Source organism: Nitratireductor arenosus, assembly GCF_009742725.1.
Classification (GTDB): domain Bacteria; phylum Pseudomonadota; class Alphaproteobacteria; order Rhizobiales; family Rhizobiaceae; genus Mangrovimarina; species Mangrovimarina arenosa.
Map to the genome: position 1 here is coordinate 164,160 of NZ_WPHG01000004.1, position 113,094 is coordinate 277,253.

General features: G+C 64.8%; 114 protein-coding genes and 1 pseudogene (1 of these 115 cut by a window edge). 52 read left to right on the forward strand and 63 right to left on the reverse strand.

The features are described from left to right. The 7 genes from GN330_RS17265 to GN330_RS17295 form a co-directional block, all read right to left on the reverse strand. Window positions 1–380, reverse strand: partial view of an ABC transporter ATP-binding protein gene (locus tag GN330_RS17265; protein ID WP_156713966.1) — the 5' portion only. The gene continues 340 nt to the left of window position 1, outside the view; only the first 380 of its 720 coding nucleotides appear in the window; it begins with the start codon at window positions 378–380; the stop codon falls past the left edge of the window. A gap of 5 nt (window positions 381–385) precedes the next feature. Then, window positions 386–1,135 (reverse strand): ABC transporter ATP-binding protein, encoded by a 750-nt coding sequence (locus GN330_RS17270; RefSeq protein ID WP_156713967.1) that lies wholly within the window; start codon window positions 1,133–1,135, stop codon window positions 386–388. Next, window positions 1,132–2,082 (reverse strand): branched-chain amino acid ABC transporter permease, encoded by a 951-nt coding sequence (locus tag GN330_RS17275; protein ID WP_156713968.1) that lies wholly within the window; start codon window positions 2,080–2,082, stop codon window positions 1,132–1,134. Before GN330_RS17275 ends, GN330_RS17270 begins: the two co-directional genes overlap by 4 nt. A gap of 10 nt (window positions 2,083–2,092) precedes the next feature. Further along, window positions 2,093–2,947 (reverse strand): branched-chain amino acid ABC transporter permease, encoded by an 855-nt coding sequence (locus GN330_RS17280; RefSeq protein ID WP_156713969.1) that lies wholly within the window; start codon window positions 2,945–2,947, stop codon window positions 2,093–2,095. Window positions 2,948–2,998: 51 nt separating this feature from the next. Further along, window positions 2,999–4,228, reverse strand: coding sequence for an ABC transporter substrate-binding protein (locus tag GN330_RS17285; RefSeq protein ID WP_156713970.1), 1,230 nt, complete (start codon window positions 4,226–4,228; stop codon window positions 2,999–3,001). Window positions 4,229–4,388: 160 nt separating this feature from the next. Continuing rightward, a complete protein-coding gene (locus tag GN330_RS17290; protein WP_156713971.1) occupies window positions 4,389–5,936 on the reverse strand; it encodes an amidohydrolase family protein in 1,548 nt (515 codons plus the stop codon). Continuing rightward, entirely contained in the window at window positions 5,930–7,429 is a 1,500-nt protein-coding gene (locus GN330_RS17295) for a carboxylesterase family protein (RefSeq protein ID WP_156713972.1), read from the reverse strand. The genes GN330_RS17290 and GN330_RS17295 overlap by 7 nt, the downstream gene beginning before the upstream one ends. A gap of 202 nt (window positions 7,430–7,631) precedes the next feature. Here GN330_RS17295 and GN330_RS17300 point away from each other — a divergent pair, with 202 nt between their 5' ends. Continuing rightward, a complete protein-coding gene (locus tag GN330_RS17300; protein WP_156713973.1) occupies window positions 7,632–8,507 on the forward strand; it encodes a VOC family protein in 876 nt (291 codons plus the stop codon). 133 nt (window positions 8,508–8,640) lie between these two features. Here the strand turns inward: GN330_RS17300 and GN330_RS17305 are convergent, their stop codons facing one another. From GN330_RS17305 to GN330_RS17360, 12 genes are all read right to left on the reverse strand, one after another. Next, the gene (locus GN330_RS17305; RefSeq protein WP_156713974.1) at window positions 8,641–9,651 is read right to left on the reverse strand and encodes a helix-turn-helix domain-containing protein; all 1,011 of its coding nucleotides are present in this window, start codon (window positions 9,649–9,651) and stop codon (window positions 8,641–8,643) included. A 17-nt stretch (window positions 9,652–9,668) separates the two neighbouring features. Beyond that, complete coding sequence (locus tag GN330_RS17310) at window positions 9,669–10,490, reverse strand: FAD binding domain-containing protein (RefSeq protein ID WP_156713975.1); 822 nt, start codon at window positions 10,488–10,490, stop codon at window positions 9,669–9,671. Next, on the reverse strand, window positions 10,487–10,957 hold the full coding sequence (locus GN330_RS17315) for a (2Fe-2S)-binding protein (RefSeq protein ID WP_156713976.1): 471 nt from the start codon (window positions 10,955–10,957) through the stop codon (window positions 10,487–10,489). Before GN330_RS17315 ends, GN330_RS17310 begins: the two co-directional genes overlap by 4 nt. A gap of 100 nt (window positions 10,958–11,057) precedes the next feature. Next, window positions 11,058–11,888, reverse strand: a complete 831-nt coding sequence (locus tag GN330_RS17320; protein ID WP_156713977.1) for an aspartate dehydrogenase — start codon at window positions 11,886–11,888, stop codon at window positions 11,058–11,060. Further along, entirely contained in the window at window positions 11,875–12,576 is a 702-nt protein-coding gene (locus tag GN330_RS17325; RefSeq protein ID WP_156713978.1) for an ABC transporter ATP-binding protein, read from the reverse strand. The genes GN330_RS17320 and GN330_RS17325 overlap by 14 nt, the downstream gene beginning before the upstream one ends. Next, window positions 12,570–13,328 carry an ABC transporter ATP-binding protein gene (locus GN330_RS17330; protein ID WP_156713979.1) on the reverse strand — a complete coding sequence of 253 codons (759 nt, stop codon included), beginning with the start codon at window positions 13,326–13,328 and terminating at the stop codon, window positions 12,570–12,572. The genes GN330_RS17325 and GN330_RS17330 overlap by 7 nt, the downstream gene beginning before the upstream one ends. Next, window positions 13,325–14,311, reverse strand: a complete 987-nt coding sequence (locus tag GN330_RS17335) for a branched-chain amino acid ABC transporter permease (RefSeq protein ID WP_156713980.1) — start codon at window positions 14,309–14,311, stop codon at window positions 13,325–13,327. Before GN330_RS17335 ends, GN330_RS17330 begins: the two co-directional genes overlap by 4 nt. An 8-nt stretch (window positions 14,312–14,319) precedes the next feature. Further along, a complete protein-coding gene (locus tag GN330_RS17340) occupies window positions 14,320–15,234 on the reverse strand; it encodes a branched-chain amino acid ABC transporter permease (protein WP_156713981.1) in 915 nt (304 codons plus the stop codon). A gap of 79 nt (window positions 15,235–15,313) precedes the next feature. After that, window positions 15,314–16,477 carry an ABC transporter substrate-binding protein gene (locus GN330_RS17345; protein ID WP_425487181.1) on the reverse strand — a complete coding sequence of 388 codons (1,164 nt, stop codon included), beginning with the start codon at window positions 16,475–16,477 and terminating at the stop codon, window positions 15,314–15,316. Window positions 16,478–16,579: 102 nt separating this feature from the next. Next, entirely contained in the window at window positions 16,580–17,128 is a 549-nt protein-coding gene (locus GN330_RS17350; protein ID WP_156713983.1) for a 3-hydroxyanthranilate 3,4-dioxygenase, read from the reverse strand. A gap of 99 nt (window positions 17,129–17,227) precedes the next feature. After that, window positions 17,228–18,181: a dihydrodipicolinate synthase family protein gene (locus GN330_RS17355; protein ID WP_156713984.1), complete on the reverse strand. Its 954-nt coding sequence runs from the start codon at window positions 18,179–18,181 to the stop codon at window positions 17,228–17,230. Beyond that, complete coding sequence (locus GN330_RS17360) at window positions 18,178–20,460, reverse strand: xanthine dehydrogenase family protein molybdopterin-binding subunit (protein WP_343040819.1); 2,283 nt, start codon at window positions 20,458–20,460, stop codon at window positions 18,178–18,180. Before GN330_RS17360 ends, GN330_RS17355 begins: the two co-directional genes overlap by 4 nt. 121 nt (window positions 20,461–20,581) lie before the next feature. Between GN330_RS17360 and GN330_RS17365 the strand changes: the two genes are divergently transcribed. Next, window positions 20,582–21,493, forward strand: a complete 912-nt coding sequence (locus GN330_RS17365; protein ID WP_156713986.1) for a LysR family transcriptional regulator — start codon at window positions 20,582–20,584, stop codon at window positions 21,491–21,493. Between the two features lie 313 nt (window positions 21,494–21,806). Here GN330_RS17365 and GN330_RS17370 read toward each other — a convergent pair whose 3' ends face one another. From GN330_RS17370 to GN330_RS17380, 3 genes are read right to left on the reverse strand one after another with little or no spacing between them, the layout of a single operon-like run. Next, the gene (locus GN330_RS17370) at window positions 21,807–22,715 is read right to left on the reverse strand and encodes an alpha/beta hydrolase (RefSeq protein ID WP_156713987.1); all 909 of its coding nucleotides are present in this window, start codon (window positions 22,713–22,715) and stop codon (window positions 21,807–21,809) included. Then, the gene (locus tag GN330_RS17375) at window positions 22,712–23,590 is read right to left on the reverse strand and encodes an alpha/beta fold hydrolase (RefSeq protein ID WP_246188738.1); all 879 of its coding nucleotides are present in this window, start codon (window positions 23,588–23,590) and stop codon (window positions 22,712–22,714) included. Before GN330_RS17375 ends, GN330_RS17370 begins: the two co-directional genes overlap by 4 nt. Further along, window positions 23,559–24,716, reverse strand: coding sequence for an FAD-dependent oxidoreductase (locus GN330_RS17380; protein WP_156713988.1), 1,158 nt, complete (start codon window positions 24,714–24,716; stop codon window positions 23,559–23,561). Before GN330_RS17380 ends, GN330_RS17375 begins: the two co-directional genes overlap by 32 nt. Before the next feature lie 192 nt (window positions 24,717–24,908). Between GN330_RS17380 and GN330_RS17385 the strand changes: the two genes are divergently transcribed. Further along, window positions 24,909–25,853 carry a LysR family transcriptional regulator gene (locus tag GN330_RS17385; protein ID WP_156713989.1) on the forward strand — a complete coding sequence of 315 codons (945 nt, stop codon included), beginning with the start codon at window positions 24,909–24,911 and terminating at the stop codon, window positions 25,851–25,853. A gap of 173 nt (window positions 25,854–26,026) precedes the next feature. Beyond that, on the forward strand, window positions 26,027–27,208 hold the full coding sequence (locus tag GN330_RS17390) for an ABC transporter substrate-binding protein (RefSeq protein WP_156713990.1): 1,182 nt from the start codon (window positions 26,027–26,029) through the stop codon (window positions 27,206–27,208). A gap of 199 nt (window positions 27,209–27,407) precedes the next feature. Here GN330_RS17390 and GN330_RS17395 read toward each other — a convergent pair whose 3' ends face one another. The 7 genes from GN330_RS17395 to GN330_RS17425 all read right to left on the reverse strand — a co-directional run bounded on the left by GN330_RS17395 (window position 27,408) and on the right by GN330_RS17425 (window position 35,043). Further along, window positions 27,408–28,490: an NAD/NADP octopine/nopaline dehydrogenase family protein gene (locus tag GN330_RS17395; protein WP_156713991.1), complete on the reverse strand. Its 1,083-nt coding sequence runs from the start codon at window positions 28,488–28,490 to the stop codon at window positions 27,408–27,410. A gap of 23 nt (window positions 28,491–28,513) precedes the next feature. Beyond that, on the reverse strand, window positions 28,514–29,596 hold the full coding sequence (locus GN330_RS17400) for a hypothetical protein (protein WP_156713992.1): 1,083 nt from the start codon (window positions 29,594–29,596) through the stop codon (window positions 28,514–28,516). A gap of 16 nt (window positions 29,597–29,612) precedes the next feature. After that, entirely contained in the window at window positions 29,613–30,749 is a 1,137-nt protein-coding gene (locus tag GN330_RS17405) for a M24 family metallopeptidase (RefSeq protein ID WP_156713993.1), read from the reverse strand. A gap of 11 nt (window positions 30,750–30,760) precedes the next feature. Continuing rightward, window positions 30,761–31,921: a mandelate racemase/muconate lactonizing enzyme family protein gene (locus GN330_RS17410; protein ID WP_156713994.1), complete on the reverse strand. Its 1,161-nt coding sequence runs from the start codon at window positions 31,919–31,921 to the stop codon at window positions 30,761–30,763. A gap of 86 nt (window positions 31,922–32,007) precedes the next feature. Further along, window positions 32,008–33,501, reverse strand: a complete 1,494-nt coding sequence (locus GN330_RS17415) for a tripartite tricarboxylate transporter permease (protein ID WP_246188739.1) — start codon at window positions 33,499–33,501, stop codon at window positions 32,008–32,010. 7 nt (window positions 33,502–33,508) lie between these two features. Then, window positions 33,509–34,075: a tripartite tricarboxylate transporter TctB family protein gene (locus GN330_RS17420; RefSeq protein ID WP_156713995.1), complete on the reverse strand. Its 567-nt coding sequence runs from the start codon at window positions 34,073–34,075 to the stop codon at window positions 33,509–33,511. Beyond that, complete coding sequence (locus GN330_RS17425; protein ID WP_197435216.1) at window positions 34,072–35,043, reverse strand: Bug family tripartite tricarboxylate transporter substrate binding protein; 972 nt, start codon at window positions 35,041–35,043, stop codon at window positions 34,072–34,074. Before GN330_RS17425 ends, GN330_RS17420 begins: the two co-directional genes overlap by 4 nt. Before the next feature lie 272 nt (window positions 35,044–35,315). Here GN330_RS17425 and GN330_RS17430 point away from each other — a divergent pair, with 272 nt between their 5' ends. Further along, on the forward strand, window positions 35,316–35,987 hold the full coding sequence (locus GN330_RS17430; RefSeq protein ID WP_156713997.1) for an aspartate/glutamate racemase family protein: 672 nt from the start codon (window positions 35,316–35,318) through the stop codon (window positions 35,985–35,987). A 64-nt stretch (window positions 35,988–36,051) separates the two neighbouring features. On the opposite strand, the gene GN330_RS17435 is transcribed toward GN330_RS17430, so the two are convergent. After that, window positions 36,052–36,402, reverse strand: a complete 351-nt coding sequence (locus GN330_RS17435) for a RidA family protein (RefSeq protein WP_156713998.1) — start codon at window positions 36,400–36,402, stop codon at window positions 36,052–36,054. 13 nt (window positions 36,403–36,415) lie between these two features. Further along, entirely contained in the window at window positions 36,416–37,573 is a 1,158-nt protein-coding gene (locus GN330_RS17440; protein WP_156713999.1) for an alpha-hydroxy acid oxidase, read from the reverse strand. Between the two features lie 181 nt (window positions 37,574–37,754). Between GN330_RS17440 and GN330_RS17445 the strand changes: the two genes are divergently transcribed. The 9 genes from GN330_RS17445 to GN330_RS17485 all read left to right on the forward strand — a co-directional run bounded on the left by GN330_RS17445 (window position 37,755) and on the right by GN330_RS17485 (window position 46,583). After that, window positions 37,755–38,495, forward strand: coding sequence for a GntR family transcriptional regulator (locus tag GN330_RS17445; protein WP_156714000.1), 741 nt, complete (start codon window positions 37,755–37,757; stop codon window positions 38,493–38,495). A gap of 391 nt (window positions 38,496–38,886) precedes the next feature. After that, window positions 38,887–40,614, forward strand: a complete 1,728-nt coding sequence (locus GN330_RS17450) for a gamma-glutamyltransferase family protein (protein WP_156714001.1) — start codon at window positions 38,887–38,889, stop codon at window positions 40,612–40,614. 74 nt (window positions 40,615–40,688) lie between these two features. Further along, window positions 40,689–41,234 (forward strand): DUF6305 family protein, encoded by a 546-nt coding sequence (locus tag GN330_RS17455; protein ID WP_156714002.1) that lies wholly within the window; start codon window positions 40,689–40,691, stop codon window positions 41,232–41,234. Window positions 41,235–41,285: 51 nt separating this feature from the next. After that, entirely contained in the window at window positions 41,286–42,437 is a 1,152-nt protein-coding gene (gene pgsB / locus GN330_RS17460) for a poly-gamma-glutamate synthase PgsB (RefSeq protein WP_156714003.1), read from the forward strand. Next, complete coding sequence (locus GN330_RS17465; RefSeq protein ID WP_197435217.1) at window positions 42,431–42,871, forward strand: poly-gamma-glutamate biosynthesis protein PgsC/CapC; 441 nt, start codon at window positions 42,431–42,433, stop codon at window positions 42,869–42,871. Before pgsB ends, GN330_RS17465 begins: the two co-directional genes overlap by 7 nt. Window positions 42,872–42,873: 2 nt before the next feature. Further along, window positions 42,874–43,911: a poly-gamma-glutamate system protein gene (gene pgsW / locus GN330_RS17470; RefSeq protein ID WP_197435218.1), complete on the forward strand. Its 1,038-nt coding sequence runs from the start codon at window positions 42,874–42,876 to the stop codon at window positions 43,909–43,911. A 52-nt stretch (window positions 43,912–43,963) separates the two neighbouring features. Beyond that, window positions 43,964–45,253: a hypothetical protein gene (locus tag GN330_RS17475; RefSeq protein WP_156714005.1), complete on the forward strand. Its 1,290-nt coding sequence runs from the start codon at window positions 43,964–43,966 to the stop codon at window positions 45,251–45,253. 14 nt (window positions 45,254–45,267) lie between these two features. Continuing rightward, the gene (locus GN330_RS17480) at window positions 45,268–45,429 is read left to right on the forward strand and encodes a hypothetical protein (protein ID WP_156714006.1); all 162 of its coding nucleotides are present in this window, start codon (window positions 45,268–45,270) and stop codon (window positions 45,427–45,429) included. Window positions 45,430–45,431: 2 nt separating this feature from the next. Beyond that, window positions 45,432–46,583, forward strand: a complete 1,152-nt coding sequence (locus GN330_RS17485) for a M14 family metallopeptidase (RefSeq protein ID WP_197435219.1) — start codon at window positions 45,432–45,434, stop codon at window positions 46,581–46,583. 46 nt (window positions 46,584–46,629) lie between these two features. On the opposite strand, the gene prfB is transcribed toward GN330_RS17485, so the two are convergent. The 3 genes from prfB to GN330_RS17500 all read right to left on the reverse strand — a co-directional run bounded on the left by prfB (window position 46,630) and on the right by GN330_RS17500 (window position 51,684). After that, window positions 46,630–47,761 (reverse strand): peptide chain release factor 2 gene (gene prfB, locus GN330_RS17490; RefSeq protein WP_156714008.1). Its coding sequence is split into 2 segments (ribosomal slippage): window positions 46,630–47,694 and window positions 47,696–47,761, totalling 1,131 coding nucleotides; the frame shifts between segments, so codons are not numbered across the junction. Between the two features lie 109 nt (window positions 47,762–47,870). After that, window positions 47,871–50,330 carry a penicillin-binding protein 1A gene (locus tag GN330_RS17495; protein ID WP_156714009.1) on the reverse strand — a complete coding sequence of 820 codons (2,460 nt, stop codon included), beginning with the start codon at window positions 50,328–50,330 and terminating at the stop codon, window positions 47,871–47,873. A 157-nt stretch (window positions 50,331–50,487) separates the two neighbouring features. Then, entirely contained in the window at window positions 50,488–51,684 is a 1,197-nt protein-coding gene (locus GN330_RS17500) for an N-acetylmuramoyl-L-alanine amidase (RefSeq protein WP_156714010.1), read from the reverse strand. 684 nt (window positions 51,685–52,368) lie between these two features. Here GN330_RS17500 and GN330_RS17505 point away from each other — a divergent pair. Beyond that, a complete protein-coding gene (locus tag GN330_RS17505) occupies window positions 52,369–55,230 on the forward strand; it encodes an Rne/Rng family ribonuclease (RefSeq protein ID WP_156714011.1) in 2,862 nt (953 codons plus the stop codon). 115 nt (window positions 55,231–55,345) lie between these two features. Then, window positions 55,346–56,155, forward strand: a complete 810-nt coding sequence (locus GN330_RS17510) for a nucleotidyltransferase domain-containing protein (RefSeq protein ID WP_156714012.1) — start codon at window positions 55,346–55,348, stop codon at window positions 56,153–56,155. Between the two features lie 26 nt (window positions 56,156–56,181). On the opposite strand, the gene GN330_RS17515 is transcribed toward GN330_RS17510, so the two are convergent. Beyond that, window positions 56,182–57,333, reverse strand: a complete 1,152-nt coding sequence (locus GN330_RS17515) for a pyridoxal phosphate-dependent aminotransferase (protein WP_156714013.1) — start codon at window positions 57,331–57,333, stop codon at window positions 56,182–56,184. 126 nt (window positions 57,334–57,459) lie between these two features. On the opposite strand from GN330_RS17515, the gene GN330_RS17520 reads away from it, so the two are divergent. The 6 genes from GN330_RS17520 (at window position 57,460) to aat (ending at window position 62,782) form a co-directional block, all read left to right on the forward strand. Next, a complete protein-coding gene (locus tag GN330_RS17520; RefSeq protein WP_156714014.1) occupies window positions 57,460–58,854 on the forward strand; it encodes a M48 family metalloprotease in 1,395 nt (464 codons plus the stop codon). 28 nt (window positions 58,855–58,882) lie between these two features. Continuing rightward, the gene (locus GN330_RS17525; RefSeq protein WP_156714015.1) at window positions 58,883–59,698 is read left to right on the forward strand and encodes a DsbA family protein; all 816 of its coding nucleotides are present in this window, start codon (window positions 58,883–58,885) and stop codon (window positions 59,696–59,698) included. Window positions 59,699–59,871: 173 nt separating this feature from the next. Then, on the forward strand, window positions 59,872–60,306 hold the full coding sequence (gene aroQ, locus GN330_RS17530; protein ID WP_156714016.1) for a type II 3-dehydroquinate dehydratase: 435 nt from the start codon (window positions 59,872–59,874) through the stop codon (window positions 60,304–60,306). 31 nt (window positions 60,307–60,337) lie between these two features. Further along, window positions 60,338–60,799, forward strand: a complete 462-nt coding sequence (gene accB / locus GN330_RS17535) for an acetyl-CoA carboxylase biotin carboxyl carrier protein (RefSeq protein ID WP_156714017.1) — start codon at window positions 60,338–60,340, stop codon at window positions 60,797–60,799. A 7-nt stretch (window positions 60,800–60,806) separates the two neighbouring features. Continuing rightward, window positions 60,807–62,150, forward strand: coding sequence for an acetyl-CoA carboxylase biotin carboxylase subunit (gene accC / locus GN330_RS17540; protein ID WP_156714018.1), 1,344 nt, complete (start codon window positions 60,807–60,809; stop codon window positions 62,148–62,150). Window positions 62,151–62,164: 14 nt separating this feature from the next. Beyond that, window positions 62,165–62,782, forward strand: a complete 618-nt coding sequence (gene aat, locus GN330_RS17545; RefSeq protein WP_156714019.1) for a leucyl/phenylalanyl-tRNA--protein transferase — start codon at window positions 62,165–62,167, stop codon at window positions 62,780–62,782. A gap of 37 nt (window positions 62,783–62,819) precedes the next feature. Here the strand turns inward: aat and GN330_RS17550 are convergent, their stop codons facing one another. Together GN330_RS17550 and GN330_RS17555 are read right to left on the reverse strand one after the other, a co-directional pair. Next, entirely contained in the window at window positions 62,820–63,248 is a 429-nt protein-coding gene (locus tag GN330_RS17550) for a DUF2155 domain-containing protein (RefSeq protein WP_156714020.1), read from the reverse strand. A 125-nt stretch (window positions 63,249–63,373) separates the two neighbouring features. Beyond that, window positions 63,374–63,772, reverse strand: a complete 399-nt coding sequence (locus tag GN330_RS17555; RefSeq protein ID WP_156714021.1) for an NADH:ubiquinone oxidoreductase subunit NDUFA12 — start codon at window positions 63,770–63,772, stop codon at window positions 63,374–63,376. 234 nt (window positions 63,773–64,006) lie between these two features. Here GN330_RS17555 and GN330_RS17560 point away from each other — a divergent pair, with 234 nt between their 5' ends. Both GN330_RS17560 and GN330_RS17565 read left to right on the forward strand, forming a co-directional pair. Continuing rightward, window positions 64,007–64,450, forward strand: a complete 444-nt coding sequence (locus tag GN330_RS17560) for a hypothetical protein (RefSeq protein WP_197435220.1) — start codon at window positions 64,007–64,009, stop codon at window positions 64,448–64,450. Between the two features lie 34 nt (window positions 64,451–64,484). Continuing rightward, entirely contained in the window at window positions 64,485–65,480 is a 996-nt protein-coding gene (locus tag GN330_RS17565; RefSeq protein WP_156714022.1) for a DMT family transporter, read from the forward strand. Window positions 65,481–65,501: 21 nt separating this feature from the next. Here GN330_RS17565 and GN330_RS17570 read toward each other — a convergent pair whose 3' ends face one another. After that, window positions 65,502–65,993, reverse strand: coding sequence for a GNAT family N-acetyltransferase (locus GN330_RS17570; RefSeq protein ID WP_156714023.1), 492 nt, complete (start codon window positions 65,991–65,993; stop codon window positions 65,502–65,504). Window positions 65,994–65,995: 2 nt separating this feature from the next. After that, window positions 65,996–67,495, reverse strand: coding sequence for an Asp-tRNA(Asn)/Glu-tRNA(Gln) amidotransferase subunit GatB (gene gatB, locus GN330_RS17575; protein WP_156714024.1), 1,500 nt, complete (start codon window positions 67,493–67,495; stop codon window positions 65,996–65,998). Between the two features lie 235 nt (window positions 67,496–67,730). On the opposite strand from gatB, the gene GN330_RS17580 reads away from it, so the two are divergent. Further along, entirely contained in the window at window positions 67,731–67,991 is a 261-nt protein-coding gene (locus GN330_RS17580; RefSeq protein ID WP_156714025.1) for a DUF6455 family protein, read from the forward strand. A 54-nt stretch (window positions 67,992–68,045) separates the two neighbouring features. On the opposite strand, the gene GN330_RS17585 is transcribed toward GN330_RS17580, so the two are convergent. Continuing rightward, window positions 68,046–68,477, reverse strand: a complete 432-nt coding sequence (locus GN330_RS17585) for a CBS domain-containing protein (RefSeq protein ID WP_156714026.1) — start codon at window positions 68,475–68,477, stop codon at window positions 68,046–68,048. A 101-nt stretch (window positions 68,478–68,578) separates the two neighbouring features. Then, window positions 68,579–69,316, reverse strand: a complete 738-nt coding sequence (locus GN330_RS17590; RefSeq protein WP_156714027.1) for a rhomboid family intramembrane serine protease — start codon at window positions 69,314–69,316, stop codon at window positions 68,579–68,581. Between the two features lie 373 nt (window positions 69,317–69,689). On the opposite strand from GN330_RS17590, the gene GN330_RS17595 reads away from it, so the two are divergent. Next, the gene (locus tag GN330_RS17595) at window positions 69,690–70,322 is read left to right on the forward strand and encodes a PAS domain-containing protein (RefSeq protein ID WP_156714028.1); all 633 of its coding nucleotides are present in this window, start codon (window positions 69,690–69,692) and stop codon (window positions 70,320–70,322) included. Window positions 70,323–70,501: 179 nt separating this feature from the next. Next, window positions 70,502–71,122: a PilZ domain-containing protein gene (locus GN330_RS17600; protein ID WP_156714029.1), complete on the forward strand. Its 621-nt coding sequence runs from the start codon at window positions 70,502–70,504 to the stop codon at window positions 71,120–71,122. A 189-nt stretch (window positions 71,123–71,311) separates the two neighbouring features. Here GN330_RS17600 and GN330_RS17605 read toward each other — a convergent pair. After that, window positions 71,312–71,617, reverse strand: a pseudogene (locus GN330_RS17605) (leucine zipper domain-containing protein); the annotation flags it as partial. Window positions 71,618–71,919: 302 nt separating this feature from the next. Here GN330_RS17605 and GN330_RS17610 point away from each other — a divergent pair. Further along, a complete protein-coding gene (locus GN330_RS17610) occupies window positions 71,920–72,525 on the forward strand; it encodes a transglutaminase-like cysteine peptidase (RefSeq protein WP_156714030.1) in 606 nt (201 codons plus the stop codon). A 168-nt stretch (window positions 72,526–72,693) separates the two neighbouring features. On the opposite strand, the gene GN330_RS17615 is transcribed toward GN330_RS17610, so the two are convergent. Both GN330_RS17615 and GN330_RS17620 read right to left on the reverse strand, forming a co-directional pair. After that, on the reverse strand, window positions 72,694–73,221 hold the full coding sequence (locus GN330_RS17615) for a gamma carbonic anhydrase family protein (protein ID WP_156714031.1): 528 nt from the start codon (window positions 73,219–73,221) through the stop codon (window positions 72,694–72,696). Window positions 73,222–73,251: 30 nt separating this feature from the next. Continuing rightward, window positions 73,252–73,578: a DUF6949 family protein gene (locus tag GN330_RS17620; protein ID WP_156714032.1), complete on the reverse strand. Its 327-nt coding sequence runs from the start codon at window positions 73,576–73,578 to the stop codon at window positions 73,252–73,254. Window positions 73,579–73,686: 108 nt separating this feature from the next. Here GN330_RS17620 and GN330_RS17625 point away from each other — a divergent pair, with 108 nt between their 5' ends. Beyond that, entirely contained in the window at window positions 73,687–74,460 is a 774-nt protein-coding gene (locus GN330_RS17625) for a hypothetical protein (RefSeq protein WP_343040829.1), read from the forward strand. A 9-nt stretch (window positions 74,461–74,469) separates the two neighbouring features. On the opposite strand, the gene GN330_RS17630 is transcribed toward GN330_RS17625, so the two are convergent. Together GN330_RS17630 and cysE are read right to left on the reverse strand one after the other, a co-directional pair. Then, complete coding sequence (locus GN330_RS17630; protein ID WP_156714033.1) at window positions 74,470–74,676, reverse strand: DUF3126 family protein; 207 nt, start codon at window positions 74,674–74,676, stop codon at window positions 74,470–74,472. A gap of 133 nt (window positions 74,677–74,809) precedes the next feature. Next, on the reverse strand, window positions 74,810–75,631 hold the full coding sequence (gene cysE / locus GN330_RS17635; RefSeq protein ID WP_156714034.1) for a serine O-acetyltransferase: 822 nt from the start codon (window positions 75,629–75,631) through the stop codon (window positions 74,810–74,812). 175 nt (window positions 75,632–75,806) lie between these two features. Here cysE and GN330_RS17640 point away from each other — a divergent pair, with 175 nt between their 5' ends. Beyond that, the gene (locus GN330_RS17640; RefSeq protein ID WP_343040830.1) at window positions 75,807–76,550 is read left to right on the forward strand and encodes an enoyl-CoA hydratase/isomerase family protein; all 744 of its coding nucleotides are present in this window, start codon (window positions 75,807–75,809) and stop codon (window positions 76,548–76,550) included. Between the two features lie 123 nt (window positions 76,551–76,673). Then, window positions 76,674–77,912 carry an MFS transporter gene (locus GN330_RS17645; protein ID WP_156714036.1) on the forward strand — a complete coding sequence of 413 codons (1,239 nt, stop codon included), beginning with the start codon at window positions 76,674–76,676 and terminating at the stop codon, window positions 77,910–77,912. A 52-nt stretch (window positions 77,913–77,964) separates the two neighbouring features. Here the strand turns inward: GN330_RS17645 and GN330_RS17650 are convergent, their stop codons facing one another. Next, entirely contained in the window at window positions 77,965–78,201 is a 237-nt protein-coding gene (locus GN330_RS17650; protein ID WP_156714037.1) for an Lrp/AsnC ligand binding domain-containing protein, read from the reverse strand. An 81-nt stretch (window positions 78,202–78,282) separates the two neighbouring features. Continuing rightward, on the reverse strand, window positions 78,283–79,116 hold the full coding sequence (locus GN330_RS17655) for an alpha/beta hydrolase (protein ID WP_343040832.1): 834 nt from the start codon (window positions 79,114–79,116) through the stop codon (window positions 78,283–78,285). Between the two features lie 215 nt (window positions 79,117–79,331). Between GN330_RS17655 and GN330_RS17660 the strand changes: the two genes are divergently transcribed. From GN330_RS17660 to GN330_RS17750, 19 genes are all read left to right on the forward strand, one after another. Beyond that, the gene (locus GN330_RS17660; protein ID WP_156714039.1) at window positions 79,332–81,623 is read left to right on the forward strand and encodes a bifunctional salicylyl-CoA 5-hydroxylase/oxidoreductase; all 2,292 of its coding nucleotides are present in this window, start codon (window positions 79,332–79,334) and stop codon (window positions 81,621–81,623) included. Between the two features lie 2 nt (window positions 81,624–81,625). Further along, the gene (locus tag GN330_RS17665) at window positions 81,626–82,381 is read left to right on the forward strand and encodes an SDR family NAD(P)-dependent oxidoreductase (protein ID WP_156714040.1); all 756 of its coding nucleotides are present in this window, start codon (window positions 81,626–81,628) and stop codon (window positions 82,379–82,381) included. Beyond that, window positions 82,375–82,851, forward strand: coding sequence for a MarR family winged helix-turn-helix transcriptional regulator (locus GN330_RS17670; RefSeq protein ID WP_156714041.1), 477 nt, complete (start codon window positions 82,375–82,377; stop codon window positions 82,849–82,851). The genes GN330_RS17665 and GN330_RS17670 overlap by 7 nt, the downstream gene beginning before the upstream one ends. Beyond that, a complete protein-coding gene (locus GN330_RS17675; RefSeq protein ID WP_156714042.1) occupies window positions 82,848–83,660 on the forward strand; it encodes an enoyl-CoA hydratase family protein in 813 nt (270 codons plus the stop codon). Before GN330_RS17670 ends, GN330_RS17675 begins: the two co-directional genes overlap by 4 nt. Further along, window positions 83,660–84,802, forward strand: coding sequence for an acyl-CoA dehydrogenase family protein (locus GN330_RS17680; protein WP_156714043.1), 1,143 nt, complete (start codon window positions 83,660–83,662; stop codon window positions 84,800–84,802). Before GN330_RS17675 ends, GN330_RS17680 begins: the two co-directional genes overlap by 1 nt. An 18-nt stretch (window positions 84,803–84,820) precedes the next feature. Next, window positions 84,821–86,446, forward strand: coding sequence for an AMP-binding protein (locus GN330_RS17685; RefSeq protein WP_156714044.1), 1,626 nt, complete (start codon window positions 84,821–84,823; stop codon window positions 86,444–86,446). Continuing rightward, window positions 86,443–87,636 carry a kynureninase gene (gene kynU / locus GN330_RS17690; protein ID WP_156714045.1) on the forward strand — a complete coding sequence of 398 codons (1,194 nt, stop codon included), beginning with the start codon at window positions 86,443–86,445 and terminating at the stop codon, window positions 87,634–87,636. The genes GN330_RS17685 and kynU overlap by 4 nt, the downstream gene beginning before the upstream one ends. Beyond that, window positions 87,633–88,469 (forward strand): tryptophan 2,3-dioxygenase, encoded by an 837-nt coding sequence (kynA, locus tag GN330_RS17695; protein ID WP_156714046.1) that lies wholly within the window; start codon window positions 87,633–87,635, stop codon window positions 88,467–88,469. The genes kynU and kynA overlap by 4 nt, the downstream gene beginning before the upstream one ends. Window positions 88,470–88,578: 109 nt before the next feature. After that, window positions 88,579–89,718 carry an ABC transporter substrate-binding protein gene (locus tag GN330_RS17700; protein WP_156714047.1) on the forward strand — a complete coding sequence of 380 codons (1,140 nt, stop codon included), beginning with the start codon at window positions 88,579–88,581 and terminating at the stop codon, window positions 89,716–89,718. 191 nt (window positions 89,719–89,909) lie between these two features. Further along, a complete protein-coding gene (locus tag GN330_RS17705; protein WP_343040834.1) occupies window positions 89,910–90,830 on the forward strand; it encodes a branched-chain amino acid ABC transporter permease in 921 nt (306 codons plus the stop codon). Window positions 90,831–90,832: 2 nt separating this feature from the next. Then, on the forward strand, window positions 90,833–91,813 hold the full coding sequence (locus tag GN330_RS17710; RefSeq protein ID WP_156714048.1) for a branched-chain amino acid ABC transporter permease: 981 nt from the start codon (window positions 90,833–90,835) through the stop codon (window positions 91,811–91,813). Beyond that, window positions 91,806–92,555: an ABC transporter ATP-binding protein gene (locus GN330_RS17715; protein ID WP_156714049.1), complete on the forward strand. Its 750-nt coding sequence runs from the start codon at window positions 91,806–91,808 to the stop codon at window positions 92,553–92,555. Before GN330_RS17710 ends, GN330_RS17715 begins: the two co-directional genes overlap by 8 nt. Next, entirely contained in the window at window positions 92,552–93,238 is a 687-nt protein-coding gene (locus GN330_RS17720) for an ABC transporter ATP-binding protein (RefSeq protein ID WP_156714050.1), read from the forward strand. The genes GN330_RS17715 and GN330_RS17720 overlap by 4 nt, the downstream gene beginning before the upstream one ends. 17 nt (window positions 93,239–93,255) lie before the next feature. Then, the gene (locus tag GN330_RS17725) at window positions 93,256–93,663 is read left to right on the forward strand and encodes a RidA family protein (RefSeq protein WP_156714051.1); all 408 of its coding nucleotides are present in this window, start codon (window positions 93,256–93,258) and stop codon (window positions 93,661–93,663) included. Window positions 93,664–93,750: 87 nt separating this feature from the next. Beyond that, window positions 93,751–94,626 carry a DMT family transporter gene (locus GN330_RS17730; RefSeq protein WP_156714052.1) on the forward strand — a complete coding sequence of 292 codons (876 nt, stop codon included), beginning with the start codon at window positions 93,751–93,753 and terminating at the stop codon, window positions 94,624–94,626. Between the two features lie 231 nt (window positions 94,627–94,857). Further along, window positions 94,858–95,631: an ABC transporter ATP-binding protein gene (locus tag GN330_RS17735; protein WP_425487182.1), complete on the forward strand. Its 774-nt coding sequence runs from the start codon at window positions 94,858–94,860 to the stop codon at window positions 95,629–95,631. Beyond that, window positions 95,631–96,347 carry an ABC transporter ATP-binding protein gene (locus GN330_RS17740; RefSeq protein ID WP_156714054.1) on the forward strand — a complete coding sequence of 239 codons (717 nt, stop codon included), beginning with the start codon at window positions 95,631–95,633 and terminating at the stop codon, window positions 96,345–96,347. Before GN330_RS17735 ends, GN330_RS17740 begins: the two co-directional genes overlap by 1 nt. Continuing rightward, window positions 96,344–97,369, forward strand: coding sequence for a branched-chain amino acid ABC transporter permease (locus GN330_RS17745; protein WP_156714055.1), 1,026 nt, complete (start codon window positions 96,344–96,346; stop codon window positions 97,367–97,369). The genes GN330_RS17740 and GN330_RS17745 overlap by 4 nt, the downstream gene beginning before the upstream one ends. After that, a complete protein-coding gene (locus GN330_RS17750; protein WP_156714056.1) occupies window positions 97,366–98,634 on the forward strand; it encodes a branched-chain amino acid ABC transporter permease in 1,269 nt (422 codons plus the stop codon). The genes GN330_RS17745 and GN330_RS17750 overlap by 4 nt, the downstream gene beginning before the upstream one ends. Before the next feature lie 152 nt (window positions 98,635–98,786). Here the strand turns inward: GN330_RS17750 and GN330_RS17755 are convergent, their stop codons facing one another. From GN330_RS17755 to aptA, 10 genes are all read right to left on the reverse strand, one after another. Continuing rightward, window positions 98,787–99,776, reverse strand: a complete 990-nt coding sequence (locus GN330_RS17755; RefSeq protein ID WP_156714057.1) for an ABC transporter substrate-binding protein — start codon at window positions 99,774–99,776, stop codon at window positions 98,787–98,789. A gap of 31 nt (window positions 99,777–99,807) precedes the next feature. Beyond that, entirely contained in the window at window positions 99,808–100,665 is an 858-nt protein-coding gene (locus tag GN330_RS17760; RefSeq protein ID WP_156714058.1) for an ABC transporter permease, read from the reverse strand. After that, window positions 100,662–101,591: an ABC transporter permease gene (locus tag GN330_RS17765; protein ID WP_156714059.1), complete on the reverse strand. Its 930-nt coding sequence runs from the start codon at window positions 101,589–101,591 to the stop codon at window positions 100,662–100,664. The genes GN330_RS17760 and GN330_RS17765 overlap by 4 nt, the downstream gene beginning before the upstream one ends. 60 nt (window positions 101,592–101,651) lie before the next feature. Beyond that, window positions 101,652–102,509 (reverse strand): ABC transporter ATP-binding protein, encoded by an 858-nt coding sequence (locus GN330_RS17770; protein ID WP_156714060.1) that lies wholly within the window; start codon window positions 102,507–102,509, stop codon window positions 101,652–101,654. 180 nt (window positions 102,510–102,689) lie between these two features. Next, entirely contained in the window at window positions 102,690–103,100 is a 411-nt protein-coding gene (locus GN330_RS17775; protein WP_343040837.1) for an NUDIX hydrolase, read from the reverse strand. Between the two features lie 2 nt (window positions 103,101–103,102). Then, the gene (gene hydA / locus GN330_RS17780) at window positions 103,103–104,554 is read right to left on the reverse strand and encodes a dihydropyrimidinase (protein ID WP_156714062.1); all 1,452 of its coding nucleotides are present in this window, start codon (window positions 104,552–104,554) and stop codon (window positions 103,103–103,105) included. Window positions 104,555–104,713: 159 nt separating this feature from the next. Continuing rightward, window positions 104,714–105,079 carry a hypothetical protein gene (locus tag GN330_RS17785; protein ID WP_106571484.1) on the reverse strand — a complete coding sequence of 122 codons (366 nt, stop codon included), beginning with the start codon at window positions 105,077–105,079 and terminating at the stop codon, window positions 104,714–104,716. Window positions 105,080–105,204: 125 nt separating this feature from the next. After that, window positions 105,205–106,455, reverse strand: coding sequence for a Zn-dependent hydrolase (locus GN330_RS17790; protein WP_156714063.1), 1,251 nt, complete (start codon window positions 106,453–106,455; stop codon window positions 105,205–105,207). A gap of 13 nt (window positions 106,456–106,468) precedes the next feature. Continuing rightward, a complete protein-coding gene (locus tag GN330_RS17795) occupies window positions 106,469–106,762 on the reverse strand; it encodes a cupin domain-containing protein (protein ID WP_156714064.1) in 294 nt (97 codons plus the stop codon). Window position 106,763: 1 nt separating this feature from the next. Beyond that, on the reverse strand, window positions 106,764–108,092 hold the full coding sequence (gene aptA, locus GN330_RS17800) for an omega-aminotransferase AptA (protein WP_156714065.1): 1,329 nt from the start codon (window positions 108,090–108,092) through the stop codon (window positions 106,764–106,766). A gap of 249 nt (window positions 108,093–108,341) precedes the next feature. Between aptA and GN330_RS17805 the strand changes: the two genes are divergently transcribed. After that, complete coding sequence (locus GN330_RS17805; protein WP_343040839.1) at window positions 108,342–108,974, forward strand: TetR family transcriptional regulator C-terminal domain-containing protein; 633 nt, start codon at window positions 108,342–108,344, stop codon at window positions 108,972–108,974. A gap of 24 nt (window positions 108,975–108,998) precedes the next feature. On the opposite strand, the gene GN330_RS17810 is transcribed toward GN330_RS17805, so the two are convergent. From GN330_RS17810 to GN330_RS17830, 5 genes are all read right to left on the reverse strand, one after another. Then, a complete protein-coding gene (locus GN330_RS17810) occupies window positions 108,999–109,409 on the reverse strand; it encodes a PaaI family thioesterase (RefSeq protein WP_156714066.1) in 411 nt (136 codons plus the stop codon). A 45-nt stretch (window positions 109,410–109,454) separates the two neighbouring features. Next, window positions 109,455–110,402, reverse strand: coding sequence for a DMT family transporter (locus GN330_RS17815; RefSeq protein ID WP_246188741.1), 948 nt, complete (start codon window positions 110,400–110,402; stop codon window positions 109,455–109,457). 88 nt (window positions 110,403–110,490) lie between these two features. Then, entirely contained in the window at window positions 110,491–110,862 is a 372-nt protein-coding gene (locus GN330_RS17820; RefSeq protein WP_156714068.1) for a DoxX family protein, read from the reverse strand. Between the two features lie 31 nt (window positions 110,863–110,893). After that, window positions 110,894–111,358 carry a carboxymuconolactone decarboxylase family protein gene (locus GN330_RS17825; protein ID WP_156714069.1) on the reverse strand — a complete coding sequence of 155 codons (465 nt, stop codon included), beginning with the start codon at window positions 111,356–111,358 and terminating at the stop codon, window positions 110,894–110,896. An 11-nt stretch (window positions 111,359–111,369) separates the two neighbouring features. Then, window positions 111,370–111,885 carry an RrF2 family transcriptional regulator gene (locus tag GN330_RS17830; RefSeq protein ID WP_156714070.1) on the reverse strand — a complete coding sequence of 172 codons (516 nt, stop codon included), beginning with the start codon at window positions 111,883–111,885 and terminating at the stop codon, window positions 111,370–111,372. Between the two features lie 379 nt (window positions 111,886–112,264). Between GN330_RS17830 and GN330_RS17835 the strand changes: the two genes are divergently transcribed. Continuing rightward, window positions 112,265–112,993 carry a class I SAM-dependent methyltransferase gene (locus GN330_RS17835; protein WP_156714071.1) on the forward strand — a complete coding sequence of 243 codons (729 nt, stop codon included), beginning with the start codon at window positions 112,265–112,267 and terminating at the stop codon, window positions 112,991–112,993. The last annotated feature ends 101 nt before the right edge of the window (window positions 112,994–113,094 follow it).

Sequence of the window (113,094 nt, forward strand, 5' to 3'; positions counted from 1 at the left end):
GGAAAGGCGTCGTAGACGGCATCGACGGTCCAGGACAGTCCCTGCCCGTCGAAACGCCGCAAATGGCGCGCGATCTCGAGGGTTTCGGCCACGCTCAGCGAACGGAAGGTGCGCCGGCCCTGCGGCACCAGCGCGATGCCGGCCCGGCTGCGCGCTTCCGGCGTCGCCCGGGTCAGCGCCTTGCCCTCGAAGCGGATCGCACCCCGGCGCGGCGGGTTGAAGCCCATGATCGTACTGGCGAGCGTCGACTTGCCGACGCCGTTGCGCCCCAGCACGGCCACCAGTTCGCCCGGCCGCACGTCGAGCGAGACGCCCTGCAGGATGTAGCTGTCGCCGTAATAGGTGTGAACGTCGTCCACGCTGACGATCGGTTGCGCCATACCGCTCACTCGCCTTCGCCAAAATAGATGCGTTGGATATCCTCGTTGGCCTGCACCTCGGCCGCGGTGCCGGTGGTCACCAACCGGCCATTGTGTAGGATCGTGAACAGGTCGGCGACCGCGAAGGCAACGTCCATGTCGTGCTCGACCACGATCACGGTCACGTCCTCGGGCAAGCCCTTGATCAGACCAACGACGCTCTCGGTTTCGGTTGCCGACAGGCCCGAGGTCGGTTCGTCGAGCAGGAGGATGCGCGGCCGGTTGGCGACCGCCATGGCCAGTTCCAACTTGCGCTGATCGCCATAGGACAGATTGCTGACCAGCGTGTCGGCGCCGGCGGGAAAGCGCCACTCGGCCAGGACATCGGCCACCCGTTCGGCAATGCGCGGATACTGACTTGCCGGCCGGATCATCCCAAAACGGCTCGCCGACAGCGCCCGCACGGCTAGATGCAGATTTTCGCCGACCGTCATGTCGGGAAACAGCGAGGTGATCTGGAAGGTGCGCGCGAGACCGTCATGCGCGCGTCGGTACGGGTTCTGTCTGGAAACGTCCTGGCCGAACAACCGGACCGCGCCGGAGGTCGGCTGCAACTGCCCGCCGATCATGTTGAACAGGGTGGTCTTGCCGGCGCCATTGGGGCCTAGAAGCACACGGCGTTCGCCGACGCCGACGCGCAGAGACACGCCGTCGACGGCACGCAGGCCGCCGAATTGCATGACCACGTTGTCGACATCGACGGCTTGGGCGCTCATGCCGACCTCCTGGCGCGCCAGGCGTCGCCGACAAGCGTTACGATGCCCTTGGGCGCAAACAGCATCACACAGATGTAAAGCAGTCCGAGCACCGTCAGCCAACGGTCGGTGTAGCCGGACACGACATGGCTCATGAACACCACTAGGAAGGCGCCCAGGAACGGCCCGATCAGCGTGCCGGCGCCGCCGACGATCACCATCAGCGTCACCTCCGCCGACACGACGATACCGACCGCCTCGGGGCTGATGAACCCCTTGTAATAGACGAAGATGACGCCCGCCCAGCCGGCGAAACCGGCCGAGATGACGAAGGCCAGAAACTTGTAGAGCCAGACATTGTAGCCGAGCGCGGCCATGCGGTCGGAGTTCTGGTGAATGCCGCGCAGGGCCTCGCCAAAGGGCGAGCGCACGATCAGCCTCATGAGCAAGAGCGCGGCGGCCGCGGCGGTCAGCGCGAGAAGATAGTAGCCGGCGGTTGTGTCGACGTTGAGGCCCGGCAGGCCGAGATCCGGCCGGCCGATGCCGCGCAGGCCGTCGTCGCCGCCGGTCAGGCTGCGCCATGAAAACGCGATCGCGAAGGTGATCTGTCCGAGCGCCAGGGTGATGATCAGAAAGTAGACGCCGCTGGTGCGCAACGCCAGCAGGCCATAGGCGGCACCGACGGCCATGCTGGTCGCGATCGCGGCCGCCGCGCCCCACCAGAAGCTGTCCGAAACATGCAGCATGACCAGGCCGGCAGTATAGGCGCCAACGCCGAAATAGGCGGCGTGGCCGAGCGACGGCAGGCCGGTCTGACCGAGAAGCAGGTTCAGCCCCAGCGCCAGGACGGAAAAGATCAGGCAGTCTATCAACAGGCCCGTCGAGTAGCTCGACAACAGCCCGCCAAGCGCTGCCGCGGCGGCGAAGGCGGCGACCGCCAGTGCGCCCGCAACGAGGGAAGGTTTCATCTGGGAGATCTCACGCACGGCCGAAAAGGCCCTCCGGACGGATGACCAGCATCGCGACCATCGGGACAAAAATGGTGAACATGGCGAATTCCGGCAAAAGCGCCTTGCCGATCGTGTCGCTGAAACCGATCAGCAGACTGCCGACGAAGGCGCCACGCAGGCTTCCCAGCCCGCCGATGACGACCACGGCGAAGGCCTGCAGCACGACCTCGAAATCAGCGCCCGGATAGATGCCCAGCATCGCACCGCCGAGCACGCCGGCCGCGCCCGCCAGCGCGGCTCCGGCGCCGAACACCAGAAGAAAGACCATCTTGATGTCGAAGCCGATCGCCCGGACCATTTCGGCATCGTCGACGCCGGCACGTATCACCGCGCCGATCCGGGTGCGCTCGATGATGAGCCAGATCGCCAGCGCGACCGCAAACCCGCACACAATCAGGGCGACGCGGTATTTGGGAAAGAACAGTCCCGCAAATCGCAACGCGCCGTCGAGAAAATCGGGCCTGTCGAGCGTCTGGGGCAGACCGCCCCAGAACCACAGCGCAAGGTCAGAGATGACCAGAAGCACGCCGAAGCTCATCAACACCTGACCGAGTTCATTACCGTGCACGCGCTCCAGAAGCACGCGCTGCAAGACCATGCCGATTGCCGCGACGATCGCGGCCGCGACCAGGATGGCGAGCCAGAAATTGCCGGTCTGGTTCAGCACCGACAGCCCGAAATATCCGCCGAGCAGATAAAACGAACCATGCGCCAGGTTGATGATCCGCATCAGGCCGAAGATCACCGACAGACCCGATGCGATCAGGAAAAGCAGCATGGCGAGCGACAGCCCGTTGAGTATCTGGATCGTGTAGAACGCCATGCTTCCTGTCTTCCGAAATGGGCGATCACGCCGCGGGTGGCGAGATTGCCGCTATTTCGCCCAATCGTTGGCGATATCGCGATAGGGTTTCATCGCCATATAGTCTTCCGGGCTCCAGGTGTAGAACTGGGAGACGGCCTCGAAACGCTCGATCGGCTCATTCACCAGTTCGCCGTCCTTGCGCTTGACCTCGAAGGCGTAAATGTCGTGCACAGGGCTGTTGTAGCCGTCGAACTTGAAAGGTCCACGCGGTGAATCAAACGACACCGCCGCCAGCGCCTCGTTGACTTTCGCCGGATCGGACAGATCGCCGCCCAGCGCCTCGATCGCCATGTGGATCGCCTTGGCGGTCACGTAGGATCCCTCGGAATAAAGCGTCGGCGAGCGATCGTATTTTTCGCGGTACGCCTTCACGAAGGCCGCGTTGCCGGGCGTGTCGAGCGCGCTCGAATAATGCGAGGCGGTGACGATGCCAAGCGCGGAATCGCCCTGCTGCCCAAGAATCAGATCGTCGGTCAAGAGGCTCGTGCCGACCAGCGGGATCGTGCCCTTGAGCCCGTATTCCTCAAACTGCTTGACGAATTTGATCGCTTCGGAGCCGGCGAAGACCGCCACGACCGCATCCGCCTCGTCGATCTTGAGGCTGGTGAGGAACGGCGCGTAGTCGGCCGTGCCGAGCGGCGGATAGAGCGACTGGATCACTTCGCCGCCTGCTTCGGTAAAGGTGCGCGCGATGCCGCCAGTCTGTTCGAAGCCCATCGCGTAGCCAGGCGCGATCATGACCACGCGCTTATAACCCTGCTCGAAAAGCCATTTGCCGAACGGATGGCTGGCCTGGCTGCCCGAGCTGTTGGTGCGAAAAATGTTCGGCGCGGCAAGCTGCTGCGTCAACCCGTCGGCGCTGGCGACCGATACCACCAGCGGCACGTTTTTTTCCACCATGTAGTCGCGCAGCGCATAGGCGACGCTGGAAGACACGATGCCACCGACGAAATTGACGCCGTCGCTCTCGACCAGCTTCTTGATTTTCGTCAGCCCGACATCCGGCTTGGCCTGGGTGTCCTCGAAGATCACTTCGAGCTTGGCTCCGGCAGCCATGCCGCCGATCTCGTCGACATAAAGCTGGAAGCCGTTGCGGACATCCTCGCCGATCACCGCGAACGGACCGGTATTGGGCGACATCATGCCGACCTTGATGGTTTCCTCGGCCGCGGCGCTCACCGAGGCGGACAGCCCGGCCGTCACCAAGGCGGCGGCAAAAGTCTTCAATCGGAGTTTCATGAAACGGTTCCCCTGATTATTGCGCGTGTGAAGCGGACATACACGATGCTCCAAGGCTCATAGTGCGCCGGGCACTGACATTCGGCTTGCTTGCCAGCGCATTGTCGCTTGGACGTGGGCGCACCTGCACCCTTGCCGTCTCGTCGCGTCCACGGTGCGGTCAATCGCATGCCATGCGCGTCATCCCGACATCGACCTCCCAGGCTCGCGCTTCCGCTTCAGAGAGGTAGGGGTCAAGCCGTGCGGCGCGCTCGAACACGGTTCCGGCGTCGCGCAGCACGGCCGGCATCAGTTCGGTAAGTTCGTCCGCGAGCGCGTCCTCGTCGATCGTGAGCAGTTTGCGGTCGCGAACGACGAAACGACCGTCGACCATGACGGCGCTGACGCCGCGTCCCGCTTCGCCATAGACCATCTGTCGCGTGGCGTTGTTCAGCGGACTATAGACTGGATCCTTGAGATCGAGGAAGGTCAAGTCGGCCTTGAAGCCCGGGCTCAGGCGGCCGGTCGTCTCGAGGCCGAGCGCATGGGCGCCGTCGGCGGTGGCCGCCCGCAGACTATCGCGCGCGCCGGGACCATCGTCGGACCGCCCGGCAATGCCGGCCAGAAGCACGGAAAACTTCATCGCCTGGAACATATTCTGGGCGTCGGAGCACGAACAATTGTCACAACCCAGACCCGGCCGGACGCCGCTTTCGGCATAACGGCGATACGGCGCTATGCCGTTGCGGGTTTTCAGATTGCTGATCGGGTTCATCACCAGCCGCGTGCCGCTGTCGGCCAGCAGGCAGGCGTCGTCATCATCGAGCCAGACGCCGTGAGCGAGCGTGAGGTCGGGCCCGAGCGCGCCAACGCTGTCGAGATATCGGATCGGCGAACCGCCATGCGCCTCGAAAAGCGCACGCGCGCCGACCGCCTCGACGCGCGAAATGGCGACATGCGAGAACAGCCGCACCGAATGGGCGCGGGCGATCTCCAGCAGGCGCGCGAGCAGCGCATGACTGCACCGTTCGGGGCTCGACGGACAGACGGCCCAGGTGACGCGGTCGTCCGGCCCGGCAGGCAGCTCGGCCAGGATACGTTCGAGCTCGGCGACCGGCGCGGGCATGTCGGGCGGCGGCGGCGGTCCCGCGACGATGCCGGCGAGTTCGACCGGCAGGATGTCGCGCAGGTAGGGGATCGTGTCGAGCGGTCCGGTGTCGGCCAATTGCAGCCCGAGCACGACCCGCAACCCGGTCTCGCGATAGGTGTCGCGCACGATTGCCGCCTGGCGGCTTGTCAGCGGCCACAAGCTCAGCATGTCCTGAACCGTGGTGATGCCGCCGCGCAGGCATTCGGCCGCGCCGATCAACGTGCGCAGCCGCAATTCGCGATCGGAACGGGGCGGAAAGTAGCGCGGCAGGGCACGCACCGCCCAGCGCTCCAACGACATGACGTCGAAAGCCCCCTTCAACAGTGCGTCGTGCGAATGGTAGTGGGCGTTGACCAGGCCAGGTACGGCAATCAGCGAAGAGGCGTCGAAAGTCTCGGCATCGTCAGGCACCCCGAACGCGGTCGCGTCCGGGCCGATCGCGGCGATTTGGCCGTCGCGAACCAGAATGTCGGCTTTTGCACCACCCTCCTCGCCGGCCACGGGGTCGACCAGCGTCGCGCCGCGGACCCATATCGGCCGCGATTGCCGCCGCGCCCTCGCCGGCGTCGCACTCAGCATGGATCGCCCGCCAGGTCGCGGATCGCGGATCGCCGATCGAGCCGCATCGCGTTCTTGCGCCCGGCGGTGAAGATCGGCCAGGTCGGCAGCTTGGCGGCCGCGGGATCACCGGTCCGGACGAAGTTCAGCCAGGCGGCGCGCATCGTTGCCGACAGTTCGGCTATTTCGACGGGATCGGCGCCAGCAAGCATCGGCGCGTCGCCCCAGGCTTGCGCGGGCCCGAACACGAATGGCAGTTCCAGACAATGGCAGGCGCCAAGCGGGCTGCCGGCCGGATGCCAGCCGAACTCGTAGACATAGGCTTTTCCCCCGTCGGCGGCACGCCGGCAGGCAAAGGCGATAGCGGGCTCGACAAACACATCCTGCGTCACGACGGCGCTGAGCAGCGCGCCGGGCGCGATATCGCCGTTTCGGCGCGCCATGAGGTCGAGCGCCCCGACGCCGCGCGGGCCGTAAAGCTCGCCGACAAGTTCGGCAACCGCGGATGCATCGAGCTCGCCGGCGCGCGGATCGAGCGCGAAAAAGGCGTCCGCCTCGTCCGCCGTAACGCCAATCAGCACATCGATACCCGTCATGGCGTCGGCGGCCGCGTGGTCGAAGGCGATCGTGTCGGACAGGCCCGCGCTCGCCTGGACGAGCTGGAACGGCGGCGCGGTGTCGCCGAACCGGGCATGCCGGCGGGCGACGGCGGCCTGCGCGCCGAGGATCGCGCTGACGGGAAGTTCGGCAAGCTTCACGCGGGTCTCGTCCGGTTTGTCGGGGTCGCCTCCCAATTCGCTGACAAAATCGGCGCCGAGCGCTCGCGCCCGGACGCTGTCCTGCGGACGCATGCCAAGTGCGGCGCTCTGCATGATCGCCCGCCGGACGCCCTTCATCGGATGACCGCCGGCAAACAGCGCGGCGATCGAGTTTCCGCCGGCGGACTGCCCCATCAACGTGATGTTGTCTGGGTCGCCGCCAAAGCCAGCGACGATATCGCGCACAACGCGCAGCGCGAGCGCCTGGTCGAGCAAGCCCAGATTGCCGTCGCTGATGCCCGGTGCGACCAGATAGCCGAGAGCACCCAGACGGTAGTTGACGCCCACCACGACCACATCGCCCTCGCCGGCGAGCAGGCCACCATCATACCAGTCGAGCCCGCCCGCCCCGCTGGAAAAACCGCCACCGTGCAGCCAGACCACGACCGGTCGGCGCGCATCGTCCACCCCTGGCGTGACGATGTCGAGACGCAGACAATCCTCGCTTTGCCGGCGTGTGAAATCTCCCATCACCGCGAGCAGCCGGGAGGCGAGCTGCGGCGCGATCACGCCCGGCTCGAAGGCTTCGAGGGTGCCGGTCCAGGGCGTTTTGCGGCGTGGAGGACAAAACCGCAGGGCGCCGACCGGCGCTTCGGCAAAGGGTACTCCCCTGAAACGGCATACCCCGTCCCGGCGCAAGCCGGCTATGCGCCCGAGAGAAGTGTCCACGAAAACGGTTTCGGTCGACTGGCGCATGGGTTGTCCCTTCGTTGTGGTGAGGGAAAGCTAGTGCCAAAAACGACCGGGCGGCTTGCGCGTGAGCGCATTGGCGCTTGTGCGCGGATGCGGATAGGAGTTTGCGCCGGGCGACAAGCGGCGCTGCGCTCACGCGCAAGCCGAAATCTGCTGGCCGGGCGATGCTGGGTGGAACAATGATCCAAGGTGCAGGAGGCCCGCGATGAACGGCGACATCGATTCAGTGAACCATCTGGGGATAGCCGTACGTGACATGGAGGCCGCGTGCGCGCTCTACGAGCGGCTCGGCTTTCAACTGACACCGCTTTCGGTCCATTCGGGATCGAGCAGTCCGGACGAACCGGTTCAACCCATGGCGACCGGAAATCGCTGCGCGGTGTTTCCCAACAATTACATCGAAGTGCTCGGCATCGTGAACCCGGGCGCGCTCGACTGGGGCTGGGATCGTTTCATCGACCGGTTCGAGGGCGCCCACATCATCTGCTTCGGATGCAAGGACGCGGACACCGTCGCCACACGACTGTCGTCGGCCAACGTCGCCAATTCGGGCGTGATCGCCCTGCAACGCGATATCGGCACGCCCGAAGGGACGCGCACGGCGAAGTTCGACTGTGTGCATTTCGATCGCGCCGCGACCCCGGAGGGCCTGATACAGGCCGCGCGGCACCGCAATCCCGAATATGTGCATCAACCGCGCTACCTCACGCACGAGAACGGCGCCACCAGCCTGTCAAGCCTGTTGATCGTCTCGGAGGACCCCCAGGCGACCGCCCAGCGTTACGCGGTGCTGACGGGACAGTCGCTCGGCCAGATCGACGGGCTTCCCGGCATCAGCCTGCCGCTGGTGACGACGCTGCGTTTCACGGGCCCGCAGGACGCGGGGCAACGCCTGTCGGGAACACTTCTGTCACCGGCGCCTTCGATCGTTGCCGCGACCTTCACCGTCGCCGATCTGGCGTCGGCGCGCGCGCTGATCGCCGACGCCGGCTTCCCGATCGTCGAGGGTGACAATCGCTTCCACGTGCCGGCCGAACACGCGCTTGGGGTCGTGCACGAATTCGTTCAGGACACACGCTGACGGGTTTGGAGCCAGCTCCGAAAAACCGGGCCGCCACAAGGACGACAAACCATGATGGCGGCCTGGCGCAAGCCGTCATGGTCTTCCAGCCGAACTCGGCCGGGCGCCGTCGTCCCGCCCAGAACCGGATTTTTCAGGCCAGCAGCCGGGCGGCGTTCGCGCGCGCGTCACGCGGGGCCATACCGAAGCGAGCCCGGAACTGACGACTGAAATGCGGGATATCGTTGAACCCCTGCCGCATGGCGACTTCCGTCACCGTGAGATGCGCGTAGCGCGGATCGACCAGCAGCGAACGGGCCCGCAACAACCGCTCCTCGCGGACCCATGCGCCGAACGTCGTGCCGCTGTTGGAAAACAGCTTGTGCAGGTAGCGTTTCGACAGGCCGAACGTGTCGGCGGCCTTGGCCGGGGTCAGTTCCGGGTCTTCCAGCGCGCATTGCAGATGCGCCTTCACCCGCGACAGCAACATGTGGCCACCGCCGCCGGCATTCCTTTCCAGATCGTCCTCGTCACGCCCATCCCCGGATTTGAAGGCGAGCGCGATCAGGTCGAGCCAGATCTCGATGGCATGCGTCTGGTTGGCGCTCCCGAGCTGATGGCCTTCCCTGATGAGAAACTGCAGGTGCTCGCGCGCCAGGCATCCGATGCCCCGTTCGGTGTCGGGCGTGACGGGCAGGTAGCGGGTCGGGTCAATCAGCCTGCTTTCCAGCAGCCGGCGCGGTACCGATATCAGCACGCGATCGGCGGCGTCGGGAAACGTCGCATGGTAGGGCATCGCCTTGTCGAGCAGGAACAGACTGCCGGCCCTGATCGCCGCCCGACGATGATCATGATCGACATCGGTGTTTCCAGACAGGTTAAAACCGATGATGTATTGCGCCTGATTGTCGGCCTCGATGCAACTCACCGACCGGTGCAGCTCGACCGGATCGGACTGGATGCGGGAGATGCAAAGCGGACCGAGGCGGACTTCGGACGTCCGGTAGACGAAGCGATCCGCCTTTGCCGGCCGCACTTCGACACGGGCCACGCGACGGTTCACGATGGAGACGTATTGACCGACGTCTTCGCCATGCGAGAAGCTGCCACGCGCGAAAGCAAACCCGCCATGGGGAGCGCAAACGTTCCCGCCGATTTCAATCATCGCGTTCTCCTTTCAACCTATGTCCGCACCCGGAGGCTGCGCGCGCCAAGCGCCTCGACGAGACGCCCGGTCAGGACTTGCACGAGATGGGCGCGATAGGTGTCGCCTGCATGGATGTCGCTCAGCATCTGCTGTGGGTCGAGCGCCAGGCCGGTGAGCGCCTGTTGCGCGAAATTCCCGTCCAATGCGGCCTCGGCCTCCGTCCAGCGGAAGACACCTGCTGAGCCCGCGCCGGTGACCGCGACCCGGACTCCCTGCCGGTGGCGTGCGACGAAAACGCCGACAATCGCGAAACGCGAAGCCGGCTGACGGAATTTCAGGTAGCCGCAGCTCCGGCATGACGGGAAAACCACTTCGCGGATCATCTCGCCCGGCTCGAGGGCGGTCTCGAACAGGTCGACAAAAAATTCGTCCGCGCTGATGTCGCGGCTGTCGGTTCGGATCGTCGCGTCGAGTGCGAGCAAGGCCGCCGGGTAGTCGGCGGCTGGATCGTTGTTGGCGACGGAACCGCCGATCGTGCCCCGGTTGCGCACCTGAACATCGCCGATCATACCGGCCAGTTCCGCGAGCCCGGGGATCTTATCGCGCACGGCGCCCGACGTGGCGACGGTTGCGTGCCGGCACATGGCGCCGACCCGGATTCCGTCGCCGGTCACCGAAAGTTCCACCAGCTCCGACACGGCGTTGAGGTCGATCAGCAGCTCCGGCGCGGCGAGCCCCTGCTTCATCGTCGGCAGCAGCGTCTGTCCGCCGGCAAGCAGCATCGGCTCGTCGCTGGCGCGCAGCAGGTCGAGCGTGGCCGCGAGTGTTGTCGGACGCACATAGTCGAACTTGTTCATGGCCGCATCGTCTCCGCAGCCGCCAGGATCGCCTTGACGATGTTTTCATACCCGGTGCAGCGGCAGATATTGCCTTCGAGCTCTTCGCGCACCGTGTGTTCATCGAGGTCGCCGGCGTGGCGCTCCACCATGTCGACCGCCGACATGATCATGCCGGGCGTGCAGAATCCGCATTGAAGCGCGTGGTGTTCATGGAAGGCCTGCTGCATGGGATGCAACGCCGCGCCTTGGGCCAAGCCCTCGATCGTGGTGACTTTGCGTGATTGGCACTGGACTGCGAGCAACGCACAGGATTTGACCGCGACGCCGTCGAGATGAACGACACAGGCGCCGCATTGGCTGGTATCGCAACCGACATGCGTGCCGGTCAGCCGGCACTGATCGCGCAGGAACTCCACCAAGAGCATTCGCGGCTCGACCTCGGCCGCGACCGGCTTGCCGTTGATTTCCGTTTCCAGCCGCATCATCCTTGCTCCATTGCCATTTTGCGCCGCCTGCCGCGTCCTCTCTCCGGGTCCGACATATCCAATCCCGACCGGCGTTGCCGAGCCGCGAACTCCATCGGCACTAACGCACCAGCGCACGAACGCGATTTTCCAGAAGCCGCACCAGGCTGAGCGCCGTCATTTCCGACGATTTCGGGTTCGTCGCCAGGGGTTCGTTGTCGATCGAAATATCGAGCCGCCCGAACGCCCCGCCGGCGGCGATCCGATGACCGTTGCGCGAGGCGGCCGGGTCGGCGCATAGCGACACGCGCGTGCGGTCGAGGCCGATGCCGGCCAGCGCGGAAATTACCGCCACGTTGGCGTTTTGCGGAAAGCGGTCGGCCGCTTGGCGCGCCGTCCCGGAAAAGAAAATCGCCGCACGGTTGAGACCATCCAGATCCACGAGCGTTTCGGCCGCCGTCCCGCGCCAGGCCGCCGGTGGCTTGACGATGGTGTGCTCGACCGTGTCGAGACAAAGCGTCGCCGCCGCGGCGAGCGCATCGATACCGCCCATCGCGCCCGGCGGAACGACGATCTGGGCGCCTGTATGGTCGGCGCTCGCAACGAGGCGTGCCATCAGCGCATCGTCGCAAAAAGCGGAGGTGGAGGAGACGACGAAATCGCGCCCGGCCGAAAGTGCTGCCTGGCCCCAGGGTTCGACGCTTGCCCGGCCGGCCGCCTCGACGACAAGATCGATATCCAGCCCGGTCAAGTCGCCCGGCTCGGCAATCAATCGGGCCGAAGCCGGCAAATCGGGCCTGGATGCAGCCGTGTCGCGGACAGCGACCGCGACGAAGGCGATTTCGCCCCTGCCCCGTTCGGCCAGCAGCGCGACGACGCGTCTTGCGATCGCCCCCCAGCCGACGATGGCGACGCGAAGGTGACGCCGCGATGTGCGCTCAGATACCGACATAAGAATGCACCCGTTCGGTGTCGCGTTCGAGGTCGGCGCCATCGCCCGACCATACGGTACGCCCCTTTTCGAGCACGAAATGCCGGTCGGCGAGGCGTTTGAGCACATGGATGTTTTTGTCGATCAGCAGGATCGACTGGCCTTCCGCCTTGAGGCGCTCGACGCAGGCCCAGATTTCGGCGCGTATGACCGGCGCCAGCCCCTCCGTCGCCTCGTCGAGAATGAGAAGACGCGGATTGGTCATCAGCGCGCGCCCGATGACCAGCATCTGCTGCTCGCCGCCCGACAAGGTCACCGCGGATTGCTGGGCACGCTCGCGCAGACGCGGAAACAGCGCGTAGACCCGCTCCAGCGTCCAGGGACCGGCGCGCCGCAGCCGGTTCGAGGCGGTCGCCACCAGGTTTTCGCGCACGCTGAGCGTCGGGAATACCTGTCGGCCTTCCGGCACCAGACCGACACCGAGCCGCGCCACGATTTCGGGTGCCGCGCCGAATACCGACACGTCGCCGATCGTCACATCGCCGGCCATCGGCGGCAAAAGCCCCATGACCGCGCGTACAGTGGTGGTCTTGCCCATGCCGTTGCGACCGAGCAGGGTGACCACCTCGCCGTCGGCGATTTCGAGCGCGACGTCGAACAGAACCTGGCTAGCGCCATAAGCAGCCTGAAGTCCGCTGACCTTCAGCATGTCTCGTCTCCCTCGCCGAGATAGGCCTTGCGGACCTCGGGATGGTCGCGGATATCGTCCGGGCTTCCCGTGGCGATCACCCGGCCGTAGACAAGAACCGAGATGCGGTCGGCCAGTTTGAAGACGGCGTCCATATCGTGCTCGACGAGGAGCATGGCGACCGTCTCTCTCAGACCGCGCAACATCTCGATCATCTGCTGACTCTCTGTGTGGCCAAGGCCGGCCATCGGCTCGTCGAGAAGCAGCAAGCGCGGCCGGCTGGCCAGCGCGACGACGAGCTCCAACTGCTTGCGCTCGCCATGCGACAGATTGGCCACGATCTCCTCGGCACGCTCGGCAAGGCCGGCGCCCGCCAGAAGCGCATCCGCCTCGGCGCGCAACTCCCGGTCGGCCCGCACATTAGCCAGGAAGCGAAAGCTGTGGCCCTGGCGCACCTGGACGGCGATCGCGACATTGTCGCGCACGGAATAATCCGAAAGCAGGCAGGTGATCTGGAACGAGCGCGCAAGCCCGCGCGAAACCCGTTCCGCGGTCGAAAGCCCGTCGATCACCTTGCCGTCGAGTTCGATCGTGCCGCCGTCGGGCCGAAGCTCGCCGAAAAGCTGCGAGATCAGCGTTGTCTTGCCGGCGCCGTTGGGACCGATGAGTGCGTGAATTTCGCCGGCACGCACGTCGAGGTCGACCGCGTCGGTGGCCAACAGCCCGCCGAAACGCTTCACCAGGCCGCGAACGGCGAGGATGGGGGCTGTCATACGCGCCTCCCAACAAGGCGCAGCGCCAGGGCCTGTACTCCGCCATGCGTGTAAAGCACGACGAACAGCAGGATGGCGCCGAGCCCGAGTTGCCAATATTCGGTCCAGGCGGCGAGGACCGTTTCCAGAATGATGAAAACGGCGGCGCCCGCGAGCGGGCCGAACAAGGTGCCGACGCCGCCGAGAATGACCATCACCATCAGTTCGCCGGATTTGGTCCAATGCAGCATGTCCGGACTGGCGAAGCGCATGAAATTGGCCATCAGCGCGCCGGCGAGCCCCGCTCCCATGCCCGAAATGACGAAGGCGGCAAGCTTGTAGCGATAGACAGGCAGGCCGACCGCCGCCATGCGCCGCTCGCTCTGGCGCAGCCCGACCAACACATTGCCGAAGCGCGAATTGACCACCCGCCACAACAGGACAAAGAAGATCGCGGCAGCCGCCAGGCATACATAATAGACGGTCTGCTTGTCGCGCATATTGAGGCCCGGCACCTCGTTTGCGCGGCGGATGATCAGTCCGTCATCGCCGCCATAGGCCTTCAGCGAGACAAAGAAGAAAAACAGCATCTGGGCGAAAGCGAGCGTGATCATGATGAACTGCACGCCGCTGGTGCGCAGCGACAGCGCGCCGATGATGGCGGCGAACACCCCGCTGACGAGGATCGCGGCCGGCACCGTCACCAGCAGCTGATTACTGCCGGGAACGAAACCGAACAACGGCTCGCCGGAGGCGTAATGCTGGTAGAGGATGCCGACGACGTAACCGCCAATGCCGAAAAAGGCCGCGTGACCGAAGGAGACCATTCCACCATAGCCGAGCACCAGATTGAGGCTGGCCGCCGCAATGCCGTAGATCAGGATGCGCGTCGCAAGCGAAGTCAGCGCCGGCTGCCCCATGGCATCGGCTACCGACGGCAGAGCGGCAAGCGCGACCAGCACGACAAGGACAAGCACGAGCCTAGCGGAGGATGAGCCGTTCATCATGGTTCTCACGAATCGGCCGCGAACAGGCCCTTGGGCCTGACGAGAAGAACAAGCGCCATCAAAAGATAGATACCCATCGAGGAAATGCCCGCGCCGAGCGCGTCGGCCTCAGAGCCGACCATGACTTGGCGCAGAAGGCCCGGCAGATAGGCCCTCAACATGGTGTCGACCACGCCGATGATCAGGCTGGCGAAGAAAGCGCCGCGGATCGAGCCGACGCCGCCGATGACGACCACGACGAAGGTGGTGATCAGAATCTGTTCGCCCATGCCCACCTGGACGGCCAGGATCGGCCCCGCCATCAGTCCGGCGAGACCGGCAAGCAGCGCACCCAGCCCGAAAACGAGAGTGTAGAGCATGCGGATGTCGACGCCGAGCGCGCGCACCATGTCGCGATTGGTCGAACCGGCGCGCACGAGCATGCCGATGCGGGTGCGATTGATCAGAAGGTAAAGTCCGGCCGCAACCAGCAGCCCGACCAGAATGATTGAGAGCCGGTAGACGGGATAGACCAGGCCCGGCAGCAACTCCACCGAGCCCTCGAGCAGCGGCGGCATCGGCACGAACAGAGGCTGGCGGCCGAACAGGATGGTGACGAGCTGGTTGAGGATCAGGATGATGGCGAAGGTCGCCAGGACCTGGTCGAGGTGGTCACGCCGATAAAGCCGCCTTATCACCACCATCTCCATCACGACGCCGGTGACGGCGGCCGCGCCCAAAGCCGCCAGGATGCCGAGCAGAAAGGAGCCGGTCTGGCCGATGACGAGCGTGCCGGCATAGGCGCCGACCATATAGATCGAGCCGTGGGCGAGATTGATGATGCCCATGATGCCGAAGATCAGGGTCAGCCCGGCCGCCATCAGGAAGAGCATGACGCCGAACTGGAGCCCGTTGAGCATCTGTTCGAGGAACAAGGTCATCGTACCGGTCGAAACCCGAGAAAGAGGAAGGGGTGCCCCGCGCGGGGCCCTGCCCGCGCGGAGCCGCGGCCGCGGATTGTCAGAGCTTGCACTCCGCCGCGTAGGCGTCGCTGTGGTTTTCCAGTATCCGATCGCCCGTCTTCAAGACCGGCTTGCCGTCCTCGCCGGCGACGACCTTGAGCGCGTACCAATCCTGCACCGGGTGCTGGTTGGGCCCGAAGGCGAACGTGCCGCGCACGGATTGGAAATCGGCCTTGCGCAAGGCGTCGCGGAACGCGTCGAGATCCTCGATATCGCCGCCAGTGGCCTTGAGCGCCGAGGCAATGACGCGTGCGGCATCGTAGCCCTGGCTGGCATAATAGGTCAGCGGACGGTCATAAGCTTTCTGCCAGGCCGCAACGAAAGCCTTGTTGGCCTCGTTGTCGAAGTCGGAGTTCCAGTGGCTCGACACGTTGACGCCGATCGCGGCCTCGCCGACCGCATTCAGGATGACGCCATCCATCGACGGTTCGGCGACGACCATCGGCACGGCATCGAGAAGGCCCGCCTGCTGGTATTGGCGCATGAAGGTGATGCCCAGCCCGCCGGGATGGAACTGGAACACGACCTCCGGCTTGGCGTCGCGAATCTGGGCCATCTCGGCGGCGAAATCGGTCTGGTCGAGACGGGTATAAACCTCCCCGACGATCTCGCCTTTGAAGAAACGCTTGAAGCCGGAAATCGCGTCCTTGCCGGCCTGGTAATTGGGCGCCAGCACGAAGGCGCTCTTGTAACCGAGATTGGTGGCGTTTTGACCGGCGCTTTCGTGCAGGCTGTCATTCTGCCAGGAGACGACGAAATAATTCTCGTGGCATCCCTTGCCGGCCATGTTGGACGGGGCCGCATTGGGGCTGACATAAATCGCTTCCCCATCGACGATGTCGGGCACGGTGGCGCCGGCGACGTTGGAAAAGACGATGCCGGTAAACAGTTTCACGCCTTCGTTGTTGAGGAAGCGGTCGGCGATCTGGCGGCCGTTACCGGGCTTCAGCCCGTCATCCTCCACCATCAGCGTGACCGGCACGCCGCCGAGCTTGTCGCCCTCGGCGTCGATGGCGAGCTGGAAGCCGTCGCGAATATCCTGGCCGAGATAGCCAGCCGGACCGGACAGCGTCGTGATCATGCCGATCTTGACGGGCTCCTGCGCCCAACCCGTCACGGCCATCGCCGCGGACGCCGCCGCGGTCAGCAATACGGTTTTCATTCTCATGCTGAACTCTCCCATTGATGCCATTGTTATTGCGTTTCTATCCGGCAGCGCTCATCGTCTCCCGCCGCCCGTTTTCGGCAGAAACCGTCGCCCGGATCAGAGCTTGACCCAGCCCTCCGGCGGCACTTTGCCGGGATGGACGGTGCCGCAGTTCGGGCAGGTGCGCGCCTTCTCGTCGGCGTAGAAGGCCTGATAGATCGGCGGCAGGTCGCGCACGATGCTCTTCAGGGACACTTCGACGCGCTTGACCAGCGCCTGGCAGTCGAAGCAGTACCATTCGAAGGCGTCGATCTGGTCGGGCTGGCGCTTCGGCTCGACGACCAGGCCGATCGAGCCCTCCTGCGGCCGCTGCGGCGAATGGCGCACATGCGGCGGCAGAAGAAAGATATCGCCCTCGCGGATCGGCACGTCGTAGAAATTGCCGTTGTCGACCAGTTTCAGGACCATGTCGCCCTTGAGCTGGTAGAAGAACTCCTCGACCGGGTCGTCATGATAGTCGGTGCGCTTGTTGGGACCGCCGACCACCGTCACCATCATATCCGCATCCTCCCATATCTGCTGGTTGCCGACCGGCGGCTTCAGCAGATGCTGGTGTTCGTCTATCCACTTGGAAAAACTGAACGCCGAAAGCCGTCTCTCCGTCATGTTATCCTCCTTCGTCTGATCTTCTGGTCGCCGGCACCAAACCGAAACTTCAGGGATCGCCTTCTGTGACCATGCCCAAAGCCCGGCTGTCGGAAGCCGTTAGAGTTTTAGTCCGCACGCCTCGAAGGCTGCGCGCGTAGTCGCCTTTTCCTCCTCGGTGAGTTCAAGCAATGGCGGGCGCACGGCGCCACCAGCCTGACCGAGCAGTTCCTGCCAGTATTTTTGATGGGAATGCGGTTTTTCGGCCGGCCGGGTGTCACGCAGCGCCTTGCGTACCGGATCGAGGCTGTCGCGCACGGCGCGCGCCTTGTCGGCCTCGCCGGCGAAGGCAAGATCGGTGTATTCGCGCATGCGCCGGTCGGTCTTGGTCTGGATCAGATAGGGCGGCGACGAACACAGATAGAGCCGCCAGCCGAGCTCCAGCACGTTGTCCAGCCATTCCTCCTCCGAGGCGGTGGAAACCTGGATACGGTCGCCGGCGAGACGCGACAGTTCGGCATACATCGGACGCGGCACCGAATATTTGATCGCCACAACGGTCTCGATATCGGCAAGCCGGTTGCAAAGCTGCGGGCTCATCAGATAGCCGCTGTCGGGATGGCTCCACAGCGCGATGCCGATATCGACCTTGTCGGCAATGGCGCGGTAATAGTTGAGGAGGGTTTCGTCCTGCTGCTTGAAGAAATGCAGGATCGGCGCATGGACGACGATATAGTCCGCGCCAGCCTTCTGGGCGTGGCGGGCAAGGTCGATGACAACATCCATGTTCTGGTCCGAACACGACATGATGGTCTGAGCCCGCCCGGCGCAGGCCTCGACCGCAAGGTCGAAGCAGCGCTTGCGCTCGTCGAGCGTCATGGAAAAGAATTCGCCCTGCTTGCCGGCGATGAAAAAGCCGTCAATGCCGAGATCCTCGATCCAGTGGTCGATGTTGTTGCGAAACGCCTCCTCATCCAATGCGAGCGAGGGTGTGAACGGCATCAGCGCGGCGGCCCAGATGCCTTTCATATGCGTCTTGGCGTAGGCTTTGGCGTCTTTTCTGGAATATCTCATTTTTGTCCCGATCGCTCGCGGTGCGCCTCGGCCTCGTGCAGGGCGCTCCACAGTTTTTCACTCGTGAACGGCATTTGCGGCATCGCCGCGCCGCACGCTGCAAGCGCGTCGCCGACCGCGTTGGCGATCGCAGCGGGAATGCCGATGCAGCCGGCTTCCCCGACGCCCTTGGCGCCCAGCGCATTGACCGGCGACGGCGTTTCCAGCTTGTCGATATCGACAACCGGCACATCGGCGGCCCGCGGCACTGCGTAATCCATCAAAGAGCCGGTCACCAACTGACCGTCCTGGTCGTAGACGATGCGCTCCATCAGCGCCTCGCCGACCCCCTGGGCCATGCCGCCGACGAGTTGACCGCGCACCAGCAACGGGTTGACGACGATGCCGGCATCGTCGACCCAGGCCAATTTCTCGAAGTCGAGCTTTCCCGTCTGCCGGTCGATGACGACCATGGCCAGGCAGCAGCCGCTGCTCCAGGCCTCGTTGTCGGCGTGATAGATCACCTGGCTCGCCAGCACCGGCTCGTCCGGGTCGCCGGCATCGCCGCCGACATGGCGCGCGAATTCTCGCCAGGTGACCGAGCCGCGTTGGGCGGCCGACAGGCCCCGGGAGGAAAACGCGACGTCGGCGGCGGCGCAGTTCAGCCGCTCCCCGCCCGCCTCGACGAACTGTTCGCGCAGACCCTGGCAGGCGCGCAGCACGGCGCTGCCGCCGATCGCGGTGCTGCGGCTGGCGAGAGCGCCAATACCGCCGGGCAGATCGGCGGTGTCGCCGTGACGGACGTCGACCTGGGCCGGGTCGATATCGAGCGCATCGGCCACTATCTGCGAAAAGGCGGTCTGGCGCCCCTGCCCCTGGGCGCTTGCCCCGGTGGCGACCAGGAACGTGCCGTCGCGGCACAGCGACACGCTGGCGCTTTCCCAACCCTGCCCGCACGGTTCGACATAAAGCGCGACGCCCAGGCCGACAACTTCACCGCCGGCACGGCGTGTTTCGCACTCGGCGCGCAACGCCTCATAGTCCGACAAGCGCGTCATGCGCTCGAGCAAGGCCGGGTAATCGCCGGAATCAAGCGCATCGCCGGCCGGCATAGGCCAGGGAAAATCTGCCGGTCCGACCAGATTGCGCCGACGGATTTCGACCGGATCGACCGCAAGGCGCCGCGCCGCCTCGTCGATCAGTCGTTCCATCAGCATCGCAGCCTCCGGCCTCCCGGCGCCGCGATAAATGCCAACCCCGGCATGATTGCCGTCGAAAGCCTTGAGGCTCACTTCGACGGCGCCGACCTTATAGGGTCCGGGCAGAATGCGGCCAGCGTTGCGGACCGGAATGGCCGCGCTGTAGGGCATCCAATGGCCGAGGGGGAACGCAAGCCGGGCCCTCAGGCCGAGCAGTTCGCCGTCGGCCGCGAGCGCCAGCGCGCCTTCGGTGATCGCGCCGCGGCCGTGGCTTGCCGCAATCAGGTCTTCTCCTCGCGTTGCGCACCATTTGACCGGACGAGCCAGCCGGCGCGCGGCCCAGGCGACCATCAAATCCTCGGGATAGATCGAGGATTTGCCGCCGAACGCGCCGCCGACATCGGGCGCGATCACCCGCACCTGCGACATCGACAGCCCAAGAATGCGCGCGATATCCTCACGCGCCCTGTAGGGCGCCTGGGTCGAGAGCCAGGCCGTCAGTGCTCCGTCGTTCCAGTCGGCGAGCGCGGCACGCGGCTCCAACGCCGTCGGCGCTACAAGGGCGTGCTCGACGGTCGCTTCCACAATCAGCGCGGCGCGTGAAAACGCATCGTCGACATCGCCAAGCTCGCGGTCGGCGGCGACCAACTCCTTGCCCTGGCGCGGTGACGCCACGGAACGCGGCTCGACCTCGAACGCAACCAGCGCGGCGGCGTCACGCGCCGCGGCCCGGGATGTGGCGACCACCGCGGCGACAGCCTGCCCGGCCGCCTCGACCACCTCGCCCGCAAGCAGACGAAGCGGTCTCACGGTCATGCCCGGGAGGACGATATTGACGGCGGATTGCCCGAGATCGCCGAGATCGGCGGCAGAAAACACGGCAACGACGCCGTCGGCCGAACGCGCCTCCTCCATATCGAGCGGGCCGAGCCGGCCATGCGGATAGGGACTGCGGGCGAATTCAAGGTGCAGGCAACCGTCGGGCAGGTGATCGTCGACATAGGCGCCATGGCCGGAGACGAGACGACGATCCTCGACGCGCGCCAGGCTCTGACCGAGCCAGCGCGGCCGCGCCTGACTGATATCGCCGACTGCGTTCACGACCTTCTCTCCCCGACGTCCCAATGGCGGCATCGAGGGTTCAGAAGACACCGCCCCAATCTATATGACAATCTTGATTTATTGTATGAATTGATCGCAAATTTCTATATATATCGGATTCATGAAGGTGACTATCAGACAGATCGAAAGTTTTCTGGGCGTGGCCGAGGCCGGCAATTTCTCCCGCGCCTCACGCCGCCTGGGGATCGCGCAGCCGGCGCTTTCGCAGGCGGTCAAGGATCTGGAAGCCGAGCTCGGCGTCAGGTTGTTCGATCGCACCACGCGACGCGTCGAACTGACGGACGCTGGACGGGAGTTCCAGGGCTCGGCCGGCAAGGCGCTGGAAGACCTGCAACTCGCGATGGGTCGAACCCGAGACCTGGCCGAGCAGCGGCGCGGACGAATTCGCGTTGCCGCGCCACCGCTGCTTGCCGCGGTGGTTTTGCCCTACGCGATCGCCGCGTTCCGCGGACGCCATCCCGGTATCACCGTCGAACTGGTGGATGTCGGCACCGAGCAGATCGTCGAGGCCGTCACGTCGGGCCGCGCCGATTGCGGCCTGGGAACCTTTCCTCCGGGCGAGGACGGCATCGAGCGGGTGATCCTGATGCGGGACAATCTGATGCTGTTTTGCGGCTATGATAGCCCGTTCTACGCGGCCACAACCGTACACTGGTCCGATCTCGGCGGTCATCCCTTGATCGCGCTGACCCGCGACAGCGGCATCCGGCTGCTGGTCGAGGTCGGTTTCGAGACCGTGCAATTGCCGATGAAACCCGCGTATGAGGTGACGCACATCACGACGGCGCTGGCGCTCGCGGAGGCCGGACTCGGAATTTCGGTGCTGCCGACCTATGCGCTGGTGGCCGCCCGCCACCACAAAGTCGCGGGCAAGCTTTTGATCGATCCCGGCATTTCGCGCGAAGTGGTGCTGATCCATGCGAGCGGCCGATCGGTGTCGCCGGCCGTTTCGGCCTTCAGCACGGTCCTGCGCCGCTACGCGCAAAAGCTCACGCCGCGCGAGACCAACTGAGCGGTTCTAAAGCCGTTCTTCTTTACTGGAATCGTTTGACTGCCGGGATTTCGCGGTCTGGCCAGGAACGCCTGGCGATGCGGTGCAGGCACCGTGAGCCGCGCGCGACGCCGTAAGACGCGCGAGAGACCAAAGTCGGGCGATTGCGGTTTGACGGGCGATATCAAAACCATGGGCGCTCCCGGCTTGGACGGCTTTTCCGCCCCTGCGGCGTCGAAGCCCTTGCCCGATATTGATATCGCGCCGCGGACTTCTCCTTGCCGGAGCGAAAGATCCATCCCATCAAACCGCTCCCATTTAAAGAGGAACGGCGCTAGCCGCCGGCAATCAGGCCGCGCAGGGTCAGCGACAAGGCGCTGTCGTCGTCGGCAAGGTCGAGCACGACATCGAAATGGTTGCGATCCGGCACCATCATGACGGTGGAGCGGAACCCCGCCGCCCGCCACAGTGCGTCAAAAGCACGCGACTGGCGGCCGAAACCGTCCGGCTCGCCCGAGGCAAACGCAACTACAAGCGGACAGCCGGTGCGCGGTACATGCTCGGCCGGGCTGAGCGCGACCACGTCTTCCGGCGAGAGTTGGATCCATTCCTGCACAAAGGAACCGGCGATCGGCGCCAGGTGGAACAGGCCGCTGATCGGCAAGGCGCCCTTGACGACGTCCTGCGGCAGGGCCAGGTGCTCTTGCCAACCATCCGCGAGCACAGCCCCGGTCAGATGTCCACCGGCCGAGCTTCCGCCGACAAAAATCCGTTGCGGGTCGATGCCGTAATTCGCGCCGCGACGCCACAGGAACGCCACCGCCGCGCGCACCTCGCGCACGATTTCGGCCAGCGAAGCCGCGGGCGCCAGCCGGTAGTCGAGGACAGCGGTGGCAACGCCGTGCCGATCCAGCATCGGGGCCATGAAAGCCGAATCCGCCTTGGACAGCGCCCGCCAATAACCGCCATGGATGAAAAGGAATACGGGCCGCAAACGCTGACCTGGCGCGGCCGCGCCGAAGATATCGAGTGCTTGGCCGCTTTCGGTGTCATAGATCACGTCCAGCGCCGCGCCCGGCATGACGCGCGCGGGTTCCGATAGAGCGCGGTAGCGCCGCATTTCCCGCTCGAAGCGCTCCGGCGAGACCGTCGCGCGGGCATTGTAGTCCTCGTCGAGCGTCGCACGCGGAAGAACACCCTCCGCGCGCAGCCCATCCAGGAGCGAAGCCGCCCGCCCGCTCATGCGACGAAAGCACGAACCGCGTCCGCGACGGCGCGCGGCTGTTCAAGCGTGGGGAAGTGCGTCCTGCCCTCGAGTTTGTTAGGAACGAACCAGGGGTTTTGCGCGGCGAAGTCGCGCTGCGCCTGCAGATAGTCCGCTTCGAAAGGTTGCGAGAAAATATGCGTGATCGGACGGGTTTGCGCCAGCGCGTTCATCCGCAACATCGGATTGCCCCACCTGCGATAGGCTTTCGCGATCTCGCGGCCCGAGCGCGCCCACATCTCGTAGTCGAAGCCCGCCATCTCGTTATTGACGTGATCGACGATATCCTGGTTGTCGGTGTCGCCGATCCAGTGATTGAAGAAGTCCTTGCGACCGTTCTCCCAGTTACGACGGTCCTGGATGTCGTCGATCATGGTGAAGAACGCCTCGTCCGGGCTGACCATGATCCAGTCAATGACAACACTGCGCGGCACGCGGCCGGCGCCCATTTGATCGGTGAACTCGATATTCGCCCAACCGCCGTGCGAAGTCGAAACCGGCACGACCCGCTCCAGGCCGAGCTTGTCGGCGAACGCGACCACATCAGCGGCCTGCTCGTCGATGGTGAAGTCGCCATCATGGCTGCGGTCCTCGCCATGGCCGCGCCAGTCGAAGAGGATCACGCGATGGGTGCGCGCAAGTTCCGGCGCCAGGTGCTTGAACAGACGGTGGTCCTGGCACCAGCCCGAAAGCAGCAGCAGGACATCCCCCTCGCCCGTGTCGTCATAGGTGAACGGGTTTGCGCCGATCTTTATCGTCTTCATGTCTCTCCCCGACTGGCGAACGATTGCGGTTGGCGCCGCGCGCCGCGGCGCGGCTTGTTCAAATGGCTTCGATCGTGCCGGTGGGCACATGCATGGCGGTCTTCAGGCGCTGCATGGCGAGTTCGCGCGAGCGACCGGTGATGGTCAGCACCTGCGAACGCAGCGCGTCGGGCCAGTAATTCATGTCGCCCTGGCGCTCGGACTGCTCCTGTGTGTGCTCGGTGAGCGGACGTTCACGCGCCTCCCACGCCTCCAGCGCAGCGGCAATGTCGGGCGCGTCGGCGACGGCGACCGCCAAGCCGATGCCATTCATCAGCGCACAGCCGCCGCCCTGGCCGAGATAGGGCGGCATGGCATGGGCGCCATCGCCCAGCACGGCCGCGCAGCCCTTGCTCCAGCGTTTGAGCTTCACCACTTCGAACGCGTCCCAGCGTCCGGACTGTCCGAAACGGGCAATAAGATCACTCAGATAGGGAAAGGAGTCCGTCCACAAGGCGCGATCGGCGGGCACGGTCATCGCCGCTTGGTCATCAGCGGCGCAACACAGCGCAATGTAGAGGTCGCTGGCACTGGCCGGCGTGTAAAGAATGCGGCGACTGCCTGAAAAATGCTCGATATATTTGTCCCGGTCGGCCGGCGCCACGTCACCCTCGGCGCGCGGGATCAGCATGCGGATGGCGCCATAGCCGAGATGCCGACGATACATCAGCAGGTCGAGGGAGTCGCGCACGGCCGAGTTGATGCCGTCGGCGCCGACGACCAGATCCGCCGCCCGCGCCGTGCCGTCGGCCAGCAACAACGCCCCCTCGGGCGTGGCTCCCACCGCCTCCGACGACGTGCGGATATCGACGCCGTTGGTGCGGCAGACGTTGATCAGCGAACGGGTCAGCGTTTCGCGCAGAATGGTGATCAGCCTGGCATTGCCGGCACGGTTGATCGGGATCTCCTCCATGACCTTGTTGTCATGGTCGCGGGTTTCGAACAGCGGACCGACATGGGCGCCGGCGGTCGCTTCCTCATAGGCGCCGAGTGCCTTGAGAACTCTCAGACCATTGCTCCAGATGTAGATGCCGGCCCCAAAGGTGCGCAGATCGGGGCCCCGCTCGTGAACCGTCACATCCCAACCGCGCGCCGAAAGCGCCGCGGCGACCGTCAGCCCTCCTATTCCCGCACCGGCGATTTCCGCCCGGCGGCGCCGGTTCTTGCCATTCGACATGTTCAGCCGTCCGCTCCCCTAATCCGCATCACCGACACGGGCACGCATCAATTGCACGCCGCGCGCCCGGCACCTGGTTCGCATATCCTCGCCGAGGATTTTCAGCTTGGCGCTATTCAAACAACTGAATTGTTGAGAAGCCGATATGAAGTGTGTGAATATCATAGCCAAAATCAAGGCTCATCGCGCACCATGAAGCTTCTCGCCAGCCGTCTTACGATCCGCCATCTTCGCATGGTCGTGGCCATCCTTGAGGAAGGCAATCTGGTGGGCGCGGCCAAGCGGCTCAACATGACGCAGTCGGCCGTGACCAAGGCGTTGCAGGAGATCGAGGCGCTGACACGCTCGAAACTGTTCGACCGCACCAATCGCGGGGTGGTCCCGACCATATTCGGTGAGACGCTCGCCGAGCACGCGCGCTTCATCATCACGCAACTTGGCCATGCCGAGGAGCACCTGGCCGACTTGCGCGACGGCACCGGCGGGCGCATCGCCATCGGCACGCTGTTGTCTGCCTCGGCCGAATTACTGCCGGGCGCGATCGCCAGGCTGCGGCGCGAGCGGCCCCGCATCGTGGTGCGCATCGTGGATGGAACCGGCGACGTGCTGGTGCCGGCGCTGCGTAGCGGCGAACTCGATCTCGTGGTCGGGCGCCTGTCCGAGCACCGCGAACGCCAGGACGTGATCCAAGAGACGCTGATGGACGACATGGCTTGCGTGGTCGCGCGCAGCGGCCATCCGCTCGCCGAACGCGAAAGCCTCGCCCTCGCCGACCTGATCGGATGGGACTGGATCCTGCCGCCTCAGGAAACCAGCCTGCGGCGCCAGATCGACATCGCCTTTCGTCTGGAAGGATTGGAACCGCCGGCGCACGCCGTCGAATCCGTGTCGCTGCTGACCAATCGCGGATTGCTGGTCAACGCCGACTATCTCGGCGTTCTTCCCATCCAGGCCGCGCGGCGCGAAGCGGCCTCCGGCGTCATGAGCGTCCTGCCGGTGTCGCTCGGCGCGACCAGGCGCTCGATCGGCATCACCACACGGGCCAATGCGCGTCTTTCCCCGGCCGCCAAGGAGCTGATCGAAATGCTGCGCGAGGTGGCCGCGGAACTGACGGCCGCCGGATCGCATCTGGATTGACGGATCGGCAACTCAACATGATTTTCTATTCCTCCAAGTTATAGCCAGCTGAGCAATTTTCCCTTTACCGCCGACCCGTTTGCGCCAAGCCTCCTCGACGAAACCGCCATTCTGGAGACGCAGATCAACTGCAACGTGGCGGCAGGCCTTATTTTCACGTGGGGAGCAATCGAATGAATTTCAAAGCCCTTGCCGTCGCGACGGCATTCACCCTCGGCACGCTGGGCAGCGCCCAGGCCGACGATCCGCTCAGGATCGGCATGATCACCACGTTGTCAGGGCCGGCGGGTTATCTCGGCCAGGACATTCGCGACGGTTTCGAGTTGGCGGTCGAGATGAATGACGGCAAGCTGGGCGGCGTGGCCGTGGAACTCGTCGTCGAAGACGACGGCCTCAAGCCCGGCAATGCGCGCCAGATCGCCGAAAAACTGCTCGCCGACGAGGTCAAGCTGTTCACAGGCATCGTTTTCGCCAATGTGGCTTTCGCCACGGTCCCGGAGATTCTGGACAATGACGCCGTCTACGTCAGTCCGAATACCGCGTCCTCCACCTTCGCCGGCAAGGAATGCCACCCCAATTATTTCGTGAGTTCATGGCAGGACGACAGCCAGGGCGAGAGCGCCGGCGCCCTGGCGCAATCGCTCGGTTATGAGAAAGCGTTTCTGATCGCGCCGAACTACCAGGCCGGCAAGGAGACGATGATCGCCTTCAAGCGGTTCTACAAGGGCGAGATCGCCGGCGAGATCTATACCGGGCTCGACCAGACGGATTTCGCCGCCGAAATGGCGCAGATCCGCGCCGCCAAGCCGGACGTGGTGTATGAATTCGAACCCGGCGGGCTTGGCATCGCCTTCATGCGCCAGTATCAGCAGGCCGGCCTGCTCGAAGAGATCCCGATGGTCGTCCATCCTGCATCGCTCGACCATGTGATCGTCGGTGCCGTCGGCGAAGCCGCGGAGGGACTGCAGGTAACCAGCCATTGGAACGACGATTTCGACAATCCGGTCAACAAGGCATTCATGGCCGCCTGGACGGAAAAATACGGCGACCGGCCCGCGACCTACTACGCCGCGCAGGGTTATGACGCAGCCCTTTTGATCGCGGCCGGGCTTGAAGGCAGCGCGTCGGGCGTCGAGGATGTGGCCGCGTTCCGCAAGGCCCTGCTCGCCGCCGACATCCCCTCGGTGCGCGGGCCCTTCAAGTTCGGCCCCAACCAGCACCCGGTGCAGGATTGGTATGCGCTGAAGGCGGTCAAGACGGAAGACGGCAAGATGGCGCTGAAGACGGACAGCAAGGTGCTGACCGGACATGGTGACAGCTATGCCGGTGAATGCGAGATGCCGGCCGCCGAATAGACGCCGGGGCGCATGTGCGTGCAAAAAGCAGGAAGGCCGGAGCGGAAACGCCCCGGCCTTCTTTCGTGAGCAGGCTCAAGAGACAGATCACGATGGACGACCAAACCGGCAGCCATTTCGAAAAGCGTCCCACCCCGATGCCGGCTACGGCCTGAATAAACGGGTCTTTTATGCTTTCCGGCCGCAAAGCCTTCCCTTGTCAGGTGGACGCAACTCCAACGCGCGCGAGAAGTGCATCGCGCGACCAGCCGACCAGCCCCATCTCCGCCGCGCCCCTGGTTGCGATCTGTCCACTTCCCCGCGCGATCGCGCAGAGCGCGATCAGGGCGTCGGCCACCGGCGTCGGTACGCCTGCGATCCGCGCGATCGCAGTGAAGGGAACGAGCCCGTGCCCGAAATCCTCGACATAATAGCGGTGATCGAGACTGTCGGGCGCCTTGATCAGCCGATTGGCGGCCCCCGAGGCGATCGCGCCATAATCTTCAGGGTCTGCATCGGCGGGAACCGTGCCGAGCGCGCGCATCTCGCCAATGACGGTGGGAAGCGTATGCCCGAAGGCGGCCGCAACCGCGATCCGCTCGGCATCGAGCGCGCGCATGACATGCATGACACCCGACGTCATGCCCTGGACGTAGAAGGTGAAGTCGCCGCCGGTGGCCTCGGACCAAGACGCACCGAGCATGGCGCCGGGTGGATGGACGATCATGTTGACGTTGCTCAGCCCGGTGGCGATCACGTCGCCGCTATCATAGGCGCCGGGAAAGAGCGCGCAGGCCAGTTCAAGCGCGGCGCGACCCGACGGCAGCGACGCCGCGCGCAGCGCCTTTGCCCGCCCGGTGACATTGACGACATCGGGTCGCGGCTTGCGCGCGACATAAGCGAGCGTGGAGAATTCGGCCACCGGGGGGAGTTCGTCACGGACGGCGCGGTAGGCGGTCTCGAACTCGAACACGCCGCCGGTATGGCCGGGATTGAGAATTATCGGGCGGGCGGCGCCCCATCCCGCTTCCGCCAGCGCACGGGCAACCGCGCCGTGCGCGTAAACGGGCAAAGCCACGACCGCGGCCTCGACATCCGCGATCGCCGCGGCAAGGTCGCTGCCAAGGCCGAACGGACGAAGCCGGCCCTCGCCAAGCACGCCCGTAAAGCCGATACCATCCCGCGAAAACGGCTCCAGCGTCGAAGCCGACCTAGCGTAGAGGCGGACCTCATGCCCCGCCAGGCTCAGTTCGACGGCGGCGGCCGCACCGCCGTTTCCCGCGCCGATCACCAAAATACGCATTCTCATCTCCCGCTTGGCAGCACTCAGCCACCCAGGCGCTCACGCAGGCGTGACAGGCCAGCCGCCGCCTCTTCGACATCGTCGACCGCAAAACCATCGGCAATCTCGGCGCTATGGGGCCGGATCATCTCGCTGGCCTTTTGCGAATAGATCACGCGGCCGCCGCGGATGCTGACGCCGTCCTTGTCCTCGAATTGCAGGTTCCAGGCGACCGCCTCGTCGCGGCTGATCCCGGCGGGAAGGTCGAGCCGGACACCGTCGGCGTCGACGGCGACCGGGTAACCGCCCGGCAGCCCGGCCGGGCCCGGCACGTGCGCGCGGCGCGCGCCCTCGCCGGCCAAGGCAAGCAGTACCGGCACGGCGCTGGCCGCCGAAATCAGGTTGAGGTCGCGATAGGGAAGCTGGATGTCGCGCGTCATCGCTTCGACATCCCCGATTTCGGTATCGCCAATCCAGGCGCGAACCGGTGCGCCGTCGCGCTGACCAGGCGGCTTGCGCCACTCGACAATGTGGCGGTGATGGCCAAGGACCCTGAGCACGGCCCGCTCGGCGAGCGACAGGCGCCCGCCGATCATGGCCGAAAAGATACCGACATTGCCCACACCGGTGGTCATCGGCATCCCGGCTGCGGCGAGCACCTGGTTAACACCGTCGGGATAGCAGGTGTTGACGAAATGCGCCTTCAGGCCGGCTTGTTTGAGCGCGCCGGCAGTGCGCCAGGCCAACAGAGCGTGAAAGGCGATGGTCATGCCGAAACCGGCTCGGGCAACCAGATCGGACCATTCGCTTTCGCCGTTATCGACGCTCCACGGCGATTGCGCCGAGGCCGACTGGACGACCACTTTCGGATTGAGTGCGCTCAGCGGCTCGATCAACGTGTCGCGCGCGGTCGCATCGAGCTGCACGCTATCGAAGGAAACGGATGTGCCGTAGATCGTCGCCCGTGCCCGGCAGGCATCGACCAGCCATTTCATGCGGGCGGGATTGCGCCCACCGATCATCACACGGAGATCGGTCGCGGCCGTCGCAGCGATGTCGGCCAGCATGATTTCGGTGAAATAGCCGGTCCCGCAAAACAGGATGTCGCAGCGCTGATGCCGCTCCATGATCGCCTCCTCCAGATTAACCGATACGGATCAGCGTGTCGGTGTTGGTGTAATCGGACAAAAGGGTCGCGCCATCGGCAGTCACGTGCAGCACGTCCTTGTTCTGGACGCCGAAGCCGTAACCGGTGCGATAGCACAACGGCTCGAAGCCGAGCACCATATCTTCCTCGATCGGCGCATCGCCGCCCGGCTCGCCCAGAATCGGCGTCTCGCCGATATAAGGGTCCTCGTGCAGATGCAGACCGATGCCATGGCCAACGAAGGAGATCGGCGGCAGGTTCATGGTCTCCAGCCGCGCGATGAAGTCCCGATAAACCTCGAGGCAGCTCGCGCCCGGCCTGATCCGGTCGAGGATCGCATATTTGCACTCGACCATCAGCCGCCAAATCTCCTCTGCCATCGGCGGGGCTTCCTGCACAAAGGCGGTCCGGCACACGCCGGCCTGATAACCGCCGATGACCGAAAATATCTCGACCCGGCAAACGTCGCCGCGCTGAAGCTTGCGGGCGGTGGGGCCGACATTCGGGAGCTGGCTGCGTTCGCCGGTCGCCACGATCAACAGCTTGAAATTCTCCGCGCCGAGTTCATAGATGCGTCGGGTCAGGACGGCGGCGATGTCGAGCTCGGTGTCGCCGGCGCGCACGGCGGCCAGACTGTCGGAGATCGCCTGGTCGGCGATCCGCGACAGACGCCTGATCAGCGCCACTTCGTCCGGGGTCTTGATCTGACGCAGACGCGACAGATCCTTTTCCACTCCAATCAGGCTGGCGTGCGGCAAAAATCCGGCGAGACGGGCGAAGTCGCCGGCGGCAAGGTAATCGAGTTCGAGCCCGAGACGCGCCCTGGCGAGCCCCATACCCTCAAGAGTGGAGGCCAGCACCTGCATCGGATCATCGCTGAACTCGCGCCAGACGCTGAGCGGGGTGTCGGGCGCCTCGCGCTTAACGGTCGTTTCCTCCATGTCGACACAGAATAGCCCCGGCGCGCCGCCGGCCGGCACGATCGCCATGGCGTGGCGATGGCGCATCAGCGGCTGGGAGGGCGCAACGAAGCCGGCGACATAGCCGAAATTTTCCGGCGAACTGGTGATGACGGCGTCGAGCGAACGGACCTTCATCAGCCCCTGGAGCTTGTCGAGAATAGCCTGGCGCATGGGAAATGACCTCAGGAAGCGACGCGGTAGGTTTCGATCTTGTTCTCGTCGACCTCGACGCCCATTCCGGGACCGGTCGGCACGCGAATGCCGCCATCGGTGAACTCGAGCGGCGCAGCGATGAGGTCGTCGGCGTAGTAAATGCCGCCGATGCGGCCGTTCTGATGCTCTGCCGGCATCGAGACCGGGATGACGTTGGACAACGTGGCAGCAGGCGCGGCGGCGGCGAGATGGATGTTGGCGAGGTTGCCGACGCCGGTTTCGACCGAACCGTTGACGTTGCAGGCGATGCCCGCCGCCTCGCAGACCGCCGAGACCTTCATCGCCTGGTAAAGCCCGCCCGGCTTGGTGGTGTAGATCGAGATGATCTGCGCCGCACGCTGCTCGACGATCTGGAGCGCGTCATGCGCGTTCCAGGCGGATTCATCGGCCATGACCGGCGCGTCGATCGCTGCCGCAACGGTTGCCAGACGCTCGATCCCCATGACCGGCTGCTCGACATAGATGAGCCGGCTCGCCTCCATGCGGCGCACGGTCTGGATAGCCTGGCCGGGCGTCGCGTAACCCTCGTTGGCGTCCACGCACAGCGCGATGTCCGGGCCAACGGCCGCACGGATCGCTTCGACGATCTCGACATCGCGATCGGGATCGACCCCAACCTTGATCTTGATGGTGCGGATACCGTCGGCGACGACCTTCTTCACCTCCGCCACCGCCTCATCGATGCCCAGCAGGCCGATCGAGTGGGTGACGGGCACGACCGGCCGCAACAGGCCGCCCAGCAGCGCGTGAACCGGTACGCCGAGCACGCGGCCGGTCAGGTCGTAATAGGCAAAATCGAGCGCCGCCTTGGCGTAGGGATAGCCTTTGACCTGGGCATCCATGCGCCGATGCAGCTCAGCGGGATTGGCGATCGCCAAGCCGGTGACGGCCGGGGCCAGATAGCGCGAAATCACGGTCTCGACGATAGCGGTGCTCTCGCTGAAATAGCGACCGAACTCGCCACCCCAATCCCTGAGCGCAGGCGCCTCGCCCCAGCCGACGGTGCCGTCGGTGCCGGTCATGCGCACCAACAGATACTGACCGATCGGCTCGGTCAGCCCGGTCCATTTGTGCACGCGTCGGGTCGGCAGGCGCACAAGCACCGTCTCGATTGCCGCGATCTCCACCATCATAAAACTCCAGTCTTCATTCTATGATCTCATAATGTGATCACAACGGTGATGTCAACGCGCTCTGACCAAAAAACCGTTGTCTGTCAGACGTTTTGCGTGCGGGTGAGCCTGCGTCGCAGGGCCGCGATCAGAGGAAAGAAAATGATGATAACCGTCACCGCCAGCATCACCGCGCAGATCGGGCGCGTGAGAAACACGCTCCAGTCGCCGTACACGATCATCGTGCGCCGCAGGTTCTCTTCCAGCACCGGCCCCAAAACGAGACCGAACATGACCGGCGCCGTCGGCACGCCGACCTTCGCCAGCAGGTAGCCGACACCGCCGAAGAAGATCATCAACAGCACGTCGAACAGCGCGTTCTGAACCGCGTAGGACCCGGTCACGCACAGGATCAGGACACCGACATGCAGGATGCGCGGGGGAACGCTCAACAGCCGCGCGAAGACCCGCATCAAGGGCAATGCCAACAGGAAGGTCACCAGCACGGTGAGCGTCAGGGCGACGTAGATCGAGGCGATGAAGTCGGGATGCTCGACGAACAGGTCAGGCCCCGGCCGCAAGCCATGGACCAACAGCGCGCCGATCAGGACGGCGGTCATGGTGTCGCCCGGAATGCCGAGCGTGATCAGCGGAATGAGCGCGCCGCCGACACAGGCATTGTTGCCCGCCTCGGCCGCCACGATGCCGCGCGGATTGCCATCGCCGAACGTCTCGCGCCGACCAAAAAGCTTCTTTTCCTGAGCATAGGAGATCGACACCGCCACCGCCGAGCCGGCGGCGGGAATGATCCCGACCAGAAGGCCGATCGCGGAGGACCGGATCGCAGTGCCGAACTTGGCGGCGATCTGTCCGAACGACGGCCAGAGACCGGCGATACGACTGGCGCTGCGATCGCTGTCGAGCGGCTTTTCCAAGAGCCGCAACACTTCGGCCAGGCCGAAGATACCGACCGCGAACGGGATGATGTTGATGCCGCCCTGCAGACGGTGGATGCCGAAATCGAAGCGCGACAGATTTGTCACCACGTCGAGGCCGACCATGCCGAGCACGAGGCCGAGGATGCCCGACATGATGCCGAGATAGGTCGAGCCCGGCGAGGCATAGGCCAGCATCGACAGGCCGAACACCATGATGACCGCATATTCAGGGCTCTGGAAGGCAAACGCCGCCTCGGCCAGGATCGGCGCGAACAGCATGAGGCCGACAATGCCGAACACGCCCCCGATCGTGGAGGCCACCAGCGCGTAGGTCAGCGCCTGGCCGGCTTCGCCGCGCCGGGCCATAGGATAACCGTCGAGTTGGGTAACCATCGAGCCCGGCGTTCCGGGGATGTTGAGCAGGATAGCCGAGATCGAACCGCCATAAACACTGCCGTAGAAGGCGCCGATCAGGAAGATCATCGCCACATGCGGCGACATGGAGAAGGAAAACGGCAACAACACCGCCAGCGTCATTGTGGAACTGATACCGGGCAGCGCGCCGAGAATGATGCCGAGCAGCGTTGCGCAGACGCCAAGCCCGAGCAGTGAGGGACTGGTGAGAACCTCCAGCGCCAATGTCGAAAATTCTGTCAGCATGGTGCTTTCACGGGAGCGGCACCTGGATGCCGTGACGGAAAATCAGATAGACGCCGACGGCAAGAGCCGCGCCCTCGGCAGGCAACTGAAAGATATGGCGAGCGCGCAGCCCGTCGCCCGAACGCCAATGCAGGACGGCAACCCAGACAACGCCGAAGGCGATGCTCGCGGCCAGGAAACCGAACGGCCGCAGCGCCGCCTGGTAGACCACCAGCGACACCAGCATCAGTGCCGGCATCCACAGCCGCGTGAGCGAAAACTCGCCGTCGGTCGTGCGGAACCCGCCAGAAACGACAGCGCGGCGCAGCACCGCAAGCATATGGCCAACGCCACCGACCAGCAGGACGGTGAGCGCGATCCAAGGCACAAACCCCGGCCCCGGATCGGACCCGCTGCGTCCAAGTTCCAGATATTCGTTGTTGGCGAGGCTCGTCATGCCCACCAGCGCGATCCCGACAAAGGCGATCCCGGCGAGGAGTTCGGCAAGCGTCGGGCGACGATCTTCGTCGCCGCCCGTTGCATCACCCGCGTCGTGCCGGCGCGCCGGATTTCCGGTTGCGCCCGCCCGGCTCATTTCTGGCGGACTTTTACGAGGCCGGCCTCCAGCAGAACCGGATACATGTCCTCATCCATCTTTCGCAGAAACGCGGTGGCATCCGCCGTTCCCAGTGGCGCGAGCGAAAAGCCGGCGGCGGTCGCGCGCTTCTTGAAGTCTTCGTCGCCGAGCGCCGCCATGATCGCGCTTTCCAACTTGCCGACGACCTCGTCCGGCGTTTCAGCGGGAACGACAATGGCCCGGATCGTGCCCGTCACCAGCGGGAAGCCCGCTTCGGTGAATGTGGGAATGTCGGGCGCGAGAAAATGTCGCTCCGCACCCGCCACAGCCAGGATCGTCACCTCGCCGGCCTTGTGCTGCGCGATCAGATCGGTGACCGAGGGAGTGGCGGTCTGGGTCTCGCCGGACATAATGGCCTGCACCACCGGCGCGGAACCCTGATAAGGCACAAGCGTCAGGTCGATACCGAGGGCGATTTCCATGAGCGATGCCGCTACGAAGGCGGTGCCGCCGGGCTGGTCGTTGGCGTTACGCAACTTGCCCGGTTCCGCCTTGCCCTCGGCGACCAGTTCCTCCAGCGTCTTGATGCCGGTATCCTTGCCGGCCGCGATGATTGCGGGATCGACACCAATGAACGCGACGACCTTGTACTGGTCGAGCGTCGGCGAATTGGGATTGCCGTACTGCTCGGCGATGAAGCCGGTGGCGACCATGCTCATCGTGTATCCGTCGGGAGCGCTCTCGGCGACCTCGCGCAGGCCGAGCGATCCCCCGGCGCCGGGCTTGTTTACCACCACCACCGGCTGGCCGAGCGAGCCAGTCGCTCCTTCCGCGATCATACGCATCAAGGTGTCGCTGCCGCCGCCGGCCGGCCACGGCACGACGAGGGTGACCGGCTTGTCCGGAAACGCATCGGCCGCGTTGGCTCCGGTCAGGGCGAGCAGCGTCGCCGACAGGGCAAGCGCGGCAAATCTCTTCAGCTTCATCAGATCGTCTCCCATTTTTCTGGCTACAAGGAATAGCATTTCATGATTGCATTTTGTGATGACACTTTTGGATTTGCAAGAGAGAAAGTTGGCGCCACAGGATGGAATCAGCCGCGACGCCTTATTTGACATCGGCTTGACGTCGTCATTTTTCCCATTAATGATCGCAATTCGTGATCACAAATTGGAGAATGCCGGCGCACCGCCGGCAAGGAGTTTTCATGCGCATATGTGACATCGTTCCGGTCCGCTCGCCAAAGGTCATCGCGGGAATGCGCAAGCAGCGGACACTGTGGGAACGGCCAGGCGTCGAGATCGAGGTTCGCGCGGTCGAACAAGGCCCTTACTCGATGGAATTTGCCACCGAAGAGGTGCTGGCCGGCCCGCACGTTTTGAAGGAAGTCCGCCGCGCAGAGCAGGACGGATTCGACGCGGTCGTGCTCGACTGTATGGTCGACCCGGTTCTGCGGGCGGCCCGCGAGACGGTGTCGATCCCGGTCATGGCGCCGGGGCAATCGGGGCTGGCCGTGGCGAGCGTGCTCGGCAAGCGCATCTCGGTGATCGGGATGCGGAACGGCCGCCAGCATATCGAGGAACATATTCGCGCTTACGGCTATGCCGACGCGGTCGTGTCCATGCATATAGTCGACGTTCCGCCGGCTGAACTGATCGAGACCAAGGCGCACTGCCTGCCGACGATCGAATTCGAGATACGCCGGGCGATCGAGGACCATCGGACCGAGGTGGTGCTGTTCGGCTGCACGGCAATGTCCGGCTACATCGACGACCTCAAGTCCCGCGTCAGCGTGCCTGTCGTCGAACCGATGGCCTGTGCGATCAACATGGCGATTGCCATGGTCACCATGGGGCTGTCGCATTCGAAGCTGTGTTACGAAAGCCTGCCCAAGCGCGGCAGGGCGCCGGGAAGCATCGACATCATCTGAGCCGGCACCGGCACGACGGGGTCGCGGAGCGCGCGGCGGCGGAACCGCCCGCTCCGCGGGCCGATCAGATGGCCGCCTGTACCTGCATCTCGACGCGCAGATCGCGACTGGCGAGGCTAGCCTGCACGCAGGCGCGCACCGGCTGCCGGCCTTCGACAACCCACGCATCGTAAACGGCGTTCATCGCATCGAAATCCGCGATATCGCTCAACCAGATCATCACCTGGATAACGTTCTCCTTCGACGTACCGGCCCGCGCGAGAAGCTGATCGATCTGGCCGAGAACGTCGCGCGTCTGGCCAGCGATATCGGGCGGACCGTTTCGTGACGTGACCCCTTTGAGATAAGCAGTGCCGTTGTGCGTGATCACCGCGCTCATACGCGCGGTGCCGGAAATCCTCTTGAGTTCGGCCATCGTGTCGTTCTCCTTACAGTGAGCTGGGTGGAAGGCGCATGACGGAGGCGCGGTCGAGTTCGGACAGGGATTTCCATCCGCCGATCGTCATGGCGTTGCGCATCTCCTGCTCGAGGATGTCGAGAACCGCTTCGACGCCCCTCGCGCCGGCCACGGCCAAGCCCCACAAATGCGCCCGGCCGATGACGCACGCGTCAGCGCCGAGCGCCACCGCCTTGACGATGTCGGTGCCCCGCGACACGCCGCCGTCGAGCAGTACCGGTACGCGGCCGCCAACCGCCTCGGCTACGGCCGGGAGAGCGTCGATGCTGGCGAGCGTGCCGTCGAGCTGGCGTCCGCCATGGTTGGAAACCTGGACGGCATCGGCCCCGCGCCCGATCGCCTCAAGCGCGTCCTGCGGGTCCAGGATGCCCTTGACGATCACAGGGCCGCTCCAGTGGTCGCGCAACCAGGAAAAATCGTCCCACGTCACGTCGGGATCAAGCACGGAGGAGATGTAGGCGGCCATGTCGACCATGTTGCCGGTCGAGCGGCCGGCGAAATTCTTCATCGCGAAACGCGGCGTACGGGCCATTCTCAGCCACCAGCGATAATGCCAAGCGACATCGACCAGCGTGCCCGGCGTCAGCTTGCGGTCGATGGAAAACCCATTACGGCTGTCGCGGTCGCGCCGGCCGTGCACCGGGGCGTCGGTGGTCACGCATATGGCGCGATAACCGGCCAGACGAGCGCGTTCGAGAAATTCCAGCGTCAGCCCGCGATCGCGATAGAGAAAGAGTTGCAACCATTTGTCACCGTCCGACGCCGCCGCGATTTCCTCCATGGATTGCAGGGAACCGGCCGAAACCTGCATGACGATGCCCTTGGCAGCCGCCGCGCGGGCCGCTTCGACCTCGCCGAACGGCCATAACAGGCCCGACGCGCCGGTCGGGGCGAGCATCAATGGAAATGATAGGGTGCCGCCCAGCAGATCGCGTCGCAACGATACGTCCGAGCTCGAGCGAAAACTGCGACCGCGCAGCCACCAATCGCCGAAACCCGACCTGTTGCGAAAGGCGGTTTGCTCGTCGAGCGCCCCTCCGGCGACGAAATCATAAAGCATGCGCGGAAGGGCGCGTTTCGCGGCCGCCTGATAATCCATGACATTGATCAGACCTTTAGGGGCAGCCATGTCATGTTCTCCTCGTCATATGCTTGCGGCCTCGCCGCGGGATGGTGAACGTGTCACCGAAAACCGCCCTCTCGGTTGACTGGGGGTTTTACCCGGCGAAGCCAAGCTGGTATAATGATCTCAAAGTGTCATCACAATAGCCGAAACGGCCGATGACCAAATTCGATTTCGGGAGACGTGCATGATGCAGATCGCGCCGGCAGAAGCAGACACGAAGGCGGCCAGACCGTCGGGGCGCGGCAAGGTTCAAGACAGGGTTCTGACCAGCCTGCGCTACGGGCTGATGTCAGGTCTCTTCGTGCCCGGCCAGGTCTTCAGCCTTCGAAAACTCGCCGCAAGCCTCGGCACCAGCCCAATGCCGATTCGCGAAAGCCTCAGTCGGCTGGTCGCCGCCAACGCCCTCGAGGAACTTCCGAACCGTTCGGTCCGGGTGCCACGACTGAACGCGACCAGCCTGTCGCAACTGTTCGAGATGCGGACGCTGATCGAGGGCGTGGCGACGCGGGTTGCCAGCGAGAAGGTGACCGACGAATTGCTGGCCCGACTGGAACAGCTCAATCAGTCGATCATAGATGCCCACAGCCATGGCGACATGGCCGAGGTGCTGCGCGCCAATCAGAAATTTCATTTCGCCATCTACGGCCACGCGGATTCCGACATCATGATGCCGTTGATCGAATCGCTTTGGCTGCGCAGCGGCCCGACCATGTATTATTCCCTCAACTCACCCGGCCTCTGGGATGCGAGTTCGCATGTGAAGATCCTCGAGGCCATGGCCGCCAGAGCGCCGGATGACGCCCGGGCGGCAATGGTCGAGGATATCCTGAAGACCGGCGATTATCTCGTCGAGAAGGCCAGCACGCGATCCAATTCCGGTCCGTTCGCCGATCTCGGCGCGCTCGCGGCCGACGACATGACCTGACGCGTCGTTCGCGCCAGGAACACGGCCGGAAAGGTCGGCCGCCAGGTTGTTCTCGTTTCGGACTGGCTCGAACGCCGGTCAACGGTTACTTTTTTGCCTAAATAAAAAGAAACAAAATGAACCCCAATCGATCATTTTTCGAATATTCCAATCTACATTTGAAGTTTTCAATTTAATAACGTTTCACATAAAACAAAATTTCTTTGGAAGAAAAGCTGCCTCCTGGTTGCATATGCGCCGAATATGTCGAGAAATAATTGTATTTTTGCAATCTGGATCAATGAAATTCTGTGCGTGGCCAATACGATCACGCTTGAATCGTTCCGCTGACATTGCGTAACTCCTCGGATGCCCACGTCGCCTGCCGACGTCGGCGCAGTTGGAGGAATCAATGAACGCAATCGTAAAAAAGCCAATGTCGGGCGCCCTCGCGGCTGGCGCGCTATTGGCGGGAACCATGTTCGCATTGCCCGCGCTGGCCTTGGACCAAGCCGTGGTCGCACCCCGCGCGATGGTGGTGGCAGGCCATCCGCTGGCGGTCGAATCCGGCATCAAGGTGCTACGCGCGGGCGGCACAGCCTGCGACGCCTTCGTCGCCACGTCGGCGACGTTGAGCTTGATGCTGACTGACATGATGGGGCCGCTGGGCTCCGGTTATGCGCTCGTCCACACACCGAACGGCGAAAACAAGGGCGTACAGGCGATCGACTATAACGGCCTTGCACCCGCGGCCACCGACCCGGCCAAATATGAAACAATGGAGCATAAGCGTCGTGGCATCCTCGCCCCGACGGTGCCCGGCGCCCTCAAGGGCTGGGAAGAAGTGCATCAAAAATGCGGCAAGCTGCCCTGGGCGGATCTGTGGGCCGACGCCATAGGCTACGCGGAGAACGGCTGGCCCTTCGATCCGGCCACGGCCTTCCACGTCAAACGCCATATCCCCGAACTGGCCCCCTACCCGACCTGGGGCGAGGAATTTCTGGTCGACGGCGAAGCGCCGGCGGCGGGCTACATGCTCAAGCGGCCCAACCTGGCCGCAACCTACCGCAAATTCGCTGAAATGGGATCGGCCGCGCTTTACGACGGGCCGGTCGGCGACCAGCTCGTCGCCTTCATGGAAAAGGAAGGCGGCCTGATCACCAAGCAGGACCTGGCCGACTATAGCACGAAATGGTCGGAGCCGATCACGATCGACTATCGCGGCTACAAGGTCTACGGCAATCAGCCGAGTTCCTCCTCCATCACCTGGATGGAAATCCTCAACACGCTCGAGGGTTACGACCTAGCGGCTATGGAGCGCAATTCGCCCGAATATTTGCGGCTGTTCATCGAAGCGACCAAATACGCCTACCAGCACGCCTATCAGTATAACGGCGACCCGGCCTTCGTGGACGTCCCGGTGGAGCGGCTCTTGTCCGACGAAGCGGCCGAGGAAATCCGCAATGCGATCGGCGAAAGCGGCGTACGCGAGTTCAAGCCGGTCGACCACGCCTCACTGCACCAGCCGGACTGGCCGAACCATTCCACCTCGCACATGGTCATCCGTGACGAGGAAGGCAATGCGATCTCGGCCACCAACACGCTCGGTACGTTCTTCGGCGCCGGCGTTGTGGTGGAAGGAACCGGGCTGGTGCTCAGCAACGGCATGGACTGGTTCGACATCGAGGTGAACATCTGGACCGGCGAAAAGCCGGGCGTACTTGGCATGGAACCGGGTAAGCGCAACCGCTGGACGCTCGCCCCGGGGATGATCTTTGAAGGCGACAGGCTTCATATGCTTGTCGGCGGCGCCGGCGCGGAAGCCACGATGTGGGGCATCGCGCAGCCGATCGTGAACGCGATCGACTTCAAGATGGATCCGCAAAAGGCACTGGACGCGCCGCGCTTCCGTTACGGTGACATCTACCACTATACCGGAGGCACCTCGGTCGGACTCGACAACGGCTTCGCGCCGGAGACCCGCGCCGCGCTGATGGAGATGGGCTACGAGGTAGACGAGCCGGGTACCTTCTCCAATCCGTCGCGCGGTACGACCCAGATGATCGTGATTGATCCGGCGAGCGGGGCGTTGTGGGGCGGCGCCGCCCCCGATGGCCGCGACTTCGTCAGCGGTTACTGACATAATGACCAACGGCCGGGGCGGCGACACCGTCCCGGCCGTCTTCTCATGACCACAAACGAAGGACACCGACCATGATGTTCACCGCGCGCCTGGCTTTCGCCGTCGCCCTCGTGCTGGCGCCCGTTGCTGCACTGGCGCAGGACAAGGCCGCCGTTCTCGTAACCTCCTCCGGCCAGGCGCTCGACGCTTTCACGGTCAAAACCCTGCTTGGCCGGGCGGGCGTGGCCAACGATTATGATCCGCATGCAACCGCGGCCGACCTAGACGGCCGCGCCGCGGTGGTGATTGCCGTCGGCGCCAGCGTGAAGGGTTTCGGCGCGGCCGGCATCACAACCGAGACCGAGATCGAACGCACCACTGCCCTGATCGACACGGCCAAGGCGGCAGGCGTAAAAATCATCGGCGTTCACATCGGCGGCGCGGAACGGCGCCAGGGCTTGTCGGAACAGTTCGTTCAACTCGTCGCTCCGCGCGCCGACAGCCTGGTTGTGTGGAAGACCGGAAATGCGGACGGCTATTTCGACACGGTGGCGGCCGAAAAAAGCATCCCGCTCACACAGATCGACAAGCTGACCGAAGTCGGCCCCGTTCTCGCCGGTGAGGTCGCCGCGCAATAGATCCCGGCCTGAAACCGGCCATCCGACTTTTCGAGATCGGCGAAGCGGACCATGACGCTGCCCTATATCAGCGACCTGCGGCTCTTTCTCGCGCTGCTGAGTGGCGCTGCCGGTATCGTCGCCTGGCTCGGCCTTGCCGCCTTCGCGCATGCGCGCCGCCGCGATGCCATGCCGATACGCGTGCATGTCGCCGGCTCGCGCGGCAAGACCACCGTCACCCGGCTTATCGGCGCGGCGCTGCGGGCCGAGGGCCGGCGCGTGCTGGTCAAGACGACCGGCACCGACCCAGTGCTGATCCTGCCCGACGGGAGCGAACGCGACTGGCCGCGCTGGGGGCCGCCGAGCATTTCCGAACAGACGCGCTTCTTCCGAGAGGCGCAACGATTGAAGGCCGACGCGGTGGTGTTGGAATCGATGGCCATCGAGCCGGAGTATCTGTGGGCGTCGGAAAACTATCTGGTGCGCGCCACCCATACGCTGATCACCAACGCACGACCCGACCACGCCGAAGTTGTGGGCACTCACCCGCTCGCCGCCGCCCACGCTATGAGCCTCGTCGTGCCAAATCGGGCGCGGCTGCTCGTCTCCGACGAGATCGCGGGCGGGCCGATCCACGCCCGGGCCACAAGGCGGAAATGCGCGGTCACGGTCGTGTCGACCGCCGCCCTTCGTCACGACGACGCCAACCGGGCAATGGCGCTGGCGCTGTGCGCGACGCTCGGCATCTCCGACAGCACGGCCCGCGCCGGTTTCGACAAGGCGGGAGCGGATCGTGGCACCTTCTTTGTGGCACGCGGCGCGCTCGAAGGACGCCCGTTCCGTTTTGCCAGCGCTTTTTCGTGCAACGATACGCGTTCGCTCGAGCAGCTCTGGCACGAGACCCCCTCACCCGGCGTGCCGGTGATCCTGTTCAATGCGCGCCACGACCGGCCCGAGCGCACGCGCGCCTTCCTCGCCTGCCTGGCAAGGCTCGCACCCAGCGGGGAAATCTATCTTTCCGGTTTCGTGCCGCGCCGCTGGACGCGCGCCGCCGGGCTCGCCGACGCTCGCGTGCACCGGCTTGCGACCGGCAATGCCAGGCGCGCGCTGGCCACCCTCGCCGCGGCCGCGCCGGTCGGCGCCACCATCTGGGGGATCGGCAATTATTCCCGGCTCGGCCGCGACATCGTCCGGCTGCTGAGGACGGAGACCACGCCGTGCTGACGCTGACTCTCGGCCTCGGCATCGCCGTCAGCCTGGCTCTTTTCCAGCTGACCGGCCTCAGCGCCGGCGGGGTGATCGCGCCGGGATACCTGGCGCTCGTCCTCGACCGTCCGGGCATGCTGGCAACCATCGCGCTCGCGGCCTTTGCCACATGGGGCCTGCTGCTTGCGCTGTCGCGCGTGCTCTTTCTCTATGGAACGCGACGCTTCGGCGTGGCGATCCTGCTGGCGCTGGTGCTGACGACCGGCATCCAGGCCCTCCGCGGCGGGCTCGGGCCGATCGCGCTCGAATGGGGCGGCCTGGGTTTCATCGTGCCCGGCCTGATCGCCCACCAGATGGACCGACAGGGTCCGGTGCGCACGCTGTTGATGATCGCAATCGCCACACCGCTGACGCGCGCGTTGGCGGTGCTGGTCGTGCCGTGGTGGTCCTGAGGATGCGCGCTGCGACACCGATCCGCTATGCCGGCCACGAGCCGCTATCAGCCACGCCCTGGGCCGCGCTGGCGATCGCGGCCGCCTTGTCGATCGGTTTGTGGCAGGCAGTCGAGGCGCGGCTCGGCCGTTTCACCCACCCCGCCCACAGTGAGATGGTGCGCGCCGCGCAGACGATGCAGGCGGCAACGCAGGTGGCGCGCGCCCAGCGCGCAGCGCTCGGGCTGACGCAGCCGCCCGCCTTCGATCCCAACCGCACCGGTTTGCTCGGTTCCGAATTCACCGGGACAACCACCTCGCTCGGCGATCCAGCCGCCAAACGCACCGCGACCAATCCGGATCTCGCCGCCGCTCTCGTGCGCCGCATCGCCGAGTTCGGGCTTGAGGAAGGAAGCCCCGTTCTGGTCGTCGTCTCCGGTTCCTTCATCGGTGCCAATATCGCCGCGGTCGCCGCGATCGAAACGCTCGGCCTGAAGCCGGTGCTGATAAGCTCGCTCGGCGCGTCGATGCACGGCGCCACCGACGCCGCGCTGACCTGGCTCGACATCGAGACGGAACTGCGCGCCAAGAGGGTGATCGCGTCGAAATCGATCGCGGCCGTCATCGGCGGCGGCGGCGCGGTTGGAGGCAGCATCGGCGCGGAGGGAATCGCGGCCCTGCGCGCCGCCGCACAGCGCAACGGCGTGCCGCTGGTGGAGGACGAGCCGGTCGGCGCACTGATCGACAGGCTCGACATTCTCGGCGCGGAAGCGGCCGGCGGCCGGCCGCGCCTTCTGATCAATTCCGGCGGTTCGGTCGCCGCGCTCGGCACCTGCGCGGACGGCGCCAACCTGCCGCATATTGTGAGCGGACAGGGGCTGACCTGCGCCGACGGGCTGCCCGGTCTGATCGTGCGGGCCTCAACGGCCGGCATTCCGGTGCTGCATCTGCTCAACATGCGGGGGCTCGCCGCCGATTGGGGCCTGCCCTTCGATCCCGTACCGCTGCCGATGATCGGCAATAATCGCGCCGTCTACGGCATGCCACCGCGACAGCCCTAATCCGTCCCGCCGCGATTGCGCGCGGTGCGACTTCCAGGAGGACATAAACGACATGCTTTCACCCGGTCTGATCTTCGTGATCGCCGCCGTCACGCTGTGCGTGCTGACTTGGCCGCTGCGCTGGCCGCTGCCGGCCGGCCTCATCGTCGTGTCGGTGCTTGCGGCGCTGCTCGCCGGATTCGGCATTCCTTTCCGACATCTCGTTGAGGGCGGCTTCGGCTACATCAACCTCGTTTTGGCGCTGTTTGCCGGTGCGTTCTTCGGTCAGGCCATGCACACGTCCGGCATCGCCGACGCGTTCGGCCGCCGCGCCCATGCCGTGCTGGGCGGCAATCCGTGGTTGGTGCTTGGCTTTGCCGGGCTGCTGCTTTTCGCCGTCGGCATGTTCGTGGGCATTGCCGGTGTCGCGGTGCTCGCGGCCGGTGTGCTCGTCGTGCCGATGCTGCGCGCGACCGGCCTGGAAAGCCATCGCATCGGCGCCTTCATCGCCGTGCTCGCGACCTGCGGCATGATCGCGCCGCCGCTCAACGTGCCGGCGATGACGATCGCCGACGGCGTCAACATGCCCTATATCGGCTTTTCGCTGCCGCTTCTGTGCCTTGCCGTGCCGCCGGCCCTATTCATGGTGGCGTCGTGCGCGTGGCGGCTACGCGGCACGGCGATGCCGGCAGAGGCGGATACCGGCAGCGGACGGCTTGCGCTGATCGGCTTTATGGCGATCGCCGCGATCCTCGTGTTCTGGACGTTGTTGCGGCTCTTTCCCGGCGCGATCCCCGACCCGGCCGTGCCGATCGTACTCGTCGTCGGCGCGCTTGTCATGCTGCCGGCACTCGGCCGGCGCGGCCTCGGCACGGCGATGACGGCAGCCTTTTCCGGCACGCCGCTGGTGCTGGCGGCCGTGCTGGTGACGGTCGGCGTCGCCGTCCAGATCATGACGCTGACCGGCGTGCGCGGCTTCTTGGTGATCAACTCGATGTCGTTCCCGCCGCCATGGACCTTCGTCGAGATGGTCGTCATCCCCATCTTCGGCGGCGTACTGACCAGTATCGGCGCGGCCAATATTCTGGGCGTGCCGTTCGCCTTCGCGCTGATCCACCAGGACATGATCCTCAATGTCAGCGGCCTGTCTGCGATCGCCGCCCTTTCGGAATTCATGCCGCCCACGGCGATCGCCGCCGCGCTCGCCACCTATGTGGTCGGCGATACGCGGCTCGGCGCTGTGCTGCGGGCCTCGGCCGGAGCCGCGCTGGTGATCGCGGTACTGGCGATCCTAATGCTCATCTTCGCCGACAGCCTGACCGGACTGCTGATCAGCGAACACGTCACCATCCGCGAACATTGACGGAGAACCGGACGATGCTCTTCGAACTCTTCCTGCTCTACGCCTACCGGGCGATGGCGCTCGTCATCGCGCTGATGATGATCTGGATACTGTTTCGGCAACGCAACTGGCAGCAGCAATTCTTCGCCATGCTGGTGTTCGTTCCGTTCGCGCTGCGCGCCGCGGGAGTGAAATGACCATGAAGCGTTTTTTCGACGACGCCTTTCATCGCCCCCGCGCTCTGCTGCTGATCGCGGCGGCGGCCGCGACCGCGATTGCTTCCGGCGCGATGTTCCTGTCCATGCACGAGGCCGAGCCGATCGTCGCGGGACCGGGCGTGACCAGCCAGAAAATGCTGAGCGACTACGTGCCGGCCATGGCGGGAACCCCTGCCGACACGCCGGTGTTCATTCTGGAGGGCGCGGAGCCAGGCGGCACCGCTCTGGTTCTGGGCGGCACTCATCCCCAGGAGATCTCCGGCCTGATGGGCGCGGTGCTGATGGTGGAAAACGCCACGCCACAGCGTGGCCGCATCATCGTTCTGCCGCAGGCCAACCGCAGCGGCTTCACCCACACGGATCCTCTCGAGGGTTTCCCCCACACCTACAAGATCGAGACGGCCGGCGGCACGCGGTGGTTTCGCGTCGGCATGCGGCTTACCAATCCGGTCCACCAGTGGCCCGATCCGGACCTTCACCTGCATCCCCAGTCGGGCGAACGCATGGTCGGCTGGGAATCGCGCAATCTCAACCGCAATTTTCCCGGCGATCCCGACGGCCGCTACACGACACGGCTGAACGCCGCCATCGTCGCCCTGGCACGCGCCGAGGGCGTCGACATCGTGCTCGACATGCACGAGGCCTATCCCGAATATCCGATCATCAACATGCTGGTGGCGCATGAACGCGCCTTCGAGATCGCCACGCTGACCATGATCGGATTGCAGACGCGCGGGATCGCCATGGACCTGATGGCCTCGCCGCCGGCCCTGCGCGGCCTCAGCCATCGCGAATTCGGCGACCATACCGAAGCCTTCGCCATCCTGAGCGAGACCGCCAATCCCGCCATGGGACGCTTTCGCGGCCGTACCGACGAGGCACTGGTGGTCGAGGGCAAGGACGTCAACTATGTCCGCGCCGCCGCGCTCGACCGGCTGTTCGTGCCATTCGACGAAAACGGGCACCCGCTGCGCGAACGGACCGCACGCCAGCTTGCTACGATCGAGGAGATGTTGATCGCCTACAACGAGGCCAATCCCGACAAGCAAGTCGAGGTGAGCGGGATCCCGGCCTACCAGGCAGTGATCGACGAAGGGATAGGACGCTTTCTGTTGCCGGTGCCGGCACAATAGGCATCGTCGGGAGCAGGCGGCCGCGCGGGGCGGCCGCCGTGCGTGGTCAGTCGAGATCGGCCACTTCGGCAGCGTCGCCGCCATGGACGCGCTGCGACAGAGACGCCTTCATGAAGGCGTCGAGATCGCCTGACAGCACGTCCTGGGGACTGGTGCTCTCGGTGCCGGTGCGCAGATCCTTCACGAGCTGGTAGGGCTGAAGCACGTAGGATCGGATCTGATGGCCCCAGCCGATATCGGTCTTGGAGGCCTCCGTCTCGCTGGCGGCCTCCTCGCGCTTTTTCAGCTCTTCCTCGTAGAGGCGTGCACGCAGCATATCCCAGGCCTTGGCGCGATTCTTGTGCTGCGAACGTTCGGCCTGACACTGGACGACGATGCCGGTCGGCACATGAGTGATGCGCACCGCCGAATCGGTGGTGTTGATGTGCTGACCGCCGGCGCCGGAGGCACGATAGGTATCGACACGGACGTCGGATTCGGCGACCTCGATGTCGATCGAATCGTCGATCACCGGGTAGACCCATACGCTGGCAAAGGAGGTGTGGCGCCTGGCATTGCTGTCATAGGGCGAAATCCGCACCAGCCGGTGCACGCCCGATTCCGTCTTCAGCCAGCCATAGGCATTGTGGCCCTTGACGAGAATGGTCGCCGATTTGATGCCGGCCTCCTCGCCGTCATGGACCTCGAGCGCCTCGACCTTGAAGCCGCGCCGCTCCGCCCAGCGCGAATACATGCGCAACAGCATGTTCGCCCAGTCCTGGCTCTCGGTTCCGCCCGCGCCGGCATGGACCTCGAGATAGGCGTCGTTGGCATCGGCCTCGCCCGACAGCAGCGTCTCGATCTGCCGGTCGGCCAGTTCCGTCTTCAGCGCCTTGATCGCGGTCTCGGCCTCGGCGACGACGGCGTCGTCGCCCTCCTCCTCGCCAAGCGCGATCAATTCGACATTGTCGTCAAGCGCGGTGTCCATGCGGGTGATGGCGGCGATCGAATCCTCTAGCGCCTGACGCTCGCGCATCAGCTCCTGGGCCTGCTGGGGATCGTTCCACAGATCGCCGTCCTCGGCGCGTGCGTTCAGATAGTCGAGACGTTTGCGGGCCTGATCCCAGTCAAAGATGCCTCCTCAGCAGGCTTATGGCCTGCTTGATTTCGTCGACAAGTGTCTCGGTTTCGGCGCGCATGGCAGTTCACCTGCTCTTTGGTGTTGAGCCTAGGATTCGCGGCGGACCATATTGAGCCGCCCCGACCCTGTAAAGCCGGGAACGGCGCTTCACTCCGCCCTATGTTATATCAATAGAGGCCGCCGCCTCCGGACGAGATCGCGCGGCTCGCCGATGGCGAGATCGCGGCCGGTTCGGACACGCCGAAATCGCCACCGATGATGGAATAGGTATCGGCGGGACCGGTGCCCGGTTTGAAGGCTTCCATGATGACGCCGCCCTCGCCCTGGTTGGCGTGCATGCCGGTCTTGCGGTTGATGGCGATCAGCTTCATGCCTTCGGGAACCTGGAAATCGACCGGACGCATGTCCTCAAGGGCCTGAGCCATGAACTCCTTGAAGATCGGCGCGGCAAGCCCGCCGCCGGTCGAACCCTTGCCCATCGGCCTGGGCTGGTCGTAGCCCATGTAGACGCCGACGACGATGTCGGGGGTGAAGCCCACGAACCAGGCGTCCTTCTCGTCATTGGTGGTGCCGGTCTTGCCGGCGATCGGGCGGCCGAGTTCGGAGAGCGTCACCGCGGTGCCGCGCTGGACGACGCCCTGCATCATCGACGTAATCTGATAGGCCGTCATCGGATCGAGCACCTGCTCGGCATCGTCGATCAGTTCCGGCTCGGACTGGCCGTCCCAGGCTTCGGCGTTGCAGCCCTCGCAGCGCCGCTCGTCGTGCTTATAGACGGTTTCGCCATAACGGTCCTGAATGCGGTCGATCAGCGACGGCTTGATCTGGCGCCCGCCATTGGCGAACACCGAATAGGCCGAAACCATGCGCATGACCGTGGTCTCGCCGGAACCGAGCGAGTTGGCGATATGCGGCGCCATCTTGTCGTAGACCCCGAATCGCTCGGCATATTCGGCCACCAGCGGCATGCCCATGTCGTTGGCGAGCCGCACGGTCATCAGGTTTCGCGACCGTTCAATCCCGGCGCGCAGCGTCGAGGGGCCGGCCGATTTGCCGCCATAATTCTTCGGCTGCCAGACATCGTTGCCGATGCGGATGGTGATCGGCGCATCAAGCACCACGGAGGCCGGCGTATAGCCATTGTCGAGCGCGGCGGCGTAAACGAACGGCTTGAAGGCCGAGCCGGGCTGGCGATAGGCCTGCGTGGCGCGGTTGAATTCCGATTGGGAGTAGGAAAAGCCGCCGACTATCGCGAGCACACGCCCGGTGTGCGGATCCATGGCCACCATGCCGCCGCTGACCTGCGGCACCTGGCGCAGCATCCAGCCGCCGGGCTCGCCTTCGCTGGCCTCGACCTTCTCGACATAGACCACGGCGCCCGGCGCCAGCACGTCAGCCGGCGATTTCGCCTTGAGCCGCTTGCCGTCGACCACATGGCGCATGGCCCATTTCATGTTGGCGAGCGGCACTTGCACCGTCTCGCGGTCCTCGGCGATATCGCCCGACACCTGGCGACCCGGTTGGAGCCCAACCGTTAGCCCTTCCTCGTCGGAGGCCAACACAGCGGCGACCTTCCACTCCGGCACGTCGCCGAGATCGTCCACCTCGGCCAGCGGCACGCCCCAGTCGCCGGAAATGTCGATGGTGGTGATCGGGCCGCGATAGCCGCGCAGCGTGTCGTAGCGCTGCAAGCCGTTCTGCAGCGCGGAGCGCGCCATCACCTGAAGTTTGGGATCGAGCGTGGTGCGCACCGACAGCCCGCCCTCGTAAAGGGCGTTTTCGCCGTAGCGGGAGATGATCTCGCGGCGGACTTCCTCGGTGAAATATTCGCCGGCGAACAGATAGGTGCCGCCACGGCGTGGCTTTACGTTCAAACCTGTCGCCTTGGCCTTTTCGCCTTCGCGCGGATCGACATAGCCGTTGTCGACCATCTGGTCGATCACCCAGTTGCGCCGCTCGATCGCGCGTTCGGTGTAGCGGAAGGGATGGTAATTGGACGGGCCCTTCGGCAGGGCGGCAAGATAGGCGGCATCCGCGACGGTCAACTCGTTCACGGATTTGTCGAAATAGGTCAGCGCCGCGCCGGCAATGCCGTAGGAGCCGAGGCCGAAAAAGATCTCGTTGAGATAAAGCTCGAAGATGCGGTCCTTGGAATAGGCCTGCTCGATGCGGAAGGCGAGCAACATCTCGCGGATCTTGCGCTCATAGGTCTGCTTGGAGGTCAGGAGGAAGTTCTTGGCGACCTGCTGCGTGATCGTCGACGCCCCGACCGGCCGGCGGCCGGACCCCATATTGCGCAGGTTGGTGACGACCGCGCGCGTGAGGCCCATCACGTCGATGCCGGGGTGGTGATAGAAATTCTTGTCCTCGGCCGACAGAAACGCCGCCTTGACACGGTCCGGCACGGCCTGGATCGGCAGATAGAGCCGGCGCTGGCGCGCAAACTCGCCCATCAACGACCCGTCCACCGCATGCACACGGGTCGTTACCGGCGGCTCGTATTTGGCCAAAACCTCATAGTCCGGCAGATCGCTTGTCAGATCACCGACATAAAGCGCGATCCCGCCGGCCACCAAAAGCGCCAGCATGACGCCGATGCCGAAGAAATAACCGATAAGACGTATCATCCGTGCTCCAGTCCGCAAGAATCCCCGTGCGGGACCGCTATAGCGCACCTGCCAGCGACGTCACCCCGGCAAAATGCATCAAAATTCTTCTGCCCGGCCGATGTGGGCAAATTGCGGCAAGCGCAAGGCACGGCGCCATTCCGTCCACACCCGGGCGTCATCCTCTCGCTCCCTCCGCCAGAGCGGCATAGGCGGCGATCGCCTCGATGATACTGCCGACCGCCTTTTTGCGCCACGCGGCGTCAAGGAGTTGAGCCTCGTCCTTCGGGTTGGACAGATATCCCAGTTCGACCAGGACCGAGGGAACGTCCGGTGCGCGCAGGACACGAAACCCGGCCGAGCGGTGCGGGTTCTTGATGAGTTCGATCGTGCGGTCGAGCCGGGCGACGAGCGCGCGTGCGAAACTCACCGAAAATCCGGCCGTCTCGCGCCGGACCAGATCGACCAGAATGTCGGCGACCTGCTGGTTCTTCTCCGGAATTTCGATACCGGCCAGCGAATCGGCAAGGTTTTCCCGGGTCGCCGCGGCATGGGCGATCTCGTCCGACGCTTTTTCGGAGATCGTGTAGACGGTGGCGCCGCGAATATTGCGGTAACGGATCGTGTCGGCATGCACGGAAATGAACAGGTCGGCCTCATGCTGGCGCGCGATCCGCACGCGTTCGTCGAGGCGTAGGAAAACGTCCTCGGTGCGGGTCATGAAGACCTCGTAGCGCCCGGTCTTTTCGAGCGCGGCATGCAATTCCTTGCAGAAGGACAGCGTCAGGTCCTTTTCAGACGTGCCGCGCACGCCCTCGGCGCCCCCGTCGATGCCGCCATGGCCCGGATCGAGAACAATAGTGAATTTGCGCTCGCTGTCGCGTTGGGCGGTGATCAGCCGGTCCCGCTTGTCCTCGGCGATGGTCGAACCGGTAACCTGCGCCAGATCCGCCATCGCCTGTTCGAACTGGCGCTGCGAGGCGGCGACCAGGTCGAGCATCATGCGGTGGCCCGGAGCGTCCTCGTTTTTTCGGATGGCTAGTTTTTCGACCGCGAACGGCCCGTCGGATGCCAGGATGATGCGCGAACGACCATCGCCGAGATTGCCGTAGCGCACCTCGGTGACGAGGCCGCGCGGCTCAAGCGCTTTCGAATCAAAGCCGAAGGTGGTTTCGGGCAGGTCGATCACCAGCCGGTGCGGGGCGCGCAGCAAAAACCATTTCAGCGGCGGCTCGCGGTCGAACTCGATCACGACACGCATGCGCGCCGCGTCGCCCGCCATCCTGTAGGCGCTAGCGCTCACCTGACCGGCATCCGCGTTCTGGGCATGCAGCCCGCCCGACATCCACACGGACAGAACCGCCGCGAAAACCATGGCAACAAAGCGCCGGAGCGTGGCCGGCGGCGCCGTACGATCAGGAAAAATGGGGCGGCAAGGCACGTTGTCCAGCATCCAATTAGGCGACAGGCGAGATATGACGGGACCCGACATATAAGGCATTCATACACGACCGCGCTTGACCGAGCCTTGCCGGTCCGAAGCGCTTGCTACCGCCTTTTGCCGGCATCGGAAACGGGGTTGCTATTGTCGCGTCCAAATCATAAAAGCGTCGGCGGGTCACTTCAATGCCCCGAAACGTGTCTTGCCGTCCTTCCTTTGAAGGTTTTCGAAGGCGAAGAGCGACGTTGCGCGACGGCCCGAGCTTCGGCGCGCCCGGTGACCCAACAGGATTTCGTCAAGGCATTCATGACAAAGAAAGCCTTTGCGTCAGGAAAACGGCCGGGTCGTGACGACTCCGCGCCGGCTCGACAAGAGCACCAAACTGGTCCGGTCTGTCCGGGCCTCCATTGAAACGGTTCGACGGTCCCTGGATGGCCTGCACCCTGAGCAACGAATTCGGAGCCTCCCGCGCCGCCACGGCAGCGGGCCGAATTGCGCGGGGCGCGCGTCTCTTGACGGCGAACACAATTTGGTCCGGCAGCCCCTTCCCCCCCGGTCATCGACGGCTCAGCACATTGTGCCCGCCGGTGCGGATCGCTGCCGGGGAGAACAGCAATAATGCCCAACAAAATGCTCATCGATGCCTCCCACCAGGAGGAAACACGGGTTGTCGTGGTTCGCGGCAACCGGATTGAAGAATTTGATTTCGAATCACAGGACAAAAAGCAGCTCAAAGGAAATATCTATCTCGCACGCGTAACCCGCGTCGAACCTTCCCTGCAGGCCGCTTTCGTCGAATATGGCGGGAACCGTCACGGTTTCCTCGCCTTCAGCGAAATCCATCCCGATTATTACCAGATTCCGGTCGCCGACCGGCAGGCCCTGCTGGAAGCGGAGGCCGAAGCCGCGTCCGAAGAGGACGATGACGACGCGGAGGAGCGCGCCGAGCGCAGCCGCCCGAAGCGGCGCAAGCGTGGCGGACGGGCCCGCGGCGGCTCGGCGGCCGACCGCGAGGCGAGCGCCGACAACGGCTCGGACGAGGATGGCCAGGACACGTCCGCTTCCGACATCGCTGATTCCGACATCGCTGATTCCGATATTGCCGCCGAAGAGGCCGACGACCTGGGCGAAGACAGCGACCGGAAAGGCCCCGCGATCCCGGCGCGCGCCGACGCCGATGTCGTGAGCTCCGATCTCTCCGAGGCCGCGTCTTCGGACGCATCCGAAGACGATGATCAGGCCGACGGCGACGATCAGGACACCCAACAGGCAGAATCCCAGGACGCCGCGCCCGAGGCCCGGAACGGCCGCTCCCGCCGTCGAGGCAGGGCCAGGCAGGGCGGCGACGAGGCCGTCGACAATCATGACGAGGCGGACGGCGAAGTCGAATCGGTCGGCGCCGAGGATGCGCTGGAAGAACTGCCCAGCCGCCGCAAGACCGTGCGCAAGCAGTACAAGATCCAGGAAGTCGTCAAACGCCGCCAAATCCTTCTAGTCCAGGTCGTCAAGGAAGAACGCGGCAACAAGGGCGCGGCCCTGACCACCTATCTGTCGCTGGCCGGACGCTATTCCGTGCTGATGCCCAACACGGCCCGCGGCGGCGGGATTTCGCGCAAGATCACCAGCGCTCCGGACCGCAAGCGGTTGAAGGACGTGGTGAAAAACCTCGAAGTGCCGCAGGGCATGGGCGTGATCCTGCGTACCGCCGGGGCCAACCGGACCAAGGCCGAGATCAAGCGCGACTACGAATATCTGATGCGGATGTGGGAGAATGTGCGCACGCTGACGCTTGCATCGACCGCGCCGAGCCTGGTCTATGAAGAAGGCAGCCTGATCAAACGCTCGGTGCGCGATCTTTACAACAAGGAGATCGACGAGATCCTGGTTTCCGGCGAGGAAGGTTACCGCGAGGCCAAGGATTTCATGCGCATGTTGATGCCCAGCCATGCCAAGGCCGTGCAGCCCTATCGCGAGGTGGTGCCGCTTTTCGTGCGCCATGGCGTCGAGGCCCAACTCGACAGGATGCTGCAACCGCAGGTGACCCTCAAATCTGGCGGCTACATCATCCTCAACCAGACCGAAGCGTTGGTTTCCATCGACGTCAACTCGGGCCGTTCGACCAAGGAACACTCAATCGAGGACACCGCACTACAGACCAATCTCGAAGCCGCCGAGGAGATCGCCCGCCAGTTACGGCTGCGCGACCTGGCCGGCCTGATCGTCATCGACTTCATCGACATGGAGGAGAAGCGCAACAACCGAGCGGTCGAAAAACGGGTCAAGGACCATCTCAAGCTCGACCGCGCGCGCATCCAGGTCGGCCGTATCTCGCATTTTGGCCTGTTGGAGATGTCGCGCCAGCGTATCCGGGCCAGCGTCCTGGAATCGACCACGAAGCCCTGCCCGCAATGCGGCGGCACAGGACATGTGCGCTCCGATTCGTCGGTTGCGCTGCATGTCGTGCGGGCGATCGAGGAATTTTTGCTGAAGGATGCGCGCAACCACATCACGGTGCGCACGCCGGTGGCGACCGCGCTTTATGTGCTCAATCACAAGCGCGGCAACCTCGCCGATCTGGAAGAGCGGTTCGGGCTAACCATCACCATCGAGGCCGATGAAAGCGTCGGCATGCAGCATTATTTGATCACCAAGGGCGCGCCGGTTGAAAGCCCGGTCGACGTGCAGGCGCTCGTGCCGATCAACGTCGCAAGCGACATCGACGACGGTGCGGATGTCGAGGAAGCTGACGCACGACCGAGCGCCGACCAGGACGAGGGCGAGGACGGCGACAATCGCGGCCGCAAGAAACGGCGTCGGCGCAAGCGTCGCGGCGGCCGCGACAGGGAGCAATCCGCGGACGCCGAAAACGGCGACACCAACTCCGATCAGGACGACGGCGACCAGACGGAAGAAGCCGCGGCCTCCGACGATGACGATGCGGGCGGGGACCGCAAGAAGCGCCGGCGCGGCAAGCGCGGCGGACGCAAGAACCGCCGAGACCAGGCCGGCGACGAGGAAACGCCGGCGACCGACGGCGTGGCTGCGACCGCCGATGAGACCGATCGCGAGGATGCAGCCACCGTATCTCCCGGGCAGGACGAAGCCGGCGAGACCGACCCGACGCCACAACCGGTTACCGAGGCGGCCGAAATAGCGGCGGCGAGCGAAGCAGACGTGAAAGCCGAAACCGAGACCGCCGAAACCGCAAATGCGGCGTCCACCGACGAGGTGGAAGCCCAACTGGAAGAAGCCGCGCCCGAACCGGCACCCAAGAAAGCCCCCAGGCGCAGGAAGAAGGCCGTCGAAGTTGCCGGGACCGTCGTGCCTGAACCGGAAGCGGTGGTGATCTCCCCGGTGACCGAGAGCGCGGAGGAAGCGGAGCCGGTGGTCACGTCCTCGGTCGCCGAGACCGCGGAAGAGCCGGAAGCCGAAACCAAGCCGCGCAAAGCCGGCTGGTGGCAGCGCAAGGGTTTCTTCTGATCCGAACACTGAGACCGGGGTCCAGGCCCCGGTTTTTTTGACCAGCGCGGCGCGCGGCCCCGAAACCGGGACGCGGGCGTAGGCGATTTTTCGGTCGGCATCGGAGCGCGACGCCATGGATGCAAAGACGCTTGCCAAAACGGTAACACAAACGCTGCGGGGCCAGTCTTGCGTCAAAGCTTTGTTCCTGAGCGGCAGCCATGGCGCGGGCCTTCAGGACGCCTACAGCGACGTCGACTTCCTCGCCGTTGTGCCGGTCGAATTCCTGGGCGATTTCGCGGTTTGCTGGCGCGCGGCGCTGGGCCCAGCGGGCGAGATCGTGCTATGGCGCGAGATGCGGAGCCAAGAAAGCCTGCTGATCAACGCCATCACCGCGGACTGGCTGCGGATCGACGTGCACGGGCTTGACCCGGCGCGCATTGCCGGGCGCGACAGAGCTGGTCTCGAGATGCTGTTCGATGATGACGGGATCGCCGCGACCCTGACCGAAGGCACCGCGACCACCCGAACCGACCCGCGACGTCTGAGCTGGCAGTTCGAGGAGTTTATTCGCATATTGGGCCTGCTTCCGCTCGCAGTCGGCCGGAAGGAGTATCTCAACGCGGTGACGGGTTTGTTCCATCTGCGCAACCTGCTGATCGACCTGTTGATCGAGGAAACCGGCGCCCCGCACAGAGGTGGCGCGCTTCATCTCAACAGGTTGATCACACAACAGCAAAAGGCGCTTCTCGCCGCCCTGCCGACAGCGGTGTCCGACGAACCGTCGACGATCGCCGCAAACATAGCCTATGCCGCCGCCTACCTGCCGCGCGCCCGCAAGCTGGCGGCGGCCCGCGGTATCGACTGGCCGGAACGATACGAGGCCGTGACCCGCGCGCATCTCAAGACTGCGCTCTCCATCGAGGTGCCGACTGCCGGGATGTGAGACGGGGCTCTTTTCCCCTCCCTCTCCTACACGCCCAGCCAGCGTCCGATCCTGTCCATCGCCTCGGCCATCGCCCCGGTCTCGCCGGCATAGGAAAATCGCATGGTGCGGTGACCCTCGACCGTGTCGAAATCGAGCCCGGGGGTGGCCGCGACATGGGTTTCGGCGATCATGCGTCGGGCAAACCCCATCGAATCGTTGGTCCACGCCGACACGTCGCAATAGGCGTAAAAGGCCCCGTCCATCGGTGCAGCAATCCGCAGGCCGAGCGCTGGCAACCGTTCCATGAGCATCGCCCGGCTGGCCGCGTAACGGGCCTTGACCTTGTCCAGTTCGCCAGTCGCGTCGAAGGCCCGGATCGCTGCGCGTTGCGAGAGTTCGGGCGCGGAAATGTAGAGACTTTGCTGAATACGCTCGATCGGCCGCACCAGTGCGTCCGGCACGACCATCCAGCCGATGCGCCAGCCGGTCATGCAGTAATATTTCGAAAACGAGTTGATCACGACGATATCGGGATCGATCGAAAGCGCGGTCGTGTCGGGCGCACCAAAAGCGAGCCGATGGTAAATCTCGTCGGAAATCAGCGCGATGCCGCGATCGCGCGCGACGGCGGCGATGCGAACGATCTCGTCGGCCGGTATGACGGAGCCGGTCGGGTTGGCGGGACTGGCGAAAAGCAGGCCCTTGAACGGCGTTTTCGCGTGAGTTTCGGCGAGCAGGTCGGCCGACAGATATCCGTCGCCATGCAGGGAGATTTCCACCACTTCGATCCCCAACGCGGAAAGGATGTTGCGGTAGGCGGGATAGCCCGGCGCGGTGATCGCCACCTGGTCGCCGGCATCAAACATCGCCAGAAAGGACAGGTTGAAGGCCGCCGAGGAGCCGGTGGTGACCACCACCCGCCCGGGCGGGACGGCGAGCCCGTAATGGTCCAGGTAATGGGCGGCGATCGCCTCGCGCAAGCCGGTCAGGCCGAGAGCGTCGGTATAACCGATCCGGCCCTCGCGCGCGGCCTCGACCGCGGCATGGCGCACGGCCTCGGGCGCCGGATCGGACGGCTGGCCGACGGCCATGGAGATGATCGGACAGCCGTTTTGTTTCAAGCGGTTGGCCTCCGCCAGCACATCCATGGCGTGGAACGGCTCGACGGCGCTGCGCCTTGATATCGCCACTGTCATACGTTCACCCTCGCCTTTGTTGCTCAACGGCCCGTTCGGGATCGGATGGCGCGGGATCACGAATACATGAACGCCGCCGCTTGGCCTTCCCATCAGAGTTCGGGTCGTCTACCTGTGATTTCCGAAATGTCCAAGTTCAAGATGCGCCAGACCAGCCCCGTACGCGCTGCGCTCCTCGTCGCGGCCTTTCTGCTTGCGCTGCAATTCGCCGCCGCCCCGTTCGCCACCGCCCAGCAGCGCGTGCCGATCGTGCGCGACGCGGAGATCGAGGCGCTGGTGCGCGACTATGCCCGCCCGGTGCTGCGCGCAGCCGGTCTCGGCAAGACCGGCGTCGACATCGTGCTGGTCAATGATCCCGGCTTCAACGCCTTCGTCGCCGGCCGGCGTATTTTCATCAACACCGGAGCGCTGTTAACGGCCGAAACGCCGAACGAGATCATCGGCGTTCTGGCGCACGAGGCCGGCCACCTGGCCGGCGGACACCAAGAGCGGCTGCGCGCCCAGATCGCCCGCGCGCGCACGATGGCGATCGTGTCGACACTGCTCGGCATCGGCGCCTCGGTCGGCGGCGCGCTGACCGACAATGGCGGGCTCGCACGCTCGGGCGGCGGGATCGCGCTTGCAGGGGCGGAACTCGCCCGTCGCGGCCTGCTTGGCTACCAACGCACCGAAGAAAGCTCGGCCGACCGGCTCGCGCTCACCTATCTGGAGCGCACCGGCCAGTCGGCGCGCGGCATGCTGAAGACCTTCGAGCGCTTCGCCAGTGCACTCGCACTGACCGGCTCGCGCGTCGACCCCTACCAGATCAGCCATCCGATGCCGCGCGAGCGGATCGCCAATTTGAAGACGCTTGCCGAGAAAAGTCCGCATTACGGCAAGCAGGACCCGGCCTCGCTGCAATTGAGGCACGATCTGATGCGCGCCAAGATTGCCGCCCATACAAGCGGCCCGGCAGCCACCTCGCGGCTGTTCCGCGCCAATCCGCGCAGCCAGGGCGCGCTTTACGCCGACGCCATCAACACGCATCTGCGCGGGCGGCCGCGCGACGCGCTCGCCAAGATCGACGCGCTGATCGCCAAACAACCGAACTATGCCTATTTCCACGAATTGCGCGGCGACATCCTGATCCGGGCCAACCAGCCCGGCCCGGCGGCCAAGGCCTATGCGCGTGCGCAAAAGCTTGACGGCTCCAAATCGTCGGTCATCCAGATCAGTTACGGTCAGTCCCTGCTTGCGGCCGGCGACGAAAAATCGACCCGCGAGGCGGTGCGCCAGATCAGCCAGGCGCTCGACCGCGACCGGGAGAATCCGGACGGCTACATGCTGCTCGGCCAGGCGCAGGGCCGGCTCGGCAATATTGGCGAGGCCGAACTGGCTTCGGCTGAAATGCACTATTATTCAGGCTCTTACGACCAAGCGCGGATCTTCGCGGCTCGCGCCCAGCAAAAACTAAAACGCGGCAGCCCTGCCTGGGTGCGGGCGCAGGACATCATCAACGCAAAACCGCCCAGGCGAAAATAGCCGGCGCTTGTTATCGGGATCAGTGGACATGAAGAAAATATTCGCATTCGGCATGGCGGGCATCGCGGCCTCGGCACTGATGTTGGTCGCCGGCTACATCTCGGGCCGGCCCGTCACTCCGGCGGCCGCGAGCCAGCAGGAGCCTGCGATCGTTAAGGCCGCCGCCACGGTCGACCGGGCCGAGGTCGAGGAGATCATCCGCAGCTACCTGCTCGAAAACCCGGAACTGCTTCTGGAAGTCCAGCAGGCGCTGGAGACGAAGCAGCAGGACGAGCAGCGCATCGCCCAGGTCGAGATCATCGACGCGATGTCGGACGAAATCTTCAATTCGGCCTATGACGGCATTTTTGGGAATCCGGCCGGCAAATACACGCTGGTCGAGTTTTTCGACTATAATTGCGGCTACTGCAAACGCGCCATGGCCGACATGGAAGCGCTGACGGCGGACGACCCCGATATCCGCTTCGTGTTGAAGGAATTCCCGATTCTCGGCCCGGATTCGCAGCGCGCCCACGTCGTTTCCATGGCTTTGCGTGCCCTGCTGCCGGAAAAATACGCCGAATTCCATGCCAAACTGCTCGGTGGCGCGGCGCGCGCGACCGAGGAGCGCGCCATCAATATCGCGCTGGCGCTGGGCGCCGATGAGGCGAAGCTGCGCGAGGAAATGAAAAACCCGGCCATCGTCGAAGCCTTTGCCCGCACCTACGATCTGGCCAACAAGCTGCAGATCACCGGCACGCCGTCCTATGTGGTGGGCAAGGAGGTCGTTTTCGGGGCGCTTGGGCGGCAGGTGCTCGCCGAAAAGGTCGATGCGCTGCGCGCCTGCGAAACGGCGACCTGCTGACAGGCCTGCTCAGGCATAATCCGGTCCAGCTATTGTGGACAGCGCAAGTTCCCCCTTGCGCTCTTTCCTCTCGCGATTATGGCAACTATAGAACCTTGCATGGTTGGAGCGAACCATGAAAGGCTCCAAGAAGTCCGACACACGCGGGGATCGTCGTCCGCCAAGAGGTCGAAATGTCGCGAACCGTCTACGTCCTGAACGGCCCGAACCTGAATATGCTGGGCAAGCGCGAGCCCTCCATTTATGGGAAAAAGTCGCTCGCCGACATCGAGGCCGACTGCCGCGAGACCGGCGCCGAACTGGGGCTGACGATCGAGTTCCGGCAGTCGAACCACGAGGGCGAGCTCGTCGACTGGATTCAGGAGGCCGGCGACAAGGCGGCCGCGATCATCATCAATCCGGGCGCCTACTCGCATACCTCGATCGCGATCCACGACGCGATCCGCGCGGCCGGCCTGCCGGTCGCCGAGGTTCACCTGTCCAACATCCACGCCCGCGAAAGCTTCCGGCACACCTCCTACGTTTCGCCGGTCGCGGCCGGCGTTATTTGCGGTTTCGGACCGGTTGTCTATACGCTCGCCCTGCAGGCGCTCGCCGCGCGCGTTTGACCGCATGGCCACCACGAGGAAAACAGTTCCAATGTCGACAAAGAAACCCGTAGTGGATCAACAACTCATCCGAGACCTGGCCGAGATCCTCAACGAAACCAATCTCTCGGAGATCGAGGTCGAGCAGGACGATCTGCGCGTACGCGTCTCGCGCCAGAGCGCGCCGGCCCAGGTCACGGCGGCGATGCCGGCCGCGCCGGCCCCTGCCCCGGCTCCGGCCCACACCTCGTCCCCGGCACCAGAGCCCGTCGCCACGACACAGAACGCCGTTACATCGCCGATGGTCGGCACCGCCTACGCCGCGGCAGCACCGGGCGCCAAGCCGTTTATCGAAGTCGGGCAAAAGGTGAGCGAGGGCCAGACGCTGTTGATCATCGAGGCGATGAAGACGATGAACCAGATCCCCTCGCCACGCGCCGGGACGGTCAAAGCTATTCTTTTCGAGGATTCGCAGCCGGTCGAGTTCGGCGAACCCCTGGTCGTGGTCGAGTAAGGCGGTGATGTTTCACAAAATCCTCATCGCCAATCGCGGAGAGATCGCCCTGCGCGTCTTGCGAGCCGCCAAGGAACTCGGCATCAAGACGGTTGCGGTCCATTCGACCGCCGACGCCGACGCCATGCACGTCAAGCTCGCCGACGAAAGCGTGTGCGTGGGACCGCCGCCCTCGCGCGACAGCTATCTCAACATTCACCAGATCGTTGCGGCCTGTGAGATCACCGGCGCGGACGCGATCCATCCCGGCTATGGCTTCCTGTCGGAAAACGCCAAATTCGCCGACATCCTGGCCGCCCACAACATCACCTTCATCGGCCCGTCCGGCGATCATATCCGGGTGATGGGCGACAAGATCGAGGCCAAGCGCACGGCCAAACGTCTCGGCATTCCGGTGGTGCCCGGCTCCGAGGGCGCCGTCACCGACGAGGACACGGCCCGGCGCATCGCCGCCGAGATCGGCTACCCCGTCATCATCAAGGCGTCGGCCGGCGGCGGCGGGCGCGGCATGAAGGTCGCGCGCGACGAAGAGGATCTCAGTGTCGCGCTGGCGACGGCGCGCTCGGAAGCGGGCGCGGCCTTCGGCGACGATGCGGTCTATATCGAAAAATATCTCGAAAAGCCGCGCCATATCGAAATCCAGGTGGTGGGCGACGGTCGCGGCGGCAGCGTGCATCTGGGCGAGCGCGACTGCTCGCTGCAGCGGCGCCACCAGAAGGTCTGGGAAGAAGCCAATTCACCCGCCCTGAATGACGAGGAACGCGCCCGCATCGGCGACATCTGTGCGCGCGCGGTGGCCGATCTCGGCTATTCCGGCGCCGGCACGGTCGAATTCCTCTATGAAAACGGCAATTTCTACTTCATCGAGATGAACACCCGCCTCCAGGTCGAGCACCCGGTCACCGAGGCGATCACCGGCATCGATCTGGTGCACGAGCAAATTCGGGTGGCATCGGGCGCCGGGCTTTCTGTCACCCAGGACGAGGTTCGTTTCGAGGGCCATGCCATCGAATGCCGGATCAATGCTGAAGACCCGCGCACCTTCGTGCCCTCGCCCGGCACGATCACCCATTTCCACACGCCCGGCGGGCTCGGCATCCGCGTCGATTCAGGCGTCTATTCCGGCTATAAGATCCCACCTTATTACGACAGCCTGATCGGTAAGCTGATCGTGCACGGGCGCAATCGCGTCGAATGCATGATGCGGCTGCGGCGTGCGCTCGACGAATTCGTGGTCGACGGCATCAACACGACCCTGCCGCTGTTCCGCGACCTTGTCGGCAATATCGACATCGCCAATGGCGACTACGATATTCACTGGCTGGAGAACTACCTCGCAGCCAAGGATTGAGTTGACCGTTTGAGATGGTAAGGCCGTTCGCGCCAGGAGACCGCATACCGCCGGACTTGTTGCTCAAGGCCTATTCAAACGGCGTGTTTCCCATGGGCGAAAGCGCCGACGATCCGGAAGTCTTCTGGGTCCGCCCCGAGACGCGTGGGATTATTCCGCTCGAGGGTTTCCACATACCCAAAAGCCTGCGCAAGACGGTGCGCCAGGCAACGTTCGAGATCTTTTTCGACCGCGATTTCGATGCCGTCGTGGAGGGATGCGCACAAGCCCGCTCCGGGCGCATGAGCACGTGGATCAACGCGCCGATTCGCGCGGCCTACCGGGATCTTTTCGAACGCGGGCATTGCCACACAGTCGAAGCGTGGCGGGACGGGCACCTGGTCGGCGGTCTTTACGGGGTCACGCTCGGGCGCGCCTTCTTCGGCGAGAGTATGTTCTCGCGCGAACGCGACGCCTCCAAGGTCTGCCTCGTCCATCTGGTGGAGCGGCTGCGCGCGCGCGGCTTCGTGCTCCTGGACACACAATTCACCACGGCGCATCTGAAACGTTTCGGCGCCATCGACATGCCGCGACGGCGTTACGAGACATTGCTCGCCGAGGCGACCACCGGTGATGCGGTGTTTTATCCCTGAAAACGTCAATCGCGGGCGAAGCGCCGCGCACGACGACTCAGTCGGCGCGCGCCTCGGGCGCTGGCACCTTGGAGTCCCGCTTGCACGATTTCAGCCACACGTCATAGACCGCGTGCTCGACCGCGTTGAGCCCAGGGCTTTCGGCGAACATCCAGCCGGTGAAGATGCGGCGGATCTTGCGGTCGAGCGTGATCTCGTCGACCTCGACGAAGGAATCGGTCTTCGGCTCCTCGGTGTCGGGGCTGGAATAACACACGCGCGGCGTCACCTGCAGCGCGCCGAACTGGACCGTCTCATCGACATAGACGTCGAAGGTGATGATGCGGCCGGTGATCTTGTCGATGCCGGTGAACTCGGCGACCGGATTGGTAATCCGCTCGGCCATCGCCGGCCCCGCCAGAAAGACCGTCGCGGCGGCAGCGAAAATCTGGCGCCAGGGCCTCAAAATACGAGCGGTTATGCGCATTTTATCCAATCCTACCCGCGGCGAGCGAATAGCGGTTCAGCCCAGACCCGTCTTCACCGCCCTGCCTCGTCCCGCTAAAGGGGCATTGTGGCAAAAATGACAAGGCGCGCTTTCCTCGGCGTGATTCAGCTTCCCGGTGTCCAGGCGTCGTAGTCGCCGGTGACAGCCGGACGCTTGCCGGGCGAAAGCAGCGAACCCTGCGGCCGGTAAGCCTGCGAAGTTCCGGTCATGTTGGGCACATGCGGCTTCTGCCAGTCGCGCGGCTTGTAGTCCTCCTTCGAGGGCGGGGTATCGGTGCGGTAGTGCATCCAGCCGTGCCAGCCCGAAGGAATTTGCGAGGCTTCCGAGAGCCCGTCATAGATCACCCAGCGGCGGGTGCGGCCTTCCGAATCCTTACCGCCGAGATAGTAGCGGTTGCCGAATTCGTCCTCGCCGACAAGGGTGCCCTTGCGCCATGTATGGAAGCGCGTGCCCAGCGTTTGCCCGTGCCACCAGGTGAAAAACTGCAGCAGAAAATTCTTCATGGACAGCCTCGCGCGCGCATCTGCGCCTTATGCCGCCGGAGCACCGCGAAAGCAAGAGGCCGAGGAGTTTTGCCACGACGAGGACCGCGGTTCGGGCCCCCTGGTCAGCCGTCCGGCGGCATGGTCGCGCCATCCGGTTTATTTGAGACTTCTAACAAGCGATGCGGCGCGATAGGCTCGCGGCAATTGCATGTTTCGCGCTCAATTACTCCGCGTATTCGAAAGGATGTCGTCATGCCCGCTTTGTCGAAGCCAGCGATTGTGTTTCTGACATCGCTTTTTCTCGCGCTGCATGTTCCCACGGCTCCGGCGGGTGCGGACAACGGCACCGGCGGTATCGCCTTTGTGCAGGCACCGGAGCAATCCTCGGGCGTCTGCGCGGCCGGCAATCCCGACAAGGGTTTCGCTTGCGCGCGGCAAAAATGCGCCGAGGGCGGGGCGGCGGCGGGCGACTGCCTGCGGGTCGCCTGGTGTTATCCGGCCGGATGGAGCGTCGACGTCTTCATGCAGCACCGCGAGGGCCCGCACTGGCACGACTACAGTTGCGGGTGGGTAAGCCGGCAAGCCGCGCTGAAGGCGGCGGAGGTGAAATGCGACCCGGCCTTCGCCGACACTCTGATCGAGTGCGCGCCGGTCATGCTGTGGAGCCCCGAGGGCGTGGAACAGCCGGTCGAATGAAAGCGCCTTGCCCGACAGAAGCGGGCCGCCATTCATGACGGCGCGGCCCCAGCCGAAGCCGGCCGCCGGCGGCGCGCTCGCCTCCAACCTTGTCGGCATTTTATGCGCGACGGGCGCCGCAACCGCCTTTTCGCTCAACGACGTGGCGATCAAATATCTGTCCGGCGACTACCCGCTGCACCAGATCATCTTCCTGCGCAGCCTGATCGCCATCACCGTCACACTGGCGGTGTTCGTGCCGCTCGACGGCTCCTATCGCGACCTGCGCACCGACCGCCTCGGCTTTCACCTGATGCGCGGCATGATCGTGGTGTGCGCCAACATGACCTTTTACGCCGCCCTGGCGACATTGCCGCTCGGAGAGGCAACCGCGATCTATTTCGTCGGCCCCTTGTTCATCACCGCCCTGTCGGTCGTTCTTCTGGGCGAGACGGTCGGGCTGCGGCGCTGGTTCGCGGTTCTGATCGGGCTTGCCGGCGTCGTCATCGTCATCCGCCCCGGCGGCAGGGCCTTCCAGTACGCCGCCTTGCTGCCACTGGTCGCCGCCTTCGGCTATTCGCTGTTCCAGATCACCACTCGCAAGCTCGGACTGGCAGCAAAGGCCTCGACGATGTCGTTTTACGTCAACCTCGTCTTCATCGGCTTTTCCGGCATGGTCGGGCTGGTTTTCGGCGACGGCCGCTACAGCGGCACCGGCAACGCCAATCTGGAATTCCTGCTGCGTGCTTGGACCTGGCCGCCGGCCGGCGATTTTGCACTCCTGGCGGCGATCGGCGTGATCGGCTCGACCGGCGGTTATCTCGTCAGCCAGGCCTATCGCCAGTCGCAGGCCGGGCTGATTGCGCCGTTCGAATATATCGCCCTGCCGCTCGCCATATTCTGGAGCATCATGATCTGGGGCGACTGGCCCGATACGGTCGCCTGGCTCGGCATCGCGCTGATCGCAGCGGCCGGGTTCTACGTGCTTTACCGCGAGGCCGCGCTCGGCCGGCGCATCCGCTGGAAGACGCCGTTCCGGCGCGAGCGCTAGCATCGGCGCTAGCGGCCGCGCTCAGGCGAGCGCGCGTTCGTAGACCAGGGCGGGAATGCCCGAGCCATCCTTGCCGCAGTTTTCCGTCCGCCCGACAAGGGTAAACCCGTGCGCCCGGTAAAAGGCGATCGCGGGAAAATTGGCCTCCTCGACCTCCAGAACGAGGCGCCGGGCTTGCGGAAAGCTCGCGACGATTTCGTCCAAAAGCATGCCGCCGATGCCCCTGCCCTGCATCGCCGGCAGGACGTAGAGCTGGTGAAGCGTCACCACCCGGCCGTTCTCGTCCGCGCTGGCGAAAGCCACACCGCCGAGCGATTGGCCGTCGTCGGCAAGGATGAATTCGGACCGCGGCTGCGTCAGTCGGCCCTTAAGAGCGGCCGGCGAATGCCAGTCATCGGTGATTTCGGTGACGCGGTCGACGCCGTAGATCGGGTCGTAGGTGGCGTGCCAGGTTTCCACCAGCAGCGCGCGCACCGCGGCAAGATCGCGTTCGCTCGCCGTGCGCACGAACATGGTCAGTCGAGCCCGAGCCGCGTCTTGACCAGCGCGTTGACCGCCTGCGGATTGGCCTTGCCGCCGGTCGCCTTCATCACCTGGCCGACGAACCAGCCGGCAAGCGTCGGCTTGGCCTTGGCCTGCTCGACCTTGTCGGGATTGGCGGCGATCACCTCATCCACCGCCTTTTCGATCGCGCCGGTGTCGGTCACCTGTTTCATGCCGCGCGTTTCGACCACTTGCCGCGGATCACCACCCTCGCTCCAGACGATTTCGAACAGGTCCTTGGCGATCTTGCCGGAGATGGTGCCTTCCTTGATCAGGTCGATGATGGCGCCGAGCTGATCGGGGGAAACCGGAGTCTCTTCAATCTCCTGGCCGGATTTGTTCAAGGCGCCCAACAAGTCGTTGATGACCCAGTTCGCCGCCATCTTGCCGTCGCGACCGGCCGCCACCTTCTCGAAATAGTCGGCCGCCGCCTTTTCGGCGACCAGCACCGAGGCGTCATAGGCCGACAGGCCGAGATCGCGCACGAAACGCCCCTTCTTTTCATCCGGAAGTTCCGGCAGATCGGCGGCGAGCGCGTCGACATAGGCCTGGTCGAATTCGAGCGGCAGCAGGTCCGGATCGGGGAAATAACGATAGTCGTGCGCTTCCTCCTTGGAGCGCATCGAGCGAGTCTCGCCCTTGCCGGGGTCGAACAGCCGGGTCTCCTGGTCGATCGTGCCGCCATCCTCGAGAATGGCGATCTGGCGACGCGCCTCGTATTCGACCGCCTGACCGAGAAAACGGATGGAATTGACGTTCTTGATCTCGCAGCGCGTGCCGAAATCGCCGCCAGGGCGGCGCACCGAGACGTTGACGTCGGCGCGCAGCGATCCCTCGTCCATATTGCCGTCGCACGTGCCCAGATAGCGCATGATCGAGCGCAGCTTGGTCACATAGGCCTTGGCCTCGTCCGAGGAGCGCATGTCGGGCTTGGAGACGATTTCCATCAGCGCCACGCCGGAGCGGTTGAGATCGACATAGGACATGGTGGGATGCTGGTCGTGCATCGACTTGCCTGCATCCTGTTCCAGATGCAGGCGCTCGATACCGACTTCGATATCCTCGAATTCGCCCTTGCGATCGGGGCCGACCGAAACGCTGACCTTGCCCTCGCCGACGATCGGCTGCTGGAACTGGGAAATCTGGTAGCCCTGCGGAAGATCCGGATAGAAATAGTTCTTGCGGTCGAAGACCGACTTCAAATTGATCTGCGCCTTCAAACCAAGGCCGGTGCGTACGGCCTGCGCCACGCATTCCTCGTTGATGACGGGAAGCATGCCGGGCATGGCCGCGTCGACCAGGCTGACATTGGCGTTGGGCGCGGCGCCGAATTCCGTCGAAGCGCCAGAAAACAGCTTTGCCCGCGAGGTGACCTGTGCATGGACCTCAAGGCCGATGATGACCTCCCAGTCGCCGGTGGCTCCTGCAATCAGCCTTTTGGGGTCGGGCGTGCGCGTGTCGATGATGGTCATGATGCGGACTTGCTCGTTGGATGAATTGCAGGTTCGCTAGACCAAAGGCGCCGGCGAGGCAAGGTTTGTCGGTCCTTCCGCTCCGCTGTCCGTCGTCAAGCCGGGCCCGAGCTTGTTCGCTCCGGCGGACGTAGACGGACGTCGCGGCGAACCTCCCGGTTTGATCGAGGTCAAGGCGCCGCGCGGCGGCCGGCCATACCGTGCCTGGACAGGGACGAGGACAGGAGCTTCACCAATGAGCGCTTTCGGTTTCATCGACAAGATCGCCGCGAGGGCCGATCTGATGGAGAAGATGATCGACACTCTCGGCGTGCGCGCCGGCATTTCCGAAATGCCGGACCAACCATCGGTGATGCGCAATGCGGCGCTGCGCTGTTTGTCCTGCCGTCACGGCGCGGAATGCGGTTCGTGGATGGAGACCAGCCCGACCCACGAGCGCGCGCCGTCCTATTGCCGCAACCGCGAACTCTTCGATTTCGTCGCCGACGACGCCTGACGTCTCCACTTCGCGATCCCGAGGCCGCAGGAACCGTCCGAGAGCGCACCGCGACTAAGCGGTGGCGATGTAGTTGCGGATTTCCTCGGCCTCGTGCTCGATTTCCTCGATCCGCCGCTTGACGACGTCCCCGATGGAGATGATGCCGGCCAGCTTGCCGTCGCGCTCGACCGGCAGGTGGCGGAACCGCCCTTGCGTCATGATGCCCATGACCTCGTTGACGCTGTTATCCTCGTGACAGACCTTGACCTTGGCCGTCATCGCCTTGGACACCGGCTTGCCCAGCGCTTCGGCTCCATCCGCGGCAAGCATGCGCACGATATCGCGCTCCGACAGGATGCCGGCGATCCTGCCATCGCCGCGCGTCACCACGATCGCGCCGATCTTTTTTTCCGCTAACAGGGATACGGCCTGGTCGACGGTGCTGTCGGGCGAAATGACGACCACATCGCCGCCCTTGTCCGAGAGAATAGTCCTGACCAGCATGGCGTCCTCCTGGGCTGCATAACGGAAAGTTCCCGCAGGGCCATCGAACCCTGTCAAGCATGGTGCTACCGGATTTCGGCCAATGCAAGCCTGTCGGCGGCTCAAAGTCCATGCGGCGCCGGCAGGCGATCGAAAGACCGGACGGCGAAGAAACCGACCAGAAATCCGCCGATATGGGCCTCCCAGGCGATCACGGCGCTGGAACCCGGTCCGCCGCTCAGAAGTCCGGTGGCCAGATTGATTATCATCCACACGCCCAGGAAAGTGACGACCGCGCGCTGGCGCAGGACGGCGCGAATCGGCAGCACGGATCCGGCGAAGCGCGCCCGACCCGGCATGCTGCGGTCGATCTGGAAGCCGAAGCGGGCGGCCGCGCCCATCATCCCCGAGATCGCCCCGGACGCGCCGACCAGGGGGGCAGGACTTTCGGGATAGATCAAATAATGCAGGCCGGCGGCGGCCAAGGCCGTCGCGGCCCAGAACAGGACAAAGCGCCTTGCGCCGATCCGGTTGGCGAGCGGCGAACCGAATGCGGCGAGCCAGATCATGTTGATGGCCAGATGGGCGAGGCCGCCATGCAGGAGCGAATAGGTCAGCGGGCTGGTGAAGGCGTAGAGATCGAGCGCGTAGGCACCGGAATAACGCAGTGGAATGAAGGCCGCCCGCAATAAAACCGCGAGATCCTCGGTGGGCGAAACCATGTAGGTGCGCGCAAGATGGATCAGGGCGCACAGCGCGATGAAAACGAGCACGACGACCGGAATATTGAAGGCCGGCTCCCGGCCCGGGGGCGGTGGGATCGATTCGCGCCTGTTGCCAGGATCGGACTGTGCCGCCATCCTTTTTCCAACCATGCTGATTCGCCTGCCGGCGACTTCGCCCGCTTCAGTGCGGCGACGCAAGTCATGGTTAAAAAAAGCCGCCCAGAGTTGCCCCTGGACGGCTGGTCGAGCCCCTGCCCGAAAATCTGGAGATCGGAGCCGCTTGGCTGGATTTGCCAATAGAGCCAAGCGCTTCGTGCTGTCCCTCTTTCATGACATGCCGGGGTGCGGCCGGCAATCGAAACCCTTTGTTAACCTTAACGCGACGCCTCGGTGAACAACCCGGGTTAGCGCTGGCACGCATCCTGCTCCGTCCTCCATGTATCGGCGGCGGGAGGCTCCCGCTGTTCGGTGATGAGACACCTCAACGAGCAAAACGAAACGGGGACGCATGAAACTCGACGGGACAATCGCACTTTTCCAATATTGGGACAGGCTCCGAAACGGCCGTCCCGCGCCGCGCCGCGCCGAGATCGAGCCGGCCGACATCAAGCCGATGCTGGCCGACACCTTCATCCTGGAGCAGGACAGCCGCGGCGCGGCCGTGTTCCGCCTCGCCGGCACCCGTCTCTGCGCCGCCTATGGCCGCGAACTGAAGGGCTTCGCCTTCTCCTCACTGTGGGCGGCGCGCGACCAGAGCCTGGCCGCGCGGCTGGCGGCGGGAGCGCTGCGCGAAAAATCCGTATCGGTGACCGGTTTCGAGGGCGTCACGCAGCAGGGCCGCACCTGCGAGTTCGAGCTGCTGCTTCTGCCGCTGGAAGGCGGCGTCGACAGTCCGCGCTCGCTGGGAAGCCTCACCCCGGTGGAAAAACCCTATTGGCTCGGCAACGACCCGGTTTTGGAAAGCCGGATCGATTCGATGCGTGTCGTCGATCCCGACCGAGAACCGATGTTTCTCAAGAACCGACCGGCGATTTCGGTTCCGCCGCTCGCGCCGTCGGCCGGGATGCTGTCCAGCGACGAAGGCGCCAAACGCCGCCGTTTCAAACATCTCGTCATCATCGAGGGCGGCCGCGACAGCTAGAGTGTCCTGTTGGTCAAGGACGTTCCGGAGTCCGGTCCCGGCGGTCGCGCCACGAGTGCGTAAGCGCAACGCAGACGTCCGGGCCGGGGGTTTTTCCTCTCGTGCGAAAGGGCCGGCTTACCGCTTGTTAACCGTTCACAACCTATGAAGGTGGTGTCCATTCGCGGGCCGAGGAAAAAATGACGTCAGTGGCGATCGATTCAGCGCCGTCACGGGCCGAGAGGCGCCACTTCCAAAGAGTGCGCGTCAAGGTCTACGGACGCTATATGCTGGAGGATCGCACCGAGCATCCCTGCCAGGTCATAGACATGTCTCCGGGCAATGCGCTGTTGCGCTGCGACCGGGTCGGCGCGCTTGGTGAACGCGTCATCGCCTATATCGACCATATCGGCCGGATCGAGGGCGTGATCACCCGACTTCAGAACGATGGCTTCGCCATCACTCTGATCGCGTCCGAACGCAAGCGCGACAAGCTTGCCGCGCAGCTCACCTGGCTCGCCAACAAGCACGAACTCGACCTGCCGGAAGACCGCCGCCACGAACGCATCACGCCGCGCAACCCGATCAGTGTGGTGCGACTGGGCGACGGACGCGAATATCAATGCCGGATCGTCGACCTTTCGCTGTCGGGCGCGGCTGTCGAGATCGACGTGCGTCCCGCCCTCGGCACGGCGGTCACATTGGGCACGATGCGCGGGCGCGTGGTGCGCCACTTCGAGGACGGCATCGCAGTCGAATTCGCAGCGCTGCAACGCGAGGAAACGCTCCAGGCCGAGTTCAGCCACCCTCACCAGGGCTGATTCTTTCGGTTTTTCCGCAAGCGACCGGCGCATACGACGCGGTGCACAAACGCAGCACCGGCGACGGCGCCTGAGCGACTTCAAACGTGCCGCGAGCTTCCTAGATCCGTTCTTCTTTAAATGGAATCGTTTGACCGTCGGGATTTCGCGGTCTGGCCAGGAGTGTGCGGCGATGCAGCGTTAGCACCGTGAGCCGGGCGCGACGCCGGTTTCCTGCGCGATGTGCTTGCCTGTCCGGCGGTGACGGCGCAGGGCGATGATGCGTTCACAAATGAGCGCGTCGGTTGCTGCGGGCATCCGGCCTGGCCGCCAGGAGCGGTCGGCCGTGCCGGCGGGACCTTCCGCCTTGTAGCGTTCGACCCACCGGGCAACGATCTTGGCCGAGACGCCATCGACCCGCGCCGCCTGGGCTTTGGACAGACGGGCCTCGATGACCGCCAGAGCCATCTCCTCCCGACGCAGCGGCGTCAGACGGGTATTCTTGTGGATGTCCATTCGGACCATCCGGTGAGTGCTGAAGCGTGGTAACTCCAGTCTCCCCGGTCAGGTCCGACCGGTTTCCCCTCACGGTGCACATGCTTCAGTTCCGATCCCGTCGAGGGCAGACCGGAGGATAGATCGTCATCGCCACCCAGGACGAATGCGGGCAATTTTAGCAAAATTTAGCACGGATTCGGTTCAAGTTTATTTTCGTTTTTATTCTTGTTCTTTTCTGGCTTTACTTAATTTGTAGTTCGCTCTTTTGCGTCAAATAAATTCGGTCGTGGCATTGTCTCGTCAAACGGGGAGACAAGGCAATGATCAAACGGGGACGATCCTTCGTGCTGGCGGCGTGCGTCGCGCCGCTGGTACTGGCAGCCGGCCATGCGCATGGTGCAAATCCGTTCATGATGACGGGCGCACGTACCACCCAGCCGGTCGGGCATTATGAATTGTGCAAGCGGACGCCCTCCGAGTGCAATCCCGGTCAAGCCGCGTCACGACCGGTCGAACTCACCCGGAAATTGTGGAAGACGATCATCGAGATCAATCACGCGGTCAATGTCGCGGTCGCGCCCAAGACCGACTACGAGATATGGGGCCGCGAGGAAGTGTGGTCCTACCCGCAAGGGGTCGGCGACTGCGAGGATTATGTCCTGGAAAAGCGCCGGCTGCTGATACAAGCGGGCGTCCCGTCAGGCAATCTGCTGATCACGGTGGTGCGCCAGCCCAATGGCGACGGCCACGCGGTTTTGACGGTTAACACCAGCTACGGCGACTTCATCCTGGACAATCTCCAGCCGCGCGTCCTGGCATGGACCGACACGGATTACCGCTACTTGAAACGACAATCCACACGCAACGCCGGTGCCTGGGTGGGCATCGAGGATGGCCGCAACGTCGCCGTCGGCAGCGTGCGCTAGGCCGCGCTTTTTCGAGGTCAGGGATACCCGGTCGAGTCCCCACCCTCCCCGTCCCCAACGACCGGGTCAAAGGAGCCGGCCCGTGTCCCCGGGCCGGCTCCGCCTTTTTTGCGTTGGTGGCGGCCCGGCCGCGCGAAGAGCCAGGCCATTTCGGGCAGGCACGCGGCCTCAGGCGGGCGCAAGCCCCTTCATGAAACGGCGCGCGTTTTCGACATAGTGGACGGCCGACCACTTCAACAGTTCGACCGCCTTGTCGTCGAGTTCGCGTATCGCCTTGGCCGGCGAACCGACGATCAGGCTGTTGTCGGGAAAGCTCTTGCCCTCGGTGACCAGCGCACCGGCGCCGACAAGGCAATTTGCGCCGATCCTGGCGCCGTTGAGCACGATCGCGCCCATGCCGACCAGACTATTGTCGCCGATCGTGCAGCCGTGCAGCATGGCACGGTGGCCGATCGTGCAGCCCTGCCCGACCGTCAACGGAAAGCCGATATCGGTGTGCATGACGGTGTGTTCCTGCACGTTGGAACCGGCTCCAATCACAATCGGCTCATTGTCGCCACGCAGCACGGCGCCGAACCAGATGCCGGCATTCTCGCCGAGCCGCACCCGGCCGACCAGGGTCGCGTCGGGCGCGATCCAGTTGGTCGTGCGATCGTCGAATTCGGGCTCGAGGCCGTCCAGAGCGTAGATGGGCATAATGACTGCTCCTGTCGGTTTGTCGCGCCGTCAGGAAAACAACGCCGCTGCGTGGAATGCAAGCTCGGCGACGATCGTGCCGGTGGCCGCAAGCCAGATCGTAGCAAGAGCCGTTCCGGGCACGATGGCGCCCACCCCCCGCCGCCCTTCGCCAACGGCCCGCAACATTTCGTTGAGAAGCATGAACGGCCCCGCCAACACCGTCAGTAACAGCGATCTTGCGAGATGGCGCGGCGAAACGAACGGGTCGCGCAAGTCGAGCCGACGCCCCGCCCACAGCTCCATCAGCGATCCGGCCAGGCCGGCAAGGGTCAGGCCGCAGCCAAGCACAAAAGCCAGCGTCGCAATCAGCATCATCTTTACCGTCCGTTTACCACGAAACCGCAAGGTCATCCGACAAGGAGCAAGTTCCGTGCCGCGCCGACTGTGTCGTGGGGGGACAGCAGGCCGGAAAAGGAGTTTGGCGTGCACAGCAGCGATACGGCCGATGCGGAAAGCTCCGGGGCGATCGACGAGCGTTTCATGCTGCGCGTCTTCGTGGGCTTCGCCCTTCTGGCGCTCGCGGCCGTTGCGATCAGCGCCGGCGGCAAGCTGCTCGGCCGCTCGATCGTGCTTGCCGGTCATACCGAGGACACGACGCCGCGCGAAATCGTGATCGGCAACGATGTGGTTGTCGTGCCGGCCAATGCGATCCGGTTCGAGCGCGAGCGGCGCGACGGCGTCGCGCCGAACCTGCATCTATACCTGCGTTGGCCGGATATGACCGGCTACCGCGCGGCGGCGCGCGACGACTTCAACCACGCCGGCGGCCGGCGCGCCATCCTGTTCCTGTCGTTCGAACCGCGGATGATGTCACGCGACATGAGCGGCCGCTACGATCCGATCTACAGAGCCTTGATCGACACAACCGCCGGGCCCGGGCCCGGCGGCCTGCGCGTCCACGCTTTCAGCGACAAGTCAGGGTATGCGAACGAACAGCTTCTGGTCGGCCCGCGCGCCGGCGGCGCGCCGTTCGTGGCGCGATGCCTGTCGGGTCCGGTCGCGTCCGAGCTTCTGGCCGAATGCGAGCGCGACATCTTCGTCGGCGAGGAATTGAGCCTGACCTACCGCTTTCCGGCCGACCTTCTGGCGGACTGGCGCAGGCTCGACGCGGCGGTGCGTAGCTATGCCGGCACGGTCGTCAGAAGCGATGCCGACGACGCGGGCGCCTCGCGCCAACGCTTCGGGCGCGCCGGCTGAAGTCAGCCGCTACAGATCGATGTCGAGGATCGCCATCGAGAAATTGTAGGACAATTCGCCCTCGTCCTCGTCGCGATAGATGATGCCCAGAAACTCGTCATCGAGATAGAGTTCGCACGAATCGTCCTTGCGCGGCCGCGCCTTCACCTGCAGCTGGGGATTGCTGAAGGTGCGCTTGAAATAGGCGTCGAGCTTCCTGATCTCATCGGGTTTCAACCGGCGTCTCCTGATGCGTTGGCGGGGTCGGACAGGGCTTGATGAAGCCAGCATGTGGCATGGGGGTCGCCGCCCTGTAAACCCTGAATTGTCGCGTCGCGTGGACCGGCGCGGCGGCCAAAGCCGCGCGCTCTCAGCCCTTTTCGGACAAAAGCTGGTCCATGGCGCGCGACGGTTCGGCGCAGCCGGCCTCGCCGACAATGCGCGCCGGTACGCCGGCGACCGTTTTGTTGTTGGGCACCGAGGCCAGCACCACCGAGCCCGACGCCACCTTGGTGCAATGGCCGATCTCGATATTGCCAAGCACCTTGGCGCCGGCGCCAAGCAGCACGCCACGGCGGATTTTGGGGTGTCGATCGCCGCCGGCCTTGCCTGTGCCGCCGAGCGTGACACCGTGCAGGATCGAGACATTATCCTCCACCACGGCGGTCTCGCCGATCACCAGCCCGGTGGCATGGTCGATGAAAATGCCCTTGCCGATACGAGCGGCCGGGTTGATGTCCGTCTGGAAAACTGAAGACGAGCGACTTTGCAGATAAAGCGCGAAGTCGCGGCGCCCCTGGGCAAACAGCCAATGGGCGAGCCTATGCGTTTGAAGAGCGTGGAAGCCCTTGAAATACAACACCGGCTCGACAAAGCGCCGGCAAGCCGGATCCCGGTCGTAATAGGCCTGGATATCGACGCGCACGATCGCGCTCCATTCGGGGTCCGCATGGCGCATTTCGCGGAACGCCTGGCCGATCAGGGACGCGCCCAGATCGCCATGGTCGAGCCGCTCGGCGACGCGATGGATGACGGCGTCCTCGAGAGTTTCCTGGTTCAGCACCGTGGAATACATGAAGGCTGCCAGCAGCGGATCCTGCTGGACCGCGTCGAGCGCTTCCTGGCGAACCGATTCCCAAATCGGGTCCACCGGCCGGATGTCGCTTGCGCGGGCGGGGTTGCGTGCCGTCATCATTTCGCTCCCTGAGCCGTGTCGTGTGTCGGCTTGCGGTCGAGGAGAACATACGTCAGAACGCAACGCCGTAGAACATCAATTTCCTCAACGCTTGTTCAATTGGATTGAAATGGGCGAATTTCAAGGTCGAACGATACCTGAGCTTCGGATCGCGCAATCCGCCGATGGCGTCGTGACGATGACACTCGACCGGCCGGAAAAGAAAAACGCCGTGACGCTTGCCATGTGGCGACAGATCGCGGCGACCGTCGACGCTCTCAATAAAGACGAAACGGCGCGCGTGATCGTGCTTTGCGGTGCCGGCACGGATTTCTGCGCCGGCGCCGATATCGGCGAGTTCGCCGAGCTGCGCCGCGACGCGGGCACCGCACGCGCCTACGAGGATGCCAATTCGGCCGCGTTCGCGGCGCTGCGTGCCTGCCGACTGCCGGTGATCGCCTCGATCTCAGGCGTGTGTTTCGGCGGCGGGTTCGGCCTGGCGGCGGCCTGCGACATCCGCCTCGGCGCCACGGGCGCCGTCTTTGCCGTGCCGGCGGCGCGGCTCGGCCTGGCGTATCCGGCCGATGCGATGGCCGACATCGTGGCTGCCTGCGGGCCGCAAATGGCCCGATATCTCAGCTTTTCCGGCGCGCGCCTGCCGGCCGAGGCCGCCCACGAAGCCGGCTTCCTGCTGGAACTCCTGACCGACAAAGCCGCGCTCGACGACCGCACCAACGAAATTGCGCGCGCCATCGCCGGCAACGCGCCGCTGTCCGTCGGTGCCTCCAAGGCCTCGATCCGCGCCGCGCTGAGCGGGCGCGACGACGATCTGGCCCGCGCTAGGACGCTCGGCGACGCCACCTTCGACAGTGCCGACTATGCGGAAGGGCGCGCGGCATTTCTGGAACGGCGCCCGCCTCGCTTCATCGGTCGTTGAACGAGCAGGCTGGACCACCAGACGGCGGGCCGTGGCGTTAGCAACTTGCATGATGCAGGACGCATGGTCCGGGCGCGCGCCGCCGCCGCCGGCACGATGCCGTCATTTAAGGACCCCGCCGCCATGGCGACCAGCGCCACCGACACCGCGAATCAACCCGATGGCCGGCAATCCTGGTACCGGCTCGCGCTGTGCATGGTGCTGGGAACAATCGGCAGCGTCGGCATGTGGGCGATCGTCGTCGTGCTGCCCGCCGCCCAGATCGAATTCGGCGTCAACCGCGCCGACGCCTCGATCCCCTATACCGCGACCATGGTCGGGTTCGCGCTCGGCAATGTGGTCATCGGCCGCTTCGTCGACCGCATGGGCGTCGCCATCCCGATCGCGGCTGCGGTGGTGATGCTCGGCAGCGGCTTCCTGCTCGGCGCGGTGGCGTCCTCCGTGTGGCTGCTGGCCGCCGCCCAGGTGCTGGCCGGCTTCGGCGCGGCGGCCACGTTCGGGCCGATGATGGCCGACATTTCGCGCTGGTTCGTGCGCCGGCGCGGCATCGCGGTCGCGGCGGCCGCGTCAGGCAATTATATCGCCGGCGCGATCTGGCCGTTTTTCCTGCAAACCGGCATGGAATATGATGGCTGGCGCTTCACCTACAGCGCTGTCGGGCTTTTCTGCCTGGCCACGATGTTGCCGCTCACCCTTTTGTTGCGCGGCCGGGCGCCGGAATTCCGGCCCGGAAACACGCTCTCCGCGCCACCGCAACGCCGGGCCGCCGGACTGTCACCGCGTGCCCTGCAAGGCCTGTTGATCGTCGCCGGGCTCGGCTGCTGCGTGGCGATGTCGATGCCGCAGGTGCACATCGTCGCTTATTGCGTCGATCTGGGCTTCGGCCTGGCGCGCGGGGCGGAAATGCTGTCCCTGATGCTGGCGGCCGGCATCGTCAGCCGGCTCGCCTCCGGAGTGATCGCCGACCGCATCGGCGGGGTGAAGACGCTGCTGCTCGGCTCGGTGCTGCAGGCGATCGCCCTGATGTTCTACATCCCCTTCGACGGGCTCGCTTCGCTCTACATCGTATCGCTGATCTTCGGACTTTCGCAGGGCGGCATCGTGCCCAGCTACGCACTCATCGTGCGCGAGTATCTGCCGCCGCACGAGGCGGGCGAGCGCATCGGTATCGTCATCATGGCCACGATCGTCGGCATGGCGCTGGGCGGCTGGCTGTCGGGCTTCATCTACGACCTGACCGGCTCCTACCGCGCCGCATTCCTGAACGGAATCGCCTGGAACATGCTCAACATCGCGGTGATGGCGTTCCTGCTGATGCGCACGCGCGCGCCGAAGGGCAAGGGTGGCGTGGTGCCTGCCTGAGCTGGGCGTGTCGCCCGCGCCCTTCGAACCCGTGCAATCCCGGGTGTCGGCGTCAGAACGCCTTGAAGGTCAACGTGGTGAGGGTGCGGAAGATGCCGGGCACATTGGCGACGTTCTCGTCGATGAACTTGCCGATATCGACACCGTCCTCGACATAGACTTTCAGCAGCAGATCGTGGTCGCCGCTGGTGGAATACATCTCCGAGACGATCTCGCGCTCGAAGATCGCATCGGCGACCTCGTAGGTCTTGCCGGGATAACACTGCACTTGCACGAAAACCGGTCTCATCGTCCACAACCTATCTTTTCATGTCCGCTCGTCCGGACCCGCATGGAGCCCACGCTTCCGGGCGACCATCCGCCGCCGGCCTCACCCTGTCAACAAGGTTCGCGTCAAGGCATGGCCCGTCTCGGCTAGACCGTCGATGACGTTGAAGTGGTGGCGGTCCGGCTCGACCACGCAGGCGGTCTCGGCGCCGCAGCCCGTCCAGGCATTAGCCAAAAGCGCGTTCTGGCGCAGGAACTCGGCGCGCTCGTTGCCGCCGACCCAGCAACAGATGCGCGCACCCGGCATCGGATCGAGCAGCGCCGGGCTTTGCGCGCGCGCCTCCTCGGCATCGATCCTCAAGTCGCCGTTCATGGCCGTGCGCATGATCGGGCGTAGATCGTGCACGCCGGAGATCGACACCACGTTGCGGATGCGGGCGCGCAGGTCGGGCGCAAGCGGCGAGGTCGCCGACACCATGCGGCTGACGAGATGGCCGCCGGCCGAATGCCCGGCGAGCATGACCGGCCCTTGCGTGCGCGCCGCCGCATGGGCGATCGCCACACCGACCTCGCCGACGATACCGGCGATGCTGATATGCGGGCAAAGCGTGTAGGAAGGCATGGCGACCGCATAGCCGCTTTCGACCGCGCCGGCCGCCAGATGCGACCAGAAATTTTTGTCGAGCCGCAGCCAGAATCCGCCATGCACGAACACGACCAGCCCGGCGGCCTCGCCTTCGGGCAGAAACAGGTCGTAGCGGTTGCGCGGCGCCTCGCCATAGGGCTGGTCGAGATGGGCCCTGCCCTCGCCCGCCAGCCGCTCGCGGAAGGCCCGCGCCGGCTCCACCCAGGCATCGGGCCAACGTTCGCCGCCGGCGATGTTGGACCCGTTGGCGTAAGCGTCGTTCCAGTCGTCCACATGGCGATAATTGGTCACGGCTCTCTCCTCCCTGGCCGGCCGGCGTGCGGTCCGACTTCGTTTCGCAGGCCAGCGGCCAGCTCGTTGCGCGTGTCGCGACATGGCGCGGCTTTGTCCAGCATTGTGCCAGAGTGCGGCCGGCGGCGAAATATTTCAACCTTGAAATTTCATGCTTGAAATATTGGCCGACCTTTGGCATGGTCTTGTCTGTCGCGCAGGGAGGAAAGCCCGACATGAAGATTGCCATTCTCGGCGGCGGCCCCGCAGGCCTTTATTTCGCGATCTCGATGAAGCTTCGCGACGCCGCCCACGACGTCACCGTATTCGAACGTAACCGGCCCGACGACACGTTCGGCTGGGGCGTGGTGCTGTCCGACGAGACGCTCGACAATCTCGCCGCCAACGATGCCGCCAGTGCGGAAAAGATCCGCAAGCATTTCGCCTATTGGGACGACATCGCCGTGTTCTACCGCGGCACGCAGACCGTCTCCACCGGCCACGGTTTCTGCGGCATCGGGCGCATGCGGCTCCTGCAGCTGCTTCAGGAACGCGCCCGCGAACTCGGCGTCGATCTGCGCTTCGAGACCGAGGCCGAGGATCCGCAATATTACATGGATCGTTACGACCTCGTCGTTGCCTCGGACGGGCTCAACTCCAAGGCGCGCACCGCGTTCGCCGACGTCTTCAAGCCCGACATCGACGTGCGCGCCTGCAAATTCGTCTGGCTCGGCACGCACCAGAAATTCAACGACGCCTTCACCTTCATCTTCGAGGAGACCGACAAGGGCTGGGTATGGGCGCACGCCTACCAGTTCGACGACGACACGGCGACCTTCATCGTCGAGTGCTCGGAGGAGACCTGGGCGCGGTTCGGCTTCGGCGAGATGTCCAAGGAAGAGTCGATCGCAACCTGCGAGGCGATCTTCAAGGACCATCTCGGCGGCCATGCGCTGATCTCCAACGCCAACCATATCCGCGGATCGGCCTGGCTCAACTTCCCGCGCGTTTTGTGCGAACGCTGGTCGCACAAAAATCTGGCGCTGATGGGGGATGCGGCGGCAAGCGCGCATTTTTCGATCGGCTCGGGCACCAAGCTGGCGCTGGAAAGCGCGATCGCACTCGCCGACTACGTCACCAGCGAACCTGATCTGGAGTCAGCCTTTCGCAAGTACGAGGATGCGCGCCGGCTGGAAGTGCTGCGCCTGCAATCGGCGGCGAGGAACTCGCTGGAATGGTTCGAGGAGGTCGAGCGCTATCTCGATCTCAACCCGGTCCAGTTCAACTATTCGCTGCTGACGCGCTCGCAGCGCATCAGCCACGAAAATCTGCGCCTGCGCGACAAGGACTGGCTGGAAGGCGCCGAGCGCTGGTTCCACGGCCAGGCCGGCAACGACATCAACATCGCGCGCGCGCCGATGTTTGCGCCCTTCAAGCTGCGCGACATGGCGCTGAAGAACCGCATCGTGGTCTCGCCGATGGCGCAGTACAAGGCCGTCGACGGCTGCCCGACCGACTGGCATTTCGCCCACTATGCCGAACGCGCCAAGGGCGGCGCCGGACTGATCTATATCGAGATGACCTGCGTCAGCCCCGAGGGCCGGATCACGCCGGGCTGTCCGGGCTTTTACGCCCCGGAACACGAGGCCGCATGGACCAGGCTGGTCGATTTCGTCCATGCCGAGACCGAGGCCAAAATCTGCGCCCAGATCGGCCATTCGGGCGCCAAAGGCTCGACCCAGCTCGGCTGGCAGGACATGGACGCGCCGCTGGAAACCGACAACTGGCCGCTACTGTCGGCCTCCGAGGTCGCCTGGTCACCGCAAAACGCCAGGCCGAAAGCGATGGACCGCGCCGACATGGACATGGTGCGCGACCAGTTCGTGGCCGCCGCCGAAATGGCCGAGCGCTGCGGCTTCGACATGCTCGAACTGCACATGGCGCACGGCTATCTGTTGTCGTCCTTCATCACCCCGCTGACCAATACGCGCAACGACGATTATGGCGGCTCGCTGGAAAACCGCATGCGCTACCCGCTGGAAGTCTATCGCGCGGTGCGCGACGCTTGGCCCGACCACAAGCCGATCTCGGTGCGCATCTCGGCCAATGACTGGGTCGGCGAGGACGGCATCACCCCCCAGGACGCGGTCGAGATCGCCGGGCTGCTGCGGGAGGCCGGTGTTGACATTTGCGACGTGTCGGCCGGCCAGACCTCGATCCGCGCCAAGCCGGTCTACGGCCGCATGTTCCAGACGCCGTTTTCCGACCGGATCCGCAACGAGACCGGCATGGCGACGATGGCGGTCGGCAATATCTACGAGCCCGACCACGCCAACTCGATCCTGATGGCCGGCCGCGCCGATCTGGTGTGTCTGGCCCGGCCGCATCTTACCGACCCCTATTGGACCCTGCACCAGGCCGCCGCGCTTGGCGACCGCGAAGTCAAGTGGCCCGATCCCTATCTGCCCGGCCGCGACCAGCTCTACCGCCTGGCCGAACGCCAGGACCAGATGACGGGCAAGGTGTGACGATGGGCACGCGCCACGCGCTGGTCACCGGCGGCGGCTCCGGGGTGGGCAAGGCGATCGCACTTGCGCTCGCCGAGGCCGGCATCGAGGTGACGATCTGCGGCCGGCGCCAACAGAGCCTCGACACGGTCGCGCAGTCCAACCGGCGCATTCACGGCGTCAGCGCCGACGTGACCGACGAAGCCTCGGTCAAGGCCCTCTACGAAACCGCGGCAGCCGCGCGCGGGGCCTTCGACATCGTGGTCGCCAATGCCGGCATGTCGGGCAGCGCGCCGGCCCACAAGACCACGCTCGGCGATTGGCAACGCACGCTCGACGTCAATCTGACGGGCGCCTTCCTGACCGTGCGGCCGGCGCTGGCCGGTATGCTGGAGCGCAAGCGCGGCCACATCGTCTTCGTCGCCTCGACCGCCGGCCTGAAGGGCTATGCCTATGTCGCGCCCTATGTCGCGGCCAAGCACGGCGTTGTCGGGCTGATGCGGGCTCTGGCGTGCGAGACCGCCAAGTCGGGTGTGACCGTGAACGCGGTGTGTCCGGGTTTTACCGAGACCGAGATGCTGGACGGCTCGATCGCCCGGATCGTCGAAAAGACCGGGCGCAGCGCGTCGGAAGCGCGCGCCATGCTTGCCGCGACCAATCCGCAAGGCCGGCTGATCGAACCCGACGAGGTCGCCGCCACCGTTTTGTGGCTTGCCGGCGAGAACGCGCGCTCGATCACCGGGCAGGCGATCTCCGTGTCGGGAGGCGAGACATGGTGAGCGGCCTGGTCGCGACCATCGATCACCGGTCGGGCAACAAGGAGCGGCTGCTCCTGTGGATCCGGCTGCTGCGCGCTTCGCGCATGATCGAAAGCGAGCTGCGGGAACGGTTGAAGCGCGATTTCAACTCGACGCTGCCGCGTTTCGACGTGATGGCCGCGCTTTTCCGCGCGCCCGAGGGCATGCTGATGAGCGACCTGTCGCGCTTTCTGCTGGTGTCGAACGGCAACGTGACCGGTATTGTCGACAGGCTGGTGTCGGACGGCTTCGTCAGCCGTGCGCGCCGCGACGGCGACCGCCGCACCTCGATCGTGACCCTGACCGAGCAGGGGCGCGAAGAATTCCAGCGCATGGCGCGGGTCCACGAGGACTGGATCGGCGACCTGCTCGGCGACGTCGACGAAGCCGACGCCAAACGGCTTTCGACCATGCTTAAATCGTTCCGCAGCAATTGGGAGGGCGAGACTTGACCGATATGGCAGGCCTGAAACCGCAGCATTTTCTGTGGGACGTCGAGAACGGCGTGGCGCGGGTACGGCTCAACCGCCCCGAGCGCAAAAACCCGCTGACCTTCGAGAGCTATGCCGAGTTGCGCGATACTTTCCGCCAACTTGCCTATGCAGACGATGTCGACGTGGTGGTGTTTTTGCCCAATGGCGGCAATTTCTCCTCGGGCGGCGACGTGCACGACATTATCGGACCGCTGGTTGCGATGGACATGAAGCAGTTGCTGGCCTTCACCCGCATGACCGGTGATCTGGTCAAGGCGATGCTGAACTGCTCCAAGCCGATCATCGCCGCCGTCGACGGAGTGGCCGTAGGTGCCGGCGCGATCATCACCATGGCCTCCGACATCCGGCTCGCCACGCCGCAGGCCAAGACGGCCTTCCTGTTCACCAAGGTCGGGCTGGCGGGCTGCGACATGGGCGCGTGCGCCATGCTGCCCAGGATCATCGGTCAGGGCCGCGCCGCGGAACTGCTTTATTCGGGCCGCTCGATGAGCGCGGAAGAAGGCGAGCGCTGGGGTTACTACAACCGGCTAATCGAAGCCGACGCGCTTGAAGCGGAGGCGTTGACGCTCGCGAAATCAATTGCTTCCGGCCCGACCTTCGCACATGGAATCACCAAGACTCAGTTGAACCAGGAGTGGTCGATGGGTCTCGACCAGGCGATCGAGGCCGAAGCGCAGGCGCAGGCGATCTGCATGCAGACCAGGGATTTCGAGCGCGCCTACCACGCCTTCGTCGCCAAGCAAAAACCCGTATTCGAGGGAAATTGATGGCTGACCGCAGCTTCCTGTCCTGGCCGTTTTTCGAGGACCGCCACCGCGACCATGCCGAACGGCTGGAAGCCTGGTGCACCCGAAACTTGCCGGTCGCGCATGACGATGTCGACCAGGCCTGTCGCGAGCTTGTCGCCAGCCTCGGTCGCGGCGGCTGGCTCGAGCCGACGGCGGTCGATCCCGCCGCACCCGGCCCACTCGACGTACGCACGCTGTGTCTGACCCGCGAGACGCTGGCCCGCCATGACGGGCTCGCCGATTTCGCCTTCGCCATGCAGGGGCTCGGCACCGGCGCGATCAGCCTGTTCGGTTCACCGCAGCAACGCGAATGGCTGGAAAAGACCCGGCGCGGCGCGGCGATTTCGGCCTTCGCGCTGTCGGAACCGCGCTCGGGCTCCGATGTTGCCAATATGGATATGAGCGCGACGCGCGACGGCGACGACTACGTGCTTTCGGGCGAAAAGACCTGGATTTCGAATGGCGGCATCGCAGACGTCTATACGGTGTTCGCCCGCACCGGCGAGGCGCCAGGCGCCAAAGGCATCTCCTGCTTCCTGGTGCCGGCCGACACGTCAGGCCTTAATGTCGCCGAGCGGATCGAAGTGGTCGCGCCGCACCCGCTTGCACGACTTTCTTTCGACGATGTGCGCGTGCCGGCGAGCGCGATGATCGGCAAGCCCGGCGAGGGATTCCGCATCGCCATGTCGGTGCTCGACGTCTTTCGCTCCACGGTCGGCGCGGCAGCACTCGGCTTTGCCCGCCGTGCGCTTGACGAAAGCCTGGCGCGGGCCGGCGGCCGGGAATTGTTCGGGGCGCCGCTGTTCGACCTGCAAATGGTGCAGGGTCACCTCGCCGACATGGCGCTCGACGTCGACGCCGCCGCGCTGCTCGTCTACCGCGCCGCCTGGACCAAGGATTCCGGCGCGCCGCGCGTCACCCGCGAGGCGGCGATGGCCAAACTCTACGCCACCGACCGGGCGCAAGCCGTGATCGACAAGGCGGTGCAGCTCCATGGCGGCGACGGCGTGCGCCGGGGTCACATCGTGGAGAGCCTTTACCGGGAGATCAGGGCGCTCAGGATCTATGAAGGTGCCTCGGACGTGCAAAAAATCGTCATCGCCCGGCAGATTGCGAACTAAACCAGCAGGGGAAAAACAATGCTCGGACCGACGGGACATACGGACACATTTTCCCGCGACAACCTGCCGCCCGAGGACGCGTGGCCGGGTTTCCAGCTCGACGGCTTCGACTACCCCGATTATCTCAACGTGGGCGTGGAACTGACCGACCGCCTGGTCGAACAGGGCTTCGGCGACCGCACGGCGCTGATCGGCAACGGGCGTCGGCGCACCTACAAGGAACTTTCCGACTGGACCAACCGCCTCGCCCACGCGCTAGTCGAGGATTACGGCGTCAAGCCGGGCAACCGGGTGCTGATCCGCGGTCCCAACAATCCCGCGATGGTCGCCTGCTGGCTGGCCGCGACCAAGGCAGGCGCGGTGGTGGTCAACACCATGCCGATGCTGCGCGCCGGCGAAATCGCCAAGATCGTCGACAAGGCGGAAATCACACTGGCGCTGTGCGACACACGCTCCAAGGACGAGCTTGTCGCCTGCGCCAAGGACAGCAAATTCCTAAAACAGGTCATCGGCTTCGACGGCACCGCCAATCACGACGCCGAACTCGACCGTGTCGCGCTCGACAAATCGGTGATCTTCGAAGCGGTCAAAACCGGCCGCGACGATGTCGCCCTGCTCGGCTTCACCTCGGGCACGACCGGTGTGCCGAAGGCGACGATGCATTTCCATCGCGACCTTTTGATCGTCGCCGACGGCTACGCCAAGGAGGTGCTGCAAGTTACACCCGACGACGTCTTCGTCGGCTCGCCGCCGCTCGCCTTCACCTTCGGCCTCGGCGGCCTGGCGATTTTTCCGCTGCGTTTCGGCGCGGCCGCGACGCTTTTGGAAAGCGCCACGCCGCCCAACATGATCGAGATCATCGAGACCTACAAGGCGACGGTCTCCTTCACCGCGCCGACGGCTTATCGCGCGATGCTGGCGGCGATGGAAGAAGGCGCCGACCTGTCCTCGCTCAGGGTCGCGGTATCGGCGGGCGAGACCCTGCCCGCCCCGGTCTTCGAGGCATGGACCCAAAAGACCGGCAAGCCGATCCTCGACGGCATCGGGGCGACCGAAATGCTACATATCTTCATTTCCAACCGCTTCGACGACATGCAACCGGCCACGACCGGACGGCCGGTCACCGGCTATGAGGCCAGGATCGTCGACGCCGACATGAACGAGGTGCCGCGCGGCACGGTCGGCAAGCTCGCCGTGCGCGGCCCGACCGGCTGCCGCTACCTCGCCGACGAGCGCCAGCGCGACTACGTCAGGGACGGCTGGAACCTGACCGGCGACGCCTTTTACCAGGACGAGGAGGGGCGCTTCCACTTCGCCGCGCGCACCGACGACATCATCGTGTCGGCCGGCTACAACATCGCCGGACCGGAGGTGGAGGCCGCGCTGCTTGCCCATGCCGACGTCGCCGAATGCGCAGTCATCGGCGCGCCCGACGAGGCGCGTGGCCAGATCGTTCAGGCGCATGTGGTGCTGGTGGAGGGCTGCGTCGGCGACGAGGCGATGACCAAGCGGCTGCAGGACCACGTCAAGGCGACGATCGCGCCCTATAAATATCCGCGCTCGGTCGTGTTCATCCAGGCGCTTCCCAAGACCCAGACCGGCAAGATCCAGCGTTTCAGGCTGCGCCAGGACATCCAAAAATGACCGATTTTTCGAAAACCCGCGCGCTGTTCCATCTGCCTGACGGACTGGTCTATCTCGACGGTAACTCGCTCGGCCCGTTGCCGAAAAAGGCGGTCGAAAAGACGGCGACAATGATGCGCGAAGAATGGGGCGACCTTTTGATCCGCGGCTGGAACGCGGCTGGATGGATGGCGCAGCCCCGGAGTATCGGCGACCGGGTCGGGCGGCTGATCGGTGCGCCCGAGGGATCGGTGGTGCTGGGCGACACGCTATCGATCAAGGTCTATCAGGCGCTCGCCTCGGCACTGGAACTGCGGCCGCAGCGCAAGGTGGTCTTGTCCGACAACGGCAATTTCCCGACCGACCTCTATATGGCCTCCGGGCTGATCCAGTCGTTCGACAAGGGTCACGAGTTGAAGATCGTCGCGCCGGAAGAGGTCGAGGACGCAATCGACGACACGGTCGCGGCGCTGATGCTGACGGAGGTCGACTACCGTACCGGGCGCCTGCACGACATGAAGCGCCTGACCGAGAAGGCGCACGCCGCCGGCGCGCTGGCGATCTGGGATCTCGCGCATTCGGCCGGCGCGCTGCCGGTCGATCTCGCCGGCGCCGACGCCGATTTCGCGGTCGGCTGCACCTATAAATATCTCAATGGCGGGCCCGGCGCGCCAGCCTTCATCTATGTCGCGCCGCGGCTGGCCGAACAGGTCCGCCCTGCCCTGTCCGGCTGGCTCGGCCACGACGCGCCGTTCGCCTTCGACCTTGACTACCGAGCCGGCCGGGGCATCGACCGGATGCGGGTCGGCACGCCGCCGGTGCTCGCGCTAGCCGCCCTCGACGCCGCGCTCGACGCCTGGGACGGCGTCGACATGGCCGATCTGCGCGCCGCCTCGATCCGGCTTTCGGAGCGTTTCATCGCCGAAGTCGAGCGGCGCTGCCCCGATTTGACGCTCGGCTCGCCGCGCGACCCGGAGCAACGCGGCAGTCAGGTCTCTTTCCTGCACGACAACGGTTATGCGATCATGCAGGCGCTGATCGCGCATGACGTGATCGGCGATTTCCGGGCGCCGAACGCGATACGCTTCGGCTTCACGCCGCTTTATCTCGGCGAGGACGACGTGGTCGCCGGCGCCGAACGGCTCGAACGCATCATGGCCGAGCGGCTTTGGGACCGTCCCAAGTTCCACAAGAGGGCAGCCGTGACATGAGCGCATCCTACGACCCCTCCAACGACGGCGCGGTGACCGATTTCGCCCGCAAGATGTCGTATGGCGACTATCTGCATCTCGACAAGATCCTCGACGCCCAGACGCCGAAATCGGAGTCGCCCGACGAGATGCTGTTCATCATCCAGCACCAGACCTCGGAGCTGTGGATGAAACTCGCCGTGCACGAGGTCAGTTCGGCACTCGCCGCCTTGCGCGGCGACGCGCTGCAGCCGGCCTTCAAGATGCTGACGCGGGTTGCGCGCATCTTCGAGCAGTTGAACAGTGCCTGGGACGTGCTGCGCACGATGACGCCGAGCGAATATACGCGCTTCCGCGCCGCGCTCGGCCAATCCTCGGGTTTCCAGTCCTGGCAATATCGCGCCATCGAGTTTCTGGCCGGAAACCGCAACACGGCGATGCTGAAGGCGCACGCGCACGATCAGGCGGTGACGGCGCGGCTGGAGGCGATCCTGGAGCGGCCGAGCCTCTACGACGAGGCGCTGCTGCTGCTTGAGCGCCAGGGATTCGAGATCGGCGCGGACGCTAAGCGGTCCGAGTGGCGCACAACGCGCGAGGAAAGCGCGACGGTGCTGGCGGCGTGGAAATCGGTCTACCAGGACCCGGAGCGTTACTGGCAACTCTACGAACTGGCGGAAAAACTGGTCGACTTCGAGGACTATTTCAGGCGGTGGCGCTTCAACCACGTCACCACGGTGGAACGCATCATCGGACTGAAGCGCGGAACGGGCGGGACATCGGGCGTCGGCTATCTGCGCAGGATGTTGGAGGTGGAACTGTTTCCGGAATTGTGGAAAGTCAGAACGGAACTATGACGGTGGGCCGAGGCACCACGGCAGCGCCGGACGGACCGTATACAGGTCGAAGGCCGGGACGGATCGTTCAATGATCAGGTGCCGCAGGGAACAAAACAGGGAGACGACCATGAGAAAATTTCTTGCCGCGGGCGTAATCGCCCTTTCCACAAGCGTTGCCGGAGGGGCCTTCGCTGAGCCGGTCAAAATCGGCATGATCACCACCTTGTCGGGCGGCGGCGCGGGACTGGGCGTCGATGTGCGCGACGGCTTCATGTTGGCACTCAAACAGGCGGGCAATTCCGAGGTCGAGCTGATCGTGGAGGACGACGCCCGCAAGCCGGAACTGGCCGTGCAGATCGCCGACAAGATGATCCAGAGCGACAAGGTCGACATTCTGACCGGCATCATCTGGTCGAACCTGGCGATGGCCGTCGTGCCGAATGCCGTCAATCAGGGCACTTTCTACCTGTCGCCCAATGCCGGCCCGTCGGCACTCGCCGGCGCCAACTGCAACAAGAACTATTTCAACGTCGCCTGGCAGAACGACAATCTGCATGAGGCGGCGGGCGCCTATGCCGCGGAGGCCGGTTACAAGAAGGTCTTCATCATGGCGCCGAACTATCCGGCAGGCACCGACGCGCTGACCGGCTTCAAGCGCTTCTACGAGGGCGACCTCGCCAACGAGGTCTACACCAAACTCGGCCAGACCGACTATGCCGCCGAGATCGCCCAGATCCGCGCGTCCGGCGCCGACGCGGTGTTCTTCTTCCTGCCCGGCGGCATGGGCATCGCCTTCATGAAGCAATACGCCCAGTCGGGCGTCGAGCTGCCGCTGGTCGGCCCGGCCTTCTCGTTCAGCCAGGACATTCTCGGCGCGGTCGGCGACGCCGCGATCGGCGTCAAGAACACCTCGCAATGGTCGAAGGACATCGACAACGACACCAACAAGGCGTTCGTCGAGACCTTCCAGGCCGAATATGGCCGCCTGCCCTCGCTCTATGCCAGCCAGGGCTTCGATACAGCCAATCTCATCCTGTCGGCGGCGGCCAAGGCAGACGTGAAGGACCAGGACGCGTTCCGGGCCGCGCTGAAGGAAGCCGACTTCAGCTCGACGCGCGGCGATTTCGCCTTTGCCAGCAATCACCACCCGATCCAGGACATCTATGTCCGTGAGGTGATCAAGGAAGGCGATACGCTCACCAACAAGATCGTCGGCGTCGCGCTGGAGGATCATCAGGACGCCTACGCGGCGGAATGCAAGATGTAATTGTGATGAAACGGCCACCCTTTTCCCGCTCGCGGGGAGAGGGTGGCGGCTGACGGACGAGACGTGGCGCGGCACTTGCCGTCACACGCGCCCGGCCTTGGCTTCGCGCCCAATCCTTCACCCGGCCCGTCGGGCCAGCTTCTCCCCCTGGGGTGGGGAGAAGACCTCAGTTTCAAACGTTCAGGACGACCGTGCAAACCGCGCTCCTCATCGAACAGATCCTCAACGGCCTTCAATTCGGCGTCATGCTGTTTTTGATGGCCGCCGGCCTGACGCTGATCTTCGGCGTCATGGGCCTGATCAATCTTGCCCACGGCTCGCTCTACATGATCGGCGCCTTCGCCTGCGCGACGGTTGCCGCAGCGACCGGCTCGTTCTGGCTCGGGCTGGTGGCCAGCCTGGCCGCGGCGGCGGCGGCCGGCGCGATCGTGGAGGTCACCGTCATCCGGCGGCTCTATGACCGCGACCATCTCGACCAGGTGCTGGCGACCTTCGCGCTGATCCTGATCTTTTCGGAAGGCACGCGCTGGGTGTTCGGCTCGTTTCCGCTTTATCTCGACATCCCGCCGCTCCTGCGCGGTGCGCTGCCGCTGCCCGGCGGCGGTGCCTACCCGGCCTACCGGCTGGCGATCATCGGCGTCGGCATCGCGGTCGCCGTCGGCCTTTACCTGCTGATTTCGCGGACGCGGCTCGGCATGCGCATCCGCGCCGGCGAATCCGACCGCGAGATGATCGCCGCGCTCGGCGTCGACATCCGCACGCTCTATACGGTCGTGTTCGCACTCGGGGCGGCGCTGGCCGGGCTGGCCGGCGCGCTGGTCGGTGCGCTGCAATCGGTCCAGGTCGGCATGGGCGAGCCGGTGCTGATCCTGGCCTTCGTGGTGATCGTCATCGGCGGCATCGGCTCGATCAAGGGTGCGCTGGTCGGGGCGGTACTCGTCGGCGTGATCGACACGCTCGGGCGGTTCCTGCTGCCGGTCGCGTTCGCCACCTTCATGGACGCCTCGTCGGCTGCCGGTATCGGCGCCGCGCTTGCCTCCATGCTGATCTATGTGTTCATGGCGCTCGTGCTGGCCATCCGGCCGCAGGGCCTGTTTTCGGCGCAGGGTTGACGATGATGGGCAATCCTCGCGAAACCATCCTCAATCTCGCGCTCGTCCTGCTTCTGGCCGCGATCCCGCTGGTCGCCACCGGCATGGGCGAACCGTTCTACGTCACGCTCGCAACCCGCATGGCGATCCTTGCGCTGGCCGCGGTCGGGCTCAATTTCCTGCTCGGGCTGGGCGGACTGGTCTCGTTCGGCCACGCCGCGTTTTTCGGCATTGGCGGTTATGTCGCCGGCATCGCCGCCACCCATGCCTTCAACGCCGAACCGCTGCTGTTCGGCCTGCCCGGCACCAACCAGATGATCGTCATCTGGCTGGCCGCGGTCCTCCTGTGCGGGCTCGCCGCGCTCGCGATCGGCGTCATCTCGCTGCGCACCAGCGGGGTCTATTTCATCATGATCACGCTCGCCTTCGCGCAGATGATCTATTATTTCGCCATCTCCTGGCCGGCCTATGGCGGCGAGGACGGGCTGTCGATCTATGTCCGCAACGGGTTTCCCGGCGTCAACACGCTGAACGGCCTGCACTTCTTCTATCTATGCTTTGGCCTGTTGCTTGCCGCGCTCGCCGTGTTTTCGGTGCTGCGCAATTCCCGCTTCGGCGCGGCGCTCGAAGCCTCAAGGCAAAACCAGCAGCGGCTCGCCGCCGTCGGCATCGCGCCGTTCCGCGTCAAACTCGTCGCCTTTGCCATCTCAGGCATGATCACCGGCCTCGCCGGCGCGCTGTTCGCCGATCTCAACCGCTTCGTCAGCCCGTCGATGCTGTCCTGGCACATGTCGGGCGAACTGATCGTGCTGATCATCCTGGGCGGCACCGGGCGGCTGTTCGGGCCGGTCGCCGGCGCGATGGTCTACGTCCTGTTCGAATTCTATCTCGGCGGCGTGACCGAGCGCTGGCAGTTCTTCCTTGGGCTGATCCTGCTCGGCGTGGTGCTGTTCGCGCGCGGCGGCGTGGTCGGCCTGATCGCGGGAAAGGCACGTCATGGCTGAGCCCATCCTGGATATCCGCAACCTCAACAAGAGCTTCGGCGCGCTGAAGGCGACCGACAATGTCAGCCTCGACCTGCGCCCAGGCGAAATCCACGCGCTGATCGGCCCTAACGGCGCCGGCAAGTCGACGCTAATCCACCAGATTGCCGGATCGCTGCGACCCGGTAGCGGCACGATCCGGTTTCTGGGCCGCGATATCGGCGCACTCGGCGTGCCCGAGCGCACCCGGCTCGGGCTCGGCCGCACCTTTCAGATCTCCTCGTTGGCGCCGGATTACTCGGCGCTGCGCAACGTCATGCTGGCCGTCCAAGCGCGACAGGGCACGAGTTTCCGCTTCGTCAAAGCGGTGATGCGCGACCGGTCGCTGCGCGATCCGGCGCTAGAGGCCCTGGAACGGGTCGGGCTTGCCGAACGTGCGCATGTGTCGGCGGCCGAGCTCTCTCACGGCGAGCGCCGCCAGCTCGAGATCGCGATCGCGCTCGCGCTCGGCTCCAAGGCCTTCCTGCTCGACGAACCGATGGCCGGCATGGGACCGGAAGGCTCCAAGGCCCTGACGACGTTTCTCGACGGGCTGCGCGCCGAAGCGCCGATCCTGCTCGTCGAGCACGACATGGACGCCGTGTTCGCGCTCGCCGACCGCATTTCGGTCCTCGTCTACGGTCGCGTCATCGCCACTGGCACGGTCGAGGAAATCCGGCACAATCCCGACGTGCGACAAGCCTATCTCGGGGAGGAAGGTTGATGTTGCTCGAAGCCGCCGGTCTGGAAACCTTCTATGGCGCGAGCCAGGCCCTGTTCGGCGTCGACCTTGCCGTGGGCGAAGGCGAGGTCGTTGCCCTGATGGGCCGCAACGGCATGGGCAAGACCACAACCATCCGGTCGATCTGCGGCCTGAACCCGCCGCGCGCCGGCACGCTCAGCTTCGCCGGGTCCAGCCTTCGGGGCCTGCGCCCGCACCGCGTCGCCCGCCTCGGCATCGGACTGGTGCCGGAAGGCCGCCGCTGCTTCCCCAATCTCACCGTCGAGGAAAACCTTACCGCGGCAGCGCGCGCGGGCGCCTGGACACATACCCGGATCGAAACGCTTTTTCCCCGGCTCGCCGAGCGCCGGCGCCAATATGCCGACACGCTTTCGGGCGGCGAACAGCAGATGCTGGCCGTCGGCCGCGCGCTGATGACCAATCCGAAGCTTTTGATCCTCGACGAGGCGACGGAGGGTCTCGCGCCGGTAATCCGGCAAGATATCTGGAGCTCGATCCGCAAACTCAAGGAAGAGGGACTAGCGATCCTGGTCGTCGACAAGACCATGTCCGAACTGCTTCCCGTGGCCGATCGCTGCGTGGTGCTCGAAAAGGGCACGACGGTGTGGAGCGGGCTACCCGAAGAGCTCTCCGACGACATCCGCAATCGTTATCTCGGCGTCTGACAAGAAAGGGCACAACCTTGAACCCGTCTTCTTATGAACTTTTGAACCCCTCGCACTGGAAAGCCGCCAAAGGCTACACCAACGGCATCATGGCCGAAGGGCGCACGATCTTCGTCGCCGGCCAGGTCGGGTGGAACGGCCAGCAGGAATTCGAGACAGACGACTTCGCCGGGCAGGTCCGCCAAGCCCTGCAAAACATCGTCGACGTGCTGGCCGAAGCCGGTGCCGGACCGGAGCACGCCACTCGCATGACCTGGTACATCACCGACAAGCGCGAATATCTCGATCGGCTTTCCGACGTCGGCGCGGCCTATCGCGACGTGATGGGTCGCAATTTCCCCGCCATGACCATGGTCCAGGTCGCCGACCTGATCGAGGACCGGGCCAAGGTCGAAATCGAAGTGACGGCGGTCCTGCCGTCCTGAGCGGCCAAACCACACGGCAATTGCTGGACCAACGGCCGGCAGGCGCATGCGCTTGCCGGGACCGTCGTGCTTTGCCAAACACGCCCGATGAGCACAGAACCCTCGAACCTCAAAGCGGCCCTTTGGATGGGCGGCTGGCTGGCGTTGATGCTGACCATGACGGTGGCCGGTCGCGAAGCCACGCGCGAGCTCGACGTGTTCCAGATCATGGAAATGCGCTCGGTGATCGGTATGCTCCTGCTCTATCCGGTGATCCGCATGGCCGGCGGCCTGCGCTCCGTGCGCACCGCGATGCTGCCGCGCCATGTCGGCCGCAACGTGGTGCATTACGGCGCGCAGTTCGCCTGGTTTTACGCACTGGCAATGATTCCGATCGCGCAACTGGTCTCGATCGAGTTCACCATGCCGATCTGGACCGCGATCCTGGCGGCGGCTTTCCTCGGCGAGCGCATCAATGGCTGGAAGATCGCCGCGATCGTGCTCGGCCTGATCGGCGTTGCCATCATCGTGCGACCGGGAGCCGGTTCGCTCGATGTCGGCCAATTGTTCGCGCTGTTCGCGGCCATCGGCTTCGGCATATCGGTGGCGCTGGTGAAGTCGCTCACCCGCCACGACAGCGTGCCCACGATCATTTTCTGGATGCTGGTGGTGCAGTCCGTACTCGGCATCGCGCCGGCGCTGGCGGTGTGGCAATGGCCGTCGCTGACGGTGATGCCGTGGATCGTGGTGATCGGCTTTTGCGGCACCTATTCCCACTACTGCATGGCGCGCGCGATGCTGCATGCCGATGCCACGACGGTGGTGCCGATGGATTTCCTGCGCGTGCCGCTTTCAGCACTTCTGGCCTGGCTCGTCTATCAGGAGGGGATCGATTTCTATACCGTCGTCGGCGCCGTGCTCATCCTTGCCGGCAACTCGCTCAACCTCAAGCAGGGCGGCACGGCGCGCATCCGCCCCAACTGACAAAGCCCTACCCGCGTCACAAACACGAAAGCGCAAGCATGCAGGCCCCACCCAGCCGGTGGACAAGCTGCACACCACGGCGTTTGTCAGCAGGCCGTGCCTTGTCAAACGCCCTCCCCCCTTATATGAGCGGGCGAGTCGAGGGCAGGCAGACAGAAACGGCGCCGAAAAAGCCGTCATGCTTCGACGAGCGGGAAACAGGCAGCATCACAAGCAGGCCGCATGGCGACGATGATTGACGTCCAGGACGTGACGAAGCGTTTCGGCAATATGCTCGCCGTCGACCAATGCTCGCTCCAGGTCGAACAAGGCACGATCACCGGCTTGATCGGCCCGAACGGCGCGGGCAAGACGACGCTGTTCAACATGGTCGCCGGCGCCTTCGCGCCCAGCTCCGGGCGTATCCTGCTCGATGGCGAGGACGTTACAGGCCTTGAGGCGCACGCGCTTTTCTCGCGCGGATTGTTGCGCACTTTCCAGATCGCGCAGGAATTTTCGCACATGACGGCGCTGGAAAACCTGATGATGGTGCCGGCGCGCCAGGCGGGCGAAAACTTCTTCAATGCGTGTTTCCGGCGCGGCGCGGTGCTGGCCGAGGAGACGGAGACCCGCAAGAAGGCGGAGGACGTGCTCGGCATCCTCAAACTCACCCACGTCAAGAACGAGAAGGCGGGTAATCTGTCGGGCGGGCAAAAGAAGCTGCTCGAACTCGGGCGCGTGATAATGGCCGAGCCGCGGGTGGTGCTGCTCGACGAGATCGCCGCCGGCGTCAACCGCACGCTGCTCAACGACCTCGCCGCCGTCGTCCAGCGCCTGAACCGCGAGGACGGGCTTACCTTCTTCGTCATCGAGCACGACATGGACCTGATCGCCCGGCTGTGCGATCCGGTTATCGTCATGGCCGCCGGCACGGTGATGGTCGAAGGTCCGATGTCGGAAATCCGCAACAATCCCGAAGTGATCGAAGCGTATTTCGGCGGCACGCCCGCCGACGGAGAACGCTGATGGCGCTCTTGGAGATTAGCGGCATCCACGCCGGCTATGGCGGGGCGAACATCCTCAATGGCGTCAGCATCGCCATCGAGGCCGAGGAGATCGGCGTCATCGTCGGCCCCAACGGCGCGGGCAAGTCGACGACCCTGAAGGCGCTGTTCGGCCTGCTTTCAATCTCTAAGGGCAATGTCACCTTCGAGGGACGCGACGTCACCAACACACCGCCCGAAAGCCTGGTTAAGCAGGGCCTTTCCTTTGTACCGCAGGAATACAACGTCTTTCCCACGATGAGCGTGCACGAAAACCTGGAGATGGGGGCCTATGTCCGGCGCGACGATTTCCGCCACCTCGTCGACCAGGTCTACGGTTTCTTCCCGCCGTTGAAGGACAAGCGCCGCCAGCCGGCGGGCGAGCTCTCCGGCGGCCAGCGTCAGATGGTGGCGATCGGGCGCGCGCTGATGACGGAGCCGCGGCTGCTGCTGCTCGACGAACCGACGGCCGGCCTGTCGCCTTTGTTTACCGGCGAGATCTTCGAACGTATCGTCGCCATCAACGCCGCCGGTACAGGCATCTTGATGGTGGAGCAAAATGCGCGCCAGGCGCTGGCGATCGCGCATAAGGGCTTCGTGCTGGCCGGCGGTCAGAACCGCTTCACGGGCACCGGGCAGGAACTGCTCGACGACCCGGAGGTGGCGAAAAGCTTTCTCGGCGGGGAGGACCAGCCATGACCGAGGTCGATCTGCTGACCGCGCTGCCGGTGCGCGAATTCGTGTTCTTCATCAACAAGGGCATCATCGCCGGACTGATCATCGGCTCGATCTACGCGCTCGGTGCCGTCGGGGTGACGCTGGTCTTCGGCATTTTGCGGTTCGCCCATCTCGCCCATGGCGACATGATGACAACGGGCGCCTTCATCGCGTTGGTGCTGACCGCGCTTTTGCCCGGCGCGGGGGCACTGGTCGGCCTGCCGACCGCCTTCGTGCTGATGCCGATCGCGATGGCGTTGACGGCGCTGCTGGCGATCGTCCTCGACCGCTGGTTCTACCGGCCGCTGCGGCAGGCCAATGTGCGCCCCGTCACCATCGTGATGGCCTCGGTCGGCGTCATGCTGATGATGCAGGGCCTGATCCGACTGGTGTTCGGCACGGGAACCCGGCCGCTTTATGTCGGCGCCAAGGATATTTACCGCCTGCCGGTCGGCGACGGCTTCATCGTCGTCACAGAACCGCAGGTGCTGTTGTTCGTGTTTACGGCGCTGTGCATCGTCGCGCTCCACTTCTTTCTGACCCGCGCACGGCTCGGCAAGGCAATGCGCGCTGTGTCCGACAATGCCGACCTGGCGCGAGTGTCGGGCATTCCCACCGAGCATGTGGTGCGCGCGACCTGGATCATCGGCGGCGCGCTGGCCGCCGCCGGCGGCACGCTGCTCGCCCTCGACGTCACCTTGAAGCCCGACCTGAGCTTCAACATCCTTTTGCCGATCTTCGCCGCCGCGATCGTCGGCGGGATCGGCCAGCCCTATGGCGCGGTGGCCGGCGGGCTGGTGGTCGGCTTCACCGAAACGCTGGCCGTGTTCAACTGGGCGATCCTGCTCAGGCCGCTCAAGCCGTTTTTGCCGGACTGGGTGGAGCTGCCGACGCAACTCGCGCTGGTGCCGACCGAATACAAGATCGTCATCCCCTTCTTCATCCTGGTTGCGGTGCTGATCTGGCGACCGACGGGGATCTTCCGCGGGAGCGTGATCAAATGACGAACCGCGCCGGACGCGAAACCCTGCTGTTCGCCGGCCTGGCCGTACTCATCGCGCTGGTCTTCGCCGCGCAGGGCGCGGCTTTCGGGACGCGCATGCTGGTCGAGGCAAGCTGCCTGGCGATCGTGGCGCTCGGCCTGACCATCCAATGGGGCTATGCCGGCCTGTTCAATGTCGGCACGATGGGGTTCATCGCGATCGCGGCCTACACGACGGTACTGGTGTCGTTTCCCGTCAACGGCGCCTTCTGGACGTCAAACGGACCGGCTCTTCTCGGCAAGACCGCACTTTACCTGGTCGTCGGCGGGCTTCTCACCTACGCGATGAGCCAGACCCACCGCCTCGGCCTGCCGAAGAAATTCCGCACGCTGCTTGCCTTGATCGCCGGTGCCGCGACCTATATCGCCGTCTCCGGCGCACTCGGCGAGGCGGCCACCCATATCGAGGGCGAAGCCGGCTTCATCGGCGGCTTCGGCCTTCCCGTCTGGGTCGGCTGGCTCGGCGGCGGCATCGTCGCCGGTGCGCTCGGTTGGGCCATGGGCCGCATCACGCTCGGCCTGCGCGCCGACTATATGGCGATCGCGACGCTGGGCATCGCGGAGATCGTCAAGGCATATCTCAAAAACGCCGACTGGCTGACGCGCGGCACGCTGACCGTCTCGCCCCTGCCCTGGCCGGTGCCGACGCCGGCCGAACTCGGCTTCGTCATGTCGCGCGCGGCCTATCTCAGCGTGACGGCAGTGATGATCGTGGTGATCTTCGTGCTCCTGCAGCGGGCTTGGGCCGCGCCGTGGGGACGCATGATGCGCGCCATCCGCGACAACGAATTGTCGGCGGCTGCGATGGGTAAGAATATCAGCCGGCGCCGGCTGGAGATGTTCGTGCTCGGCAACGTCATTATCGGCATCGGCGGCGGCGCGCTGATCACCTTCAGCAGCATTTTCGACCCGTCGAGCTTCCTACCTCTCAACCACACATTCCTGATCTGGGTGATGGTCATTCTAGGCGGCGCCGGCAACAATCTCGGCACCATCTTCGGCGCGCTGTTCGTCTATGTCATCTGGACGATGTCGGAACCGGCGGCCCTGTTCCTGTTCGACCAGGTCGCCTATTGGGGCGACAGGCTGTTCGACTGGCAGGCGCCGGCCGACATGACGACACGCGCCCTGCAGATGCGGGTTTTCGTCATCGGCCTGACGATCACGCTGGTGCTGCGCTTCGCGCCACGCGGCCTGATCCCCGAACGGCCGGTCAAATACGAATGATGGCAGCGGCGCGATCGTGCACCGTCGCGCCCACCCACGGGCCTTCGAGCCGTTACCCTACATCGATATCGGCCACCTAGAGTAGAGCCGAACGTGAAAAGGCTCGCTCCCCAGGTTCGCGAGCCTTCTCCGCTATTGGCTAGCAGCGGATATTACTGAAGAGCCTTGTCGGTGATCATATGCGTCCAGGCGCCTTCCGGCTCCTTGGTGATGACCGGATCGGATCCGCCTTCGAGCAGCGTCTTGACCGTGCGCTCGTAATCGGCCGGGTCGAGCGCCCCGTTGGAGCCCGCCGTCAGCTTGGCGATCTCGCCCATCATGCGTTTCTGGTGCTTTTCGGTCTGGGCGCCGCTGGCATCGTTGTCGAGCACGATCATCGCCGCCTCGTCCGGGTTCTCCTCGGCCCATTTCCAGCCCTTCATCGAGGCGCGCACGAAACGGGTCAGCCGGTCGACGAAGGCGTCATCCTTGAGGTTGTCCTCCAGCACGTAAATGCCGTCCTCGAGCGTGGCGACACCCTGGTCTTCATATTTGAACACCACCAGATCGTCCGGCTCGAAACCGGCGTCGATCACCTGCCAGTATTCGTTGTAGGTCATGGTCGAGATGCAGTCGGCCTGCTTCTGGATCAGCGGATCGACGTTGAAGCCCTGCTTCAGCACCGTGACACCCTCCTCGCCGCCGTCGGTGGGCAGGCCGAGATGGCTCATCCACGACAGGAACGGATATTCGTTGCCGAAGAACCACACGCCGAGCGTCTTGCCCTTGAAATCCTCCGGGCTTTCGATGCCGGTCTCCTTGCGGCACACCAGCATCATGCCCGACGATTTGAACGGCTGGGCGACGTTGACCAGCGCCACGCCCTTCTCGCGCGTGGCGAGCGCGGCCGGCATCCAGTCGATGATGACGTCGGCCCCGCCGCCGGCCAGAACCTGCGGCGGGGCGATGTCAGGCCCGCCCGGCTTGATTTCCACGTCGAGATCCTCCTCCTCGTAGAAACCCTTGTCCTGGGCGACGTAATAGCCGGCGAACTGGGCCTGCGTGACCCATTTGAGCTGCAATGTCAGCTTGTCGGCGGCAAGCGCCTGGGCCGCGGCGAAGGACATCGCCCCGGCCAGCATGGCAGTCATCAGTTTTTTCATTATGCCGTTCCCTCTGTGGTTGAAATTATGCCTATCCTCCCCGGATAGACGGATGCCAGAACGTGGCGGCCCGTTCCACGAGCGCAACCACACCATAAAAGACAGAACCCGCCAGCGCTGCAACCGCGATTTCGGCCCAGACCATGTCGATGTTCATTCGTCCGACCTCGGTGGAAATGCGAAACCCCATGCCGACGATCGGCGTGCCAAAGAATTCCGCCACGATGGCGCCGATCAGCGCCAGCGTCGAATTGATCTTGAGTGCGTTGAAGATGAACGGTCCGGCGGCCGGCAGGCGCAGCTTGAACAAGGTCTGCCAGTAGCCGGCCGCATAGGTGCGCATCAGGTCGCGCTCCATTGCCGACGCCGCGGTCAGGCCCTGGACCGTGTTCACCAGCATCGGAAAGAAGGTCATGATGATGACGACGGCCGCCTTGGACGGCCAGTCGAAACCGAACCACATCACCATGATCGGCGCCACGCCGATCACCGGCAGCGCCGAGACGAAATTGCCGAGCGGCAACAATCCGCGCTGCAGAAACGGCGACCGGTCGATCAGGATTGCGACCAAAAACCCCGATCCGCACCCCAGCACGTAGCCGGCCAGCACCGCCTTGAGAAAAGTCTGGCGGAAATCGGCCCACAGGATCGGCAGCGAGTTGATCAGCCGGTCCCAGATCGCGGACGGCGGCGGCAGCAGCACGAACGGAACCTCGAAGCCGCGCACCGCGCCTTCCCACAAAACCAGAAGCGTCGCGCCGAAGATCAGCGGGACGACGATACCGATCAGCCGCGCCTGGGTGCGGCTTTCCGGCTGCCGGCGCACCAGCCATTCGTTAAAGGCCCAGGCCGCGAGCCAGAACAGGACGGCGAGCAGGAACACACTCATCGCGCCATCCCCATGCGCTTCAAGACCAGGCCGTGCGCGAAACCGACCGCCATCACCAGCACCGCCGCGATCGCGGCCGCGGCAAACAGCGCCGCCCAGATCTGCACGGTCTGGCCGTAATAGGAGCCGGCCAGAAGCCGCGCGCCCAGGCCCGCCACCGCGCCGGTCGGCATTTCGCCGACGATCGCGCCGACCAAGCTGATGGCGACCGCGACCTGCATCGAGGTAAACAGGTAAGGTAGCGCGCTCGGCCATCTCAGTTTCCAGAATACCTGGCCGGCGCCGGCCGAATAGGTGCGCATCAGGTCAAGCTGGATCGCTTCGGGGCTGCGCAGCCCCTTGACCATGCCGACCACGACCGGGAAAAACGACAAATAGGTCGAGATCAGCGCCTTGGGCAGGATGCCAGACAGGCCGATCGCGTTCAAAACCACGATGATCATCGGGGCGATCGCCAGGATGGGGATCGTCTGCGAGGCGATCACCCACGGCATGACGGACTTGTCCATGGCGCGGTTGTGAACGATGCCGACGGCGAGCAGAATGCCAAGCGCGGTGCCGATGGCGAAGCCGAGCAGCGTCGAGGACAGCGTGACCCAGCCGTGATAGACGAGGCTGCGCTTGGATGTCGGGCGCACATCGACCGTCGTCTTCCAGATTTCGGCCATCACCTGATGCGGGCTCGGCAGCACCGGCCGTTCCTGGTTGAGCGTGTCGCGGACAAGCTCGGCGGCCGTCCATTCCCGCTCTGACTTGGCGTAGCGGTCGAGCTGCCACGGCGCGTTCAGATAGACCGCGAAGGCGTACCACAGCGCCACGAGCGCAACGACGACGGTGAGAATCGGAACCGTCTTGCCGCCGACGAGGCGCGCGCCCAGCGTGGGCCTTGCCGTCGGCAGGTTCGCCACCGGGTCGACCGCCACCATCACCCGCCCCCGTGCGGACGTCGGGCCCCGCGATCGGCCGCGGCCGATATCGCCTTGACCTCACTCATAGCTGTGCCCCGCCCGCAGCCCCTCGCGCACGCGGTGGGCGATCTTCAAGAACTCCGGGCTTTCGCGAATGTCGAGCGGCCGCTCCTTGGGCAGGGTCGAATCGATGATGTCGGTCACCCGTCCCGGCCTGGGCGACATCACCACGATCTTGGTCGACAGATAGACCGCCTCCGGAATCGAATGGGTAACGAAGCAGATCGTCTTGGTGGTGCGTTCCCACAGTTTCAGCAATTGCTCGTTCAAATGGTCGCGCACGATTTCGTCCAGCGCGCCGAACGGCTCGTCCATCAGCAACAGATCGGCGTCGAAGGCGAGCGCGCGCGCGATCGAGGCGCGCTGCTGCATGCCGCCGGAAAGCTGCCACGGGAATTTCTTGCCGAACCCCTTCAGGTCGACGAGATCCAGTACGCGGTCAATGCGCTCCTGCTGCTCGGCGCGCCCGATACCCATGATTTCCAGCGGCAGCGCGATGTTCTTTTCGATCGTGCGCCAGGGATAGAGCGCCGGCGCCTGGAAGACATAACCATAGGCGCGCCGCCGCCGCGCCTCCTGCGGCGTCATGCCGTTGACGGTGATCGAACCGGCGGTCGGCTGTTCGAGATCGGCGATGACGCGCAGAAACGTCGTCTTGCCGCAACCCGAGGGGCCGATGAAGGAAACGAACTCGCCCCTGCCGATCGATAGATCGACATCGGCCAGCGCCCGCACCGGCCCGTCACCGGTCTGGAAGGTCAGGCCGAGCCCCTTGGCCTCCACGACGCTTCGCGCCCCGGCCCCGGCATCCGCCGGCAGGCCCGCGCCGTCGCCGGCCGTGGCCTGCCCCCTGATCGCGGCGGAACTATTGCGCATCGGTCGGTCTCCACTGGATACGCCGCCCCGGCGGCGCTGAAATCGAGGATAGAACGCCGAGCCGGCCGCCGCCAAGCCGCTGCGTTGAAACCGCTGCGCCTGGCGCAAAACACGCAGGCAGCGGGAGAGCGTTTGACGCTCGCCGCGAGCCTGCGATGAAAGCGACGCGAAAAAACATCCTCACAGCCCGGCCGCCGGAATCACGTGGTCGCGCGTCAGCGGCGCCAGCCGCGCCCGCCGTGGCAGGTCGCCTGGATACCAGGCCAGTTCGGCGATCTCGGCCTGGGCCGAGACCGGCCCGTCGTGATGCAGCCGGTAAAGGGCGGCCTCGACGGCGTGGCCGGGCTCGTTGGCGGCCGGCGCCGAAAACCTGCCCAGGAAGCGCAGGGCCCCCTCGTTGGTCTCGAGCCCCAGTTCCTCCCGCAATTCGCGCACAAGCGCGGCGCACGCCGTCTCGCCGGGGTCGATCTTGCGGCCGGGCTGCATGAAGATTTCGGTACCGGCCTTGCGCACCAGCAGCATCTGGCCTTGCCGGTTGACGATGGCCGCCGCGGCGATCCTGATCGTTGCGGCCGGCGACAGGCCGGCCACGCCTAAACCCCGCTTGCCGGAATGCCCGACCGCTCGACCTTGCGCGGGGCGGTGATCTCCTTCCATTGCGACAGCGCCGTGCTGACCGGGCCGCGCGCCTCGCGCGCGACGAACTGGCCATGGCCGGGCTTGGCCTTGACCTGGAAATCGTCGACGACGACCTCGCCGCGCGACAGCACGTATTTCGGCAGGCCCTTGACCTTGATCCCCTCGAAGACGTTGTAATCGATCGCCGATTGCTGCGTCTTGGCCGAGATCGTCTTGGTCTTTTCCGGGTCCCAGACCACGATGTCGGCGTCGGCGCCCTCGGTGATCGCTCCCTTCTTGGGATACATGCCGAAAATCTTGGCCGGGTTGGTGGAGGTGACGGCGACGAATTCGTTCATCGTCAGCCGGCCGGTGGCCACACCATAGGTCCACAGGACCGGCAAACGGTCCTCGAGCCCGCCGGTGCCGTTCGGGATTTTCGTGAAGTCGCCGAGGCCGGTGCGTTTCTGCTCGGTGGTGAAGGCGCAGTGGTCGGTGGCGACCACCTGCAGCGAGCCGGCCGACAGCCCGGCCCATAACGAATCCTGATGCTGCTTGTCGCGGAAGGGCGGGCTCATCACCCGCCGCGCGGCATGGTCCCAGTCGGCATTGGCGTATTCGCTCTCGTCGAGCACCAGATGCTGGACCAGCGGTTCGCCGTAGACGCGCATGCCCTTCTGGCGCGCGCGGCGGATCGCCTCGTGGCTCTGCTCGCAGCTCGTATGCACCACGTAAAGCGGCGCGCCGGTCGCATCGGCGATCATGATGGCGCGGTTGGTCGCCTCGCCCTCGACCTCGGGCGGGCGCGAATAGGCGTGCGCCTCCGGCCCGTTATTGCCTTCGGCAAGCAGCTTTTCCTGCAGGGCGGCGACCACGTCGCCGTTTTCGGCATGCACCATCGGCAGGGCGCCGAGCTCGGCGCAGCGGCTGAACGAGGAATACATCTCGTCGTCATTGACCATCAGCGCGCCCTTATAAGCCATGAAATGCTTGAACGAGGTAATGCCGCGCTCGACCACTTCCGGCATTTCGTTGAACACCTGCTCGCCCCACCAGGTGATCGCCATGTGGAAGGAATAGTCGCAGCAGGCGCGCGTCGACTTGTTGTCCCACATCTTGATGGCGTCGAGCAGCGAGCCGTCGGGCTGGCTCAGGCAAAAGTCGATCACCATCGTGGTGCCGCCCGACAGCGCCGCGCGCGTGCCGGACTCGAAATCGTCGCTGGAATAGGTCCCCATGAAGGGCATTTCCAGGTGGGTGTGCGGGTCGATGCCGCCCGGCAGAACGTAGCAGCCGGTGGCGTCGATCTCATGGTCGGCGTGCAGATCCGGCCCGATGCCGACGATCTTGTCGTGCTTGATCAGCACGTCCGCCTTCCATGTCCGGTCCGCGGTGACGATGGTTCCGTTCTTGATGACTTTGGACATGTTGCAACCTCCCTGCTGGTCTTTCTCGTGGCCTCACGCCGTCGGATCGGCACGGCAGCCGCTCATGCGGCCCGGCCGCTCCGGCGCCAGGCGCCGTTTTTCCTTTTCGGCGCCCCCACGCATGAAATCTTGTCTTGGCCGACTGCACGCACCATCGCCTCACACCGCGCCGAACACGTCGATCGCCCTGCCGTGCACGCCGATGTCGACCGGGCCGAACACGGTGGCGACGGCGAGCGCGAAATAACCGGCCTTGGGCATGTAGACGACGTGATAGCGCTCGTCGCCGCGCGTCACCGACCAACAACGCTGCTCGAGGCCGCCGGAAAACCCTACCATGACCGGAGCCGGCTCGATCAAGTCGGCCTCGAAATCCGCCAGCGTGCGTTCATACCAGCTAGCCGTCGCGGCGCTGCCGGTGCGCGACGTCCTGCGCGCCTCGGCGACCGGATCATAGGCCGCGATCTCGCCGGCGATGATCGCCTTGATCGCCCGCGGCCCGATCGCGCCAGCACGTACGGCCACGGCTTACCCGATCCGCTCGACTGTAGCAGGACGGGTCGGCGCCGGGGCCCTCCGTGAAGGCCTGTCGACCCGCGCCGGCATGCGTCGAGCCCGCGCATGACCAGCCGATACGGAACGCCAATTCGTCACTCCACGATCTCCGCCGTCTCGACCACCGCGTGGAACAGCACGTCGGCGCCGGCGGCGGCCCACTCCTTGGAGATTTCCTCGGCCTCGTTGTGCGAAAGCCCGTCGACGCACGGGCACATCACCATCGCCGTCGGCGCGACCCGGTTGACCCAGCAAGCGTCGTGACCGGCGCCCGAAACGATATCGCGATGCGAATAGCCGAGCCGCTCGGCCGCCTCGCGCACCGCCGTGACGCAGCCCTCGTCGAAGGTGACGGGATCGAAATGGCCGACCGGTTCGATCTCGATGCCCAGCCCGAGTTCCTCGGCGATTTTCGGCGCCTCAGCCTCAAGCCGCGCCTTCATCGCGTCGAGTGTTTCCTGGTCGGGCGAGCGGAAATCGATGGTGAAGACCACCTTGCCGGGAATGACGTTGCGCGAATTGGGATAGACGTCGCAATGGCCGATGGCGCCGACCGCGGCCGGCTGATGGCTCATGGCGATCTCGTGCACCAGTTCGGTGATGCGCGCCATGCCGAGCCCGGCATTCTTGCGCATCGGCATCGGCGTCGAGCCGGTATGCGAATCCTTGCCGGTCAGCGTCACCTGCAGCCACCACAGCCCCTGGCCGTGCGTGACCACGCCGATATCCTTGCCCTCGGCCTCCAGGATCGGCCCCTGCTCGATATGCAGCTCGAAGAAAGCGTGCATCTTGCGCGCGCCGACCTTTTCCTCGCCCTTCCAGCCGATGCGCTCCAGCTCCTCGCCGAACGTCTTGCCCTTGGCGTCCTCGCGCGCATAGGCCCAGTCGAGCGCGTGTTCGCCGGCAAACACGCCCGAGGCCAGCATCGCCGGCGCGAAGCGGGTGCCCTCCTCGTTGGTCCAGTTGGTGACCACGATCGGGTGTTTGGTCTTGATGCCGAGGTCGTTGAGCGTGCGGATCATCTCCAGCCCGCCGAGCACGCCGAGCACGCCGTCATATTTGCCGCCGGTCGGCTGGGTGTCGAGATGCGAGCCGACATAGACCGGCAGCGCGTCGGGGTCGGTGCCCTCGCGGCGCGCGAACATGGTGCCCATTTCGTCGACGCCCATCTCCAGCCCCGCCGTCTCGCACCAGCTTTGGAACAGGCGCCGGCCCTCGCCGTCCTCGTCGGTCAGCGTCTGGCGGTTGTTGCCCCCGGCCACACCGGGACCGATCTTCGCCATCTCCATCAGGGACTCCCAGAGACGGTCGGCGTTGATCCTCAAATTCTCGCCCGGTGCGGCCATATGCTGATTTCCCCTATTTCAGTTCGACTTCCATGAAGGCCATCGGCGCGTCGCCGGCATTGACCACATTGTGCTCCACGCCCTCGTCGCGGCGATAGCTGACGCCGGCCTCCATGTCGACGCGGCGCGCCGTCCCGCCCGGTTCCTCAAGCAGGAAGGCGCAGGGCGTCAACGTGGTCACGACATAGTCCAGGCCGTGACAGTGCCAGCCGGTTTCCGCACCCGGCGGGAAATCCCACCGGGTCACGCGCACGCGCTCGTCGTCGATCAAGACGTCGTGGCTGGCTTTCGGGCGCTCGCCGCCCATCTCAATCCACCATGGTCAGCACTTCGCGCACATGGTCGACGAGTTCGTCGATCTGGCCCTTGGTGATGATCAACGGCGGCGACAGCGCGATGATGTCGCCGGTGGTGCGGATCAGCGCGCCGCGCTCGAACGCCTTGACGAAGGCCGAGAAGGCGCGCTTGCTCGGCTGGCCGGCGATCGGTTCGAGCTCGATCGCGCCGACGAGGCCGATATTGCGCACGTCGATGACATGCGGGGCGTCCTTGAGCGAATGCAGCGCGTCCGCCCAGTGCTCCGACAGCTCGGCCGCGCGCGTCAGCAACCCTTCTTCCTTGTAGGTGTCGAGCGTAGCAAGCGCCGCCGCCGAGGCGATCGGATTGCCGGAATAGGTATAGCCGTGGAAGAACTCGATCAGATGTTCCGGCCCGTTCATGAACGCATCGTGGATCTCCTTCTTCACGAACACCGCCCCCATCGGGATGACGCCGTTGGACACGCCCTTTGCGGTCGTCATAATATCGGGGATGACGTCGAAATAATCGGCCGCGAACGGCGTGCCGAGACGGCCGAACCCGGTGATGACCTCGTCGAAGATCAGCAGGATGCCGTGCTTGTCGCAGATCTCGCGCAGGCGCTTGAGATAGCCTTTCGGCGGGATCAGCACGCCGGTAGAGCCGGCGACGGGCTCCACGATCACCGCGGCAACGGTCGAGGCGTCGTGCAGCGCCACGATGCGTTCCAGCTCGTCGGCAAGGTCGGCGCCGTGCTCGGGCTCGCCGCGCACGAAATTGTTCTTTTCGGGCAAATGGGTGTGCGGCAGATGGTCGACGCCCGTCAAAAGCGTGCCGAACATCTTGCGGTTGGCGACGATGCCGCCAACCGAGATGCCGCCGAAATTGACGCCGTGATAGCCGCGCTCGCGTCCGACCAGCCGGAAGCGCGAGCCCTCGCCCTTCACGCGGTGATAGGCGAGCGCGATCTTGAGCGCGGTGTCGACGGATTCGGACCCGGAATTGGTGAAGAACACATGGTCCATGCCCTGCGGCGCGACGTCGACCAGCCGGTTGGCGAGTTCGAACACGACCGGATGGCCCATCTGGAAGGCGGGCGCGTAGTCGAGCTCGGCCGCCTGGCGCTGGATCGCCTCGGTGATCTTGGGGCGGCAATGGCCGGCATTGACGCACCACAGCCCGGCCGTGCCGTCGAGGATCTCGCGGCCGTCGGACGTGGTGTAATGCATGTCCTTGGCGGCGACGAGCATGCGCGGCGCCTGCTTGAACTGACGGTTGGCGGTGAACGGCATCCAGAACGCGGAAAGATCGTTCGGTGCGACATTCAGTCTGTTGGACATACCAGGCCTTTCATTTCGTGGTTTGAGCCGATGTTGCGCCAACGTTTGGTTTTTCGCGCGTAACTGTGCTACGCCATTTTTGACCGATTGGACAAACGTTAGCACCGCCATGAAGGCGGTCAAGGGAATTGTAGACGAAGTGCGCGCCCGGCTTCGCGCTCCACAAGCCGGCATCCGCTGGTCCAGTCGATTGGTCCAAAGATTGGGGGCGGTCTTGAGCGTGGCCGCTAGCGGAGCAGGAATACGAACGTGGATACAGCTTCGCCGAAAACCCGCACCCGCATTCAGAAACAGAAACGCGAACTGATCCTGGAAGCTGCGCTGGAAGTGTTTTCCCAGCACGGTTTCCGCGGCTCCACGATCGACCAGATCGCCGAGGCCGCCGGGATGTCGAAGCCGAACCTGCTTTACTATTTCCGCAGCAAGGAAGACATACATCACACGCTGATCCAGCGTCTGCTCGACACCTGGCTGGCGCCGTTGCGCGAACTCGACGACGTTGGCGATCCGCTGACGGAACTGCGCGGTTATATCCGCCGCAAGCTCGAAATGGCGCGCGATTTTCCGCGCGAAAGCCGGCTTTTCGCCAACGACATCCTGCAGGGCGCGCCGCGCGCCATGCCGATGCTGGAAGACGAGTTGAAGACGCTGGTCGACGAGAAGGCCGAGGTCATTCTGGGCTGGATGAAGGCCGGCCGGATCGCGCGCACCGACCCCCGCCACCTGATCTTCTCGATCTGGGCCACCACCCAGCATTATGCCGATTTCGACGTTCAGGTCCGCGCCGTGCTCGGCCCCGGGCGCGACGGCGAGGGTCGGTTCGAAGACGCCGCCCGGTTTTTGGAGCAATTGTTCATGGACGGGCTCAAGCCGAAGGGCTGACGCGGCGCGGGGCTTTCGGCCGCCTCACCCCGCCTTCCAGATCGTTCCCTGCGCGGCCGCGCACAGTTTTTCCACGCCGGCCTCGTCGATCGCCACCACATCGCACTGGCACACGGCCTGGGACTTGCCCGCGCCCGTCACGCGGGCCCGCGCCACCAGCCGGCTGCCCTTGGCGGGCCGCAGATAATTGATCTTGAACTCCAGGGTCACCGAATCCCCCAGCACCGAGCCGCCGGCATAGGTCAGCGCGTTGTCAGCCAGATAGGAGACGACGCCGCCATGGGCGAAACCGTGCTGCTGCAGATGTTCGGGCTTCAAATCGAGCCCGAGTTCGGCCCGGCCGGGCTCAAAGGTGACGAGTTCGGTGCCCAGAAGAACGCTGAAGGGCTGGGCGGCCAGGATTTTGCGGCCATAGTCGAAAAGAGCTTTATCCATTGCCGCCTCCATTGCATCCATCCCTTCATCCCCGTGCGAGCGGCCTCAGCCATCGCGCGAAAACACCACCACCGCCAGGGCAAGAACGGTGACCAGCGCGCCCGCTGCCACGCTCGCGCTCACCCAGCCATGGCCAAGCATGCCCTCGTAGAGGATGACGATGCTCGGCATCAAATAGCCGTAGGCGAGCACCTTGGAGGCCGGCAGCCGGAGCGTGGCGAACTGCAGCAGGAAGAAGGTGCCGGCAGTGGTGAAGACGGCGAGATAAGCGATCACCGCCCACACGATCACGGGCAGTTCCGCCCAGGCCGTGCCAGAGATTTCGCGCAGCCCGTAGGCAGCAATGACGATGCCCGTGGCCATCAGGGTCCAGAAGGTGAAGGCCAGTACCGGCTCGCCGCGATTGAGCTTGCGCACCAGCGGGGCATAGGCGGCGTGACAGGCACAGCCGAAAAAGAAGATCACCTCCCCGCGCCCGACATCGAAGCCGAGAATGGCATCGAGGTCGCCGCGAAAGATCACCCAGATCGCGCCGGCCGCCGCGACCACCAGGCTGAAGACGACCAGCGGCCGCGGCACCTGGCCCAAAAACAGATAGCCGAAACCGGCGCTCATCAGCGGCATCAGCGTAAAGACCGCGCCGGTCGACACGGGCGCGGTGAATTGCAGCGCCACGAACATGGTGACGAAGAAGATCGCCATCAGGCCGCCCAGCACCAGGAACCGCCAGGGCGCGTGCGGCCGCGCCAGCGCGCCGCCGCCGATCAACAGCCAGGTCGCAACGCCCATGATCGTGGTGCCGAACAAAAACCGCGCCGCGTTGATCGCGGCCGGCCCGATATGCGGGGCCGCCAGCGCGCCGAAGGAAAACGAGCCTGCCACGAGCGCCGCAAAACACAGCCCCGCCAGATGGCCGAGCAGCTTCTGCCTGCCGGTGGCGAAACTCCTGTGATCGGGTCGGCGCGCGACGTGAAGATCGGCGGCGTGGGTCAAGCAATTCTCCCCTTGGCGCATCTGACGTAACGCGCCGGTCGCTACGGGAAAAGCTTTTTCGGTTGGTCCTGAGCCGCCGGGCCTGACCTTAGCCGGCCGCCACCAGAAGGAATGAGCCGACCAGCGCGACATTGCTGGCAAGCCCGTTGATCCGGTTGGTCCGGTCTAGCCCCTGATAGTCCCAGAAATTGTGAAACAGATAGGTCGCTGCCATTAGGAAGGCGATCAGCGCCAGTGCCGCCGGCATCAGCCACATCCCGGCGATCACCAACGCGCCGGCGCCAAGTTGCAGGGCGATCGCGGCGCGAAGCAACACCGGCGCGAACGGCAAACCGCGCGCCGCGATTACCCCGGCCAGTATGGGGAAAGCCCGGATATTGCGCCAGCCGGCAAAGACAAAGACACCGCCGATCAGCAAACGACCGGCCGGTTCGGCGAGAGACAGAAACGCGATAGACATGATGACTTTCCTGCAAAAAAGGACCGCGCCATCAGGCGGCGCGGCTTTCGCCATCGACAACGGGATGGATTGTGCGGAAGGGGATCGCGATCCGGTTCCAGATATTGATGACGCCGATCAGGACGGTGAGCTTGACCAGTTCGGACTTCGAAAAATGCCGCGACACCGCCTCGTATTGTTCATCTTCGACCGGCCCGTCAGCGATCCTGGTCAGCCTTTCCGTCCATTCGAACGCGGCGCGCTCGCGCGGCGAAAAAAGCGGCGATTCCCGCCAGGCCGAGACGAGTTGAACGCGCTGTTCGCTTTCGCCGTCGCGACGCGCCTCGCGGCTGTGCATATCCACGCAATAGGCGCAGCCGTTGATCTGCGAGGCGCGCAGCTTGACGAGGTGAACCAGCCCGATATCAAGGCCGGACTGCTTTACCGCCGTGTCGAGCTCGAGCACGATCTTCAGTAGCGCGGGTTCGGTCTTCCAGTAGTCGAGACGCTGTTGCATGATTTTTCCTTTCATTCGGGGTTCGACAGGGGGCTCCCGGGGCGCTGATGCCGCTCTAGAAACGCGCAGCCGAACGCCAGTGCGCGCGGATCGGCCTCGGCCTCATAGCCGGCAATCACGTCGGCAAGCCGCGCGGCGCGCAGAGCGCCACGCCAGGCCTGCTCGGCCCTGAGCATGGCGACGTTGATACCGCAGGGTTTGCGATAGGCTTCAGGCTCCAGCGCACCCGGACCGCGCTGGCGGATTTCGCCGCACCGAAAGGCCGGCTCCGGCCCCTCGACCGCGAGTACAATATCGAGCAGGGAAATCCGCGTCGCCGGTCGGCCAAGCCGATAGCCGCCGTGAGGGCCGGGCACGGAGGCAAGCATGCCCGCCGCGACCAGTCTGTTGAGATGTTTGACGAGATAGCTCGCCGACACGCCATGATAGTCGGCCAGCGCCGCCGCCGGCAGGGTCTTGCCGGGCGCCAGACCGGCCAGCAGCGCGGCGCAATGGATCGCCGCCTCTACGCCTTCGGACAGTTTCATCGCCACTTCCTATTTTCGATATTTTCTATCATGGATATTTTTTATCTTCAATGTAAGCATGAGGGCCTCCTGACGCGCCCTGACAGGCGTTTCCTTGCCGGCATCGCCGCCCGCCGATGAAATCCATCTGGGCTTCCGGATCGGGGAAGGCGGACGCCAGAGGGCATTGACAGCGCCTGCCGCGTTCCCGATAACCGGCCTATGCGCGAAAAGGACACGTTGATTGTTTCCCGGCCCGCCGGCATCCCTGTAGGCGGGATGCCGGATAAACGACCGCGCTGAAAGCAGCACGCATCGCGTATCCCGCAACCCCGCCGCTGACGGACGGGGTTTTTCTGCGGACGTGCCCCGTCCCATCGGTAGATCGATGGAGAGAAAAATGGCACAGAACATCTACGATAATCCCGAGTTTTTCGCCGGCTACAGCGGACTGCCGCGCCAGCAGCATGGCCTGGCCGGCGCGCCGGAATGGCCGGCCGTCCGCGCTATGCTCCCCGACCTTGCCGGACGGCGGGTTGTCGACCTTGGGTGTGGCTTCGGTTGGTTCACCCGCTGGGCGCGGGAAAACGGCGCGGCCGCCGCGCTTGGGATCGATCTATCGGAAAACATGACCGCGCGCGCCAGGGCCGACACGACCGATCCGATGGTCACCTTCGAGATCGCGGACCTGGAAAAGCTCGTCCTGCCGCAGGAGGCTTTCGATTTCGCCTACAGCGCCCTCACCTTCCACTATATCGAGGATTTCGGCGCCCTCGCGGCAACCGTCCTGCAGGCGCTGACCCCCGGCTCGCATTTCGTCTTCACGATCGAGCATCCCGTCTATATGGCCGCCGCGCACCCACGCTGGCTGACCGACGATCACGGCCGCAAGACTTGGCCGGTCAACGGTTATTCCGTCGAGGGCGAACGCCGCACCGACTGGTTCGCCAGGGGCGTTCTCAAATATCACCGCACGATCGCCACCACCCTCAATACGCTGATCGGAGCGGGTTTCGCGATCCGCCATGTCGGCGAATTCGCGCCGACTGCCGCCCAGATCGCGGAAAACGCTGATCTCGCCGAAGAAATCGAGCGGCCGATGATGTTGCTGGTGTCGGCGCAGCGATAGGCTGGTTCACAACCCTGGAACAATGTCCCGAGAGCGGGGCTCCGTTTTCGAGAAGCCCATGCCCGAACGCACGTCCGGCGAAGGCCGGGACCGGTTTTGGG

Coding starts and splice junctions, on each gene's coding strand:
- GN330_RS17820 (WP_156714068.1), bottom strand. CDS start 110,862: ATGTCTATCGCGTTTCTGTCTCTCGCCGAACCGGCCGGTCGTTTGCTG.
- GN330_RS17400 (WP_156713992.1), bottom strand. CDS start 29,596: ATGGAGCGGCATCAGCGCTGCGACATCCTGTTTTGCGGGACCGGCTAT.
- GN330_RS17600 (WP_156714029.1), top strand. CDS start 70,502: ATGACGTCAGTGGCGATCGATTCAGCGCCGTCACGGGCCGAGAGGCGC.
- GN330_RS17555 (WP_156714021.1), bottom strand. CDS start 63,772: ATGAAGAATTTTCTGCTGCAGTTTTTCACCTGGTGGCACGGGCAAACG.
- GN330_RS17795 (WP_156714064.1), bottom strand. CDS start 106,762: ATGGGCGGCGAGCGCCCGAAAGCCAGCCACGACGTCTTGATCGACGAC.
- GN330_RS17565 (WP_156714022.1), top strand. CDS start 64,485: ATGACGGCGCGGCCCCAGCCGAAGCCGGCCGCCGGCGGCGCGCTCGCC.
- GN330_RS17670 (WP_156714041.1), top strand. CDS start 82,375: ATGGTGAGCGGCCTGGTCGCGACCATCGATCACCGGTCGGGCAACAAG.
- GN330_RS17480 (WP_156714006.1), top strand. CDS start 45,268: ATGCTCTTCGAACTCTTCCTGCTCTACGCCTACCGGGCGATGGCGCTC.
- GN330_RS17315 (WP_156713976.1), bottom strand. CDS start 10,957: ATGATGCGGCTGGAAACGGAAATCAACGGCAAGCCGGTCGCGGCCGAG.
- pgsW (WP_197435218.1), top strand. CDS start 42,874: ATGCGCGCTGCGACACCGATCCGCTATGCCGGCCACGAGCCGCTATCA.
- accB (WP_156714017.1), top strand. CDS start 60,338: ATGTCGACAAAGAAACCCGTAGTGGATCAACAACTCATCCGAGACCTG.
- GN330_RS17710 (WP_156714048.1), top strand. CDS start 90,833: ATGATGGGCAATCCTCGCGAAACCATCCTCAATCTCGCGCTCGTCCTG.
- GN330_RS17450 (WP_156714001.1), top strand. CDS start 38,887: ATGAACGCAATCGTAAAAAAGCCAATGTCGGGCGCCCTCGCGGCTGGC.
- GN330_RS17660 (WP_156714039.1), top strand. CDS start 79,332: ATGAAGATTGCCATTCTCGGCGGCGGCCCCGCAGGCCTTTATTTCGCG.
- aroQ (WP_156714016.1), top strand. CDS start 59,872: ATGTCGCGAACCGTCTACGTCCTGAACGGCCCGAACCTGAATATGCTG.
- GN330_RS17390 (WP_156713990.1), top strand. CDS start 26,027: ATGAATTTCAAAGCCCTTGCCGTCGCGACGGCATTCACCCTCGGCACG.
- GN330_RS17340 (WP_156713981.1), bottom strand. CDS start 15,234: ATGACCTTGTTCCTCGAACAGATGCTCAACGGGCTCCAGTTCGGCGTC.
- GN330_RS17475 (WP_156714005.1), top strand. CDS start 43,964: ATGCTTTCACCCGGTCTGATCTTCGTGATCGCCGCCGTCACGCTGTGC.
- pgsB (WP_156714003.1), top strand. CDS start 41,286: ATGACGCTGCCCTATATCAGCGACCTGCGGCTCTTTCTCGCGCTGCTG.
- GN330_RS17395 (WP_156713991.1), bottom strand. CDS start 28,490: ATGCGTATTTTGGTGATCGGCGCGGGAAACGGCGGTGCGGCCGCCGCC.
- GN330_RS17380 (WP_156713988.1), bottom strand. CDS start 24,716: ATGTCGAATGGCAAGAACCGGCGCCGCCGGGCGGAAATCGCCGGTGCG.
- GN330_RS17755 (WP_156714057.1), bottom strand. CDS start 99,776: ATGAAAAAACTGATGACTGCCATGCTGGCCGGGGCGATGTCCTTCGCC.
- GN330_RS17685 (WP_156714044.1), top strand. CDS start 84,821: ATGCTCGGACCGACGGGACATACGGACACATTTTCCCGCGACAACCTG.
- GN330_RS17760 (WP_156714058.1), bottom strand. CDS start 100,665: ATGAGTGTGTTCCTGCTCGCCGTCCTGTTCTGGCTCGCGGCCTGGGCC.
- GN330_RS17645 (WP_156714036.1), top strand. CDS start 76,674: ATGGCGACCAGCGCCACCGACACCGCGAATCAACCCGATGGCCGGCAA.
- GN330_RS17370 (WP_156713987.1), bottom strand. CDS start 22,715: ATGAGCGGGCGGGCGGCTTCGCTCCTGGATGGGCTGCGCGCGGAGGGT.
- GN330_RS17520 (WP_156714014.1), top strand. CDS start 57,460: ATGTCCAAGTTCAAGATGCGCCAGACCAGCCCCGTACGCGCTGCGCTC.
- GN330_RS17435 (WP_156713998.1), bottom strand. CDS start 36,402: ATGGCCGAACTCAAGAGGATTTCCGGCACCGCGCGTATGAGCGCGGTG.
- GN330_RS17595 (WP_156714028.1), top strand. CDS start 69,690: ATGAAACTCGACGGGACAATCGCACTTTTCCAATATTGGGACAGGCTC.
- GN330_RS17620 (WP_156714032.1), bottom strand. CDS start 73,578: ATGATGCTGATTGCGACGCTGGCTTTTGTGCTTGGCTGCGGCCTGACC.
- GN330_RS17610 (WP_156714030.1), top strand. CDS start 71,920: ATGATCAAACGGGGACGATCCTTCGTGCTGGCGGCGTGCGTCGCGCCG.
- GN330_RS17290 (WP_156713971.1), bottom strand. CDS start 5,936: ATGCTGAGTGCGACGCCGGCGAGGGCGCGGCGGCAATCGCGGCCGATA.
- GN330_RS17425 (WP_197435216.1), bottom strand. CDS start 35,043: ATGAAGCTGAAGAGATTTGCCGCGCTTGCCCTGTCGGCGACGCTGCTC.
- accC (WP_156714018.1), top strand. CDS start 60,807: ATGTTTCACAAAATCCTCATCGCCAATCGCGGAGAGATCGCCCTGCGC.
- GN330_RS17405 (WP_156713993.1), bottom strand. CDS start 30,749: ATGCGCCAGGCTATTCTCGACAAGCTCCAGGGGCTGATGAAGGTCCGT.
- GN330_RS17420 (WP_156713995.1), bottom strand. CDS start 34,075: ATGAGCCGGGCGGGCGCAACCGGAAATCCGGCGCGCCGGCACGACGCG.
- kynA (WP_156714046.1), top strand. CDS start 87,633: ATGAGCGCATCCTACGACCCCTCCAACGACGGCGCGGTGACCGATTTC.
- GN330_RS17345 (WP_425487181.1), bottom strand. CDS start 16,477: ATGAAAACCGTATTGCTGACCGCGGCGGCGTCCGCGGCGATGGCCGTG.
- aptA (WP_156714065.1), bottom strand. CDS start 108,092: ATGTCCAACAGACTGAATGTCGCACCGAACGATCTTTCCGCGTTCTGG.
- GN330_RS17825 (WP_156714069.1), bottom strand. CDS start 111,358: ATGCAACAGCGTCTCGACTACTGGAAGACCGAACCCGCGCTACTGAAG.
- GN330_RS17590 (WP_156714027.1), bottom strand. CDS start 69,316: ATGGCGGCACAGTCCGATCCTGGCAACAGGCGCGAATCGATCCCACCG.
- GN330_RS17525 (WP_156714015.1), top strand. CDS start 58,883: ATGAAGAAAATATTCGCATTCGGCATGGCGGGCATCGCGGCCTCGGCA.
- GN330_RS17415 (WP_246188739.1), bottom strand. CDS start 33,501: ATGCTGACAGAATTTTCGACATTGGCGCTGGAGGTTCTCACCAGTCCC.
- GN330_RS17445 (WP_156714000.1), top strand. CDS start 37,755: ATGATGCAGATCGCGCCGGCAGAAGCAGACACGAAGGCGGCCAGACCG.
- GN330_RS17285 (WP_156713970.1), bottom strand. CDS start 4,228: ATGAAACTCCGATTGAAGACTTTTGCCGCCGCCTTGGTGACGGCCGGG.
- GN330_RS17505 (WP_156714011.1), top strand. CDS start 52,369: ATGCCCAACAAAATGCTCATCGATGCCTCCCACCAGGAGGAAACACGG.
- GN330_RS17830 (WP_156714070.1), bottom strand. CDS start 111,885: ATGAAACTGTCCGAAGGCGTAGAGGCGGCGATCCATTGCGCCGCGCTG.
- GN330_RS17810 (WP_156714066.1), bottom strand. CDS start 109,409: ATGGATAAAGCTCTTTTCGACTATGGCCGCAAAATCCTGGCCGCCCAG.
- GN330_RS17585 (WP_156714026.1), bottom strand. CDS start 68,477: ATGCTGGTCAGGACTATTCTCTCGGACAAGGGCGGCGATGTGGTCGTC.
- GN330_RS17510 (WP_156714012.1), top strand. CDS start 55,346: ATGGATGCAAAGACGCTTGCCAAAACGGTAACACAAACGCTGCGGGGC.
- GN330_RS17305 (WP_156713974.1), bottom strand. CDS start 9,651: ATGATTGAAATCGGCGGGAACGTTTGCGCTCCCCATGGCGGGTTTGCT.
- GN330_RS17325 (WP_156713978.1), bottom strand. CDS start 12,576: ATGCTGAAGGTCAGCGGACTTCAGGCTGCTTATGGCGCTAGCCAGGTT.
- GN330_RS17335 (WP_156713980.1), bottom strand. CDS start 14,311: ATGAACGGCTCATCCTCCGCTAGGCTCGTGCTTGTCCTTGTCGTGCTG.
- GN330_RS17515 (WP_156714013.1), bottom strand. CDS start 57,333: ATGACAGTGGCGATATCAAGGCGCAGCGCCGTCGAGCCGTTCCACGCC.
- GN330_RS17350 (WP_156713983.1), bottom strand. CDS start 17,128: ATGACGGAGAGACGGCTTTCGGCGTTCAGTTTTTCCAAGTGGATAGAC.
- GN330_RS17730 (WP_156714052.1), top strand. CDS start 93,751: ATGAGCACAGAACCCTCGAACCTCAAAGCGGCCCTTTGGATGGGCGGC.
- GN330_RS17320 (WP_156713977.1), bottom strand. CDS start 11,888: ATGTCGGTATCTGAGCGCACATCGCGGCGTCACCTTCGCGTCGCCATC.
- GN330_RS17270 (WP_156713967.1), bottom strand. CDS start 1,135: ATGAGCGCCCAAGCCGTCGATGTCGACAACGTGGTCATGCAATTCGGC.
- GN330_RS17430 (WP_156713997.1), top strand. CDS start 35,316: ATGCGCAAGCAGCGGACACTGTGGGAACGGCCAGGCGTCGAGATCGAG.
- GN330_RS17295 (WP_156713972.1), bottom strand. CDS start 7,429: ATGCGCCAGTCGACCGAAACCGTTTTCGTGGACACTTCTCTCGGGCGC.
- GN330_RS17375 (WP_246188738.1), bottom strand. CDS start 23,590: ATGTGCCCACCGGCACGATCGAAGCCATTTGAACAAGCCGCGCCGCGG.
- GN330_RS17570 (WP_156714023.1), bottom strand. CDS start 65,993: ATGTTCGTGCGCACGGCGAGCGAACGCGATCTTGCCGCGGTGCGCGCG.
- GN330_RS17440 (WP_156713999.1), bottom strand. CDS start 37,573: ATGGCTGCCCCTAAAGGTCTGATCAATGTCATGGATTATCAGGCGGCC.
- GN330_RS17385 (WP_156713989.1), top strand. CDS start 24,909: ATGAAGCTTCTCGCCAGCCGTCTTACGATCCGCCATCTTCGCATGGTC.
- GN330_RS17310 (WP_156713975.1), bottom strand. CDS start 10,490: ATGAACAAGTTCGACTATGTGCGTCCGACAACACTCGCGGCCACGCTC.
- GN330_RS17700 (WP_156714047.1), top strand. CDS start 88,579: ATGAGAAAATTTCTTGCCGCGGGCGTAATCGCCCTTTCCACAAGCGTT.
- GN330_RS17735 (WP_425487182.1), top strand. CDS start 94,858: ATGATTGACGTCCAGGACGTGACGAAGCGTTTCGGCAATATGCTCGCC.
- GN330_RS17495 (WP_156714009.1), bottom strand. CDS start 50,330: ATGATACGTCTTATCGGTTATTTCTTCGGCATCGGCGTCATGCTGGCG.
- GN330_RS17485 (WP_197435219.1), top strand. CDS start 45,432: ATGAAGCGTTTTTTCGACGACGCCTTTCATCGCCCCCGCGCTCTGCTG.
- GN330_RS17835 (WP_156714071.1), top strand. CDS start 112,265: ATGGCACAGAACATCTACGATAATCCCGAGTTTTTCGCCGGCTACAGC.
- GN330_RS17680 (WP_156714043.1), top strand. CDS start 83,660: ATGGCTGACCGCAGCTTCCTGTCCTGGCCGTTTTTCGAGGACCGCCAC.
- GN330_RS17275 (WP_156713968.1), bottom strand. CDS start 2,082: ATGAAACCTTCCCTCGTTGCGGGCGCACTGGCGGTCGCCGCCTTCGCC.
- GN330_RS17580 (WP_156714025.1), top strand. CDS start 67,731: ATGAGCGCTTTCGGTTTCATCGACAAGATCGCCGCGAGGGCCGATCTG.
- GN330_RS17355 (WP_156713984.1), bottom strand. CDS start 18,181: ATGAGATATTCCAGAAAAGACGCCAAAGCCTACGCCAAGACGCATATG.
- GN330_RS17750 (WP_156714056.1), top strand. CDS start 97,366: ATGACGAACCGCGCCGGACGCGAAACCCTGCTGTTCGCCGGCCTGGCC.
- GN330_RS17765 (WP_156714059.1), bottom strand. CDS start 101,591: ATGGTGGCGGTCGACCCGGTGGCGAACCTGCCGACGGCAAGGCCCACG.
- gatB (WP_156714024.1), bottom strand. CDS start 67,495: ATGACCATCATCGACACGCGCACGCCCGACCCCAAAAGGCTGATTGCA.
- aat (WP_156714019.1), top strand. CDS start 62,165: ATGGTAAGGCCGTTCGCGCCAGGAGACCGCATACCGCCGGACTTGTTG.
- GN330_RS17300 (WP_156713973.1), top strand. CDS start 7,632: ATGAACGGCGACATCGATTCAGTGAACCATCTGGGGATAGCCGTACGT.
- GN330_RS17280 (WP_156713969.1), bottom strand. CDS start 2,947: ATGGCGTTCTACACGATCCAGATACTCAACGGGCTGTCGCTCGCCATG.
- GN330_RS17500 (WP_156714010.1), bottom strand. CDS start 51,684: ATGGTTTTCGCGGCGGTTCTGTCCGTGTGGATGTCGGGCGGGCTGCAT.
- GN330_RS17715 (WP_156714049.1), top strand. CDS start 91,806: ATGGCTGAGCCCATCCTGGATATCCGCAACCTCAACAAGAGCTTCGGC.
- GN330_RS17410 (WP_156713994.1), bottom strand. CDS start 31,921: ATGGTGGAGATCGCGGCAATCGAGACGGTGCTTGTGCGCCTGCCGACC.
- GN330_RS17560 (WP_197435220.1), top strand. CDS start 64,007: ATGCCCGCTTTGTCGAAGCCAGCGATTGTGTTTCTGACATCGCTTTTT.
- GN330_RS17550 (WP_156714020.1), bottom strand. CDS start 63,248: ATGCGCATAACCGCTCGTATTTTGAGGCCCTGGCGCCAGATTTTCGCT.
- GN330_RS17330 (WP_156713979.1), bottom strand. CDS start 13,328: ATGACAGCCCCCATCCTCGCCGTTCGCGGCCTGGTGAAGCGTTTCGGC.
- GN330_RS17365 (WP_156713986.1), top strand. CDS start 20,582: ATGAAGGTGACTATCAGACAGATCGAAAGTTTTCTGGGCGTGGCCGAG.
- kynU (WP_156714045.1), top strand. CDS start 86,443: ATGACCGATTTTTCGAAAACCCGCGCGCTGTTCCATCTGCCTGACGGA.
- GN330_RS17790 (WP_156714063.1), bottom strand. CDS start 106,455: ATGGCCGCACCGGGCGAGAATTTGAGGATCAACGCCGACCGTCTCTGG.
- GN330_RS17665 (WP_156714040.1), top strand. CDS start 81,626: ATGGGCACGCGCCACGCGCTGGTCACCGGCGGCGGCTCCGGGGTGGGC.
- GN330_RS17455 (WP_156714002.1), top strand. CDS start 40,689: ATGATGTTCACCGCGCGCCTGGCTTTCGCCGTCGCCCTCGTGCTGGCG.
- GN330_RS17615 (WP_156714031.1), bottom strand. CDS start 73,221: ATGCCCATCTACGCTCTGGACGGCCTCGAGCCCGAATTCGACGATCGC.
- GN330_RS17770 (WP_156714060.1), bottom strand. CDS start 102,509: ATGCGCAATAGTTCCGCCGCGATCAGGGGGCAGGCCACGGCCGGCGAC.
- GN330_RS17740 (WP_156714054.1), top strand. CDS start 95,631: ATGGCGCTCTTGGAGATTAGCGGCATCCACGCCGGCTATGGCGGGGCG.
- GN330_RS17650 (WP_156714037.1), bottom strand. CDS start 78,201: ATGAGACCGGTTTTCGTGCAAGTGCAGTGTTATCCCGGCAAGACCTAC.
- GN330_RS17745 (WP_156714055.1), top strand. CDS start 96,344: ATGACCGAGGTCGATCTGCTGACCGCGCTGCCGGTGCGCGAATTCGTG.
- hydA (WP_156714062.1), bottom strand. CDS start 104,554: ATGTCCAAAGTCATCAAGAACGGAACCATCGTCACCGCGGACCGGACA.
- cysE (WP_156714034.1), bottom strand. CDS start 75,631: ATGACGGCACGCAACCCCGCCCGCGCAAGCGACATCCGGCCGGTGGAC.